A 115,343-nucleotide genomic window follows, 5' to 3' on the forward strand; every position below is an offset into this window, starting at 1 on the left:
CCCGATCCTGGTCGGACAGGAAGATCTTGATCTTGGCAATGTTCTGCTTGGTCTTAGGAATCAAAACCTTGGAGAACAGGTTCACCCGCTGAGAAGTTGTTTTGGTTGCGGCGCTGATTTCCTGGTAACGCAGTTCGCGCACCTGGCTTTCAACGTACAGTTCAACCATCTCTTTCAGCTTTTCAACCAGAAAGTCGACCCAGTGAGGTTTGGTCAGGAAGCTGTATGGCTTCACTTCCACCTCAACACGTTCCAGCAGGGGAACGCTGGTGCCAACAATGTTCTGTTCGGTCAGAACCACGTTGGTCACCTTAACCAGATCATCGATGTTGATATCTTCACAGGCCAGCATAGGCAGCTGTGCGGCGATATCCGCTTCGATACGCTCAATACGGTCGTGCACCTCTTTGAGGGCCTCTTCCGCCTTTTTGCGTTCGGCCATCAGCTGCTGACGCTTCAGTTCCAGCGCAGGCAGGTAACGGTTGAACGTTTTAAGGCTGGCTTTTTCCTTATTGAGCGAGCTCTTGTTCAGAGATATTTTGGTGGCCATGGTTTAGGCCTCCGCAGCAGCTACAGCCTCGGCATTGACCTTGGCCTGAACATTGGCAGGCCAGTACTTCTCAACCAGGCTTTGCTTCATCAGCGTTTCTTCGGGAGTGAAACACTCCGCCAGAGTCTGCCAGCAGGTATCCAGAGCTTCTTCCAGAGGCATTGCTGCGTCGAGAGCCATGAAGCGCTCGCGGAAGAAATCACCGAACTTGATGGTCTTGAGGTCATAGTCGGACAGTTCGAAGGCCATGGCCTGCTTCTGCTTCGCATTCACGGAATCGGAGTAGAAACGGATCATGGTGTTCATGATCTGGGAGTGATCCTCACGGGTCTCCTTACCGATAACCATCTGCTTCAGACGAGACAGAGAACCGAATGGATCCAGTACGCCGTCGTGCAGGTAGAACTGACCTTCAGTGATGTAACCAGTGTTATCTGGTACTGGGTGGGTCACGTCGTTACCTGGCATGGTAGTTACCGCCAGAATGGTTACGGAGCCAGCGCCCTTGTAGTCGGCAGCCTTTTCATAACGCTTGGCCAGCTGGGAGTACAGGTCACCCATGTAACCACGGTTAGCAGGGATCTTGTCCATTGCTACACCGATTTCCTTCATCGCGTCAGCGTAGGAAGTCATGTCGGTCAGCAGTACCAGTACTTTCTTGCCTTCTTCTACTGCAAAGTGTTCAGCAGTGGCAAGAGCCAGATCAGGAATCATCAGACGTTCTACAGTCGGATCAGATGCCTGGTTGGAGTACATGATGGTACGGGAGGATACACCCGCGTTTTCAAACTCAGTTTTGAAGAAGTGGTAATCGTCGAAGATCAGACCCATACCACCGAAAACTACAACGTCAGCTTCGGCTTGGATCGCGATACGAGCCAGGAACTGGTTGTAAGGTTCGCCGGATACGGAAAAGATGGGGATCTTCTGGGATTCAACCAGGGTGTTGAATACGTCGATCATGGGAACGTTAGTACGTACCATGCGGGACGCCAGAACACGCTGGGCTGGGTTTACGGAAGGACCATCGATAACAACCTTGGGCTCCTGATCCAGTGCTGGTCCACCGTCGATGGTTTCACCGGCACCGTTAAAGATACGACCCAGAATGTTAGGGGAGTAGGTAGCCTGCATTGGTTCACCCAGGAAGCAGACTGCAGCTGTGGTAGAAAGTCCCTTGGTGCCGGCAAAAACCTGCAGGGAAACTTCGCTGCCTTTCAGCTTGATGATCTGCGCCATGGAGTATGGCTGGCCATCCTGCTCAATCAGGGCCAGGTCACCATTACGGGCCTGTGACTGAGCGCCATCCAGGTTGGGAACTTCCACCCGGATAATATCACCCACAATACTGAGGATGTTGGTATAGCGTATTAGGCTCTGGGACATATTTGTTTCCTGTCCTGAAAACGGAATCGAGGATAAACAGACGCACCGTGCTCACCGGGCGTATATCCAAAAACACACAGCAGTTTTTTTCGCTCATGGCGGTACGATGGAATAACAGCAATGACACCTGTTGGTGTTGTGCTGGTGCTCCAGTAGACGGCTGTACGCTTGTGGATAAACCCCGATGGGGTTCACCTGTTGATCAGACTCCAGGTCAATCAACATGGAACATCGTTAGTACAGTGCTTTGGCGGCTGTAAATGAATACAGCACGCAATACGGCTGACCCGCAAAGCCAAGTTCTGCGGGTTATGTATGCGATAGAGTAAAGGCATGTCGGTGCGTATTTAGTCGTAGTATGTGATTCCGCCTGGGACATCCACCTTAACAAAGGTTCCTGACTTGCCAGTCAGTATGTCTTCCGCAGAATCCAACGCTCCGATGGCACCAAATTTACCACCTGCCCTGACGAAATGGCATACGGATTCTACCTTAGGACCCATGCTGCCAGCCGCAAACGGAAAAGCCTCAAACTCCTGCGGTGTACACTCTTTTATTTTGCGGGAGTCCGGCTGACCGTAATTCGTTTCTACTGCCGGTACGTCTGTCAATAGGATTAATCCGTCGGCTTCTATGCCTTCAGCGAGGGCTCTGGAGGCGCGGTCTTTGTCGACAACAGCCTCTACACCATGGAGTTTTCCTTCGCTATCTCTACGTACCGGAATGCCACCGCCACCACCACAGATAACAGTTATGTCGCCAGAGGCCACAATATGACGGAGTGATGGCAGTTCGAGAATTTCTTTTGGTTGTGGGGAAGGCACAACCCGGCGAAAGTAATTGCCGTCTTCTTTTAAAACCCAGGATGGGTTGGCATTTTTAATAACCTGGGCTTCTTCATAGGTATATACGGGACCAACGAATTTGTCGGGGGCTTCAAAGGCTGGATCACCTGGGTCAACAATGGTTTGCGTAGATACTGTGCAAACTTTTTTACCGGGCATCTCGTTGCGCAGTTCCTGCTCGAACATAAAGCCAATCATGCCCTGAGTTTGTGCGCCAAGAACATCAAGAGGATAATTATTTACCTCTTCATAGGCTTCGTTCATAAGTGCAAGTAAGCCAACCTGGGGGCCATTGCCGTGGGTGAGAACCACCTGATGATGTTTGGCAACAGCTGCGATAGACCTTGCGGCTGTGCGGATATTTTCTCGCTGGATGTGTGCTTCCAGTGGTTGGCCGCGTTGGAGTATGGCGTTTCCGCCCAAGGCCATTACAACAAGCATGTTCCGATTCCTTCTGAAGCCATTACTCGCTCCATGCTGGGAGCAGAGTATTCTGGCTGAGTACAGTTGGTGAACGATGCAGCTTCCTGCAGCACCCTCATTATTCGTAGAGTCTTTTATTCTGAGCGCTCAACATTGTCATAACCGGTCAACACTTATGTTGACTTTGAACAAGTTTTTGAACTCAAAGACAAAACATTGATGTGTATATAGTCAATAAAGGCGAGGGAGCAAAAAAAAGAAGGAGGCATTCGCCTCCTTCTTTTCGATTTCGGTTTAAACCGAACTATCAGACATTACTGGCCGCCCAGTTCTTAGTCACCGAGGGTGGCAACCATGATGGCCTTGATAGTGTGCATGCGGTTTTCCGCTTCATCGAACACGATGGACATATCGGATTCGAATACGTCTTCGGTTACTTCCAGGCCGTTCATGCCGTACTTCTCAGCAACTTCAGCACCAACAGTGGTGTCTTCGTTGTGGAATGCTGGCAGGCAGTGCATGAACTTAACGTGTGGGTTGCCGGTCTTGCGGATCACGTCCATGTTCACCTGGTAAGGCTTCATCAGAGCAACGCGCTCATCCCAAGCGGAGGCAGGCTCACCCATGGATACCCAAACGTCGGTGTACAGGAAGTCGCAGTCTTTAACGGCTTCGTCAACGTTTTCAGTCAGGGTGATCTTGGCGCCAGTTTCTTCAGCGATCTTCTGGCACTCTTCTACCAGCCATGCTTCAGGCTGGTAAGCCTTAGGAGCGGCGATGCGGAAATCAACACCCATCTTCACCAGGCCAACCATCAGGGAGTTACCCATGTTGTTGCGGCCGTCGCCCAGGTAGCAGAACTTCATTTCGTGCAGCTGCTTGCCACGACCGTGTTCAACCATGGTCAGCATGTCAGCCAGGATCTGGGTTGGGTGCCATTCGTCAGTCAGGCCGTTCCATACTGGTACACCGGAGAACTCAGCCAGTTCTTCAACGTGAACCTGCTTGGAGCCACGGAATTCGATACCGTCGTACATACGACCCAGTACACGAGCAGTGTCTTTTACAGTCTCTTTCTTGCCCATCTGGGAGCCGCCGGAGATGTAAGTTACGTTTGCGCCCTGATCCATAGCGCCAACTTCGAAGGCGCAACGGGTACGGGTGGAAGCTTTTTCAAAAATCAGGGCGATGTTCTTGCCCTTCATGCGCTGCTGTTCGGTGCCAGCGTACTTGGCGCGCTTCAGGTCACGGGACAGGTCCAGCATGTACTGGATTTCCTGGGTGGTGAAGTCCAGCAGACGCAGGAAGCTACGGTTACGCAGATTAAAAGCCATGATAATAATCCTGATTACAAGATGATTAACGTTTGTAAAAACGCGATTTTAAACTTTCCTGCCGAAAAGTCGGCAGGAAGAAAAACAGTCGGCCTGTATGAACTTTATAGTGCATATCCTACAGGCCGGGTCATGCTGTGCGAAGCAGTTATTAAATGCCGTCACGTTCCATTGGGCAGCTCATGCAGCGAGCGCCACCGCGGCCGCGGCCCAGATCTTCACCTGGAATGGTCAGTACTTCGATACCGGCCTTCTGCATGTTTTCAATGGTGTAAACGTTACGCTCGTAAGTCACAACGGTACCAGGCTTAACGGCCAGAACGTTGTTGGCGTCGTTCCACTGCTCACGTTCAGCTTCAAATACGTCACCACCAGTTGGGATCATACGCAGGGAGTCGAGGTCCAGAGCGCGGGCGATGGAGTTGGTGAAGCCGTCTTTAACCTGAGTGAAGACGATGTCTTCGTTGTCGCCAGGAGTCAGTTCCCAGCAGTTGTTACCTTTCATGATGTCTGGGTAGTAGGTGAAGCAGTCAACATCCATGTGAGTGAACACGGTGTCGAGGTGCATGCAGCTACGTGCCTTAGGCAGTTCCAGAGCGATAACCTTGGTAGCCTGACCAGTCTTGAACAGGGAACGAGCCAAGTTTTCAACACCCTGTGCTGTGGTGCGCTCGGACATGCCGATCAGTACAGCGCCTTTACCGATAACCAGTACGTCGCCGCCTTCGATGGTGCCCAGATCGTAGTTCTGGTCGGTGTCGCCGTAGTAAGTGTGGAAGTCTGCACCATTGAACATTGGGTGGAACTTGTAGATGGCACGCATGTGCACAGTTTCACGCTTACGGGCAGGCTTAGCCATTGGGTTTACGGATACGCCGCCGTATACCCAGCAGGACGTGTCGCGGGTGAACAGGTGGTTAGGGATTGGATCCAGGATGAAGTCAGTCTGGTTCATCATGCCCAGAGTCGGGCTGCCACAAGTAGAATCCAGTTCGTTAACAGTCAGGCCGCCGATCAGGTGGGAAGCCAAGTCAACATTGGTCAGGCTTTCGAAGTAGGCGCGAACTTCACGAGCCAGGGTGGCACCGTAACGGTTTTCGTTTACCTGACGATCCAGGACCCATGCTTTTGCTTCTGGGTTGGCCAGAGTTTCAGCCAGAACATCACGCAGCAGGAATACTTCAACGCCCTGGTCACGCAGAACCTGTTGGAATGCATCGTGCTCAGCGCCAGCCTGTTCGATACGCAGAACATCATCAAACAGCAGGTCTTCACAGTTAGTTGGAGTCAGACGGCGCAGGGACAGCTCTGGACGGTGCAGCAGAACTTTTTTCAGTTGACCAACTTCAGAGCCGACGTAAAAACGGGACATTACAGATCTCCTGTTTAGAAAATGAACAGGGTTGTTTGAACGGTTGTTTGTAAACCATGTCGCTCAGATCTCCCTGTCCTGCATGCCACTATTCTAGTAGTGGCTGCCATACCTGACGGTGGGTAACTGATATGACTGTCAGTTCTTGTTCGGCTTTCATTTATGCCGCACTGGCAGTTTCACATTAGCGTTTCTGAACGGCTATAAGCAAACCTGTTTTGTGGTGCATAGATTAGCCATGCCGTTTTTTTTTGGCATTGCGCACAAATACGTAATTCGCTGCGGATTTGGCTAGATCATAGACTACTAAAATTGACGGATTTGTAAAAAATATAAACAAAAGTAGAGGGGTGTTTAAAAATAATGGGCTTACTACGGATGGTGTGTGATTTTGCGAGATTCGTTTGATTTGGGTCATAGCTTTATCTGGCTATTTCCTGTGCGTTTTCTTCCTCCTGTTTTGTGCAAAATTTCATCGCTTCGACTATAACAAGGCTCACTCTGAAACCGGGCAAGCATACGTCTGTCGACGTTTTAATAGTTGGTGGTTATTGGAAGTTTGATCCTCCCGGTTTCCCGGCAATTCAGGGCAGGGTTTCTGTTATGAAGCAGTTCAGCTTTCCTTCGGCCTACACAATACTGGTCGCCATTATCATCTTTGTTGCCATCCTGACCTGGATAGTCCCGGCCGGTCAGTACGACACCCGGCTTGATGAAGCGATTGGTAAAGATGTGCCGATTGCCGGTACTTATCATGAGGTGGATCCAAACCCCCAGGGTTTTGAAGATGTAGTGCTGGCACCTGTCGCAGGCTTTTATAACCCGGATACTTATGAAGCTAACGGTATAGACGTCGCCCTGTTTGTATTATTTATCGGGGGCTTTCTGGCTGTTGTGACTCATACCGGGGCGATTGATGCTGGTATTGCCGCAGCTATGTCAGGGCTGCAGGGGAAAGAGAAATGGATGATTCCCATATTGATGTTTGTGTTCTCTCTTGGTGGGACCATCTACGGGATGGCGGAAGAGACTCTGCCTTTTTACCTTTTATTATTACCGGTGATGATTGCGGCGGGTTATGACGCCCTCACCGCTGTGGCCGTTATTATGATTGGCGCCGGTATAGGCACTCTGGCATCAACCGTTAATCCATTTGCTACTGTTATTGCTTCTGATGCGGCGGGTATTTCATTCACCGAAGGTCTTAACCTGCGACTGGTGATTTACGTGATTGGTTTGCTGGTGTGTATTGTTTATGTGATGCGCTACGCCGAAAGAGTGCGCAAAGATCCTTCCACGTCTCTTGTTGCCAGTATGCAACAGTCCAATAAAGATCACTTTCTCTCTTCCAGTGAAGGAGAGGCTCCTGAATTAAACGGCCAGAGAAAAATTATTCTTCTTCTGTTTCTAGTGGCATTCGGAATCATGATCTGGGGTGTGTCATCCCAGGGCTGGTGGATGGCTCGGATGTCGGCTCTGTTTCTGGTGATGTCCATTATTGTGGGTATTGTTGGGCGACTGAGTGAAAAAGAATTTACTGACACGTTTGTTGCAGGTGCTGCTGATCTTTTGGGGGTTGCACTGGTTATTGGTATTGCCCGTGGCATTGTTATTGTGATGAATGGCGGGATGATTACAGATACAGTTTTGTTCTGGGCAGAACAGGCGGTCAGCGGATTGTCATCCATTGCCTTTATTAATGTGATGTACTGGATTCAGATTGTGTTGTCTTTCTTTGTTCCATCAACTTCAGGGTTGGCGGTACTAACCATGCCGATTATGGCGCCGCTGGCAGACTTCTCGAATGTTGGCCGGGATCTGGTGATTACCGCTTATCAATCAGCCAGTGGTGTGGTGAATCTCATTACGCCTACTTCCGGTGTTGTTATGGGCGGGCTGGCAATTGGTCGGGTGTCTTACAATAAATGGTTTTCTTTTGTCTGGCCGCTGTTGATTATTTTGAGTGTGTTGCTGATGGCTATTCTGAGTATTGGTGCTGTGGCTTAAACATCTGTTCAAATTAATACCCCGAACCTGAGTCGGTTCGGGGTATTATCGTTACTTCTGCTTTGATGCAAGCTCTTGTATAGCTGTTGCTAAAGTCACTGCTTTTTTTGAGTCGTCTTCCCAGAATCCTACAAAGGCACTGATCTTAATCAATCCATTTCTGAGAGTCCTAAGAATCTTGGCTCTCTCAGTATCCTCTTCTGGTAGAGATTCCAGTTCTTTATTCACCTTAACCAGAAGTGCCTCTCGGGCTTCAGCAGATAGACTTTCGGGAAGGGTAACACCGTCCTCTTTCATAGTTCTGGTGCGCTTCTTGATTTCTTCTATAGACTCTTCAGCTTCACTGCGACATTTTACAAGATCAAACTTAAGTGAGTTCAGAGCCGTATGGTGGTATGCAGCCTTGCACGCTTTGACCAGATTAAGAGTTCTTTTGAACTCACTGACCAATAGGTGGATTTTGTCCATCAGAGTTACTTTGTAATGACCAATGGCTTTTGTTACTTCGTCGCGGCTTGGAACAAAGGTCACTCCGTCAGTTGCTGACCAGAGGGCACTCATGTGAGGTGCGTTGTTTGCAGTTACAGATACTTTGTATCCGTTCAGATCAGCAACAAACTCTTCCTGAGCTTTTGGTTGTACGGTTTCTACAGAAGTAGATCTTCCCAGTGCTCTCATTTCGATGCTTTCCATATCGTTCTCCTTATATGTGTGCGATTAACTTTTATTGATTTAAGTATTGGTTTGTTTTCTTTTTCTATGTATGGAACCTTGGTCTTACTTATGAATCCGATGTTTCAGGAAAGTGCATAATGCAAGCAGGGCTTGGAGTCGGCCTATTGGAGAATAAAAATGAAGGAGTAATGGAAAAGGTGAAAAGCGGCTGGACGCTAAGGGAGGGAGGTCGTATCCAGCCGCTTTTCAGGTGAATAACGCAGGTTGTTATACCTTTGTCACTCTTTTTATGCAGCGGTGCAGCGCTGCATACTCTTCGCCAGAGGCGTTGAGACTTTGCTAACCGAAGCTTTCATCTGTTTCTATCCACCTTGTTAGCTTCGGTTGCTAATGTTTTGTTGATTTGAGTTAACTTTTAATGACTCTAAGTATGAGCAAATCTCAGGCATTCGCTATTAGACCAAGGTCGTAGTCTGATGGGCGCCCTGGATAGTGACTTTGGAAGAAAAAATCCCCGCATTGGCGGGGATTTCAGAAGGGTAGGTAATTCGGCTCAGGATAACTTTCGGGCTTTATCGGATATAACTTCCCCGGTTTTGGTATCAACAATCATCAGCCGCTGCTGCTTCAGCTTATCCACGTAAATAATAATGCGAACGTCCCGGCCATCCTGTTGAGCAGTTCTGGTACGGATGATTTTCTGAATACTGTATTTTTCCCGCAGTTGGCTCAACAGTGTTTCCAGAGGAATAGTGGTTCTTTTCTCCGGAACGCTGTAGGGACGATCTTCGAGAACTTTTCCTGATAGAGAGTCAACGGTCATGATCCGGGTGGTTTTGTCTTTCGGGAGAAAGTAGAAAACCTGGTCAACTTCTTTGCCCTGAAAAGTCGATTCAAAAGTATTGATGACCCGCATAGTCGGTTGTTTCTCACGGGCAATACTGATGATTCTTTCGAGCTTGAGTGTGTTGTCGGTGTTGGTTGCTTTGGTCGCGGATTCAGCCAGAGCAACAGGCGACAGGGGCAGAGTAGCGACTGATCCTAAGAGTAAGCCGCTCAGAATAAGGGCGGAGGAAGGCAGGCGTTTCATTAAAGAATCCTCGGCGGACGATTGCTGAAAGTTAGAAGGGGATTCCCGGAAAATCCAGCTGACTTAAGGATTCGACTCTTACCAGTAAAAAGAAAAAGCCGCTGGAAGGCAGCGGCTTTGTGACAAACGATAGAGAGCTTTACAGAACTTCTGCCTGAGAGACTGTAAATGGCTGTGGATTATCTTTTCGCTTCTGATACTCAATCCAGATATAGATTGGCAGACCAGCAATCAGCAGCAGGAAGCCCCAGTAAACCGTTTCCTGCCCGCTGCCGGCAAGAGCCCACAAGGAGTAAAGGAATGCCAGAGATGTGATTACAACATCCTTTGTGCTCAGCATGGGCAGACCATCATTACTCTTTCGACCCAGCATCATCACCAGTTTGGCAACGGTAGACATGGTGTAAGGGAGCAGGGTGGTCATAACAGCCAGGCTGATAATAAAGTTAAATGCACCCACCAGACCTTTGCTGAAGTTTGTTACAACCAGCAGAGTTACCAGCGTTGATGAAATCAGTATCCCGATGACAGGCAATCCTTTCTTGGACAGTTTCCCAAATGCGGCCGGGAACAAGCCGTCCCGGGCCGCGGCCATAGGGATTTGGGCGGTCATCAGAGTCCAGCCATTCAACGCACCCAGGCAGGAGATAACTGCACCAACGCCAACAACCATGGCTCCAATTGGACCAACAAGAATACGGGCGCCATCTGCAAAGGGTGCCGTTGATGCTGCCAGAGAGGCTGGATCAATCATGCCCATTAGGGAAACTGTGGCGATGATATAAAGAATCGCGGAAAACAGTGTGCCCAGAATTGTTGCGCGGGGAATGGTCTTCTCCGGCTCATGAACATCATCGGACGGTACTGTGGCTGATTCCAGCCCAAGGAATGCCCACAAACACAGGGATGCAGCACTGGTCAGGGCCGCAAAATCGCCGGTTCCGCTGGTGTTGAATGATGTGAAGTTATCGGGATTTAACTTAAACAGGCCAAAGAGAGTAACCAGGCCGAGGGGGAGAAGTTTGAGAATGGTGGTGATCAATTGGAAGGTGCCGGCTGATTTAATACCTCGGCAATTGATCCAGGTAACAATCCATACTGTGCTTATGGCAACGCCGGCACCGATAATGGGATTCTCTACCACAACAGGGAAGAATATCCCCAGATAACCCACCATGGCCACAACAATCGCGGCATTACCAGACCAGAGTCCTATCCAGTAACCCCAGGCAATCAGGAATCCACAAAAATCACCAAGACCTGTTCGGCAATAAGTATACGGGCCACCGGTTGAGGGGAGTAACTGACTCAGCCTGGAGAAGACCAAGGCCAGTAATATGGCTCCAGCTCCGGTAAACAGCCAGCCACCAATACTTATGGTGCCATAACTGGCCAGTGTTGCCGGCAGAAGGAAGATGCCTGAGCCGATCATATTTCCGACCACGAGAGCCGAACACATCCAGACACCAAGTTTACCCTTCTTAACTTTTGAAGAGTCCGTTTTTGAAGTGTCCATTGCGTTCCCGAGCGATAAATTTTGCGTCATCTGGAAGGGTATTTTGTAAAAACCGTGTCAATACTATTTATTTGTTGGGGGGGCTCCTATATGGGAAGCGACGAATCCGTATGTGTAAATTACCTATGGCAATGTCTTTAATGTTTGTAAATTTGGCGGGTTTTCGGATGACTTGGTGCTTCGGCGGGCTTATGTACTATTAAAAGCAGAAAACCCGCTGCAAACAGGGTTTCCTGCTTTTATTGTTACTTTTGGTGGCGAAAATTACTGCTGGTAGAGGTTGCGTACTTCCTCGGCAATAATGGATATTCCTTTTCGTACGGTTTCCTGATCACGAGTGTAAGTTACACGTAAGCATTCATTCTTATGGGGCCAGTCTTCCTTCATTCCAGGGAAGAAGTAATGGCCGGAAACCACAAGCACGCCACGCTTTTTCAATCTCTCGTACAGCTCCAGGCTGGTCACCGGCAGATCCTTGAACCACAACCACAGGAACATTGCCCCTTCAGGTTTATGCATAGCCCATGGCAGGCTGCCCAGTTGCTTGTGCAGTTCTTGTTGGGCAAAGGTTAACCGTTCTTTATACCAGGGGCGGATAATGTTCTGGCTGAGGCTGATAATACTGTCATCCCGCACCATATCACTCACCATCAGGCATCCGGCACTGTTGGGAGCAAGGCTGGTGATAGCGCTGATGGCCGATACCGCTGAAATCACTTCTTCACTGGCAATAACGATACCTGTACGCAGAGCCGGAAGCCCCAGCTTGGACAGGCTCAGGCAGAGAATAACGTGTTCATCCCAGTAGGGCGTGGCCTCGGTAAAAATCAGTTCTGGGAACGGCAGGCCGTAGGCACCATCAATGATCAAGGGGATATCGTGGTGTTTTGCCAGGCCATCCAGTGTTTCTATCTCCTGATCGGTGAGAACGTTGCCAGTCGGGTTAGTTGGCCGGGATACACAGAAAGCCGCGGTATCTTCATCAACAGTTATATTGCTGAAGTTAACGTGATACTTAAAGGTATGGGCATCAATCTCTTCAATGTCGGGTTTGCCCGCAACAAACAGGTTTTCTGCAATACCACTGTCGGTATAACCGATATATTCCGGAGCCATAGGCAGCTGGATACGACGATTGCGGCCATTGTTGTCGGCCCCGCCAAACATATTAAACAGCATAAAGAAGGCTGTCTGACTACCATGGGTCAGGCAGATATTGCGTTCCGTTAAGTTCCAACCGAAGCGACGTTTCAACATGGCAGCCAGTTCACGGCAAAAGGCACGATCTCCCGCAGGCGGATCGTATGTGCCGATAAAACGGGTGAATTCAGACTGCGAATCAGTAATGCGCTGGAGCCGCTGGCGGAAGACATCTTCCACTTCAGGGATATGCGCAGGATTCCCCCCGCCCATCATAATCATATGGTCGTTATCTGCCAGGGCGTTACCCAGGTCATCCATTAACGACAGGATTCCTGAATGGCTGGTAAATTTCTCCCCGAACTTGGACAGCTTCATGGTGTTCCCGATTTGCGTTGAGTGCTCACAATGACCTCTTATTTGGAGGCCTTCTATAACCCTATTTTACTGTGTAGAAAGGTTTTTTGGGAATCCGTACGAATTTGGGAAAAAAGTCTATCTTTGGAGCTTTTTGCGGGAGTCATGCATGTCTGTTGTTGGTTGGGTGCTGCTAGTGGTTCTGATCGTGGGAGTAATTCGCCTCCTGCAAAGTAAAAATAGTGGTGCTCCCCATAATCAGTATTTCTCTTCCCTGAATCGTTTGCTGCGTGATGAGGAGCCCGGCTACCCGGTTCTTCTGGTGGATCTGGACAGGGTGGATCACAACATCGCAATGGTAAAAAAACATCTGGGGGATACCTCACTGGTGCGCATTGCCGCGAAATCTTTGCCTAGCCTGAAGCTGATTGAATACTTGATGGGGAAACTTGGCACCCGGCGGATCATGGCGTTTCATAGTCCTTTTGCACTGCAGCTCCTGCGCTATTTTCCCAAGGTCGACATTTTGATTGGCAAACCATTTCCGGTGGCAGTGTTCAAAGACTTTCTTGATCGACTCGAGCCTCAGGAAATAAAAGAGCTCAGGCGGGTTCAATGGTTGGTTGATACCTGCGAACGGCTCTCTGAATATTGTGAGGTAGCCAAGAGCAAAAAACTGACTCTTAATATCAGTATTGAAGTAGATGTGGGACTTCACCGGGGGGGTGTGGGTAACCTGCAGCAGTTTGATGAGATGCTGTTATTGCTTGCCCATAATCGTGATTTCATCAGGCTTTCTGGGTTGATGGGTTATGACGCTCATATTGCCAAGGCTCCGGCCTTTCCCTGCGGAGGAGACAAAGCCCGCAAAAAAGAAAAGGCGAATGTTGCAAAGCGGTTCAAACGTTTTACCAGACATTTGCGTCATAAGTGGCCAAGCCTCTGGCATGAAGGTCTCTGCCTGAATGGGGCAGGAAGTTATACTTACCAGATGAACACTCAGAATGATTGGGGTGGCTATAACGACATTACCATAGGATCAGCCTTTGTGAAGGCGGCTGATTTCGATATCCCTTCCCTTGCCGACCATAAGCCTGCACTTTTTATAGCAACCCGAGTGCTGAAAAAACTGGATGGTTTGACTATTCCTTATCTGGAAGCCCTGAAACCACTGTTTTCGGTCTTTTCCAAACAGGGCAAAACATCTTTCTTTACTTACGGTGGCTGGTGGATGGCTCGAGTGTGTTCACCCAAAGGTCTGAGAATAAACCCAGTATACGGGCGCAGTACCAACCAGGAGCTGCTGACATCTAATACTCCCAATGAGTTGGAAGTGGATGATTATATCTTTCTAAGACCCTCACAGAGCGAGTTTGTGATGCTGCAGTTTGGTGCTCTCAGGGTCTTGCGAAGCGGGGCTGTTACCGGTGAATGGCCGGTGCTGCAGCAGTATCCTGCCAGAGCGCTGGAAGGTGAGGGGCAATAAACGGATTTTTCTGAAAATTCCTCATTCTCCTGACAAGAATCTTTCTGGGAAGCCGATAACTTTCTACCGAAACGGAATTCAAATGCAGGGAGTGCATGGTCATGGAGAGACTGGGGAACACCGCAGGCTTCAATCCCGGATATTATTCGTTTGCTGCAGGTTTCTCCGGGAATATTCTTCCGCTGGAAAGCCTGTCCAACCGGTGGCAGACACGGCGGACTATGGCCAGCTTGGAGCATGGTCTGGTGCACGAACGTTTACGCCTGATGCAAACCGCTGATGAGTGCTCGCTTCGAGAGGCAGAGGTGCGTGCCGATCTGGCTTTAATGGCTGTTGGTCTGCTTCAGTACCACTCGAAGAAAGGGTTTATAAGAACCGGCAGTGTGTTCAACAAGGTTCGGCACTGGCAGATTGAGCAGGCCCAGTCTCTGGTGAATCTATCCACAGATGAACTTTGTCAGGAAGCGCTCTGGCGAGTTGACACCCTGTCCCGGGATTTAGTTGAAGATATTCTGAACCAGACTTTGCGCGGAGTACCCGGTGAACCTGCCATTCTTCCAGTTACGCTGTGCGACTTCTGGAACTCCGGACTTTTCTCCAGCGACCAAATTACTGCAGCCCGTATGTTAGAGTGTCGTTCAAGAACGATTGAGTGGGTGGAAAAGCGTTGTGCCCGTGACCCTCGAGTTATGCTTGCCTATCTCCGTACTCTGGAAACCCGTCTTCGGGACAGGGGTGAAGCTGTTGCTGTACACCAGCTGGTAAGACGAGTGGAAGATGCGATTCCTTTCTGGAAAGAAGGTTACCAGCTTGGCGAAGAGTTCTTCCGCTGTAACAGTGATATTGATGGCGGAATGCGTACTGGCCTGCAGGTGATGATTCAGCACCTCTATGAAGTACAACAAGATCAGGAGTTCCCCTGGCGCGATGTCATTGACGAAAAGGCGCTGGGTATTGTTTGGCAACATGATAGCCAAGGATAACGCTCAAGCTTATTCTTAGATTTCAAATAAATCGTTGAAAGCAGGTTGAAAGTTACAACCTGCTTTCAACGAAGCTGCTCATGCAGTTTGTTGCAGTCTCCAGAGCGCCTTTAATACAGGTTCAGCATTCTTTGGTGTTAATCTATGTTCACTCTTCTCACGCAGCATAGGGGCACTTACAGCAATCAACTGGCTGTTAACAGTGAGACCTTCCAGTACGCTAATGTTCGATGGCCTGATATCCATTTTCATGAAATCCGAATAGTAATTATCTTTACCCCTTAATCTCACCTTTTTGAATCTTTCCCCCAGTTTTCTATGCATCTGCCCAACGGACTCAAAATTTCTAACAATTTCCATGTCAGTGGTTACATTGATATAGCACTGTTTATCATCCGTTATAGCCCCACCAAGTGTATGTATAAGAATGCCAGCCCCCCAGCTATCACTGCCAATGCTGTGTGGTGTTCCTTCAACGACCTCTGGAGCTATATGCTCTGGTGTTCCACATATCTTTGCTTCATTTTGATCAGTAGGGCATACAAATGCAGGATCGCAGAGAACCCACCTGTTGTGAGTATTCAGCAGATAATTACCCATGGAAACATCACGGAAAAGGAATCCAGAATCGTGTACAAAAGCCAAAGCCGAAGTGCATTCTGCTGCGGCCTTCATCTTCTCGATATCAGCCATCCCCCTCTTATGGGCAGCGTCTAAGTCAGTCAAGCAGCATTCCAAAACAAGAAGAGTCCTGTGTGGGTTGCTATGACACCCATACAGATTTACAAAGTTTTGCCCTTTTAGCAGGTCTAAATAAAATATTTCCGGGTTTGTCCATTCAAGGTTGTTGTCCGTTGAGGGAAGAACCTGTTTCATTGCCACTTTGCTTCCTTCACTGTCAAGCGTAAACCTGTACACATCACCAAAAGAGCCTCTGGCTATAGGAGTTATCTTCTCTGTTCTATTGGTTCTTCGTGATTCAGCTTTGACGACTTCTTGCTGATAAGCCTCAACGATTCTGTATATACCACCTTTGGTAGCGACTTTCTCATCAACATTTCTGATTTCCGACAGTCGTACATAAGTCACCAGGCCTTGATATCCGCAATAAAGTCCGCCGGCAACAGAGCAGCCTGTTACTGTTGCCCATGTCTTCCAGTGCTCTGAATCCGCAATGGTCATGACTCCACCTACCAGTGCGGCACCAGTACAGGCGAGTACGCCCCATTTACCAAAGCGATGAAAGGCAAGTGGCGGATCGGGCTGAACAAGGTGCTGCTGCAAAGAATGCTGAGGGTGATGAGTTTCAGTAGCTGCTGTTTGCATGACAAGTTTCCCTGGCTAGAAACCTGCGTACTAAAACAGCTTGCAAGCATTTAATTAATAACAATCCAGTTAGATGAAATAACTTTGGCAAACAGCGGGGCTGGTATAACGATTATTGTGGTGTACTCCTTGTATCTTTGCAGGTCTTGTTGCATTCAGGAGAAATCATTACCCTTTGGTACCCGATGTTTACCCCTTTGTGGTTCTGAGTGACAAATAATAAATATTATGCCGAAGGGGACTGCTCATCTCTGTCTATCCTGCTGCCGGAAGTGGATGAAATTTTTGGGCATTATCGCAAGATCTTCGACCCAAGATCCCAGCAGGGTAGTGAGGCTCATATCAGCCTGTTTTATCCTTTTCTGCCCTTGGAGCAATTAAACCCTCAACGTTTACAGGGGCTGATTGAACTACTGGCAAACTGGCCTTCAATGCAGCTTGAGATTGATGGGCTTTGTGGGTTTCCGGGGGCGCTTTACCTTGGTGTGGAACCTCACAATGAGTTACTTCGCTTATTTCGTGCGATTTGTCAGTTATTTCCAGACCTTCATCATTATCGAAACCCTTGGCAGGGCGATCCTGTCTTTCATGTCACTATTGCCCGTGGTGACAATGTTATGCAGCTTCGGGATATAACCAGTGACCTTGTTCCCCAGTTGGAATCTTTACCTTTGACTCTGAATGTTCGGGAGGTGGCTCTGTGCCTGAAAGAAAATGGTTGCTGGAGAACGGCTGAGCAGTTTCCTCTTCTGCCGGTTGCGGAGATTTAAGAGAACGGGCAATGTTACTGATTCTGAAACAGCTAGCCTTTTGAGCGCCAATTTATGGGAATATGATGGTGACAGACACAATTCTTCAAACTCTGGCAGTTCAGGCTGGGGAAGTCTTTCTCAAATCAGGCCAGAAAGTGATAACTGCAGAGTCCTGCACCGGCGGCGGTATTATGAAAACCCTCACCGATGTTCCGGGCAGCTCCCTATGGTGCGAAGGTGGCTTTATCACCTATACCAACAGAGCCAAGCATCGTTTTCTAGGAGTGCCAAATGCTCTGTTTGAGCAGGCTGGAGCAGTCAGTGAAGAGGTTGTGCTGGCGATGGCCAGTGGGGCATTGAGCCATAGTGACGGAACATTGTCTGTGGCTGTCAGTGGTGTGGCCGGGCCGGATGGTGGCTCTGAAGAAAAGCCTGTAGGCACTGTCTGGATAGCCTGGGGACGAAAGGGTTTAGAGCCGGTTGCAAAGAAATTTCTGTTCTCCGGAGACCGTGAAGCAGTAAGAAACCAGAGCATTGATACTGCGATTAAAGGCCTGATGAAACAGTGTCAGCTCAATAAGTAACCATTCAAATCACTTTCCTTTTCTGGAAATTGGATAAAACTATGCGCTTTTCAAAAGATGTGTTTTAATACTGTTTATGTATACAGTATTTTGTGTTTGTTCATACAGTATTTAAACCGACAACTTCTCAGGTGAGTTTTCAAGTCAGTGACGTTTTCAGAGCGTGGCTGACAAAGATGTTCGATAAGCGGAAAGCAACCGGGATAATTGCGAGTGAGGTGAGAGAATGGATGACAACAAGAAAAAAGCGCTGAGTGCTGCGCTTGGCCAGATCGAGCGCCAGTTTGGTAAAGGCGCTGTTATGCGCATGGGTGACCAAAAGCGGGAAGCGATTCCTGCTATTTCTACCGGTTCCCTGCAGCTGGATATCGCTCTGGGTATTGGCGGATTGCCTAAAGGTCGTGTTGTTGAAATTTACGGACCAGAATCTTCTGGTAAAACAACCATGACCCTCAGTCTTATCGCTGAAGCCCAGAAAACCGGTCACACCTGTGCCTTTGTTGATGCCGAACACGCTCTTGATCCTGATTATGCTGGCAAGCTCGGTGTTGATGTTGATGATCTGTATGTTTCCCAGCCAGATACCGGTGAACAGGCTCTGGAAATCACCGATATGCTGGTGCGTTCTAACGCCGTTGACGTAATTATCGTTGACTCCGTAGCCGCTCTTGTTCCCAAGGCTGAGATTGAAGGCGATATGGGTGATTCCCATGTAGGTCTGCAGGCACGTTTGATGAGTCAGGCTCTGCGTAAACTGACTGGTTCTATCAAGCAGGCCAACTGCCTGGTGATCTTTATCAACCAAATCCGTATGAAGATCGGGGTTATGTTCGGCAACCCTGAAACCACTACCGGTGGTAATGCCCTGAAGTTCTACTCTTCTGTACGTCTGGATATCCGTCGTACCGGTGCAGTGAAGCAGGGTGATGAAGTCATCGGTAACGAAACCCGGGTGAAGGTAGTGAAGAACAAGGTTTCTCCTCCCTTTAAGCAGGCAGAATTTCAGATTCTCTATGGTCAGGGCATTTACCATATGGGTGAAGTCATTGACTTGGGCGTGAAGCTGAAATTGGTTGAAAAGGCTGGTGCCTGGTATTCCTACAAGGGCAGCAAGATTGGTCAGGGTAAGGCAAATGCTGCCCAGTACCTGACGGATAATGCCGCTATCGCTCAGGAAATCGAAGGTGAAATCCGTCGTCAGCTGCTGAACCTTGAGCCTGCTGAAGAGAAAGCCGGCGATAAAGGTAAGAAGAAAGAAGAACTGACTCCAGCCTGATATGTCTGAAGAGCAAATACTGCTGAGGCGCGCAGCCATGGATTTGCTGTCGCGCCGCGAGCACTCTCGTAAGGAACTCTCCGGTAAGCTTCGGGCTCGCGCAGAAAGTACTGAAGATCTTGAGGGGGTGCTGGATCAGCTCGAAGAAAATAATCTGCTCTCTGATGAACGGTTTGTAGAAAGCTATATTCGCTCTCGCATTGGTAAAGGCTATGGTCCTGTTCGCATTCGTCAGGAGTTGCAGCAGAAAGGCGTTGAAAGCGAAGTGATTCATCTGGCTTTGGAAGAGTCAGAGACTGACTGGTATGAGCTGGCTCAGGAGAGTCGCAGACGAAAGTTTGGTGATGGCGCGCCAATCGATAATCGGGATCGTGACAAACAGATGCGTTATTTGCAGTATCGCGGTTTTGATATGGATGCGATTCGCGCAGCTTTCGAAAGCTCTCAGAGTGATTGGTAAAAGCTCACTTTAAAAATTGCTATCTCCCTCCCAAAGCGGAATGTCGTGCCTGACCTTCCGCTTTTTTATGCACTCTTCGTAAGCCACACCTTTGCATTTCTTTTCTTTTTTGGTCAAAGAAGAGTGATAATGTAAAAAGAAAAATAAACAAAAAGGGTAAGCCATGCCTGTAATGTTGGTGATACCTGTCTCCAGGGAGTTGGAAACACGTTGTCAGAAATACCTGTATCGGGTTGAGGAAGAAGCCCGGGCTGACTCCCGCCGCCTGTTGTCGGTTATGACTCTCGCCATTGAAGAATCTCTGAGTATTGTTGTACTGGATATTCTTGAATACGCAGGACTGGGGCGTTCCATTTATACCATTGCCAGTGTTACTGAGAAGGCGGTGTTGAAAATTGCTAATGCCATTCTCAAACGGGTGATTCGACAGATGACACTCGAACATCATTTGCTGGCTGCTGAATATATGAAAGGTTTTATCCGGCTTTTGGACCATCCTCTGGAAGGACGGCAAACCTGTCTGGTTATTCCAATGGAGCACGAGCATGCTGTTGGTATTCTGGAAATGATTGAGCGAACCAAGTTTGATGCGGAGGGGCTGGGTCAGGAAGAGGTTTCTCTCCATCTGGGCAGGCTTTTGGATGCCTGGCTGAATGCTGTTCTGGAGCAGCCCCTGGCGATGCTGAATCTGGACTCCATGGCCAGTCGTATTGCAGAGAAAAGTATTCACACGGCCCGTGCAACGTTACAGAAAGCGTCCTCCGTCGCGTATCGTCATGTCTCGACGGAGCAGAAACAGAAGATTGGCGAGTATCTTGGCAAGTTCTTTGTCAGTGATGACACCCAGATTGAACTGGGTGACCAGAATATATCAATCACTGAAATTGCTGCTCACGCTGTTTGATCTGCTGGTAAATATGGTCGTTGGCCGGAGTGGCGATATTATGTTTTTGGCCCAGATTGATGATCTCGCCATTGAGGTCATCAATTTCGGTGATCCGCTTTTTCTGCAGATCATGCCACATGCTGGAACGGGCTTCCGGATCAATTTTCAGCATGGTGCTGGCGAGTCTTTTAAATAGAAAATCAGGTGCACTCAATAAAACAGGCAGCCAGTTAACGGGAACCTTGCCGATTTTAACTGTAGTGACTCCAGCCGCTTTATAAACTTCCAGACCTTCCCGAATACATTTAGCAAGCTGCAAGCGGTATTTGCGAGTTTCCAATTCCTGTTTCAGAGGTAAATCACTTAACGCATTGATTGGGTTATTAAGATTCAGCAAAAGCTTGCTGTACTGCACAGATGTGAGATCTGTAAACCAGCCAGGTTGAAAGGTCTGTTCAAGAAGGTTTTTGATTGGCGTGAGGGTAGCATGCTCCTCAAGGTAAATGTTCCCTTCCGTGGCTTTGTGAAAGCGTGCGTTTGGTAGCGCAACAACATTATAAGGAACCATTCCCGCCACTATATTTGCCTGAGGTAGTAATGTTCTTAACCGGTTCGCATTGCGTACACCGTTCTGCATACTGATCACAGTCGCATTTGGTTTATAGGTATGAATTTGTTTTGCCGCTTCTTCGGTTTGCCCGCTTTTTACGCAGAGGAAAATGATCTCGCTGTTTTTCAAGATTTCCGGAGAGGTTGAAACCGAAAGTGTTTCCGGTAAGAAATTATGATTGCTGCCTGTGTAATCGCTGACTGTTAGACCGTTTGTTTCGATGTCTTCTTTCAGGCTTGAGCGGCCAATCAGGTTAATGGCAAACTGCTCTGGGTTGGCATAACGCAATAACTCACCAGCCAGATGGCAACCAATACAGCCTGCGCCAAAAACAGTCAGAGTAATCATCACTAAGTCTCAATCTTTATTATCGTTTATCACTGTAGTCTCCAACTGAATGGAGTGAGTGTCGAGAATTAATTGTCTCTGGTAGTCTATGCCGGAATAGACAGGGAAGTTGAATTGGCATGTTCTGCCTGAAAAACCGTATTGCTCTTATCTTGTTATTTGCCTTGATTGCCGGATGTACCCACAAGCCGCCAGTCGTGTACGACCGTAATGCCTCTTCCCCTGAATCTCCTGCCGTTCAATATTCTGAAGATTCTTTTGAAACCGATGAATATTCGGCCCCGGAATCTTTCGATGAGCTGGGGTTTGAAGCCCTGATTCGTATGCTCGCCCAGGAAGCTGAAGTGAACTGGGGGGATAGTAAAAGTGCTGGCCGAACCGAGTATGTAAAATACTCCAATGGTTATCGTACTCGGGTTATGGTGGATTTTGAAAAGGGCAGGGTGCATGTAGAAACACTGGATGAGAGTGATCTACATCATGCCATTGTGATGACTCTGCTAACGCCTGATGATCCTGAGCAGGTTGATCTGTTCAGTGATACAGAAGTGGTTCTAGGTAAGGAACCCATACTTTATGGGCAGGTTCTGGATAACAACGGTCAACCCATTCGCTGGCAATGGCGGGCGAAAAGTTATGCTGACTATTTGATCCAGGATCGTCTGACCCGAAGAAGTACCAGTAAAGGCATGGTGTATGCCGTGGATTTTGACCTGATTAAAAATCATGAATCCAGGCGGCAGTATCAGTACGCCAAAATTGTTCGTGCTCACTCAAAAAAGTATCGGGTTGATGAAAGCCTAATCTATGCGATTATGCGCACGGAAAGCAGTTTCAACCCTTTTGCCGTGAGCTGGGCTAATGCTTATGGATTGATGCAGGTGGTGCCTTCAACCGCCGGGCGCGATGTTTTTCAGAGAATAAAAAAGCGTAGTGGGCAGCCCAGTCGGAAATATCTGTTCCAGCCCTGGAATAATATTGATGCGGGTACGGCTTATCTTCATATTCTTGATACGGCCTATCTGAAAGATATCCGTGATCCGCTATCAAGGCGTTATGCGGTAATTTCCGCCTATAACGGTGGTGCCGGTAATGTTTTGAAAACATTCGACAGAAACCGCAAGAGAGCTATACAGAAGATTAATAATCTTCAGCCATTCCAGGTGTACTGGGCGCTGACCAGGCGTCACCCTCGCCAGGAGTCACGCCGCTACCTTGAGAAAGTGACCAAAGCCGAGAAAGATTTCCATAAGGGAAAAGTTTGAATCTTTAGAATTTGATATGACAGAAAATGCATTCCCCCACAGACGTACCTTTATGGCAAAAGGGGCGAAGGTTAATCGTTGTGAAACCTGCCAGATGCCAGCAGTGGCCTGCATCTGCGATATAACTCCAAAAGTTAATGTCAGTGCCAGCTTCTGGTTGCTGATGCACTACAACGAGCAGTACAAACCCACCAATACCGGACGCTTATTGTTATCCAGCGTCGGTGGCGGGCGAACAATCTGGCAGAGAAAAGAGCCGGATTTCCGGTTGCTGCACTTGCTGGCAAGATCAGATCGTTATCCGATTTTGGTTTATCCACAGTCACTGGCTCCACATAATCCGGTAGCTTCTATTTCAGCGGTAAATGAGCAAAAAAAGAGTGGGCGGGAGCCGGTATTTATCTTGCTGGACTCAACCTGGCAGCAATCAAGAAAGATGTATAACCACAGTTCCTATCTTCATACTTTGCCGGTTCTGGGAATTACTCCTTCTTCTCCATCACGGTATCAGTTGCGACGTGCTCAGAAAGATAATCATCTGTGCACGGCTGAAGTCGGAGCAGAGTGTTTAGCATGGTTGGAAGAAGACAAAGCTGCTGCGCTGGTAAGCGACTACTTCGATGTTTTTAATGAGCGTTATCAGGCAGCACGGGAATCAATCGTTTGTTTAGAGAGCGATGCTCTAGCACGATTGAAAGCTTGTCGGGCACAATACTAAAACAACTCTTCATAATATTTGTATCGATTCTGTTCACCTATAGAGGGCGTTTGTTATGGCAATGCGTGTTGCATTTCTCGGTCTGGGCGTTATGGGGTATCCCATGGCTGGGCACTTGCAGAATGCTGGTTATGAGGTAACTGTTTACAACCGGACTACAGCAAAAGCTCAGGCGTGGGTTGAGCAGTATGGCGGTTCGTATAAAGAAACTCCTGCCGAAGCAGCCAAGGGTGCTGACTTGGTTATGTCCTGTGTAGGAAATGATGATGATCTGCGTCAGGTTTGTCTGGGAGACAATGGTGCGTTTGCAGGTATGGCTGAGGGAACCGTATTTGTTGATCACACGACAGTTTCTGCAGAAGTGTCCCGTGAGCTGCATGCTATAGGTGCAGAGGGTGGCATTGGCTATCTTGATGCACCAATCTCTGGTGGCCAGGCTGGCGCTGAAAATGGTGTTCTGACCATTATGGTTGGCGGGTACCAGGCAGCTTATGATAAGGCTGAACCTGTTATGGATGTTTATGCCAAACAGGTAAAGCTTCTTGGTGAAAGTGGCTCCGGACAGCTGACCAAAATGGTTAATCAAATCTGTATTGCTGGTTTGGTACAAGGGCTCTCTGAGGGTGTTCACTTTGCTAAGCATGCAGGACTGAATGTTGAAGATGTGATCAGTGTTATCTCCAAAGGTGCGGCCCAGTCCTGGCAGATGGAGAACCGTTATAAAACCATGATAGCTGGAGACTATGATCATGGTTTTGCTGTGGACTGGATGCGTAAAGATTTAGGTATCTGCCTTGATGAAGCACGTAAAAATGGCGCAAGCATCCCAGTAACAGCAGTAGTTGACCAGTTTTATGGTGAAATTCAAAAGGCTGGTGGAAAGCGTTGGGATACATCTTCTCTTCTGGCTCGCCTGGAACTGTCTGAAAAAGATTTATAGCCAAACTTCAGCTCTTAAAAAAGGTTCTCACTTACAAGTAAGAACCTTTTCCTGGTTACTTTTTCGTGAAGGCAGCATGCGTAATAAAGTTCGGTCTTTATCGACAATGTGATGCTTAAGTGCGCCCACAATATGCAGAGTAATGGCTATAGGTAATACCACTTTACCCAGTTCATGGATCGACTCTCCTATCTGAGTGAGCATAGGAGACAAAGGGATAACTTCGCCCGGCATCATTGGATCAGGAACTTCAGGAGCCAGTGTTAAGCCAAATAGATGTAAACCGTGTCCACCTGCAATGGCCATAAGAATTCCCGAGAGTGGCATAAGCATGGTGGCTAATAACAAAACCCAATGAACAACCTTTCCGCTAATGTGTTCCAGGGTCGTGTAATGCCCTGCAGGTTCTGGCCAGCCATTAATGTAACGCCAGATAACACGGGGAATAACAAATGCCAGAATGACGATTCCCAATGATATATGGAGGTCGTAGAGATCCTCTCCCATATATAGACCAAGAGCGGTGAGAAGTATCATGAAAATGGCGACAATCCAGTGAAGATGGATGGTTAAGGGGGATAAGTATCGTCTGGTGTCTCTCATTGTGTATCTCGCTATCTGTTGGGTTTTAGTCGCCTCATTTTGTGTATCAATGCAGGCTTATTATTTGGTTACTGTGCATTTTTTGAACTCTTAAAAATGTCAGTGACATTTTTTTCACAATTTCCCCTGTTAGAAGTGTTAGACACTGGTTGTTTATTCTTGTGATGGTGAAAATATGATCTAGCCTCAGATGACTTTCGCTGGAAGTCTGTGGTTAGCGATGAAGTCACTACTCACCTCATGCACATTCTCGTTGTGCGGATTATTTGCGGCGGTTTGTGGTTACGCTGCAGAAAAAACGACACCTGCCGAGAAAACCAATCGCCTTATTGTGAAGTATGCAAGTCCGGTTGATCCTGCTAAAGCTGCGAATGATCCGATGCTCGCACAGGCGGCTGGTGGCCGTATTCTGAGCACTCGAATGTCTGCCAGTGGTGCCAATGTTGTTGATCTTGGTCTTCATAAACATATCGGTGAAATGCAGGCGCTTGCGGACACTGTGTCTAAGCAGCCAGGTGTGCTCTACGCGGAACCAGATTTGATAATGGTTCACCAGTCAACGCCTGATGACACTCGTTATAACGAACAGTGGCATTATTTTGAGCCAGCAGGGGGGATTAACCTTCCTACTGCATGGGATTTGATGGCCAATGCAAATACTGTTGTGGTGGCCGTGATTGATACCGGAGTGCGTCCTCACTCTGATTTGGAGGATAACCTGCTGCCAGGGTATGACTTTGTGTCCGATGTGGACGCAGCACAGGATGGTACCCAGAGAGATAGAAGTGCCAATGATCCGGGAGACTATGCTCCGGTTGGTGCCTGTGGAACAGATTCCCGTGGTCGTCCGGTTCCTTTAAATGAGGAGGTCAGCAGTTGGCATGGAACCCATGTGGCGGGAACCATTGCTGCGGTGAACAACAATAGTCTTGGGGTGTCGGGTATTGGCTTTACCACCAGGATATTGCCGGTGCGGGTGCTTGGCCGATGTGGTGGTTATACCTCAGATATTACTGATGGTATGCGCTGGGCTGCCGGGCTTTCTGTTCCCGGAGTACCTGCCAATAATAATCCTGCCAAGGTTTTAAACCTGAGTCTTGGTGGGCTTGGCAGCTGCTCACGGACCTATCAGGACACTATTAATGAGATTCTCGATGCCGGTTCAACCATTGTTGTGGCGGCAGGTAATGATAACCGCAATGCGAAAAATTTCTCTCCAGCCAGTTGTGACGGGGTGATCACTGTTGCTGCTAATAAGCGTGATGGTGGTCGGGCTTATTATTCAAACTTTGGCCGTGTGGTGGACATTACTGCTCCGGGTGGTGAAACCATGTACGAAGGTGATGGTATTCTCTCGACCATTGATGCCGGTGCCCGTACATCAGAGGGCGATGATTATGGCTGGTATCAGGGAACAAGTATGGCGGCACCTCATGTTGCGGGTGTAGCTGGGCTGTTGTATTCCGCTAACCCTGCACTGAAGCCTGCCGAAGTAAAAAATATTCTGCAGGATACATCTAGAGCTTTCCCTTTAGTTTCCCGTCGACAATGTACTAATGAGCTATGTGGAGCCGGTATCCTTGATGCGACCGCGGCATTGAAAGCTGTTGTCGCTGATACCCCTCCCGTGGATGCGGAAGGAGGCCTGTTGAAAAAAGGGGAGCCGGTCACCGGTTTAGCTATTTCTTCGAATCGGGCGCAGGAAAAACAACTCTTCTATCGGTTTGAGGTTCCACCCGAAGCCAAGGATCTGAGCTTTATCATGAGTGGTGGAACCGGCGATGCTGATCTTTATGTGCGCCGTGGACGCCGGCCAACAATTGAGAAATTTGATTGTGCTCCCTATCAAAGCGGCAACGAAGAAAGCTGCGAGTTCCCAGCACCACAGGCCGGCACCTGGTATGTGATGATTGATGCCTACAAAGGTTTCAGTGGTCTGACTCTTGAAGCGGATTATGATCTCGCTTCAAACAGTATTCCCGAAGAGCAGAAAATGTTTGGCAGCCAGATTCCTGAGGATATTCCGGATAACCGCTCTCGGGGCGTGACGGTGCCTGTCATCAGTTATTATCAGGGTGATGCCGGTACTGTTTCTGTTGATGTTGATATCACTCACCCTTATATCGGTGATCTTCAGCTTGTTCTGATTTTCCCCGATGGTACAAAACAGACTCTGAAGAAACAGGACAGTGAAGAAAATATTGCTGACCTGAAGGAAACCTACGAGGTGGATGCCAGTGGTCATCCGGCTGGTGGTGAATGGAAACTGAAAGTGAGTGACCATAGCCGTAAGGACTCCGGAACCCTGAATGGCTGGAGTATTGGTTTCAGATAATTGATGAAAAAATTGCTGGGTAAAAACCTGTGTTTAGCGACTCTGGCAGCAGTCATGTGCTGCCAGAGCGTTTTTTCGTTTGAAGGAGCAACTGAAAATAGCCGCTATATCGTGGCTTTCTTTCCTCCGCTGATAAAAAGCTGTGAACTGGCTGATATGCTCAAAGTAGTTGATCAGGCTGGTGATAAGTATCGTGTGCTCCGCAGTTTTGGTTCCTGCGGCCTGGTTCTGGAGGGTGATGCAGAATTTGTGGCAAGGCTGGATGATTTACCGGAAATCAATTATGTAGAAGAAGATGGAGTTGCTTACCCGGTTGAAGTTGATGCTGATGAGTTGTAAAAATACCGAAAAGCTTTCCTCCTACAGGTATTTCCTCAACAAAACATTCATATTGCTGAAATATTCACCGTTCAAGCCCTTACAGTCCTGCAGCATAGTTATATAATGCGGCCATTCTGACCCCGTTTCTGGCGCAGTCTGACTTTACTGCAAGGATGGGTGTAAACAAGGCTCCCGAAGAGTTTGATGGTGATATGAAGAGTTCTGAGTTACGTTCCGCTTTTCTGAAGTATTTTGAAGGACAAGGGCACGCTATTGTCGATAGCAGTTCTCTGGTTCCCCACGACGATCCTACCCTACTGTTCACCAATGCGGGTATGAATCAGTTCAAGGATGTTTTTCTTGGCCGCGAAAAGCGTGATTACACCCGAGCGACAACTTCTCAGCGTTGTGTGCGTGCCGGTGGTAAGCACAATGATCTGGAAAACGTTGGTTACACCGCGCGTCACCATACATTCTTTGAAATGCTGGGTAACTTCAGTTTTGGCGATTACTTCAAGCGTGAAGCTATTAATTTTGCCTGGGGTTTTCTGACCGGTACTCTGAATCTGCCTAAAGAAAAACTCTGCGTGACTGTTTATGAGTCTGATGATGAGGCTTATAACATCTGGCTGAACGAAGTGGGCGTACCTGCTGACAGCATTATCCGCATTGGTGATAACAAGGGCGCACCTTACGCGTCCGACAACTTCTGGCAGATGGGTGATACTGGCCCTTGCGGCCCTTGCACAGAAATTTTCTTCGATCACGGTGAACATATCTGGGGCGGTCGCCCTGGTACGCCAGAAGAAGATGGCGACCGCTTTATCGAGATCTGGAATATCGTTTTCATGCAGTACAACCGTCAGGCCGACGGTACCATGGAAAAGCTGCCCAAGCCTTCTGTTGATACCGGTATGGGGCTTGAACGTATCGCTGCAGTTGTTCAGGGCGTTCACAACAATTACGATATCGATCTGTTTCAGCATATTCTTTCTGAAGCGGGCAAATTGTTGGGTGGAGTCGAAAATACCAATAACTCCCTGCGGGTTATTGCCGATCATATTCGTTCCAGTGCCTTCCTGATTGCTGACGGTGTACTGCCTTCCAATGATGGCCGTGGTTATACCCTGCGCCGTATTATTCGCCGTGCCTGCCGCCATGGTCACAAGCTGGGCGCAACGGAAAGCTTCTTCTACAAGCTGGTGCCTGCGCTGGTGGAAGCCATGGGTGATGCCGCCAATGTAATTGCGGTTATGCAGGATCGGCTTATGACCATACTCAAGAAGGAGGAGGAGCAGTTCGCCCGTACTCTGGATAAAGGTATGAAGATTCTGGAAGATGATATTGCCAACCTCAGTGGTAAGGAAATTCCAGGCAAGACTGTATTCACCCTGTACGATACTTACGGTTTCCCTATCGACCTGACCAACGATATTGCCCGTGAGCGTGGTCTGACTATCGATGAAGCAGGCTATGAATCCTGCATGGAAGAGCAGCGCCAGCGTGCTCGAGCCGCCAGCCAGTTTGGCGTGGACTACAACGCTTCTATTCAGGTTGAGGGTGAAACTGAATTCACTGGTTATTTCGGCCACGTTGAAGACAGCGACACGATCAAAGCACTTTTCGTTGATGGTGAAGCTGTTGATGCCATCACTGCCGGAACCAAGGCTGTGGTTGTTCTTAATAAGACACCTTTCTATGCCGAGTCTGGTGGCCAATGTGGTGATACCGGTTCTTTGAATGGTGCTGCCGGTGAGTTCAAGGTTCTGGATACCAAGAAAGACAGTGGTAACCATCTGCATACTGGTGAGCTGGTTTCCGGTTCCCTGAAAGTTGGTGAATCTGTATCTGCCTCTGTTGATTCCGATAAGCGCACTGACACCGCCCGTAACCACTCTGCCACTCACCTGGCTCACGAAGCTTTGCGCCGTGTACTGGGCGATCATGTTCAACAGAAAGGCTCCCTGGTTGATCCGGACAAACTGCGTTTTGACTTCTCCCATGGCGAAGCCATGACTGATGGGCAGATTAAGGCCGTTGAGCAGATTGTTAACCAGCAGGTGCGTGCGAACACAGAGGTAGGCACCAAGGTTACCGATATGGACACTGCAGCTGCTATGGGTGCGACCATGCTGTTCGGTGAAAAGTATGGTGACACTGTACGCGTACTGAGCATGGGTACCGAGAACTTCTCCGTGGAACTGTGTGGCGGTACACACGTAGCCCGCACCGGTGATATTGGCCAGTTCGTTATTGTCAGCGAAGGTGGTATTGCTGCTGGCGTTCGTCGTATTGAGGCTCTGACAGGTCAGGCAGCTCAGAACTGGCTGGTGAAGAATGATGGCAATCTGCAGCAGATTGGCGGGCTGGTTAAAGGCAGTCGCGAGAACGCTGTTGAAAAGGTTAAGGCTTTGGTTGCCCGTAATCGTGATCTGGAAAAAGAAATTCAGCAGCTGAAACAGAAACTGGCCAGCGCTGCTAGTGCAGATATGACTTCCAGTGCTGTTGAAGTGAATGGCGTGAAGCTGCTGGCGACCAAGCTGGAAGGCGTTGAAGCCAAATCTCTTAGGGATCTGGTGGATCAGCTGAAGCAGAAGCTGGGCAGCGGCGTGATCATGCTGGCGGCAGAAACCGATGGCAAGATTGCCCTTGCTGCTGGTGTGACTAAAGACCTCACTGGCAAAGTTAAAGCTGGAGACTTGCTGAAAATGGTGGCGGAACAGGTAGGTGGCCGTGGTGGTGGCCGTCCTGACTTTGCCCAGGGTGGAGGCAGTGATCTCTCTGCTCTGCCAGCAGCTCTGGCATCCGTTGAATCCTGGCTTGGCGATAAGCTCTAAGAAGGATTCCGTGCCCCTGGGTCAGCGGGGTTGACTCAGGGGAGCGTACGGTACTGTCTCTTTCGGTACTGATTTGGTACATTTCGCCCCGTAAATAAATAAAAGCAAGAACACATGGCGCTGATAGTACAGAAGTTTGGTGGAACATCCGTTGGAACTGTAGAGCGTATACAAGCGGTTGCAGAGAAGATTCAGAAGTTTCGTCAAGAAGGTCATGACATTGTCGTTGTCGTATCGGCTATGTCTGGGGAAACCAATAGACTGGTGTCTATGGCCAGTGAAATGCAGGAGCATCCGAAGCCGGAAGAGCTTGATGTGCTGCTGTCCACGGGGGAACAGGTCACAATATCCCTGCTCTCCATGGCCCTGGAAAACCTTAACTGCCCGGCACGGTCTTATACCGGCTGGCAGATTGCTATCAGAACAGACAGTTATCATAACAAAGCCCGCATTCGAGAAATCGACACAGACTCAGTAAGAGCTGATCTCGACGCCGGAAGGGTGGTTGTGGTTGCCGGTTTCCAGGGGATTGATGAATCCGGAAGGATTACCACCCTTGGTCGGGGAGGCTCGGATACAACGGCAGTAGCACTGGCTGCGGCTCTTGAGGCAGAAGAATGCCAGATCTACACCGATGTGGATGGTGTTTATACTACTGACCCTCGTGTTGTTGAAGGTGCACGCCGACTGGATAAAATAACCTTCGAGGAAATGCTGGAAATGGCCAGCCTGGGCTCGAAGGTTTTGCAGATTCGTTCGGTCGAGTTTGCCGGCAAATACAATGTGACCCTGAGGGTGCTCCACAGTTTTCAGGATGGCCCGGGCACACTAATAACACTCGAGGAGCAGAGCGAGATGGAGCAGCCAGTTGTTTCCGGTATTGCATTCAACCGGGATGAAGCAAAACTGACCATCAAGGGAGTGCCGGATATTCCTGGCGTTGCGTCACGTATTCTTGGTCCGGTAGGGCGTGCCAATATTGAAGTGGATATGATTGTGCAGAACGTGTCTGCCGATCAAACCACCGATTTTACTTTTACGGTTCACAGAAACGATTACCAGCGTGCGCTGGAAGTTGTAGCCCAAACCTGTAAAGATCTGGGTGCCCGTGAATATGATGGCGATAACAAGATTGCCAAGGTTTCTATCGTTGGTGTGGGTATGCGATCCCACGCGGGCGTTGCAACACAGATGTTTGAAGCTCTAGCCGCTGAAGGCATCAATATACAGATAATTTCCACTTCCGAGATCAAGGTTTCGGTCGTGATTCAGGAAAAATACCTTGAGCTGGCTGTTCGTGCACTGCACTCTACATTTGAGCTTGATCAAGGTGTTAGTGCAAAGCAGGAGTAAACCCTCCTTTATTAGGTTGGCTTGGTTTGCCTGTTCTCTGGTTCGCATCCATTAGGGTGCAGGCCGGTTATAAGTAGTGGGAAGGCTCCGGAAGTGATTCTAACCTGTTTGTACAGGAGGGCTTACGGATGGTGTCTGTTAACAATGTGCCGTCTGGTTAGTACAGCGTGTTTCTGGTGTGGCTTCGAGTAGCGTTAACACAAACGTGAGCAGAAGTGGCAGTTTCAAGGGAACGGTTTTGGATTTGTGCTGCCAGAACTAAAAGATAATGCAGTAACGGATTGCCAATCTCCAGACCTGTATTATGTTTATGCTTCGTAACAATAAACCGGCAGGCAGTATTCACGGTTTAAACCCTTCCCGGGGGCTTGGATTACTGTCATCGATTACGGTCATTGTTTATGGGTTATAGAACAAGGAGACAGTAATGCTCATTCTGACACGCCGAGTTGGTGAGACCTTGATGGTCGGTGATGATGTCACCGTGACCGTTCTTGGTGTAAAAGGTAACCAGGTTCGTATCGGCGTTAATGCGCCAAAGGAAGTTGCAGTTCATCGGGAAGAAATCTATCAGCGTATCCAGAAGGAGCGTGAAGGAGGTTCCGGTGGCCATTCAGGTTCTGGTCAACAGCACCACCATCAAGAGTGGGAGCCAGAAGCCGAAGAGGAGGGTGGTAATCAGTATTGATACTGAGCCACCTAACTGTTTGTTTTCCCTAATGAATCACTTTTCAAATCACTCTTTCTCGTACTCATGAAAAGCCCTTAAAAAGGGCTTTGCATTCAGCGTTAATCTGTTATTATAGCGGCCGTCTCCGCGGTGAGGTGGCCGAGTGGCTGAAGGCGCTCCCCTGCTAAGGGAGTATACCCTAAACCGGTATCGAGGGTTCGAATCCCTCCCTCACCGCCAGATTGACAATCGATGTCGTTTAATTGTAAATTCCATCGTATTGATTGATCGGCAAATCGCAAATTGTAACGTTGTTGTTTGCTGGAATAGTTTTGCGCGTCCTTAGCTCAGCTGGATAGAGTACCTGGCTACGAACCAGGCGGTCGGAGGTTCGAATCCTCCAGGACGCGCCACTTTTTTGTTAAGAGTTTAAACCCGTCAAGAAAGACGGGTTTTTCATTCCTCAAAGCTTTTATAGGTGTCAGCAATTGACTCTTCAAAGTGTAAAGGTATGATGTTTTTCGTGTGGTGAGGTGGCCGAGTGGCCGAAGGCGCTCCCCTGCTAAGGGAGTATACCCTAAACCGGTATCGAGGGTTCGAATCCCTCCCTCACCGCCATACAATAGAATCCCGTAACAGATATCTGTTACGGGATTTTTGCGTTTTAGATATCTGAAAATATTTATCCGATCTTTTTCACTGCGAGCCAGCGCTTACGAGCTTTGTAATAGCCGGCTGAATCCTGAAAGCCAAGGTTAATGGCAATAGTGTTATCAGCCATACCTGTCGCCTTGTATTTATCTGCAGCTCTTTTTCTAACAGAATCGAGAATATATCTGTAAGACGTATCTTCATCTTTAAGTTTTCGATACAACTTTGATCGGCTCATACAAAACTTCTGAGATACTGCTTCAATGCGGCTGTAATGTACGATATTGCTTTCAATCAGTTTCTGGACTTTATAGCTGGTGCTGCTTTGGCAGTGCGAGAGAAGCTCTGTTGCTTTGTTTTGTAAGATATCTTGTAAGTAGGCATTGGCATTCTGAATAGGCTGGTTGAATACTTCAGCGTTCAATTCAATAAAATTATCGTCTTGTGAAAAAGTAAGATCAGAGCCAAAAATTCTCTGATGCAGGGTTTTATCTATTGGTTGTTGGTGACAAAAGCCAGCGCGAACCACTTTGATTTTTTGCCCACATAAAGATTCTGCCCAGGCAATCAAGGCAGTCATGCTGCGTTCGACAGCGGAAGCGGGGTAACTTCTTTCCTGAAAGCTGAAGTTAAGACGTAATTTTTGTCCCTGCTCTTCAAGGGTCCAACACTCCGATGGGTTTAAAAGTGCTATATGGGCCTGAAATGTTTGAAAAGCTTGACCCAGTGTATCGCATTGGGAAATCCAGTTAGCCAGAATGCCTTTGGCCTGGAGGTTAACTTTCTGACCAATCCTTAACCCCATATCGGCTGCTGCAGGATGTTGTTCTAGTATCTGCCATAGTCGGATAAGTTCCGATTCTGGAAGGCGCATCTCCTCAATCACCAAGTCTGATCGCTGCTGCAGCTGTAGTTTTAAAGAGTGGATATCAGGAAATGTTCTTTTGAATTGAACTTCGGGCAGAATCTTGGCCTCAATCAGCCCATTAGCCAGATCCAGCACAGCTATGGCAGAAACTGTATGGAGGTTATTGGTAATGGGAGAAGATTGATTCATCTAATATCTTTTTTGAAACCAAAGGCCCTGTTTCTGCAACAAGCGGATATACGCCCCAGTAGCGGAGAACTTTAACATTGTCTTCTACATAGGAGTGAACAGACAATGTCAGAAGAGTTTTCCATTAGCAATCTGGAAGAATTGAGAAAAATTATTCCTTCGCCTCCAGCAATATTGCACAAGCGAATACTTTCAGAACTTGATCACTACTGTCTGGAGTTTGTTCAGCAATCAGGTCTGGCAGTATTGAGTTTTGTTGATGACTCGCTGGGGTTTTACTTCCTAAATTGTGATGAATCCTTGAAATCAACAAAGAGCCGGGAGCTGCTCTTCACCTTTCCTCATGGATCCCGTGACATAAAGCCATTGCAGAAGGTTCAGGGAAGCCTTTATTTTCTTGTATCAGGAATTGATCACGGACTGCGAGTTAATGGTGATGTTGTGGTGGATGGTGAAAGTATTGGATTTAAGGTGACTGCTGCTTATTTTCATTGCTCGAGAGCGAAGGTGCGTGCCAATTTCTGGGAGTATGAGAATAGCTCCTTAAAAGTTGAAAAGCCCTGCAGTGGAAAGGTGCTCTCCTATGTCGCTTTGGACTGTATTCAATCATCGCCCTGGCTGTTGTTGCGCACTCAGAACAGAAATGGCGATACAGAGTTATCTCCCCGTGGTGACCCCGCAGGATTTGTGCAGGTTCTGGATGAAAAAACACTGCTTTTACCTGAGCGACCCGGTAATAAAGTTGCAGTCAGTCTCACAAATATTCTTGATAACAAAAACGTTGGGTTAGCTTTTCTGGTGCCGGGGCAGCCGTGGGTTTTGCAGGTGTTTGCTGCTGCACGGCTAACGTTTTCCAGGCAGAAGCTTGTGTTGCTCAGTGTTCATGGAAAGCTGCCGAAGGTGGCCATAGAGTTATCTGTAAAGTACTGGGAAATCAATCACGAAGAAGCTCTACTGGACTCTGGAATATGGGAGCTAGCTAATCACTGTGCGAAAACAGCTTTAACCCCGTTCCCCAAAGTGATTGCTGAACATATGAATGGTTCAGGTGTTGTCGGGAAGCTATCTACACCGATCGTGAATGCAGTGGTGAACAAGGATCTTAAAAACTTGTATTAACTGTTTCGAGAAGGTCTGGCAGCCTGCAAAGCTGCCAGAAATTTTATTTGTTGGGCGGTTGTTTAGGTTGGAATCAACTTGGTTTTTCGTGCAGCAACAGCTCTTGCCAATACAGCCAAAGTTGTACCGTTATGGAGCAGGGCGCTGGATGCCGATGAGAGCGAACGAACCCCTATAAACTCCAGGCGTGCCAGGCATACTGCTGAGAGTGCATCTTGAAATAGATAGTGAAATGCATTTTCCTGTTGCGCCCAGCTGGAGAAAAAGCACACAATGATGCCATTGTCGCTAGAGTGTTAGTTTGGTTTTAATCCGATGCTATCTAAGGTTTCTGCATTATGTTTGCTTTTTATGCTGGTGGTGTCCGGCATATCTGGCAATGGTGCGGTGAATTTTTTGAGCGACAAAAGCTTTCATGGTTCTTTCGGTTTCGATGCGAATGAACATCAGAACTCACATGCGTTCTCCCATGGTCATAGTCATGACGATTTACAAAGTCATGATGCCAGCAGCCATGTTCATGAAAATATTGATCGAACTCTTCAAAAAGAGATATCACTACTTGTAACTACAGGTAGTCAACATGATCTGCTTGCCAGTTCTTCCCCCATAAAGCGAAATTATCCTTTCCTGCGACCTCCGCAATCTTCGTTTGCCTGAATGCTTTGGGTTGTGTTTACGCAACCGTTCTAATTTCAGTTAAACGGAGTCTTTATGTTATCGATAACGTGGGGCAGATTTGCTGCTGCCTCCAATAAACCTATGGGGCTGATACTGTTGTGTCTGGCCGTTTTGCTCGCCTTCAGCCCGGAAAGCTATGCCCATGCGGTTGCTCAGGGGGATAAAGGTTATATTCAGGAGATCACTGGTATTAACCTGATCTCTTTTACTTATCTTGGCGCCAAACATATGGTGACGGGATATGACCATATCCTGTTTCTGTTTGGGGTGATTTTCTTTCTTTACCAGATTCGTCATGTGGCCATTTATGTGAGCCTGTTTGCCATAGGGCACTCCACCACTTTGCTGTTGGGGGTGTTCTTTAATGTGGGCATTAACAGCTACATTATCGACGCCATTATCGGCCTGTCTGTTGTTTATAAAGCACTGGATAATCTGGGTGCTTTTCAGCGGTGGTTTGGCTTTCAGCCCAACACAAAGCTGGCAACGCTAATCTTTGGTTTCTGTCATGGCTTTGGCCTGTCTACCAAGATTATCGAATATGACATTTCTCCTGACGGCCTTTTGCCCAACCTGCTGGCATTTAATGTGGGGGTGGAGATAGGCCAGCTTCTGGCACTTGGTTCAATCTTGATTTTTATGGGCTATTGGCGCCGATCGCCCAGTTTTATGCAGCACGCTTATACGGCCAATGTCGCCATGATGAGTGCCGGATTTATGTTGATTGGCTATCAGTTAACCGGGCTGTTTGTTGCCTGAGACTTTATTGAATAGATAGAGCTAGAAGCTAAAGAACAGAATAAGGATAAAAGTCATGTATAACGCAGAAAAGCCTTCCCAGGCAGATTTACCTTCATCCAAACAGTTATTGGTATCAACCTTTGTTGCCCTGATTGTTGCTGTCGTTATTTTAGTAACAGTCATCCTGCCAGCCGAATACGCTATAGATCCTACTGGGGCAGGGCGTATGCTGGGGCTGACGGAGATGGGAGAAATTAAAGAACAGTTAGCTGCAGAAGCGGCTGCAGATCAGCAGTCGGTTACTCAGGAAGTAAAGGCTGCAGTCGTTGCTCAAGAAGCAAAGAAGATTGCTCAAGAGAGAACTGTTGAAATTGCTCCAGAGCCAGTTGTAGAAGAGCCAACAGTAATTTGGCGTGATGAAGTCACTATTGCCTTAACGCCAGGTCAGGGTGCAGAAGTGAAACTGGTTATGAAGCAAGGTGAAACCGCAGTGTTCTCCTGGGCATCAGAAGGTGGGCCGGTGAATTTTGACACTCATGGTGATGGCAGTGGTCGTTCCATTTCTTATGAAAAAGGGCGAGGAGTGCCTGAAGATGAAGGAGAGCTGGAAGCCGCTTTCACAGGAAATCATGGCTGGTTCTTCCGTAATCGTAATAAGCAGGATGTCACTGTCGTGCTTCGTACAGGCGGGGAATACTCTGAGCTGAAGAGGGTGCTGTGATTTAATCCCTGAATGTTGGGCGCTGCCGATTGGCGTCCAACATTTATTTGCCTGTGTTAGAGGGAAAAATACTCAGTTATTCCTGACAATACATTTGAGACTGCCACTGAAGCGAGTATTAACCCCATAACACGACTGATTATGCTTGCTCCGCTATCACCAATAAGCCTCTGGACTTTACTTGCAGCCAGCATAAGGGCAAGAGTAATGATTAACACTGCCATCATCACAAGTGTTGTTTGAGCCTGTTCCAATAGGCTGTATCGATGATTTTCCGTTAACAGTACTGCGGCAAGCATGGCCCCCGGGCTGGCAATGGAAGGCACAGCCAAAGGGAATATTGCTTTTTCATTCCCGGATGCTGCCATTTTTACTTCTTCTTCGGGTTTGCTTTCCCCAAATATCATTGAAAGAGCAAAAAGGAATAAAACAATTCCACCTGCAATCTGAAAGGCAGAAAGAGGAATATCTATAGCCTTTAAAATCAGCTCACCAGCAATAACGAAAAACAGCAGTGTTATGGTGGAAAAAAAGGCGGCCCTACAGGCAATCTTTCGTTTAACAGATTCATTATAGTGACTGGTCACAGCGATAAAGACTGGAACAGTACCAATTGGATCTATAACCGCAAAAAAGAAAACGAAAGTCGCTATAAGGTCACTCATGCAAACACCTAAGCTCAACAACAACCTGTGCTCCAAGTACTTATGAAGATTGATCTCAATGTGGCGGTATGACACCTGAGCTTTGATCTGATCAATACTTGAGTGTGACGCAAATATGGTTGTGAGATGGCTGTTTTTCAAGGTGAATGCGCTTAACAGCTCTCTCTGTCAGATAGCTCTTTGATATCTGGTTTTGCTTTTTTCAATCAGTTAAAAGATATCCATTGCATTACCAATAGGTTTTTTATTCCGTGAAGGGTAAGATGTATTTGTTGTATGGACACAAGAATAATTCCAAATGCGTATAGCCATTGACGGTAAGAGTGATATCGGGCGTAAGCGCGATGAAAACGAAGATGCCATTTATTTTAGTGGCGACAGTCATGCTCCGTTCTCATTTATTATTGTTGCCGATGGAATGGGCGGTTATCACGGTGGTGCAACTGCGAGCAGGCTGGCGATAGAGAAAATATCCCAACGCCTGCACTTTGTTCAAAACAGAACATTTTCAACCTGTACTCCTCATCAAAAGCCGCTGATTCTCAAATCAGAACTTCTTCAGGCTATTAATGATGCTAACCAGTCAATTCTGGACTGCAAAACAGCGCAGCCTTTGTTTCGTCAGATGGGAACAACGGTTGTTGTTGCCATAGTTTGGGAATCCACATTGATTGTTGGCCATGTTGGTGATTCCCGAGCTTATATGTGGACGATGCAGAACGGGCTTACGCAGTTAACCCGTGATCATTCGGTTGTACAGCAAATGATTGATAACGGCTCTTTAACAGAAGAGAGTGCCAGAACCAGCAAAGTCCGCAATCAGCTAACAAAAGCGGTAGGCGTTCATCATAAAGTTGAACCGGTGATTTCAGAGTTCAATATGCAGGATGACTGTTTATTGCTGCTTTGTTCAGATGGTATGACCGAGTATTTCAGCAACAGTGATATTGAGTTTGTTATGGCGACTCATCGCCCGGCATTGGAATGTTGTTATCGTTTTATTGATGAATCAAATGCTCAAGGCGGGAAAGATAATATTACTGTGGCTATTGCCGAGTATCAGAAGCACGCTGTTTCTACTTATAACACTCAGCCTCAGGAAGATAAGACAGTTCCTTATTCTCTGTAAACCCGGCTATCTCTATTTGTTTGAGCCATAACTAAATAAAACAATACTCCAATAAAAAAAGCCGCTCGTAAAAACAAGCGGCTTTTTCGTTTGTGCTCTAGTGGTTATTCATCAGCGCAATCACCAGATGTCGCGCAATCATTATTGTTATCATCTCCGCCAGCGGTGGCCTCAACAGGCAGCCCCTCGATAGTCGCATTACCATTTTGAACCAGCATGTAATCACCTACAGGTGGTTCACCGGCACTGTTTTCTGCCACACTGAAACTGCTGATCTCAGTGAAGATAGCAGGGTCAACATTACCCAGCTGATTCACCAACTGCTGAGAAGAACTACGGAAGCCTGAAAGGGCGACAGCTTCAGAAACAGACAGCAGACGTTCACCAATAGTGCTTACTTCAGCCTCAGCATCGGTAAACAGAGGTGATACGTACTGATTGGCAACGATATCCACAGTGCCACCAACTTCTGTATCAATCAGGAACTGCAGTTCCTGCGAGCCGACAGTCTGACCTGCAGTCAGGTTGATATTACGTGCCTGAATATGAACGCCATCACCATCAGCTAACAGGTTGCCGGTTGTGCTGGTCAGATCTACCTGGCCACTGCCTCCGGCAGAAACCAGGCCATTGATAACCAGATCGCCATTGGTCACCTCAACAGCAACATCGCCACCACTGATAATGTCATCAACCGTGAGAGTATTGCCTGCAGTGATATCGACGGCACCTCCAGAGTTGGAATCAATCACATCAGTTTTGGCAAAACCGTTGATTCCTCCGGAGGTGTTCAATGTCATCTTGGCAAACTGAGGTACAGCTCCTGTCTCAATAGATTTGTTCAGAGAGTTTTCTGTACGAATCTCATTAGCAGACAGGGAAATGGTTGAGTTGGTGTTCAAAGTGATGGTATCCAGCTCATGGCTCAAACGTTCAAAGCTGGTGAAGTTCTTGCCACCCAGGCTTGAAGTTGTCAGCTGCAGATCCCAGCCAAGCACATTGCCATCAATTGGTGTGCGATTAACCAGCAAATCGCCGGAGCCATTGCCGCCAGTCAGGGTGACCAGAGAGTTAACTTCACCATCAACGTAAACAGTATCGTTACCGTCGCCACCATCAATACTGGTTATACCAGAGAAGTTAACACCACGACTGGCCAGCTTTCCTCCACCCTGCCACTGGATCAGGTCATCTCTGGTGCTGCCAGTAAAGGAGCCGTTACCAGTTTGGTCAGTAGCTTCTTCAATATTGAGGAAGGTCATATTGGCGACCATGACCTCATTATCAGCTTTATCACCCAGTGCCCAGGACTGGCTGTTGCCCAGAACCTGGTCGGCACCATCACCAGCCAGAATCATCCGGATACCGGTAACTTCAATACCGTTGGTAGAGAGTTTTTCAGTATCGGTAACGTTAAAGGTATCGGCTCCTGATGTACCAATAAGCTGGCCTTCACCATTATCTTCAATTTGATTAATGCCATTGAAGTTCATGCCCCCAACTGAGAACGTTTTGTTGCCGGTTAACTGCCAGTCTATTTCGGTGTTAGTACCAGCTTCTGCAATATCGCCTTCCTGAGCAATAATGGTGCTGATGCCACTGAAGCTGATGTCCTTAGCATCAAAGCTATCGGTGCCGGTCAGAGTGAAGGTATCGACTCCGTCGCTGCCTTCAACCGTGCCATCGCCGCCATCCTGAATAGAGTTGATATTGGTAATAGTGATGCCATTGGTCAGAATAGCTTTGGCATCTTTCAACAGCTTCCAGACGGCATTGTCGCTCGAAGCAATATCCTTGCCCTGCGAACCGTTACCATCCAGGTCATCAATACCGGTAAACAGAATGCCATTGGCAATCAGAGAGTTCGGCGACTGGTTAGCGTTGAGATCGAATTCATCATCTCCGGATGTGCCCACTACCTTTCCGCGCTCATTTCCAGTACCCGTATCGGTTACCTGTTCAATGTTGCTGGCAACAATCCCGGCGGCACTCACTTCGTTGGTTTGGCCGGTCAGCATCCAGGTTTCACCAGAACCTTTCAAAGTATCGGCATCGGTATTAGCTGCATTTTCGCCGCCATCCAATGAAGTGACATCATTAAAGGTTATGCCCTGAGCGTTGACACTGTTCGTACCATTGATGGTAAACGTATCATCAGCTTCAGAACCTGCAAGGGCGCCATTGCCGGCAGTGTTGACAGTCCCTACATCAGTAAAGGTCACTGTCTGGCTTGAGCTGTTAGTGGTGGAAGCAGTATTCAAGTTTCCGGTCAGTTGCCAGTTATCCCTGTCGGAATCCACGATATCTGCTTTATTGCTGTGCCCGGTGTAGGCCGTTGCTCCCTGGTATTCAATACCACCCACAGTGAGATTATCGCGAGCCTGAGTGACTGTCTGATTGGTCCCACTGTCGTTCTGGATACCCTTGGTAGTTGCCATGCTGGCAACACTGTTCAGGGAGTACTTGCTGTTGCCTGTGTTGCCGGAACCTTTAGCTTGCCAGAGCTCAGAACCTCCAGTGTTATCTGTGACATGGTCACTATTACCGGTATAAGTAGTAGAACCTGTAAAGACTAAGCTGTCGTCATTGTTGGCAATGGTGATGCTGTTATCCGTCAGTCCAACATCTTGAGAACTGCCGGTGCCGTTTTCCAACGCATTGTCAGTTGTTACCCCGGCAATATTCTTCAGCTCATAATTACCCTTTGCGGCTTTCAGGGTATTAGCAAGGGCATTATCAACCTGAACCTTCCAGGCCGAATCATCGGAGGTGCTGTCAGTTACAGTGTCATCGGCACCGGTGTACTCCTGTGTGCCCTGATAGTTAACACCTGCCAGATTGATACTGTCATCATACAGAGTGACATCCTGTGTGTTGCCAGTATCGTTAGTCACTCCGTTATCCGTCTTCAGGGTTTCGATATTCTGCAGTACATGGTTGCCTTTACGGGCTTCACCGGTTCCCTTGGCTAACCAGTTATCGGCACTGGTTGTCTGGTCATCAACAATATCACCGTCACCGGCCCGGCCGGTGTAATCGGTGCTGCCCTTAAAGAGCATGCCTGCTGCGGTAAGCTGAGAATCTTCGAGTTTAACGTCCAGGCCGGTCTGGCTGGCATTGGTGACTTTGCCCATGGTAGTAATCTGGCTGCTGCCTTTTACTATGAGGCCTTGATCAGCACTGTAGGCTTGCTGGTTGTCCTGAATATCCCAGTCACTGCTGGTTGCTTCAGAAACATTTTTGGCAGTGTTGAGTTGCTTGATACCAGACAAACTTTGGCCAGCTTTGCTGACAGTTTGCTGGCTGTCGATAGACCATTCATCGTTGCCACCAGTGCTGTCATTAAGAGTATCTCCGGCAGAATCACCGGTGTAACTCGTGTTGGTTCCCTGGAAATCAACCCCTGTAACTGTCAGGCTGTCGTCGTCCAGAGTAACTTCCTGGCTGGTGCCTGAGGTGTTAGCGATATCCTTATCTGTCGCAACAGAGTTTATACCGGTGAGGTTGTACCCGGTTTTTCCTGCTCTCTCTTTACCAACGGCATTTGCACCGGTGGCATTCCACGTTGTTGCTTCGGTAGTGTTATCGGTGATGTGGTCACCAGCACCAGCGTAGGAGGTGGAACCCTGATAATCGATTCCGGCAAAGGTCAGGCTGTCATCATCCACTGCGACAGTATCTGATGCAGCGGTTCCGGTTTCGTTGGTAACACCACGAGAGGTCTCTACGCTTTCGATGTTGGTCAGCTGGTGAGTGTCAAAGTGTGTTTCACCATCACCTTTCGCCAACCAGTTACCTGTCCCGGTAGTCTCATCAACAACATGATCGCCATCACCATCCCGACCAATGTAGTCAGTGCTGCCATCGAATGTTATATCGCCAACAACAATCTGGCGGTCTTTTAATGTTGCGGTTTGTCCGCTGGTCGTACCATTTGTGACCGAGCCTGTTGTACCAACCTGAGCGATGTTTTTGAACTGCCTGTTTGCACCCTGTTGCGTTGCAATGCGGCTGCCATCTAATTTCCAACTGCTATTGGTTTCATCAATGACTGTGTCACCACCATTGGCTATCAGATGGCCTGTGTATTCAGTGGCGCCATCAAAAGAAATTCCCATCAGCTCAAGGGCGTTGGTTGCGAGCTTAATAGTCACATCCCGAATAGAGCCAGTATTGTTGGTGAGTGCGCCTGCATTGTTAACCTGGGTAATGCCGGTAAAGGCAATCTTGTTGCTGGTAGCAATGGTATCGCCAGCATTCTTGCTAACAACCCATGCTTCACCTGCTTTGCCATCGACTTCAGCAGTAGTATCAACAGCATCCACTTCTGTAAACGTCAGATTGCCACTGGTGAGTGCATTATCTCCGCTAACTGCCCACGTCTGATTACGCTTGTCAGACACCTTGTCGTCTTTATCTGTGGGCGCAGTTTTGTCGTGACCTTGATAAGCCGTTGCATCGGCAAAGTTAATATCCGCCAGTTGCAGGCTGCTATTGGACTTCAGTTCAACGTCTAGACCATCACCGGTTGCGTTGGAGACTTTACGAACATTCGTGATAACGGTATCAGTATCTGTAAAGGTGAAGGTAATTCCATCACTCTGGGCTTTCTGACTATCTGTTACAGCCCAGTCGCTGTCAGCAGTGCTTCTTCCGGCAGCGTTCGCGGATGTGGAAACACTGTCGATACCGGAGAAGTCAATTCCGGCAGTTCTGGCGCTGTTGGTGCTGGTGATTGCCCAATCCTGTGCAGCAGTACGTTTATCGCTGACATTATCGGAACCGGAACCTGCAAAACTGTTGGCACCATTAAACAGGATACCACCGGCTTTCAGGGCACTGTCGTTACTATCTACACCGATAACAACATCGAGGTCAGCGGCCCGACTTTCGATAGTGTCTACACCGGTGAATTCATCAATATCTGCCAGATTGAATCCAGTGTTATCACTGGCTGTATTCAGGCGATTGTCATCGGTAATAAACCATGATCTGCCTTGATGATCTGTAACACTATCCTTCTCAGTGTCATCACCTTTGTAGCCAGTGGCATCAGCAAATACCATGTTAGCGGTATGCAGGCCGTCTGACTTCAGGTCGACATCTGCAGCACCGTTCGAAGCGTTTGTAATAAGGCCGCTATAGGTGATTTGAGTATCAGCATCTGTAAAGTTGAAAGTAATACCATCACTTTGTGCAGTTTTATCTCCAGTCACAGACCATGCACTGTCTGTCTCTTTACCAGATGCATTGCCAGCCGTTTCAATGCTGTCGATGCCGGTAAAGGTGAGCAGGGTAGGGTCACCAGGCTCGCTGCCACCAGAGTTAGCTCCATTAATAGTAATGATTGACCAGTCAGCACCTCTCTCATCAATAACATTGTCTGTATTGTTGCCGGTGTAGCTGGTGACTGTGCTGAACAATATGCCGCCAGCATTCACTTTGCTGTCTGCCTGAACAGTTACATCCACTTCACCACCAAACACAGAGGAGTGTTCCAGTGAGGTTATTCCACCATTCACGGCATCTACGTTAGTTAACAGGAATCCGTTATCGGCTTCCCGGTCATTTAAACGTTTGAGGCCTGTCAGGTACCAGGTTGTTCCCAGGGAACCGTTGATGGTGTCGGTCTGGGTTATGTCACCGTGATAACCGGTTATACCAGTAAAGAGAATATTGTGAGCCGAGAGTGTTGTACTTGCGCCTCTGTTAATCGTTGCCGTTAATGCAGTACTGGTTTTGTTCGATACTTCACCGTTGGTGAGAACAGACTCGATATTGGTAAATAAACGCTCCTGGCCCTGGGGGAGGGCCTGGGCTGCTGCCTTATCACCTTTGATGCCCCAGTCACGATTGGTCTGATCATCAATCGCATCTTCATATGTGCTGCTGCCAATATAGGCACCGCTTTCAACAAAGGTGATGTCTGCGATTTTCAGGGTGTCTTTCTGGGAGTTATCGCTTTGGGTTTCCTGGCTAAGGACTACTTCCTGTTTTGTAGTTGTCGCATTTGTAGTGCTACCTGTAGTTTCAACGCGGGCAATATTTGTGAAATCCTGATTCAAACCGGTAGCATCACGAGTGGCTTCTGCTGTGTTAGTGACCTCCCAGTTTTTACCCGTTGAATCCTTAACAATATCATTACGGCCAGCAACGCCATCAAATCCAGTGGCGTCCTTGAAGTCGATGCCATTGATCTCAAGGCTGTCATTATCGGCTTTAACAGTTTGCTGACTGCTCAGCTCAGAGCTGATACGGCCTTCCGTTGTCACCAGTGAAACATTGGTAAAGGTAACATTTTGAGCTTTAGCCGAGTTCTGGCCAGTGCTAACCCAGTTATTCGTTCCTGTCTCGGTTACAGCACCATCACTTGTTACAGAGGTAACACCAGAAAGCTGTCTGGTATTTTCCTGGGTAACGGTCTTATCGGCGTCCAGGTTCCAGTTACTGTCGGTACCATCTTGAATAGTGTCAGTGCCTGAACCGGTATAGTCCCCTGCGCCGGCAAAGGTGATGTCGGTGACTTCCAGAGTGCTTGCCGCACTGCCATCATTCAGAGTGCCATTACCCAGAGTAACTTCTTGGCTGCCGGCGTTATTAGTAACATCGCCTTGCGTTTCTACCTTATTAATGCCTGAGAACAGGCGTGTGCCGGAGCGAGCCTGGATAGTGGAGTCGTTAGTATTAACTTCAACCTGCCAGTCTCCGTTAGGACTATCAATCACAGTATCGGAGCCGCCACCAAAGAAGCGGGTAACACCTTCAAAAGCAATTGCCATCAAACTGAGTGTGCTGACGCCAGCATTCTCGGTGGCAGTTACGGTGCGAGCTGAGCCTGTGGAATTTGTGAGTGAACCAGTTGTGTTCACCTTATCCAGGCCGGTAAAGGTGATATGACCATCGGTTGCAGTGGTTGTACCAGTCTGTAATCCAACAGACCAATCACTATCCTGACCATCGTCAACATACTGATTGGCAAGCGCGGGATCGATATCTATATGGGAGATCTTGGAAAAGGTCAGCTGGCTATTGTCAGTTGTGTCACCTGAGCGGGCGACATAGTCACCAATAATGGCCCAGCCCAGGCCGCGTTGATCAGTCAGGGTATCTCTACTGCCGTTAAGATCCACATGGCCCACGTATTTACTGACATCAACAAAGTCAATGCCGGCTGCATTCAATGTGTCATTGGTATCTTTCAGAGTAACGGGGAGATTATCTCCTGATGCATTGGTGACTTCACCCACATTGGTCACCTGTGGATTGGAGCCATTCAAGTTGAAGGTGATGCCATCACTGTTAGCTGATTGGTTCCCTTCAATTGACCAATCACTGTTTGCTTCACGCCCGGCTACATTGGCTGTTGTGGTGACCTGATCAATACCTTCAAATGTCAGTACTTTACTGTCTGCGTCAACGCCTGAGCCTGTCTGTGCTGCTATTGTGACATTCGCTAAATCAGGATCTGAGTCGATGATAGACCAGTCCTGCCCCCGGCCGTCATTGACATTGTCGTTACCAGAACCGATATATTTGTCTGCCCCATCAAACAGTATCCCTCCAGCAGTCAGGTTACCGGTACTGCCAATGGAGACATTCAGGTTGGCATTGACGTTCTCGATGGTGGAGACACCTGAGATTTCGTCAACAAGGTTGAGCTTAAACCCAGTAGAGGCCTGATTACGGTCATCATTCAGAGATTTGGTACCTGTGAGATACCAGTTACGACCGGAGACATTATCGGTCACGATATCTTTGGAGCTGGAACCGGTGTATCTGCGACTGCCGGTAAAGGTAATGTCGGCAATGCCAATGGTATCCACCGTACTGCCCTGGCTGTTCAAGCCCTGATCCAGAGTCACGGTCTGATCAGTATTAATAGCGTTAGTCACGCCACCGGTTGTTTCAACACCGCTGATTCCAGTAAATTGGCGACTGCTGTCTGTCTGTGTAGCCGCTTTGGTGCCGGTCACACTCCAACCACTGTTAGTGGTGTCGATGACGGAATCCGTACCGCTGCCGCTGTAATTCCCTGTACCTGTGATGTTGATGTTCAGCTTTTCCAGAGCAGTTACAAACAGCCCGGCAGCGGTAGAAATAGTTGCTTTTTCACCGGCAGTGCTATGGGACAGATGACTATTGGAAGTCAGCTTATCAATATCTGTCAGGGAGGTTTGCCCATTATTGGCAACGGTCAGGCTGTCAGAGTTTTTACTGAGCGCCCAGGCCCGGGTGTTTTGATCTGTGGTCTGGTCGACAACTGTGTCTGTTCCACCCTGACCTTCAATAGAGCCGATCCCGCCAAAGCTCCAGCTATTACCCTGCACTGCGTTGTTATCACTGAGGGTAAAGGAGTCATTGCCGGAGGTACCTTTCAGGGTGTTGCCGCTGCTGGCGTCTTGAATGGTGCTGTTCAGATTGTCGAACTGAATATTGTTGGCGAACAGCCGTCCTACGGTTGCAGAGAGTGTGTAGGTGTCTGCCAGGCTCGATCCGGTCAGTGTGTTGGCTGCGCCGGTGCCGTCGATGACCTGGGCAATATTGGAGAAGGTAATACTGTGGGATTTGAGCTGGCCGCTGGTGCCGGTCAGTTCATAGGCATCGTCAGCAACGGTACCGGTAATGGTATTGGTGCCATTGCCGGCATTAACCATTTCGATCTGGTTAAACAGAATGCCATTCACCTGAACACTGTTATTGCTGTCAGGACCGTCCTGCAGGGCAAAATCTTCATCCGCATCAGTGCCGAGAATGGTATCCTGCTGATCGCCGCCATCGACCGTCTCAATACCGGCAAAGGTGAATCCGCCCGCGGTGACCTGATGATTGATGTTGCTGCTATCGCCGCTATTGCGGTGGAGGGTGAAGGTGTCTTCGCCATTGGTACCGATAATGGTATCACTGCCACCGGTATTGGTGCCGGCATCAATGCTCTGGTCTTCCAGGCTGGTGAAAGCGATACCGTTGGCGGTAAGACTGTTGGTAGTGCTGTTCAGTTCAAAGGTATCGGCTTTGCTGGAGCCTTGCAGCGAGTCGGCATCACTGACACCGTTCGCATTGACAGCACTGATACCGCTAAAAGTAATGTTGTTGCTTTTTACTTCGCCAGTATTACTGGTTAACACATAGTTTTCTGTATAGATAGTGCCGGTAATGGTGCCGTCACTATCTTTACCTTTAACGGTTTCAATATCGAAAAAAGTATATGCCCCCAGCTTGACCTGATTATTGAATTCTCTCAGTTCAAAGTTGTTGACACTGTCTGTGCCTTCCAGCGTGTCTGTGCCATCACCGGTAATAACGGAAGTGCTGACACTGGAGAACGAAATACCATTACCTGTCAGGCCACTACTATCTACCGCAAAGGTATCAGCAACATTTGAACCTGCCAGAGTGTTATTGCCGCCGCGGCCATCTACATTCTCCACTTCTGCAAAGGTGATCATACGGCTTTCGACTTCGTTAGCGGTGTCCGTTAACTTGAAAGCATCATCTCTTTCACTACCTGAATTAACTCCCCGAACGATATCGGAACCGTCTTTGCCTTCTACACGCTTAATATGGGTGAAATTAAAACTGTCCGCATTTACGCGATAGTCTGTTCCCTCAAGCATAAAGGTATCGTTGTTATTGGTACCCTGTAGAATATCGTCACCACCACCGGTATTTAGGTCGCCATGATCGATGCCGGTGAAAGAAATGCCATTTGCTCCAATCTTGTAGGAGCCGTCGATAAGGAAGAAGGTATCCTGTGCAGTTGACCCTGTAAGTTGGTCTGCACCGTTTCCGGCGTCAACAGTTTTTATGCCGGAAAAGGTAATGCCTCTGCTGAAAACCTGGTTGGCAACGCCTGTAAGCTCAAAATTATCTACGCTCAGAATGCCTCTGTTGCGCCCATAGATAGTATTGGCTTCGTCGGTACTCTGTCCGGCATTTACGGCTTCCAGGTTGGTAAAGAGATAATTGCCTATGCCGACGGAGTTTGCTGCGCTTTGAAGCGTGAAGACCTCGTCGCCTGATGTGCCAATGAGAACATCTGTTTCATTACCGGCATCAATTGTTGTGTCGGTAATGCCATCGAAGACAATGCCATTACCTTCAAGCCTGTTGGCTGTGGTGTGCAGCTGGAAGGTGTCTGCCTGATCGGATCCCGCCAGAGTATTGTCGCCACCACGGCCATCAACGTTATCAATGTTGGAGTAGGTGATGCCCCGATTCTCAAACTGATCAGCCACACCTGTAAGGGCAAAGGTCTCATCTTCGTTTTCATCAACACCGAGTACGGTATTGGTACCACCTGCCGCGTCGATATGGCTGGCGCCTCGAATACTAACGCCATTAACAGAAGCATAGGTTTCGGTATTGTTGCTGATGATCTCGAGCTGGTCATTACTGTCATCAGTGGTAAGAGTGCCATCTGTTCTGGCTGTGACAGTAATGCTGTCTGGAGAACCGGTATTATCCAGGCTGCCAAAGGTAATACCTTCCACACTGCTAATATTGGCAATCTGTCCATTGGCTGTTAGTTGTGAGCCGGCAAGGGTAATAGCACTGGTATCAAACACAAAGGTATCCGTACCACCATTACCCTGCAGATTCAGGGTGGCTGCATTGGTAATGGTGCCGGTGAAACCTGTACCATCAGTATCGCCACGGCCAATGGTGATAGAGGCTGTGCCATTATCGCTACTGGCTTGCCCCTGCAGATCAATATCACCCTGATTATAAAAGTTTCTATTGTTTGCGGTAAAATCACCCCCGTGAGTATCCAGGCTGATTCCGCTTTGAATATGAGCGGAATTGAGCGCCTGCATATCAATATGCAGATCACCCTCGGTGGCCGTTATATCACCGCCAACAGTGATATTGTTTTCGGCTTCCATAGCCAGGCTGGCAATAGAACCACTTTGCAGATCCGCGGTGATGGCATTGTTAACGGAGATATCACCGCTACCGGTGCTGCCAATATTGGCCAGGTCCGCTTTTACCGCCACATTGGTTTTCTGCGCCAGGGCTTCACCAATAACCGCGCTGTGTACCCCGGTGGTGCCATCGTTGGTGATGGCAACATCTTCGGAACGTAAAACCAGCTTGCCATTCTCACCACTGTTGGAACCTGCAGCCTTTATACTTCCTGCATTGTTCGGATCATGGGCAATATGCAGATTGTCTCTGGCAGAAATTTCAATATGACCGCCATTGGAATCGCCACTGCCGGTAGCGCTGGCATTAATGCTGGTGCCTGCGGTTATAGAAACATTGTGAGCGGCGTAGGTATCAGAATCGTCTTTGTTATAAGAGCCGATCAATACGGTGCCGCCACCTTCTTCACCAGTGGCAATAATGGTGGAATCACCTGCAGGAATCAGGGGAGTATTGGTACCGGCTGGCACTTCAGCCGTCGACGTCAGTGAGATGTTATCACCAGTTATTTTCACTGTTCCGCCAGTACCACCGCTGCCGGTAGCAGATACATCTATAGTGCCGGTATTCACGATATCCAGCACATCACCACCGGAGCCACCAAGGGTGACAGTGCCACCGCTTTTATTGATACCTTTGGCTTCTAAAATACCGTGGTTGTTAACGGCCTTGTCGAACAGTCCACTGGCCATTTTGGCCTGTAAGAGGATGTTGCCAGCCTGAACTGTTCCTGTATTGAGAACAGCAGTATCAACACCAAGATTTGTCATGGAATCAGCATTAACAGCGACACCAATATAACCATCTTGGTCAAACGTCAGAACTGTCTGACCGCCTTTTACCAAGGCAACCAAGCCTGCAGAAATCAGAGCTGGATTTGTGGCATCGGGGGTTGTAATCGTTCCACTGTTTTCAACGCGGCCACCCTGCAGCACAACGCCGCTGGCGGCATTGATAGTGCCCCGGTTAATGATTGCTCCTGACTCAGCGCCTTCTATAAAAGTCAGAGCGTTACTTGTCATGTAATCATTTTTATCAATAGAGAGCGTTGAAGCAGTGAGGCTGTTGACGTTTACAGTGGCATTTTCTGAAAACAGAATCCCTCGAGGATTGACCAGCAGTACATGGCCGTTGGCATCTATATTGCCAAAGATTTCACTGGGGTTATTATCCAAAATATCGTTAAGGATTAAATGCGAAGAACTGTGCTGTACAAATTCAACACTCTCACCGTTCGCAATGTTAAAAGAGTCCCATTGTAGATAGGCTTTTGGCGTATTGGTTTGGATAATTGTTAACTTGTCTGGAACCGTTGTATTGATACCTGAGATGCCCTCAGAGGTGCCTATGTTAAAGCCCTCTGGTAACGCCTGTGCTTTCTGGCTGCCTGCCATGGTCATGAAAACCAGAACGGGAGCAAGTGCCATGCGGTGTTTAGTCACCGCCTGAGCCAGAGGAGTTAACCTGTTACTGCGAAGGTTTACGTTACTATCTGGCTGTGTGTTGAATGTGTTCATAGTGCTATCCGTGCAAAATTGGTTTGTTATTCGTTAGCTCAACAAAATCGATTCAAAAGACTCAGTCCAGACGCAGGGTCAGGTCCACATAGGTCTGCCAGCTCTTGGCTTCATTCCCCACAATTCCACTTCCGGATTTATGAGATACCGGTTTGGCAATGCTGATGGTGGAAGAGATCTGATCCTGCCAGTTCAGGCGCATCAGGAAACCCAGACCGGCCAGATGTGCCCAGGGATCTGCAACTTTCAGGTCGCCCTGATTCTGTCGGTAGCTGTTTTCGTTGCCGTAAGCACCATCCATGAATACGGCATATTGCAGAACATCACTCACTCGTTGCCCTTGGTAGAGGTCAAAATCAAGAGCCTGAGGAACATCGAAGTACCACTCAGCGCCAAGATAGGCACCGGTGTCTGCAGAGAAATCATTAACTGTGAAGGCGCGTACGCTGTTGGCACCACCTAGCGACATCTGCTCGAAGGAAGGCAGGCCAGTGTCGCCATAGCGAAGTTTGGATTTCAGAATCAGGCGGGATTCACTGTCGGTAAACGGCAGAGGTACAAAGAACAGGGAATTGGTGTCCAGTGCCAGCTTGTAGTAATCGTCGCCCCTGTCTTTAGGGGTGTCGTTACGGAACTTGCCATACTGCATGGCCAGCCGCCCCATATTCAGGGTGCGGATGCTGGTGCCGAGCATATCTCCTTCAACAATAAATTCTGCTGAACGAGTGTGATCACCTTCGCTAATCAAATTGTTGATTTTGGCCTTACGCTTAACTTTCTTTTCAGCCAGTTTTAAGCCAACAGCAAGATTTTCAGCTCTGGAGCGGCGAATCTTGTGCATTAAGGTTGCGGAGTAAGTTGTGTTAGCGCCTTCAATGCCGAGGATATTGATACTTTCATCTTCTTTAGAAGTAATCTTGAAATCATTATCTTCAAAGAAAAGCTCCAGGCGAGTATCCGGGCCGCCAATAGGGAAGCTGTAACCTAGCTGGTACAGGTGAGTGTTTTCCGGGTCAAAAGACTTAAGTGCGCCAATGGTGAGCTGGTCACCGATACCGGTTGGGTTCAACCAGTTGCCCTGGGCAAATAAGCGATATTCACCGGTGTATTCTGGGCCGTGGTTGTCACCGCGTATGGAAAGGTTCCAGGATTTTTCATCACGAACCTGCAGGTTCAGGTTGGACTCACCGAGTTTGTCGCCCTTTTCAAAGAAGCCAAAAACATTCAGGCCGGGCAGGTCGTTTAGCAGGTAAATGCTCTCTTCAACTTTTGCGTTATCAACCAGCTGGCCAATCTGGTTCTGGAACGGCTGTTGAAGGTTTTCATCTTTGTATTTCTTGTTACCATCAACTGTGACCTTGCCCAGAGTACCGGCAATAATATCCAGCTCAACAATGCCATTCTTTACTTCCTGGGGAGGAATGTAGGCACGGGCCAGTAACAGGCCGCGGGTTCTATAAAACTGGGTAATCTGCTGTACGATCTCTTCAATATCACCGTAGGTCATACCCCGAACAGCATTCTGTTTCTTCACAATGGAGACAAGTTCTGCCAGATCATTGAGGTTTAACTTGGCTGTACTTTTCTGAGTCGCTTTTTCTTGAAGAAATGCGCCGATTTCTTCCAGTTCCAGCTGGGTAAACCCGCTGCCAAGCTTTTCAGACTCACGCATGTATTTCTGGCGTAGACCTTCAACCAGTTCTTCAATAGCTTCTTTGGTTACTCCTGCTTCAGGGTATTCAGGAAGGCTTCGGAAGGTAAAACTGTTGATTTCAATGTGTGGGTCTTCACCGGAAAGATCCTCTTCCAGGCGCAGACCTTTACCTGCTTCTTCCTCTATGTCTTTTTTTCTTTGCTGGAATTCTTTCTCAATATCCGGCTGTTGAAGATCAGGAACATAATCCTCTATCGCATTTGCAGACCCTGAAAGTGCAGCGCTCAGAAAAACAGCTGCCGCTAAAGGCTTGGCAGAGAAAAGCGCAGTTGGGTGATTCGGTACTCTATGCACAGTTGTAAATCCTTCTACTTGTACTTGTTTTTAATTGGTTATGTATTTATTGGATATTTCTTACCAGTCGGAAGCCGGTAACATCATCAGGCTGGCCGCTGTGTGAAGACTTTGTGGTAATCAGGCAACGCTTCAGCGGATCTTTTCTGCTTCCGCCAGCTGCAATTAGAGCGTTGCCGTCGAATGTCCACTCCTGAACATTACCCACGGTATTGACCAGCCCGTTATCATTAGGTTTGCCAGATGATGCATTAACCAGTTCGGTACCTTTCTGCAGACCACCAAACTTCAAATAACAATTGCGGTCAGGATCACTGCCATTACGCGCCGGAGACGCCAGTGCCAGCCATTCGTTATAGGATGGCAATCGATATGCATAACCGGTCTGGCTGCTTAACCATGTGCTGTAAGCCTTGGCTTGCTCAATGCTGATATTGCTTGCGGGAAGGGAATCAGAGCCAGGTAAAGTTGAGCACTGCTTGGTTGCTTCGCAATAACTGTTAAATTCGGCAACGGTGATTTCATAGCGAGTCACTGCCAGTTTCTTTTGACCAGCTTTGGCGACAACCAGTGTTGGGCTGACATTGCCATCAAGGAGTTTGTCTTCACAGAAGTAACGTCGACCCTTGCTGCCTGAGCCGGGGCGGAGGTGGGAGCAGAAGTCGATGGCAATATTGTCTATAGCCTGAGCGCCTGGGAACAGTTGCAGAGCACCTTTCTGCAGGCGGGAGGCGGTATGTGGGCTACGACGGGCAATCTGTTGAATACAGCTTGCCACAGATGATATGGCTGTTTTTTCTAGTTTCGCGTGTTCTGACGAGCTAAGGGTTTTTAGATCGCTCAAACTGTCAGACAAGGTTTGAATATTCAGGTTGGCGCTGCAGTAAAGAGCTTCCGCGACTTTACCTTCAGCCGCTGTAATAGCCTGCTCGCGTTTTTGCCGGGCAACTCGTTCTTTGCGAAGTTTTTCCTGTCGTGCCAACTCCAGCTTTTGCTGGCGCTGAGCTTCAGCCAATCGTTTGGCTTCTGCTTCAGCAGCAAGTCTTTGTTGTTCCTGCTTTTGACGCAACTCTTCCTGGGCGCTGGCAAGAAGAGATTCTGCCTGGGAGATCTGATCAGAGTTTTGTTGCCAGTAACTGGCATTATCCAATAGCTCCCGGGCTTTACTCAGTTCTCCCGCCAGACGCTGTTCTGATGACGCTTCCAGGTAGAGTGACATAGCTTTTTGTTTGGCCTGGATAATACTGTCACTGTCGTCAGGTGTTAGTGCCTGATAATCGCTGATAGCTTGCTCCAGTGCAGTATCCCACTGGTCATCGAGAGGTTTGGCCAGAGTGTCCTGCAAAGTCTGAAGGGCTGCCTTTTGTTTCAGCTCATGTTCTACGTTTGCGCGAATATCGGTTTGCAGTTCCTCTTCCAGTTCTACCCGGAGTTTGGCTTCGTCAACCTGATTATCCTGCAGAAAGAACAGGGATGAGGCTGTAGTTGCAACAAGAACTGCAGCAGCGGCATAAAGAGGGATTCGTGACTTACCGAAAAAGGCGTCTTCAAGCTCTTTAACCGTTTGGGTGCGGTCTTTACTCTTAAAGGCGAGCGCTTTTTCCAAGGCGCGCCATTGGCGGCTGGAAAGTTGCTTGATGCGTTTGGGCTTAAGTTTTTGTTCGGCGGCTTTGTCTGCTGGTGTTTTGTTAAAGGGGTGAGCGCCAGCAAACAACTCGTAAGCTACACAGGCCAGAGCGTAAACATCGTCACTGGTTGACGGCTCTTCACCCTTCAGCATTTCATAGCTGGCGTATGCCGGGGTTAATGCACTGAGACTGCCAGCATCAAAAACAGTTTTGTCTCCGTCGGCTTGCAGGCCTGCTCCAGAAGACGACACGGCTCTGGCAATACCAAAGTCGAATACCTTGGCGTGACCATTGCTCAGAATAAAGATATTGCCGGGTTTAAAGTCAGAATGGATGATGCGTTTTGAGTGGGCGTATGCGAGAGCTTCTGATATATCTCTGAATACCTGACAGGCTTTGTCGAACTCCATACCAACACCGGGCGATTTTCGGATCAGCTCGTCAAGAGCAGAACCTTCCATAAACTCCATGGTCATGAAAACCGTTTCACCGTCACGGTCAAAGTCGTAAACCGTTACGATGTTGGGGTGTGCCAGGTTTTGGGATTTCCTTGATTCGCGCTGAAGGGAAACAAATGCATCCGGGTGTTGTTTGAAATCTTCATTCAACAGCTTGATAGCAACGTAAGGATCACGATCTTTTGCTTCAACTTTGCGAAGGTCTACTGCTTTATAAACAGCCCCCATGCCTCCAGCCCCGAGTATGGCCTTCAGCTCAAAGCGATTATTAATTAACCGTTTTAATTGATTTCCACGGGAGTGTGATGTTGCTTGTTGTTTTGGAGGGTTGGGCTTTGTTTGATTGTCATTGGCTGAGCTGCCGGTTGCGGGTGCAAAAACTGTTCTTTCGGCATCCGGTGATGTATGAGCCGACATGTCAGCAATAACTGTTTTATCTTCTGGTGCATCATTGGTATCAGTGTTAGATACCAATCGTGTCTTGTCATTCTCGCTGGTACTCATTCCGTGTACTTCGCTTGATAACTGTAAAATGAATTAGGGTATTGAAACTGCGCTCGAGAATGATTGTTTTTGTTGTTCGAAGACGCATCTGTGTTATTAGTGTCTGCGATTGTAATTGCGGTTTTATGAATGGACAAGAAATATGATGTTGTTCACGTTTTTATTTTCCCGGCAATTAGGGGCGGTGAATTGAAAAACCATGTCTAGCCAAGCGGTCGTTGCATAGGATAGTATCCACAGAGCTGCCAGAAGTTGTGACTTTTTTGTAGTATGTCGCATGGTAAGTGGTAATAAGGATTTTGCTGCAAGTCAGCCTTACAACATGAAGAGCCGGGGATGGCAGAAGAACTTATTCTTGAAGTGATTGACGGGCCTGTTGAAACAAATATGGTCGGTCATAAGAAAGTTTTTGCAAAATCAGGGGGCAGCATAGGTCGTGCTGATTCCAATAGCTGGGTTTTGCCTGATATGGAGAGGATTGTCTCCTCTGTTCATGCTGATATTGTGTTTTCTGGTGACTCTTATTTTCTTTTCGATAAGAGTACTAATGGAACTTTTGTTAATGGCAGTGATGATCCATTAGGTTCTGGTAACAAAGCTCAGTTAAACGACGGTGACATAATAAGTGTCGGCCACTATCAGATCAAATCAACATTAAAGATTTTTGATAATCAACTTCCTGATGGTCTGGGAAGTGTTGATTTTCTAGATTCCTCTGATAAGACAACAATCGGCTCCCTGGCTATGCAGCCTGAGCCGGAAAAGCCAGATGCCGGAGCGCAGTTTGATGACTGGCTGGAGCCCGGCAAAGAACAGTCGGCATCTCAGGATATATGGGGGGCAATTGATTCTGCTCCGAAACCAGTAGTAGACCCTCTGGCTTCACCCTCCAGCTTTGATAGTCTGGGTGGTGGGCAGGATATTCTTGATCCGTTGGCTGCGCTTTCAGGTTCTACATCTGACCCTCAAACCCCTCAGGCTGATCCCTGGGGAGGTAATCAAAGTGCTGCTGATGACTGGTGGGCAAGTGATAATGATCACGCGCCAGCAGAGCAGCAATCCATGGTGGTTCCTCAGGCACAGCCTGTGCAGCAGTCTTTTCAATCTCCTACGCCTGCACCGCAACCGGTAGTTAGTCCTCAGCCTGTTATTCAACAGCCTGCTCCGGCGCAACCTGTTGCTGCTCAGCCAGAAGCGGCGCGCTCTCTTGATAGTATGTCTTTGGATGAGTTGCTTGCGCCAGGGGCTGAAGTTCAGCATGTTCAGCAGCCTATCACTCCACCGCCTGAAGTTGTACCAGCTCCTCAGGCTCCGCAGCCTGGTGTCGCTCCACCGCCCCAACCACAACCTGTCGCTGCTCAGCAGCCCATACCTCAGCCTGTTGTTGCACCTGTGCAGGCTCAGCAGGGTGCAGTTACTGGTAATTCATCATTAGCCCGAGAGCTGGGAGTGGAGAATGTTGATGCTGCCAGTTTGCAAAACCTTGAATCAGAAGCGGGTGCTTTTATTCGTGAAACATCAACCCGGCTAATTGATTTATTGCGTGCCCGCAGCAATATCAAGAATGAACTCAGGGTTGAGCGCACCATGATTCAAAGTCAGGATAATAATCCTTTGAAGTTTTCTGCATCGGCTCATGATGCTTTGGGGATGATGTTTGGCGGAAACAGTAATGCGTTTCTTTCACCTTCAGAAGCTGTGCGAGATAGTTTCGATAATATTTCAGATCACCAGGTTGCAGTTTTGGCGGCCATGCGTTCGGCATTTGAATTTATGTTGTCGCAATTTGCACCAGAGAATCTGGAAGCACGTTTTCATCGTAACCAGAACAAAGGTTTTATGAGTAACAAGAAAGCCAAAAACTGGGAGTCTTATCAGGATTGGCTTAATGAACTCCGTAAGGATCCTGAGAAAACCTATAACCAGATGTTTGGTGAGGTTTTTGCTGAAGCTTATGAAAAAAAGATTGCTGAGCTTAATGCTGTAAGAAATATTCAATAGTTTCTTAAAGTCGCGAGCTAGAGCTGTTTGTTGGCGTAAACAGTCTGTCATGATGTTCCATTATTTTGGTTTTTCATGGTCGGTTTTGAATATATTAATGCTGGGTCAGGGAGATTTTCAGCTGTGAACAATAAAGTGTTTCGTTATGTTTTCAGTCTTTTTCTTGTGGTGTTTATTACCGGCTGCAGTACGGGTCGGGAAGTATTAAATTTCGATACTTTGGCAGAGTTGCAAATTAATGCGACAGGTGACGTTAATTTGGATGATGATGGCAGGCCATCACCGTTAGTTATTCGAGTTTTTAAATTGGCAGATGCCCGCCAGTTTGAACGGGAAGATTTTCTGGCTCTTTATGAGCAGGCAGAAGATCGTCTGGGGCGTGATTTGTTAGGCACTGTTAAATTGAAAGAAATTGCTCCCGGTGAAAATCGTCTGGAAGAAATTGAATTAACACCTGAAGTTCGTTATCTCGGTGTTATGGCGGAATATTCCCGTTATGGCGATACCAAAACCATGCTGGTTCTGCCAGTTCGCGCCCATTACAGCAATGATTTCTCTGTGGTTGCCGATGAGCGTGGTCTTGCCCAGGGCGCAGATTGATTTCCAATTTTATTTATCTGTTCAGGGTGAACGGCGTGAGAGGAATGTGCCCCCACCGCTCACGATAAATCAGGGGCTTTTCTACGGTAGATAGTGGATGTCGAACAAGAGCAAGGTTATCTGGTCGGAGGGGATGTTTCTCCGGCCTCAGCATTTCCAGCAGCAGGAACGCTATCTTGAACAGTTTATTGAGGGGCGGGCAGGTGCCTGTTTTGCCTATGGCTGGGGATTAAAAAAGCTTCGTTTAGATCTGGAACTTTTGCGTCTGGGAAAAATCTCCGTCATTGAAGCGGAAGGTGTTTTTCCTGATGGGACTCCATTCTCTATTCCAGACAACGAAGAGCCACCTGCAATTATTGATATTGCAGCCAATACCCGTGATGAAATTGTTTATCTTTGTCTGCCTCTGCGTCGCCCTGGTGTGCGTGAAAGCATCCGGCAAGGGGAAGAGCTCACCCAGGCACGATTTGTCAGTGTCAGCGGTGATGTACGTAACAGTGCTTCAGAAAACAGTGAGATGGTTTCCATTGAAACCGGAGCCATGGCTCTCACTCTGAAGCCGGCTTCTGAAGATCGCAATGGTTATGCCTGTCTTGGAGTTACCCGGGTTCAGGAACGGCTGCCGGATAAACCAGCCAAGCTGGATAACAATTACATCCCTCCTTTACTGGATTGCCAGCTGTCATCGGTGACCAGTGGTTATCTGGAAGAGCTCGCCGGATTGCTGCGCCAGCGGGGGAATGCTCTGGGTCACAGACTGTGTGACAGTGGCCGGGCAGGATCAGCAGAAATTGCCGACTACCTGCTGCTACAGGTGATTAACCGCAATGAACCCTTGATTGCAGAGATGCGCCGTCAGAAGCAACTGCATCCCGCTGAACTTTATAAATCATTGATTCAGCTGGCGGGTGAACTGGCAACCTTCACCCGTAAAGAAAAACGGGCCGAAGAGTTTCCTGCATTTAGTCAGGACGACCTGGGCCATGTCTTCGCTTCTTTGTTTGCCAGTCTCCGTCAGTCCCTGAGTATGGTGCTTGAACAAACTGCCATTGCCATGGAACTGACCCAGCGCAAGTTTGGTATTTATGTGTCGCCTATTACCGATCGTTCTCTGGTTGCTGGCGGAACCTTTGTACTGGCGGTGAAAGCCGATATTCCCGGTGATGCTCTGCGCAGTAATTTCCCCTCTCAAGCCAAAGTTGCTCCGGTTGAGGTGATTCGGGAACTGATCAGCGCTTCCATGCCCGGCATTATGTTGCGTCCTCTCCCCGTTGCACCGCGGCAGATTCCCTATCACGCCGGGTTCGCCTATTTCGAGCTGGAACGTACCGGCAAAGCCTGGGAGTCGATGAAAAACTCTGGTGGTTTTGCTGTACATCTGGGGGCTGAGTTTCCGGGGTTGAATATGGAGTTGTGGGCCATTCGTAACTGAGCCCTGAAGGAAGGAATCTATGAACGACAGAACAGTAATTATTCCAACTCCAGGTAGTCATCAGCCAGCACCTGCTGCAGCTCCGGAGATGCAGCCTGCGGCGGCTCCTCAAGCTCAGGTTATGGAATATCGGGTACACAATGCCCTTAACCCGGTTGTTAATGCAGCGTCCACATTGCTGGCACTGATTATCAAGCTACGTACCACTACAGAATACAATCAGGCTCCCCAGCTTCATCAGCTGATGACCCGGGAAATTCAGAAGTTTGATCAGACTCTGACTGTGCAGGGTGTTCGCCCGGAACAGACAGCTGCAGCCCGCTACCTGATGTGCACTGTATTGGATGAAACAGTGATGAACACTCCCTGGGGCGCTCGTTCTGGCTGGAGCCAGCGTTCATTGCTCAGTACCTTTCACCGTGAAACATTTGGTGGTGAAAAGTGTTTCGCTATTCTGCAGCGGCTTCAGGAAACTGCCAGCCTCAATCTGGATATTCTCGAGTTGTTCTATATCTGCCTGAGTCTTGGTTTTGAAGGGAAGTTCAAACTGGCAGCTAACGGCCACGCCCAGTTGGAAACTGTACGGGACAATCTCTACAGAACTATTCAGTCCCATCGTGATTACACCGATAACGAACTTTCCCCTCACTGGCAGGGCTCAGGGCGTAAAGGCAAAGGGCTGATGCAGTTTGTTCCGCTCTGGGTTTATGGCGCTGTGACTCTGGCTGTTCTGGTAGCAGCGTATGCCGGATTTTCTGTCTGGTTGTTTCAGGGTAATGAACCGGTGATTGACGCGATGCAGCAACTGATCGCCAGCAAAGATGTGCAAGGGTAATGACAGCTTTTTCATGGAGTGAAGTATGAAACGGGTAATGACGTTTCTGGGTAACCCCTGGGTAATTGGAATTATAGGTTTGCTGGCCCTGAGCATTGTGGTCTGGTTTGGTGCCGAATATGTACGCTTTGGGGCTGACGGTACAACCCTGAGCTATGCCACTCGCGGTATTATTATTCTGGTGATGACCTTTACTTGGGTTATCTGGCGGTTGGTAGTGATGCTGCGGGAACGCAGCCAGAATAATGAATTACTGGAAGGTATTCAGTCTGCCAGTACTGAAACTGCAGACCCTGAAGATGATCGCACTCAGGAAGAGATGAATGCTCTTTCAGATCGTTTTCGTGAAGCGATGACGGTTCTGAAAAAGTCGCGTTTTAATGTTTCCGGTCGCAATAAATCGCTCTATCAACTGCCTTGGTATGTGATTATTGGCCCGCCAGGCTCTGGGAAAACTACGGCACTGGTGAATTCCGGTCTGGACTTTCCTCTGGCCAGCAGCCATGGCAAAGCTGCTCTTGGCGGAATTGGCGGAACCCGCCACTGTGACTGGTGGTTCACCAATGAAGCCGTGCTGATTGATACCTCCGGCCGTTATACCACCCAGGACAGTCATCGGGTTGTTGATAATGCCGCCTGGACAGGTTTTCTTGATCTTCTGAAAAAATACCGCCGCCGTCGCCCAATAAATGGTGCGATGGTCGCCATTAGCCTGCAGGATTTGATGCTGCAGACGGAAGAGCAAAGGCATCAGCACGCCAAAGTCATTCGAGCCCGACTTGATGAGCTGCGTGAAAGACTGGGTATTGAATTCCCGGTTTATCTGATGTTCACCAAAACCGATTTGATAGCCGGTTTCAGTGAATTCTTTGCCAGCCTTTCTCAAGCCGAGCGCGAGCAGGTATGGGGGATGACTTTTGAACTCCCCGTCAATGCGATGGACAAAGAAGGGCGTGGGCGTGTTGATGTCAGCCGCTTTGATGATGAATACAAGTCACTGATTGAGCGCTTGAATAATCGCGTACTGCGATTGGTTCACCAGGAACGTGATGTTGAGCGTCGCTCTCTGTTGCAGGGTTTTCCATCTCGTATGAGTAGTCTGCAGGATATTGTTTCTGATTTCTTGAAACAGGCTTTCAGTGATAACCAGTATCATGCCAGTCCATTGTTGCGCGGCGTGTATCTGACCAGTGGTACCCAGGAAGGTACGCCGATTGACCGAATGATGGCATCGGTGTCTGCCAGCTTTGGTTTGCCAAGGGAGCTTGGCAAGCAACAGATGAACAGTGGCAAGAGTTTCTTTATCAGCCGCCTTCTGAAAGATGTGATTTTCCCGGAATCTGAACTGGTGGGCGTTAACCGCCGCTTTGAATCCACTATTCTCTGGGCTCGCCGTGCCACGCTTGCCAGCCTGTTTCTGGTGACTGCCGGAACGCTGACTGTGTGGGGTGCCAGTGTCGGTAAAAACAAGCAGTTGATTGGTGAGGTGAACGACAACCTTAACCGCTTTAAAGAAGACTCAACCTATCTCAGTGGCAAAAGCTCTCCGGAAGATGCGCTGCCAGCTTTGAATTCTTTGAAAGCGGCCAGTACTGTTTATGATCTGGAAGAACACCCCTGGCTAACATCTCTTGGCCTCTACGACAGCGCTGTTGATAAGTCAGCAAATACTTTGTACGACGACAAGCTTGTTTCAGTCTTCCTGCCAACACTCCAGCGCACTGTTGAAGAGCAATTGCGTTTTGGTGGTGGCAGTGATGGCAAAGTGATTGAGCTGCTTCGTGTTTATCTGATGATTGTGAACCCTGAACGTCGGGATGCTTCGACTATCAAACAGTGGGCCAAACTCCACTGGCAGGAAGAGCTGACTGGTCAGGCGTCTAAACAGGAGCAGTTGAATAATCATCTGGAACGTTTGTTAGCGCTTGAATTTGGTGAGCAGGTTGCCGATGAGCGCCTGATAGCCCGCGCCCGTCAGCAGATTCGCAGTATTCCAGTACCGTTGCGCCTGTATGGTCAGTTAAAGAACGACCCAGAGTTACGTGGCGATGTTGATACTTATGGTGTGATTGGTGGTGATACTGAAAAGGTGTTTGGTATCAGTTCTGATAATGCCACGTTTGTCACTCCGGCATTGTTTACCCGTACCGCTTATGAGCAGGCTGATTACAGTGCCAATTCCCCATTGCTGACTGATCTTGAGAAGGATCGCTGGTTGTACGGACAAACAGAAGGTGAAGATTTTAGTGAAGCTGATCGGCAGAAGATTGCTGACCAGATTCGTAAAATTTACCTGACAGAATACGGGCAATACTGGAAAGGGTTTATTGATCGCTTCCATATCAAACCTTTCAAGAGCCTGACCGATGCAACCGCCAGCCTGAAAGTAATGGCCGACCCTGTGTATTCACCACTGCAGGGTGTATTGGAAGCGATAGCTGAGAATACAGAACTCACCCCAGAACTGGCTGTTCCAGAAGCTGGCAATGCCATTCCTGGAGCCGAAGCTGCAGGAAAACTTCTCGCTAAAACCCGCAAACCTACCATTGTGGATCTGGAGTTTCAGGATATTCAGGGCCTGCTGAAAACCCGCAATGTTCAGTCTCCGCAGCTGCAGGATACTTTGGCTGTTGTGCGTGAACTGCATGATTTCCTTGGGGAAGTGGCTCATGCCCCTGATCCCGGCGAACAGGCTTTCAAGGTTGCCAGAGCCAGATTCCAGGGGGGCGGTAATGATGTGATCAAACGTGTGCGCATCAAGGCAGCTCAGTCCCCAGAACCAGTGAAAACCTGGCTGAATGAAATGGCCGATTACAGCTGGAGCCTGCTGCTGAGTGAAACACGTCGCTATGTGAATAACAGCTGGAATGAACAGGTGTATTCGGTTTACAAGCGCAGCCTGTCTGGTCGTTATCCCCTGTCAGATAATGCTGACAGTGAAGCGCCTCTGCAGGACTTCAACCGTTTCTTCCAGCCTGGTGGTGTAGAAGCTCAGTTCTTTGCTGATTACCTGAAACCTTTCGTTAGTACCCGTACCTGGCGCACTAAAAAGCTGGATGGGCGTGGGTTGGCAGTTTCCGGAAGCAGTTTGAAACAGCTCAAGCGCGCAACTCAGATTCGTCAGTCATTCTTTAAAGGTGGCAGTGATCTGCAGGTTGGTTTCCAGTTGCAGCCGTCGAAACTGGATTCTGATATCCGCCTGTTCTCACTGGAACTTGGCGACCAGCGTTTGAACTATTCCCATGGCCCCAAAGTGATGAAGAAATTTAACTGGGATTCTTCAGATAATTCACGGGCTCGTATTGTTTTCGAAGATTTGAATGAAACAGTCAACCGTAAACAGTTTGAAGGGGACTGGGCATGGTTCCGTTTGCTGGATGCTTCCAAGCTGAATGCCACTAGTGACCCTCGTGAGTATCAGGTCACTTTCAACGAAAGGGGCAGGGAAGCACGATTCCGGTTGATAGCTAACAGCAGTGTGAACCCATTCAAGCAGTCTTTGATAAGACAGTACAAGCTGTCATCAAAGTTGTAGGAGGCAATAAATGATTGTCTCTCAACCCGCACCTGTTGCAACAGCTGCCAAAAGAACCAGTGGCTTTTACGGAAAACTGCCAGCCCATGGTGACTTTATTGATCGTGGTCTGCCGGTGTCGTTCATCAACAGCTGGGACCAATGGTTGCAGCAATCGGTTTCGGCCAGCCGGGAGCAGTGCGGCGAAGCCTGGCTCAATATGTATCTGACCAGCCCAATCTGGCGTTTTGTTTTGACAGAAGGGGTGATCGATAGCAAAGCCTGGGCTGGCATTCTGGTTCCCAGTGTTGATCGGGTCGGGCGATATTTTCCGGTGACCATCGCTATTCCATTAGCTGGTGGCGAACAGCCAGCCAGCTTTCTGGCAGACAATGATGATTTGTTTGCTCACTGGGAACAGGTTGCTCTGCAGGCCTTGCAGGAAAGCCTGACTGCAGATGATGTGGCTGAGCGTATCGGCAAAGCCAGTGAGGCCATTCAGCCGGTTGTTCGAGCTGGTTTTACCCGCAACTCACTGATTCACGGTGTTGCCCAGCCAGCAGATCAGGGTAATGCCTGGGCTCGAATGGTAGATGCAGGGTTCAGCCTGCAGAGTGAGAGTTTCAGCCTTTGGAGTTGTGCCGGGTCGGCGAGTATGCCGCCAATGCTGCTGTTTAAAAAAGGTTTGCCTGAGCCCCGCAGCTTTGCCGCGATGCTTAACGGCCAGTGGCAGGCCAATGAGTGGGACAGCCCACTCTGAATATTGATGCCAACAGATAACGAATAAGAAACAAAAAAGAACAAGGGACTGACGTCGATATGCCATCACCACAAGTTATAGATGTCGAAAAAATACTGGAGCCTATCTCCGACGATACGCCCCAGGGTAGCGATATTCGGGAAGATCGTTCGCCGACATCGGACTACTACACCATTAAAGATGCCCGTAATACCGCCCGGGCAACAGAGCGCACCGGCTTGTTTGATGCGGATATCCGTGCCGAAGCACTGGCCCAATGGAAGCCGGTACTGGAGAAAGGCGAACAGATTCTAGGTAACACCAGCAAAGATCTGGAAATCGCAGGCTGGATGATAGAAGCCGCGGTCCGCCTGCATGGATTTGCAGGACTCCGCGATGGCCTGTCAGTTCTGCGTGGGCTGGTGGACAACTTTTGGGACGGACTGTACCCCGAACCTGACGAGGATGGTCTGGAAACCAAAGTGGCTCCTATCACTGGCCTGAATGGTGATGGCGCAGAAGGAACCTTGCTGGCACCGATTCGTAACTGCCCGATTACCGCAGAGGGTAACAAGGGCGAGTTTAGCTTCTTTGAATATCAGCAGGTGTATGACGCCAGCAAGATTCCTGAGGAAGAGAAGCGTGCCGAACGCTATGAGACGCTGGGTAACTCTCTGGATGATGTGCAACAGACCATTTCCACTACCGGTGACCAGTTTTATCTCGACCTGATTGAAGACCTGGAAACCTGTAACAGTGAATACAAAGCACTCAATGATGCTTTGTATGAGCACTGTTCTCACGACGCACCACCAAGCAGCCAGATCACGGCGCTACTGGATGAAGTGCTGCGCTCAGTACGCTTCCTGTGTCAGGACATTATTGAACGTGCTGAAGCCCAGAATGCTCCGGAAGAAGTTGCAGAACAGGAGTTCGAAGGAAATACGGAAGAAGCAGGGTTTGGTGGTGAACAAACAGTTACCAGAGCGGTGATTCAGGGCGGGGCAGGGATGATGGCCGGACCGATTGTTGATAGAGAGCAGGCGCTTAAACAGCTGGAAGAGGTCAGTAAATACTTCCGTACCTATGAGCCACATACTCCGATTGCAGACGGCATTGATCGTTTGGTGCGCTGGGGACGTATGACCGTCGCAGAACTGATGATGGAGCTGATGCCGGAAGAAACAGCGCGGGGCATTTTCAGCCAGCTGACCGGTGTAGCTATGGATGGCAGTTCTACAGCGCAGTATGTTCCGCCGCCCACACCTGTTGCCGCAGCAGCTCCTGCAAGTGCTGTGCAGGAAGAAAGTGAAGAGCCCGCAGCCGATGATGGCTGGGGACAACCATCCGAGCCAGCCACCGAAGATGTGGGCTGGTAAGACAAGAAGAAGTGAAGAGTTCGAGTAATAACAAACCTCAGTTTCGAGACTGAAGACAAACGACAGGGAGACGACAATGTCCGACAGCATTCACGACAAACTCAAGCGGGTGCGTAAGCCCCGCGTTCACATTACTTATGATGTGGAAACCAATGGCGCAGAAGTTGTTAAAGAGCTGCCATTTGTTGCCGGTGTGATGGGTGATTATTCCGGTGATAACACTAAAGCCAAAAAGTCTGTGAAAGAACGTAAGTTCGTTCAGATTGACCGGGACAACTTCAACCAGGTGATGGGCAAGATTAATCCCAAACTGGAAATGAAAGTTGAGAACACCCTGGCTGATGACGACAGCGAAATGTCTGTTGAGCTGGACTTCAACAACATGGATGACTTTGAGCCAGAGAGCATTGTTGATCAGGTTAAGCCTCTGAAAGAGCTGCTGGCTGCCCGTAACAAGCTGCGCGACCTGTTGAGTAAGGCTGACCGTTCTGAAGAGCTGGAAGAAGTTCTGGAATCCATTCTGAAAAACACCGACCAGATTGCCAAGGTTTCTGAAGACCTGGGTATCAAGACCGACGAAGGAGAAGACGCCTGATGAGTACTGAAACAGATACTGCGTTAGAAGAAGGCGTTGTTACATCGGAAGTGTCTACCAGCCTGCTGGATCAGGCTATTGGTGCAACCAAGCAGACTGAGCCAGATGAGGCTAAAGACCTGCTGGAGAACCTGACCAAGCAGGCTATGCAGGGCACGGTTTCCTGGGATCGCAACCTGACCAAGACCATTAACTCTGCGGTTGATGCGATTGATCGTGCGATTTCCAAGCAGCTGGCTGCGATCATGCATGCGGATAAGTTCCAGAAGCTGGAAGGTTCTTGGCGTGGTCTGAACCATATGGTGATGAACAGCGAAACCAGCACTAACCTGAAAATCCGTATGCTGAATATCAGCAAGCGTGAACTGTTCAAGGATCTGGATAAGGCGGTTGAATTTGACCAGAGCCAGATCTTCAAGAAGGTTTACGAGGAAGAGTTCGGTATTGCTGGTGGTGAACCCTATGCCTGCATGATTGGTGACTATGAGTTCTCCAACCATCCGGAAGATATTGATCTGCTGAGCATGATGTCTAACGTATCTGCCGCTGGTTTCTGCCCATTTGTGGCTGCGGCTGGCCCAGAGATGTTTGGCTTTGACGATTTTACCGAGCTGTCCAAGCCTCGTGACCTGGCCAAGATCTTTGAGTCTCAGGAATACATCAAATGGCGTAGCTTCCGCGACAGTGAAGATGCCCGTTTTGTAAACCTGGTTATGCCAAAGGCACTGTCCCGTCTGCCTTATGGTGCAGCTTCCAAGCCGGTTGAAGCCTTCAACTACGAAGAGTTCCCTCTGGATGAAAGCGGCATGGCGCTGGACGTTGCCCACGACAAGTACTCCTGGATGAATGCTGCTTATGTTATGGGTACAACCCTGACCAAGTCTTTCGCAGAAACAGGCTGGTGTACGGCCATTCGTGGTGCTGAAGGTGGCGGTAAAGTGGAAGGTCTGCCAAGCCATATCTTCAAGAGTGACGATGGCGACACTGACCAGAAGTGCCCAACCGAAATCGGTATTACCGACCGTCGTGAAGCAGAACTCAGCGGCCAGGGCTTCCTGCCACTGTGTCACTACAAGAATACTGATTACTCCGTCTTCTTCGGCGCGCAGACTGCCCAAAAGCCCAAGGTTTACGACAACCCTGATGCAACTGCGAACGCATCTATCTCTGCCCGTATGCCTTACATCATGGCCACGGCCCGTATCGCTCATTACCTCAAGGTTATGGCGCGGGACAAGATTGGTTCCTTTATGGAAGCCAAGGATGCTGAGATCTGGCTGAACAAGTGGATTGCCCAGTACACCAACGGTAACCCCGATGCATCTGCAGAGATGAAGGCCCGCTATCCGCTGGCTGCTGCTCGTGTAGAAGTGAAGGAAAACCCTGGTGCGCCAGGTTCCTACAGTGCCGTTGCTTACCTGCGCCCTTGGCTACAGATGGAAGAACTGACTACCTCCCTGCGGATGGTAGCCAATATTCCTTCTCCAAGCTGATGGTTTAGCAATTTGGCTTTCTGTTGTCTGTGTGAGCTGTTCACACAGGCAACAGAAGTATTTACTCACTTTATAGTTTTCAGCGTAAGGACACGGTTGTGCAGGATGATCTGATTTTGGGGCAGGAAGACAGCATGCGGGTTGATGTTGTTTTTAAAGCTGCTGCACCTGTTGATCAGGCTACTGCCTTACGTCAATTCCTTTATGAACCAGACGATGGTCGTGCACTGGCTCTCTGGTTTCAGCGTATAAGTCGGGGAGCTGTTGCTCACGACTCTATTTCAGATCTTAAAAATCACCTCAATGCTGAGATTGCTGCTATTGATCAGCAGATTAATGAGCAGGTAAACGAAATCCTTCATCATTCGAAATTTCAGCAGCTGGAAAGCAGCTGGCGCGGATTGTGGGGGCTGGTTGATCTGGCAGGCCACTTCAGTATGACGCAAGTACGTATGCTGGATATCAGCTGGCGTGAAGTGACTAAAGATATCGAGCGCTCTCCTGATGCTATGCAGAGCCGACTGTTTCGACTGATCTACAGCGAAGAGTTTGATATGGCGGGTGGCCAGCCCTATGGCGTGTTATTGGGGGATTATCAGGTTTCCCATAAACCTTACAGTGGCCATCCGTACGATGACGTTTATACCCTGCAAGGGCTTTCCCAGATCGCTGCCGCTTCTTTTGCTCCTTTTATCTGCAGTGCGGCTCCCCAGCTATTTGGTTTGGATGATTTTGAAAGTCTGGGGCATCCTCTTGATTACGACCAACTGTTTCAGCAGAAAGAATATCTGCGCTGGCGTTCTTTAAGAGAGAGTGATGACAGTCGTTTTCTGGCGATCACTTTACCCGGTTTTTTAATTCGCAAACCTTACCCGGAAAAATCTCAGGCTGGGCTGAATTTTATAGAAGACACCAGTAGCCCTGATGGTTCTGACTATTTATGGGGCAATGCCTGCTATGCCTTTGGTAGTGTTTTGATTCGTGAATTTGGTGAAGCTGGATGGTTTGCTCATATCCGCGGAGTGCCCAGAGATTATTATGGTGGTGGCTTGGTAACATCATGGCTGCCGCAGGATTACCCAACTGATAGTATGGATGTAGCAAACAAAATTCTTACACCGGTGCTGATGACAGACAGCGTAGAAAGGGAGTTGTCAGATCAAGGTCTGATGAGCCTTTGTCACTGTCACGATACTCCATTTGCTGCTTTTCATAGCTGCCCATCACTTCATAAAGCGAAAAAATTTAAAGATAAATCTGCCACCGCCAATGCTCGGATCAGTGCCATGTTGCAACAGGTGCTCTCAGCCTCCCGTTTTGCCCATTACATCAAAGTAATGATTCGGGACAAGGTAGGGCAATTTATCACCGCCAAAGACTGCGAACGTTTTCTGCAGGAGTGGCTGAATCAATATGTGTCCGGGCGAGATGACCTGAAATGGGAAATGCTGGCCCGTTATCCGTTACGGGGCGCAAGAGTAGATGTGCGGGAACAGCCCGGTTCAGCCGGTGCTTATTTCAGCACTATTTATTTGAGACCGCATTACAGCGCCGACCATCTGGTGTCGGAGTTGAGATTAACCACTGAGCTGGCAGGGATGAAGTAGCCCGCCATTTCAGATACAACAAGGAGTTAGTTATGAGTGCGCGTAGATTGCCAAACGGTTCAATTGAATACAATGGCGATATTTGGAAAGCTATCACAAGTGAGCGCCAGGGAATGCCTGTATACGCGAGGAATGCAGAGTATGCTGACTTCAAGCGTTTAGAGAAGCAATCAAAGAGTGACTACAACAGCCTGTATTTTCAGACACAGATAAATAGTCTGCATAATCGCCATGGGTGGGTCAGAAGCCAAGTAAGCAAATTTAAAGTGCAAGAACACTCTCTTGAACTAGAGGGTGGCTCTATAGCATACCACATTGATAATGGGCGAACTTTTATTACAGATATAAAAATTGATACAAGGCACCGTTTCAAGGGTAAAAGGTTGGCTGCTGGATTATACGATGTACAAGATCGAAATGGTGAGTGGTCAGTTGACCCTAAGAGAAAAAAAACAGCATCTTGTGATCATGTTGCTATCAACGGTTATTGTGATGATATAAACCATGCTGCAGCTATGATGCCCGCGTTTATTGAAAGAGGACATAAGCCAGAAACAACTCTCAGTTCCCTAAAATCCTCTGGTTATAATTTGTTTTACAATCCTAGTCATGATCATCTTGCCTCAGATATGAGGCAAGTTGCGGACTCAGTTGGTAAAGGAACTCAGGCAGCTGAAAAACTGAGTGCTTTCATGGTTCAGCAGGCTGACAAAGGGAAAGAGCTGAAGTGGACTGTCCACGAGAAAGGTCATGCACTGTTTAAGCGTGCTTTAAAGAATGTCACAGATGGACAACTAACCGCTGATATGAAGTCAAAGTTTGCGAAGCAGAGTGTCTTTTATGCCAATCCAACAATGAACTTGAGCGTTGTAGATAAATACCGTAAAAAATCTGGTATGCAGCTCGGACCCAACCCCCCACTTATAAATAATCTTAGCCTTGAGCAGACATGGCTTACTGGCAATTTTGCAAGCGAAACACATGTCTCCCTACGGCAGCTTAGAGAGCAGGGCGAAAATGGCAATCGAGGGGTTACTATGGGGCATATTGGGAATAATGTTATAAGCCGTATTGGTATGACTCTTCTTAGCTCTTATGCAATTCCAGAAGCGGTAACTGCTGGGACTGTTGGCTGGGGAGCGACTTGGTTGGGCATAGCTGCTTCAAACTCAAGTCGAGGAAATCAGAAGGTTCTAGAGGGTGCTGCAGATGTTTTAAATGATGTTATGTCGCGCCTAAAGAAAGCCAGCTAATTGATTGAGGTATACAGTTGCCATTATTTCACAGTATTGATAACCCTAAAATGCCGAACCTATCGAAAGGTTTGGCACGGGAGATCACTCTTTCAGGTACAAAGTTATGCTTCACGCTTCCTCGGTATTCGGCGTTATGGGGAGAACAGTCGGAATTTAAGGCTGAATACAACCTATATGATAAGAGCGAGTATATAAATAGGAAGGAAAGAACGGGTGAACTTCCATATATAAGTTGCTTTGATACAGCTTGGTCAGTTGGTGGTTTTCCTGTGTTGCAAAAGGAAGTGGGCAGAATTCATTTCTCGATTAATGTCGTAGAGTACCAGCCCGAAACAAGTGCCATGAATTTTCTGGAATTAGGTAGTCTAGTCGTTGAGAGTCAAGAGCGCACAGCGGGTAAAACATCAGGTTATTCACTTGGTCCAATCGAGACTTTCATTGACTGGAAAGAAATAACCATAAAGGGAAATCGGTGGGGGAATTTCGTTCAGAAGAAGCTTGATTGTGACTTTGGGCATAAAAGTTATACGGTGGTCTGGTTTACACCTGTATCTTCAAACCATGTCCTTTTTGTCTACTTTCCTTGTAGTGAAAATGTTCCAAAAGCCAATTTGTATCCCTTCTATAACGATTTTATTGTAAATGTGATGAATGGCTTTGAAGTAAAGCATTCAGAAGATGGGTTACAAGCGATGCAAAGTGCAGAGAGTCATTGGCCTGAACAAAAGCTTGACCAGAGACCTCCAGTTGTTTGGAGGCCTGATTATGAGTTTAACGAAGAGTAGTTTGGACTGCTTCTTCAGAGTCTACTGTTTGATATCGCCCAAACGTTATGTACAACAAAAACGAAAAAAAACTAATGGCTCCAGTGCTGGACCGTTTGCTCCAGCACGAAAGCAATGTAAGAGCCAATCATCTTCAATTACGGCAACTGCGGGAAAGCGTGCGCCGGGATCTTGAACACCTGATGAACACACGCTTTCGTTGTGTGTCTCCTGCGGATGAGTTTCAGGAAGTTAAGAAAGGATTGCCAAATTACGGTTTACCGGATCTTTCTACGATTAATCTGAACTCTTCAGAAGCTCTGAATCAGTTTTGTCGCCAGGTTGAAGAAACGATTCGCCATTATGAGCCCCGTATTAAATCTGTACGGGTGGAGAGTAAGCAGGGTGTTGATCCGGAAGATCCAACCATCCGTTTTCGGATGGAAGCTGTTTTGCACGCCAATCCTGCGCAGGAGCTTTTGATTTTTGATTCGGCTCTGGACCCGGTAACCCAGTCGGTTGATGTTCTGGAAATGCGGTAACGCTGCCAGCGTAGCCCTTATACGTAACAGGGAATAATAACAATGAGTGAAAAGCTGCTACCGCTGTACGAAAAGGAACTGGCATTTATTCAGCAGTCTGCTGGTGAGTTTGCCCGCCGTCATCCTTCCGTGGCCAGCTCACTGCAACTGGATGCGGATACCGTGGGCGACCCTCTGGTGTCTCAACTGCTGTCCGGTTTTGCTTACCTGAATGCTCGTATTCAGCAGAAGCTGGATGATGAGTTTCCGGAAATGACGGAAGCAATGCTGGAAACTTTATATCCGCATTACCTTCGTCCAATTCCTTCCATGACCGTGGTGCAGTTTGAACCGGAAGAGCTGCTTGATGCACCTGCAACCGTACCTGCCGGAACAATGCTTGATACTGAACAAGTGTCTGGTGCCGGGTGTCGTTTTACTACCCGCTATGATGCAACCGTTCCCGCCATATCTGTCAATAATGCCAGCCTGATGCCTCGTCCGTTTGTTGCGCCTGCTTCCAACAAAATCACTGATGCCAATGCCGTTCTTAAACTGGAGTTTGGCACGCTGGCAGAAGAGGCAGCTATTGGCGATGTAGTAAGTGAAACAACGCGCTTTTTCCTGCGTGGTCAGCCACAGCATGTTTACCCGCTTTATGATTTGCTGCTGACAAAAGCTGTGAAGCTTGTTGTTGCCCGAGGTGAAGATGATCCACACCCTCAGTTCCTGGATATTGATGCTATTCGAGCGGTTGGTTTTGAAGAAGATGAGGGCATTATTCCCTACCCCGATAATGCATTTTTGGGGTACCGCTTACTGACGGAGTATTTTGTTTTTCCAGAAAAGTTTTTGTTTATTGATATTGATGGCTTAAACAAACCGCTGGCTGGCAATGAATCCCAGGGTTTTCATCTCTATATCTATCTTGAGGAAGGTAGTGAGGAATTAGAGCACCAGTTGTCTGCCAAAATGTTTGCCCTTGGCTGTGCCCCTGCCGTAAACCTTTTCCCGCAGCGAGCGGAACCGGTAACCCTTGATCATACCCGTTATGAGTATCCGGTTATTGGTGATATACGCCGCCGTGATGAACTGGAAGTCTGGTCTGTTGAAAAAGTCACTTGTAGCGACAGTTCAGGAAAGATTCGGGAGTTCACACCTTTCTACAGTTATCAGCATCACCAGGCTGAAGCCGGTCAAACAGCCTTCTGGATGACTCGTCGTCGTGAAACAGTGGAAGGTGAGCACTTTAACGAGCAGGCCAGTGAAGTGGATATTCGGCTGGTGGATCTGGAATTTAATCCTTATCTCAGTGGCAACAGTGTTCTGCATCTTGATACCCAGTGCACGAACAGGAACTATCCTAAAAAGTTGCCAACGGGGGGCGGTCAGCCTCGGTTCGGAATAGTGGATGGCGATGCTCCTACAGAACGAATTAGTTGTGTGGTTCCACCAACCGCTGTGGTACGTGCTCCTTTGAAAGATGGCGCTTACTGGCGTTTGATCTCACATTTGAATCTGAACTTCCTGTCTTTAAGTCGTGGCACGGATTCCTGTGAAGCCTTTAAAGAGATTATGCGACTTTATAATTTCAAGGATTCAGCAAGTACACGAAACTTGATTGAATCTTTGAGGGATATGGATACCCGAACCATTACCGCACCAATACCCATTGATAATACGGTGGTGCTTTGTCGGGGAACGGAGGTTGAACTGGAGCTGGACTCCATGATGCTGACCGGAACCAGCCCCTTGTTGTTCAGTTCTGTCATTGAACGCTTTTTAGGGGTGTACTGTAGCATTAACTCGTTTGTGCGGCTGATTGTGCGGTTGAGTGGCAAAGACGGTGAGTTTAAACGCTGGCCGCCACGTGCCGGTGAAAAGGCTTTGTTGTGAGTGCGCTTTACAGGATCATGTTATGAAACAGGCAAAGCCTCTCAACAGTAAGAATTCAGTAGTTAACAAACTGCGCACCAAACCGCAGAAGTTTGATTTTTTTCAGGCTGTGCGCCTGCTTGAGGCAGTCAGTCAGACAGAGAGAGCCAAGGAAGAAAAGTTTGCCGATCAGCCTGTTGCTGAATTGGCACCACCTCACAGAGAGCTGGTGAGGTTTGTTGCCTCTCAGAGTTTGTCGTTTTCAGCTTCCGATATTTCCCGGTTAAAAATTCAGGAGCAGGAAGAGGTCGTTGATCCCGACAGTCGCCACCAATGGCTGATGGAAGTGACCTTTATGGGGCTGACCGGCAGTCAGGGTGTTCTTCCCCAGCCTATGACTGAGACTGTGCTGAAAGAGTTGAAGGCTAAAAATCGAGGACTAAGAGATTTTCTCGATATCTTTCATCACCGAACCCTCTCCCTGTTTTATCGTGCCTGGCAGAAGTACCAATTACCGGTTCATTTTGAGCGCCAGAAGCGTCTTGAGGCAGATGCCCTTGAGCCCAGCACAGATAATGATATTTACAGCCTGGCGATGAAATCTCTGGTTGGCCTTGGTACCAACCATGTACAGAATCGCATGAAACTGCCTGATGATGTGGCCGCAGGATTAGGCGGCTTGCTGGGGCGTAATGTTCGCTCTGCCAGTGCCTTGAAAAGTGCCATTCTGCATCATTTTGGCCTGAAGGCTGATATAGAGCAGTTTATTGGTGAGTGGTACCAGATACCTGAGGATCTGCGCACGCAGCTTCCCGGAGATGTGAATCGCAATCGGGGTGTCAATAATATCCTGGGGCAGAATGCAGTACTGGGTGATGAAAGCTGGCAGATTCAAAGCCGGTTTCGTGTTGTATTAGAGCCGATGAGTTATAAGCTCTATATGACATTTTTGCCTGGTACCCGCCGGCTTGAAGCTATCCGCTCTCTTGTTCGCCTGGTGGCTGGTACGGAGCTGGATTTTGAAATCCATGTCAGAGTTAAAGAGCGAGAGTTACCACCACTGCAACTTGACCAAAGGCCGGATTATTATCCTATGCTGGGTTTTAATAGTCGGCTTGAAAATGATGGAAACGAGGAACGATTGATTACTGTTTCTGTGCCCGGCTAAGGAAAGACTCTATGGGATACAGGGATTGTTATGATAAAAGCAGTGTTGATTGCCTCGGCCCTATATTTAGTGGCTGGTTTCAGTTATGGGGCCAGCAAGATCAATAAAGAACTGGCACAATGTCAGAAGTGGAAAGATAAGATTGAAGAGTACACCGAGCTGAGAAAGCGAGGTGGTAAAGCCAAAGAGATGGATAAGTGGTATAGAGCCAGGGAAGATCTTCAGGAAAAGTTTTCTGATAATGACTGTAAGCGCTGGCGACGCAAACTTAAGTAAATGCATACTTGATCTGGCAGCTGTTTTTCAAAAACAATTGTCAGATCAAGTACTCTTCTCGGATATCAGGCGGGAATTGCAGCATTAATTTGCACAGTGTCATGTTGAAGAACTCTGTGGACTACCTGGTCTCTGATCGCTAACGCAAAAACATCAATCTGGTTTCTATTAACAATGGCCAGTACTGCTCCGGTGCAGTATTTCATCAAAAGTTCATCTGGAATAGCTCCCTGGCTGTTCCAGCGATAAATACGAGTGCCGCCACGTTTTGTGAAGTAGTCGGTTGGGTCTGCCAGTTTTTTACTCGCCCGAGATGCGTGAACAGCGTGAATGTAATTTAAAGGGCCGCGGTACAAATGAAACTCGCAGCCACCAAAGCCATCAGAATAAATAAAACTGGGAGCACCAATACTGCCGCAGCAGGCAAAGTTGTCATCGTATTCAATTTTAATGGCGTTTGCAGTTGTATCATTGGATTTAGCACCAGTCATCGTGATGATGTTGTCTCCAATAACGGCTTTAGCCATACGGAAATTATCATATACACCATACGCGGCAGGTTTTTTCGGAACCGACTCACACATGGTGCTCGACATCTGGTTATTAAAGAAGGCAACCTTACCTCCACCTTCGAGAATGCCTCGTACGGTTTCTACGTTTATAGACATGTCGGCTGCTCCCAGCGATTAATCGGCGTGTTATTAGTGTTGTCAGGAAATTGTAATAATTATTATGTTTTCCATTTAAGCTAATAATAAATTTCTTCTCAGAAGTTACAACCATTTGTAGTGTGTGGTTAATATTTGAAAAATTGGAATTGTCACATATATACCCCTACAAGCGTCTTCTGCCTGCTGGTATGCTTGAGCGCAACAAAGAAGTGAAAAACCTGCGAGAAGCAGAAAAGAATAAAACAGGGAAGAGAGAAATATGATCAACCTGAATCTAAAAGCTCTAGTCGACAAAATGTCGCCCACATTGCGGGATGCGCTTGAAGGAGCTGCAGGGCTTTGTCTGGCTCATAATCAATACAATGTTGAACTTGAGCACTGGTTTTTAAAACTCCTCGACCGCAGTGATACCGATTTCTACAGCTTGCTTGAACTCCACGAAATCAATCCTTCAACTCTGGCTAAACAATTAGCTGAATCAATTGCCAAATTTAAAAGTGGCAGCAGTCGCCCTGCGGCTCTGTCTCCATCCATTGTTGAAGCTTCAAAGAATGCGTGGATGATTGCCTCTGTTGATTGTGGCCACAATCAAATCACATCAGGACATTTGCTGGCTGCGATTCTTTTGGATGACCAGCTTCGTCGCCAATTGTTAGAAGGCTGTTCTGCATTAAGGGAGTTAGCTCCTGAGTCTGTTCGAGAAACAGCACGTGCTCGTGTAGGAACAACCGCTGAGTCTGCAGCAACTACTTCGGTTGCTGAATCTGGAGAGTCTCAGCCGGCGGCAAAAGCTACCAAGACCCCTTCTCTTGATAAATATACTGTAAACCTCACAGAGCGTGCCGCTAACGGTGAAATTGATCCGGTACTTGGCCGTGATGAAGAGATTCGCCAGTGTATTGATATTCTGCTGCGTCGCCGCCAGAACAACCCAATTCTTACTGGTGAGGCTGGTGTTGGTAAAACGGCTGTTGTTGAAGGCTTTGCTTTGCGTATTGCCAGTGACGATGTGCCAGACCCGCTGAAAGGTGTTGTTGTTCGAACCCTGGATCTTGGTTTGCTGCAGGCTGGCGCAAGTGTTAAGGGTGAATTTGAAAACCGCCTTAAGTCGGTGATTGAAGAAGTGAAGGCATCCCCAACGCCAATCATTATGTTTATTGATGAAGCCCACACCATGATTGGTGCTGGGGGTAAGGAAGGGCAGGGGGATGCGGCGAACCTGCTCAAACCAGCTCTGGCCCGTGGGGAAATGCGCACCATTGCAGCAACAACCTGGGCAGAATATAAAAAATACTTTGAACGCGATCCCGCACTGACCCGTCGCTTTCAGGTAGTGAAAGTGGAAGAGCCTGATGAAGAGAAAGCCATCAATATGATGCGCGGTATTTCTGCATCACTTCAGTCTCACCATAAGGTTCGTATTCTTGATGAAGCCATCGAAGCTTCTGTAAAGCTATCCCACCGCTATATTCCTGGTCGTCAGTTGCCGGATAAATCTGTCAGCCTGCTGGATACGGCCTGTGCTCGCGTAGCTCTGAGTCTTTCTTCCACCCCAGGTGCAATTGAAGATACTCAGCGTCGCATTCAAACTGCTGAAACTACGCTGGCAATGCTAGAGCGTGAACATGCTGCCGATGAAGGCCATGGTGAACGACTGATAACTCTTAATGAAGAAAAGGCAGAAGCCGAGCAATTACTGGAATCTTTGCAATCCCAGTGGCAAAGAGAGCAGGAGCTGATTGGCCAGATTCGAGATATTCGCGAAAAAATTGATGCCAGTTTCCTTCAGGATGCTGCGTCTGAAGAATCGGCTGAAAGTGAAGAAGGCGCTGCTGATGGCCAGTCTGAGTTGCCATTTAAAGATCAGCTGCCAGAACTTCGTGAGCAGCTGCAGTCATTAACCAGTGAACTGCAGGATATTCAGGGTGAGCAGCCATTGATGCAGGCCTGTGTTGATCAACAGGCTGTTGCGGAAGTTGTCGCTAACTGGACAGGTATTCCCGTTGGCAAAATGGTCAGCGATGAAATTAATGCCATCCGTGAGCTGGCAGACCGCATGAAGCGTCGGGTTATTGGTCAGGACCATGCCTTGGAAGCTGTTGCTCAGGCTGTTCAAACCTCACGTGCCGGCCTGACGGACCCTCGCAAACCTGTTGGTGTGTTCCTGTTTGTGGGAACCAGTGGTGTTGGTAAAACAGAAACAGCATTGACACTTGCAGATGAGCTGTATGGTGGTGAGCAGAATCTGACCGTTATTAATATGTCTGAGTTTAAGGAAGAGCATAAGGTTTCCATGCTGCTCGGTTCTCCTCCCGGATATGTGGGCTATGGCGAAGGTGGTGTTCTGACTGAGGCTGCCCGCCGTAAGCCACACTCCATTATTCTTCTTGATGAAATGGAGAAGGCTCACCCCGGGGTACAGGATATTTTCTACAGCTTGTTCGATAAGGGCACCATAAAAGATGGTGAAGGTCGAGATATCGATTTTAAGAATTGCGTGATCATCATGACCTCAAATGCTGGGGAAGATGCCATTCGTGCAATTATGAGTCAGGTGGAAGAAAAGCCTGAACCTGAAGTATTGCTGGATAATATCCGCCCGCAGCTGTTGAAGCACTTTAAGCCAGCATTCCTCGGCCGTACCAATCTTATTTCTTATTATCCGCTGGATGATGAGAACCTGATGAAGATCTGTGCGATTAATATGCGACGGATAGAGAAGCGGGTGAAGGAGCATTACGGTGCCAGCTTCTCTTATGATGACGATGTACTGCTTCATATTGTGGCTCGCTGCCAGGAGTCCGATACCGGAGCGCGTAACATCGAGAATATTCTGACCCGCTCACTGCTGCCAGAACTGGCAGGGGCTTGCCTGGCCCGTATGGCGGAAGATCAACCGGTTAATAAGGTACATATTGAAGCTTCTGAAGATGGAGCTTTTGAGTACCAGCTGGATTAACGGTCTGAGGCTGACTGGATGAGTCAATCAATAATTGGTCAGCAGGGTCGGCAATGTAAGTACTGCAAGCAGCCGCTTGCAGTACACATTCCGGCAACACGGGACTTCTGTGGTGATATCGCCTGTAGAGCTTCCAGCCAGAAAGATCTGATTGCTGTTCAGGATAAGAAGCGCGAAGAAGATGAAGCGGCTTGTCGTGCCGAAGTCCGCAAGCTTGTTCTTGAGCAGGCGTCCAAGGGTGGGTTTGACCCTGATGAGCTGGCTGTTTCGCAGCTACCTTTCAATCCTTATGATGTTGTGCCTGTTAGCGATGAGGCAAAACAGGCATTAACTGATCATCTGCAGAATATTCTGGACACTCTGGAAGACTACAAAACTGAAGATGTGTATCGGGAACCTTTGATTGCTCCAGTTGTTCCTCACCTTGGGGACCAACTCGTAACGGGGTGCGCAACATGTCGTGGTTACTGCTGTCTACAGGGGCGAGAGCATCATGCCTTTCTCCAGCGCGTTACTCTTAAAAGGGCGCTGGAAGAGCAAAAGGTTTCGAAAGAACAGCTGTTGAGTATGTACCTTGAACAGATTCCGGAACAATCTGTCGAGAAAGGGTGCCTCTATCAGGCTGATGATGGCTGCCAGCTGGCGCCGCCGTTACGCTCTGATATCTGTCAGGATTTTTATTGTGAAGATATGATCGATATGATGAATCGCCATTCGCGCTCACGGCCTGAAAGGCATTTGATTATTGCGACAGATAAAAACCAAGTGAAAAACGTAAGCCTTATATCTGGCAATAAGTCAAACATAATTGATATCGATGATGATCTATCGTTCTAGGCTTTTCAAAAAGCGTTAAGCCCTCAATGGAGGGCTAGTGCTGGCATACGATATTTGCCATCTTCTCTCTGCTCAGGGTAAACGCCTTTTTCTATAACAAACGACCTCGGGTCTGCGCCTTCAATGGGGTGACCAGTCCAATAGACTGCATTGGTATCTTTGCTATAGCGTTCATCTTCTTTAAATAAGGAAAAGCTAACGGGGTCTGCACCGGGAATTTCTATATTTCCATAATAAATACGACCTTTTGACTCTAGATACCAGGCATCAGGTTTCTTGCTCACTGTTTTGTAGTCCTCAATAGAAGATGCTTGTAAGTGGCCTTGTACGTGGTGATAAATTTTATTTTTGTAGATGAAGTAGGCTTCTGTGATCCACTTTAGTTTTTTTCGTTTGATGAAAGTAATTCTATTCTCAGAGAGCTTTACTTCCTGAAAGCTATAGCCCCCGTATCTTGAAACATCAGAAACAGTAAACCACATGGGATTTAACCCCTCTATGAGGGTACCGCCAATATAGACATGTTTATCATCTATCCAATAGTGGTCATCAATTTTTTTTGCAGTTTCTGGGTTACCAAATGGCAGTGGGGAGCCTTGGTAGTAAACTTTGTTACGATCTTTTTGGTTCCAGGAGTTTATTGTTTCAAATGTTTCTGCGTTTGCCTCAGGAATTATTCCATCTTCATTAAATACATGTTGGCTGTCTTTGAAAAATCCATTATCGAGCATCACAAAACCTTCACTTTGAGCTTCAGGGACCAATTTGCCTCGTCGATAGATTTTTCCCTCAATGGATAGATAGGAAGCTTCCCATTGTGAGTCTAAAAACTGGAATGTACTGCTGGTGTTAGCAATAACTTCGTCGTAATAGAAAAAGAAGCTCTCATCTTTGCCATAACCTCCGCCAATGGCCTCAAATGATGAAGGAGTAGCGCGGGCTAGAATTTTGCCCCCAAAGAAAACAGAGCCTTTATCTACTGCAAAAATGCTTTCCGAGTTTTGAACAGACTTTGCTTCAAAAGTAAGTGCGTCAGCATCGCTAATTATCTCACCATTGTAGTAGGCATGGTTTTGATCTTTAGCGTAATAGCGAGATAGTACTTGGAAAGACTTAATGTCTGCAGAAGGTAATTTCTGTTTTCCTAGCTCAAAGAAATTACCTCCACTGACAAAATAAACTGAGGTGTCATCAAAGTAGTATTGCTTGCTGATTTCTTTGTTGAAAGCCGTCACACCATTCGTAGAGGGTGAATTCGCAAGTGTGAACAGTATCATTCCCGTTAAAACTGGTAATGACAGGATAACTAAAGCAATGAGTAACCACTTCATATGTTTTTTTTCTAAGCATTTTTGAGGGACAATGTTGTCATCGTAACGCTCTTAATTTGATGACAACACAGCGCAGCTACTATGAGTAATTATGTGGTTTGGGTGATAAAGTCCACAGCCTTTTGCACAAGACCACGGATATGGTTTGACATGGATTGCAGAACATAACGAATAATCTGCAGTGTCAGGCTTACACCTTCCTTAATCACAATGCCCAGTGATTTGGCCATTTTCACTATCAGTCTGACCACCCAGTTAGATACGGTTTCAGCAGCTTTTAATCCACGGTGCAAAATATACGCTAACTGATCCAGCAGGGTTGTTGCTGTGCCAAAAACAGTCTGAATGGTTATGCCAACGGCTTTCAACACTTTGCGAATCACATAACCAATTGCCCAGCTGAACAAGCGGATAGAGTTTGCAGTCAGGCTGACAAAGCTATCGGAAGATAACCATTTTTCTATGGCGGAGTCTTCCATTTTTTCCCGGTAAAGTGACTCGAGAGTTCCCCAGTCTTTGGTGCCAATAGTGTTAATGTATTGCACCATTTTGTGGTACTCGGGGCTTATATAATGTCCTGGACTGGGGAGCGTGTAGGAGTCGTCTTCCTGAAGATGGATGAAAGGCCAGATAGGCACCATCGGAACCGGGTCAGTCTTGTGGTACGCACGGTAAATGCCCCCACTCGAAGGGTTATTTTCAAAGTGGTTAACGTAAGGGAACATGCCCACACGAGGACATCCAAATGTATATAGATTTACCTGTGCGCCACGATTGGTTTGCATAGCCCATTCTGCTGCCAGAGTAGCCAACGCTCCACCAAGACTATGACCGATACAATGCACTGTGCTGATAGGTGTACGCTGCTGGGCGAAAAAGTGCTCCAGCTGCGGTTGGATCGTTTTAAAGGTTTTATTGAAACCCAAATGTACAGTGTGGCCGCTGTTGGAACGTGAAAAGCCTGCGTTCAAATCCGTCAGAACATCATAGCCTGAGGCTGTACCTCGAAGAATAATAAAGGCATCTCGCGCATAAGAGCCTTTACCCTGCGAAACAATACCAAAGCCGGATGTTTTATTGATGATTAAACCACCGGATTTACCCTGGAGTTTGCTCTCTATTCCCAGGTCAAAATATTGTTTGTTTCGATCAAGGGCGAGTTCCAGATCCATGTTGGTAGAAGGATCTAAATTGTCGCTCTTAACCAGATAAACATCCGATGCCATCTGGCTGGCAGCACGTGCAGGCAGGGTGGACATAACGAGTTCCTTTTCAATTATTCCATGTACATCGTGTTTTTATGAGAGTGGCGCCAAATTCTTTAAGTTCTTCCTGATCGTTAAGTTCGCAACTTAAAACGCCAGGGGCACCACCAAATTCGTTGTTTTCTTCTTCTGAGCGTTTAATGGCATAAAACACTCTGTGTTTTTCTCCATTAACCTCAACCTGCAAAAGTGTTTTGGCGACAAATTCCAATGGCAGTACGCTCCGGGTGACGGAGCGCATATAAACAGCGGGAAGCTCGAAAGCACCATTCTGGTCAGTTGTTGCTGAATCCTGTTTGTCGCCAACATTATCCCATTCAACCTTTCGGGTGATTTGGGCATTTTTTACAGGGGCACCATCTTGAGTAAGAGTGACTTTTAATTCAGAGGCAACGCAGGCTTTTCCTGCATCCAAAATCGACATAGCTACTCCTGATGGTGAAAGCATGAATAATGAAACAAAACAAAACAGCCGGAAAAAACGATAGCCTTGCATAACTAACCTATAAGCACAGTTGGTGCGCCAGCAACCACTTTGCCACCATGGGCTGTACTGTCGCCCAGTCGTGCTGCAGGCTTGCCGCAGATCATCACCGTGCCACTGCCTGAAGCAATGCTATCTGGAGGGCCAACACAAACGCAGGTGCTGCCCACTGTTGCTGAAGGAAGGTTGCAGATAAGCACAGTTGGACCGCCGGGTACTACAACTGGGCCGCCAACATGGGGAACCGGACCGGGGTTTGTCGCAGGGCATACATGCATATCAGTGATGCGTGATGCTGGCATTCCCATAACTTCTCTCCCTGAAATATTTAATCTTTGTTATCAGGCTGTCGCCGGACTTGGTTCTGCTGTATCAAGTGCTGCCAGAACGTCCTCGTGAATCATGCCTTTGCCACCACAGGCTAAATCCAGCCCCTGGCTGAGAAAACGCTGGTAACGCTCGTTAATCTCTTCTTCAGACTCAGCAACAGCCGCCAGGCCAATTGCCCCAGAAACCGCGTGAGCATAAAGGTAGGGTGGAGCCGGCATAGGTGGAGCGTCTTCATCGGCAATGCTTCCAATACTCCAGAACGCTGCCGTTGCCGCCCAGCTGTCAGGTGTTTTGTGTTTTCCCAAAGCTGCCAGCTTTTCAGCCTGCTTGCGTAATTCTTCTGTTGGGTTGCGTACCCAGCTTTCGGTGACTTTCAGTGTTTGCAGACGTAGTTGTTCCGTGTCTGGAGTATGGGTAGAACGGGTAGCCAGACATGCCCACCAAATGCCTTCACGCTTTGGCAGGGCGTGGGCAAGAAACCGTACACATTCAAGAAATTGGTTTTGTTCAATGAGCACGCGGATAAAATCTTCCGGTGTCATTTCCGGGGCCAGTAAAGATTCCAGCTCTTCATCCAGCTCATAACGGCTGGTTACTTGGGAAGCCCTGTTGGCATTGAGTTTTACAAGATTGCTCATAATCAGGCCTGCTTACTATTTGAGCTCAAGGCTGTTTATTCTCAGCGCAAGTCTGCTTAGTTAATTTTCACCAGTGCGCCTTTGACATTGGTCATGGCTCCACCTTTCACATCCATAGTCAGGCCAGCTTCAACCTTGGTGGACATGGATGACTTCGATTTAATATCCGTTGCTTTAACGGAAATACCGCTGGGGGTCATCTTGATAACCGAGCTGCCGACTTTCAGGGTGATACTGGTTTTTGATTCGATGGTTATGGCGCCCTGAACCGTTGTTGTCTGGGTTCCTTTGGAAACCTTTTTGGTTTCATTACCTTTAGAAACGGTAATGTCCCGGTTATTGGTGACGGTGATGGTTTGGTCGTTTTCTACGGTTTCGGTGTTGTCGTTGTGAACCAGAACGTTCCAGTCTTTGCCCGCTTCAAAATAGATTTCTTCTGAGCCTTTCTTGTCATCCAGGCGCATTTCGTTGAACTTACTGCCTTCCCACTGGCTCTTCCAGCCGCTTTGGGTTTTGGAATACCCGGGGCCTTTATTGTCACTGTTGTAGAGCGCGCCAGTGACCACTGGGCGATCTGGATCACCATTGAAGTATTCAACAACCACTTCCTGATCCACACGGGGAACAAAGTTCGCTCCCCAGTCTGCACCGGCATAAGATTGAACAACACGAATCCAGCAGCTGTCCTGCTTACTTTTCCAGGGGAACTGCACTTTTACCTGGGTGTGGGCATCTACCGAGCCTTGCTCACCAGCGGCCTGTACATCAATTACTTTGGCTGTGTGTGGTGTATGAATCAGGCGGCGGTATTCATCGGGTGAGGGTGGAGCAAAAATATCAGACGGCTGACAGGTAAAGTGGTTGATATAAAACGTATCCTGATCATTACTGTCCTGTACGTAATGAGATATCTGTGAAACCAGGTATTTGCCTTTTTCACTGGGAATGGTGTGGTCGAGGTCAAACTGTCCGCCAGCATAGAGTTCACAACATGAACTGCGGCCATTGGCCGTATCAAAAGCCCCTTCGTGGCTGAGCATCATATTGCGGGCTTTCTGTTTGGTATTCTTCTCTGTCAGCTTGGTGTGGTTATCTGTCTTTTTTTCAAAGTGAAAGCGGCCATAGTATTCCCGCAGAGGCTTTTCACCGGTTAACGCTTTTGTAGTGGTGGATTCTTTGATCTCTTTTTTCATCCACTCGGATGCGGAAAATGGCTGGTAATCGCGATATTCCACTTTGGCTGTGTGATAGCTGTAATTTCTCTGCCAGTGGCTGACACTGTTCTCCAGAGGGTTGCTGCCGGAGCCAATATAAGGGACTGGTTTTTGCAGTGCAGCTTGATAAGCGCTGGGCTTATCAGCAATACAGAATTTGTGAGAACCTTTGGTATGTTCGAAATGAAAACACACACCTTCTTCAGCTAACAGACGACAAATAAAGTTGAAATCACTTTCTTCAAACTGGGTGCAGTAACGGCGTTTGAAATAGCTGCCCGCGAGGTTCTTGCTGAATGATACTGAGCTGTAGTCGCCCAATACTTCCTGAATAATTTGTGAAAAATCTTTATTTTCAAAAATACGGTTTTGTCCGCCCAGTGTGGTAAACCAAAGGGCGGGGACAATGCTTGCCTGATACAGGCGCTTCTCACCATCCTGGGTATCCATGGCGACAAAGCGATTGATATGACCATGAATATAACGGGGATTATCCGGAGAGTTGTGAATAGCCAGGGTAGCTGGCTTGCCCAGAATTTTTTCTGGCTGAATGTTGTCGTCTTCTGAAAGCAGGCTGAGGTGAAATGAAAAAAGCTGAGAAATGGCTTCTTCACCTTCAAGCTCACGAACAACGAACGCGTCTTTACCAAGAGGAGTTTCAATGGTGACGAGACGTTTGTCTTGAGTCAGAGATGACATGTGGCAGAACTTCCGTGTGTAAGCATTGGAAACAAAAGCACGCAGAACCGACCCAAAGCCTGTACTGCGTGTCTGTCTTTGAACCTGAAATCGCAGGTTCGTTCAGTATGTGGGGAGGCTCTGGAAGAACCTCCGCAATACTGGTCAGCAGGTTGCGACTTATAAAGGCTCTGCAGTAGTGAGGTCGTAACCAACCTTGGCGTTCTGCTTGTTCTTGTGAGTTTTGTCTGCGTGGCTCAGGTCGCCAATGATCTTGGCAAAGCTCAGAGAGATAGTCTCAGTTGGTGCACCACCGGCAGAGGCGCCAACGCTGTAAGAAGATACAATGCAGTCTTCCAGAGTGTACTGAGCATACTTCTGTACAGACTTGGCACCAGTCTGAACGATATCGATCAGAACAGTTACACCTTCAGAACCAGTTACGGATTCTTTGAACAGGCCACCGGAAGCAGCGTCCATAGCCTTGGTCACAGACACTTCACTCAGTGAAGGACGGCTGGCTTCACGGTTAGACATTGCACCAGCTTCCATAGTGATGCTACGACCAACACCAAAGGAGAAGGAATCAACTTCAATCCAGCCTTCGTAGCCTTTAGCGGTTACGTTGCCTTCAGGTTTTTTACTGTTGAAATTCATGTAAACAGCCATGAGTGAAGTCCTCTTTCGTATTTATTGGATGGCTTGGGAGTATTCAACATGTGAACATTTGTTAAGTGTTCACAGTTGACTTGGAGGAAATATAAACAGAGCTTTGAAGGAATGAGAAGAGTGGATTCAGGATTTAAAACCCACTCTGACACTATTTTTTTTCTACATGTTTTTTTTTAAAAATTATTATGGAAGCTTCTTTAAAAGAAGCTCTCTAGCGTGCGGGTTTCTTATATGAGTTTGATTTTTGATTTGCTTCGACTCTGACACGACTTTATGAAGACTATTTTAGGTGCAGTCTTCAACAACTTTCTTCTTTCGAGGTCGTCCACGCTTTAATGGTCTGACTCGGTGATTAGCAATTTCTTCAATCTTGTCTTTAAAAGTATCACCACCAAGTATCTGCCCCATGTTGACTGTTTCGGCAATGAAATCAATCAACCTGCGGTCAAACCTGTAACGGAAGGATTCGCTGTAGGCATCACATCGTTCATTACGATTTTTTCCAAGGGCTTTAAATAGTTTATGATCCTGAATCAGCCAGTCTGTTTTTTCACCACAGTGATGGTGATAACTGGACCATGGATAATCTTCCAGGTTTTCCACCAAACCCAAATGAAGTGGCCGGAGTTCTACATAGCGGTAACAGGTGAGCAGGTAGTTTTCAGAATCAATCAGGCTGGATTTATAGCGTCCTTCCCATAAGGTACCTGAGCGTTTATAACGGTGGTTCACATACTGAACATAGCGTCTGCCTAGGGACTGCATCATTGATGAGATGCCCTTATCAATGCGAGGGGTTGCAATGATCTGGATAGAGTTTGGCAGCAAGATATAAGCGTGAATTTCTACCTGATACTGGTCTGATGCCGCCCGTAAGCTGTTGAGATAGAACTCGTAGTCTTCAGCATCAAAAAAACAGGGCAGACGATTATGCCCTGTCTGAACGATATGTTGGGGAATACCAACGATATTAATTCGTGACAACCGACCCATGACTTCCCACAAATCCTTTTGGTTAGTCTTTTTGAATTATTCATATTATGGGAGGTAATCATACGTAATTGCCGCAGGGGAAGGCAATTGCAAGCCTGACAAAAAAGCCCGAAATGAGAACTCCGGGCTTTTTTGTCAGGGCTGGTTTTTACAGAAGACCAGCTTCTTCCGCTTCAGCTTTCCACTTAGGCAGAATGTTCTTCTTGAACTCTGCCTTTTCGCTGTTCAGCTTGTCCATATCCAGACCGATAAAGGCCTGGGCTTTGGCTTTGCTGGACAGATCAGGCATAACAACTGGATCAGTAATGCCGTGCTTGGCCAGAACCCGAGACAGTTCTACACGTGCTTCACCGGCTTTCTCAAGAGCGCTACCCAGAAGACGCAGAACTTCTTCAGGTGCGTGGAAGGAAGCACCGTGGGAAGCGATGGAGTAATCCCAGCGCCATTGAGCGTGACGAATCAGAGTCAGAGCGTTTTGCATCTCTTCTTCTTTCGCACCAGCATCCCATGCTGCTTTGGCTTCGATGTGAGCACGAACAATGGCGTCTTCAGCTTTGATCTTGATCTCTTCAACCTGCTCCTGACGGGCGTAGGTTACGTCCAGCAAGTACTGCTCATCCTGGGAGTGGCAAGACTTACAGGTCGCCTGCATGTCGCGAAGTGGGCTAACTACACGGTGATCGGTAAAGGTAATACCTTTGTCGCTGCGCTTAGGCATATGGCAGTCGGCGCAGGCAACATTGTTACGACCATGAACGCCTTTCTGCCAGATCTCCCAGCCAGGGTGCTGGGCCTTCAACATTGGCGCCTTGGAGAGTTTATGAGTCCAGTCTTTGAAGTTGAGTTCATCGTAGTACTTCTCAATGTTCTCGCCTTCAACCCCTTTGGCCCAAGGGAAGACAACTTCTTTGTTTTTGCCTGAGAAATAGTATTCCGCGTGGCACTGGGCGCAAACTGCGGACTTCTTGTCCTGAGTAGACATCTTCGCCATATCTTTACCCATGGTTTTCAGGGCATCTTCCATAAATGGACGACCAGGCTTGAGAGGCATGTCTTCTTTTGTGGTGTCGTGACAGTCGATACAACCGATTGGGTTAGCAATCTCCGGCCCTTTAGTGATCCACTTGCCAGTGAAGAACTCTTCGCGGGTCTGTTCGTTCAGCAGACGGGTGACATCTGTACTCTTACAGGTCCAGCAGGCGTTTGGCATTGGGCCATCAGTTGGTTCTTTAGGCGCACCAGTACGCAGAGTGTTATGCATGTCGGTGATGGCATACATGTGTCCACGTGGAGCGTTGTAGTCTTTGGAGAATCCGTAGCCTGCCCAGAGCACAACCAGGCGAGGATCTTTCTCAAGCATATCTTCCATCTTGTTACCAAGATGTTTGCTCTTGAAGTCCATCTCTTTAGTGCTTTCCCAGGATGAGTGCTGGCGGGGGAAACCTTCTTTGTAGGAGGCGTTTTTCGCATCACCAAGTTCACCCGCGCTGGCCATACCACTAGCCAGTATTCCGGTGGTAAAGAGCGCAGCAAGCACTCCTGTGGCTAATGTCCGTATTCCAGGCATATTATTTCTCCCGATGTGAGATGTCTGTAGTGTTTAATGTCACGGCTGTGCTTCTTGAAAGAGCAGCGTTAGTCGAAAGAGCTGTGGCAGAAAGCCCCTTGCCGACTGGCTTGTTTTTCGTGCGTTTACGGCGTGAGAGTAAGGGCAGAATCAACAGATTTGCCCAACCGCCAATCACCATCAGCAAGGCTCCAATCCACAGCAGGCTGATAAAGGGGATGATCTTTAGTCGTACCGCCCAGGAACCATCGTCAAATGGTTCTCCTAAGGCGATATAAATGTCCCGATTCCACCCTGGCTGGTTGCCAACCTCGGTCATCACCTGGCCAAAGTACGGGTAGAGACGCTTTTCCGGTCTGATCTCTGTGATTGCACGACTGCTATCAGAAACATCAAAGAAACCAAGGTCAGAAAGGTAATTGGGGCCAATCACCGGTGTTGTGCCAGTAAAGCGGAACTCAAGGTCGCCCAGTTGCGCGCTCTGATAAGGCGCCATGCGCAGATCCATGGACTCAAGCCCAAGGTCAGACAAGGTTGAACCTGTGATTGCGACAGCCAGACCGATATGGGCCAGAGTGGCCGGGCGAAAACCAAAGCTGGTCAGCTTTCTGATTTCATTCAGCGTCACCAGACTCGCAATAGAGAGGGACGAAATGGATAGAAGGCTTGCTTCTCCCAGTACTCCAAAGCTTGCAATGCAACCCAACGCCAAGGAAAGAATCAGCAAGGCTGTAATAGCTTTTAGGTTCAGGGTTTTGTCGCACAGTACCAACAGCAAAGCGGCTGCCAGTGTCATGGGAATAAAGAACGTATTGAAGTAGGCAGCACCAACCGAAATTCTTCCCAGGTTCAATACATCCAGAACAATGGGGTAAAGAGTTCCGAGAAGGACGGTGGCACAGGCCATAACGAAAAAAATAATGCTGGCAATCAGTCCAATATCAGTACGACTGAATATCTTCTGACTGGCTTTTTCTACAGGTGGGCGCAGCACCTGTATCAGGAACCCGGCACCCGTACTCAGCAGGGTAAAGGCAAGAATGGTTGTTCCAAGGGCAGGGCTGCGGGTAAAGGAATGGACAGACGCCATAACACCCGAGCGAACAATAAACATTCCTACCAGCATTAAACCAAGGGACGAGATAGCCAGAGTTGTTATTGCATGTCCTGCTCTGATACCTCTGCGACTCAATAGATTGGCATGAAGCAGTGCCGTCAGAGTCAGCCATGGCATCAGGGAACCATTTTCTGTTGGGTCCCAGAACCACCAGCCGCCCCAGCCAAGTTCCATGTAGGCCCACCAGCAGCCAAGAGCTATTCCCAGAGTTAACCAGCCCCAGGTGCTCATTGTCATTTGATGAACAGCGTGCAGCCATTTATCAACAGGCTGGCGTAGCCATAAACCGGCCATGATCTGAGAACAGATGGTAATGATGCCACCGTAACCGATGTACAGGATGGGAGGGTGCAATGCCAGCCCAATATCCTGCAGCATTGGGTTCAGGCCGTTGCCGTCAGTAGGGATAGAACCTTCAATGCCAATAAAAGGCGAAGACAGCCACAGCAGGCAATGAAAGCCAAGGCTGATGGTCGCCATAAAAGACAGAGATAAACGGCTTGTATCGTGATTCTGGTTGCTTCGTAAAAAGAACAGCATCCAGCCAGCGACAATGGTCGTCCATAACAGGAGAGAGCCTTCATGGCCGCCCCATGTGCCTGTAACCCGATAAAGCATGGGTACGCGCACACTGGTATGGCCAACAACATACTCAAGGGAGAAATCCAGAGTTGCCATGGCTTGAATCAGAAGGGCAAGTGCACAGGCCAGTGAGAGAAAGTGCGTAATGGCCAAGGTGCTGCGCCAGCGACTGATTTGCAGCCGGGTGCGATGCTTTTCAGCTATGGGCAGTAAGGCTAAGAGCAGGGCAGCAGTTGCTGCCAACCCTAAGAGCCATAAGCCTGCATGTGCAATCATATCCAGTTACCGGTTCAGGGGTTAACTGGAGGGATGGACTTGGACATCAGCTTCGCATTCGACAACTTGTGGGCAATACCCTGATGACAATCAATACAGGTCAGGTTTTCAGTTGCCATGCGCTTGTGATTGTTGCTTGCCCATGTGTACTGAAGATCAACGTTTTCTTCCAGATTTACGTGGCAGCTGCGGCAGTTGGCAGAATCATTGGCGCGCATTTCAGACCACACCTTTGCGGCCATAGCCGGACGGTGGGCATCATACTTTTCTGGAGTGTCGATTATTCCGGTCAGGTGTCCATAAATTTCACGAGAGGCTTCAATCTTTCTGATGATTTTTCCGACGAAGTCGTGGGGGATATGACAGTCGGCACACTCGGCCTTAATACCAGAGCTATTCTGAAAATGAATGGTCTGCTTGTACTCTGCGTAGGCATTGTCGTTTATTTCATGACAGCTGATGCAGAATTCAGTCGTGCTGGTTGCAGACATCATGGTTGATGTGCCGCCCCACAGTATCAGGGCGCCAACAGCTCCCACGGCTAATAGACCTCCGGCTGAATACCGGGCAGAAGGTTTTGAGAAAAAGTCACGCAGTTTCTTAATAAGGCTCATGGCATTCCCCGGAAGCTGTCTGGCGTCCTGTTGGCAAATCGGTGTTGGTTTTTTGATTTCTAACTACAATTGTCCGTTGATTGTGCAAACAGTTTCTTGATGATTATCAAAACTTCGTAAAGATTGGCGGGGGAAAATACATAGGAAAGCTGTAGTAATTCGTATCTCTATTTACTGGAAACGTCTGTGTCTCTTCATCTTGTTCTTTATGCGTCCCACGACGGGCAAACTGCACGCATTGCCAAAGTTATTTCCGAAGATATGGAATTAGCCGGTTTGAATGTGCAACTGGAAAATCTGGATACTCTCTCTTCAGAACTTTCCCTGTCAGAGTTTGACTCGGTTTTGATTGGGGCTCCGATTCGCTACGGATACCATTTGCCGGTTGCCCGAACGTTTATCGATACCCATCAGGATATGTTGAAGAGCATGAAAGGTGGTTTTTTCAGCGTGAACCTGACGGCCAGAAAACCGGAAAAACAGGATCCCCTGACTAATCGTTATATGCAGAAGTTCTTGAAAAAAAGCCCTTGGCAGCCCGAGTATCTCGGCGTTCTGGCAGGCTCCCTTCTCTACAGCCGTTATGGCTGGCTTGACCGGGTTATGATTCAGCTGATTATGAAGATAACCGGCGGAAACACCGATGCTTCAAAAGATATCGAGTACACATCCTGGGCAAGAGTAAAAACATTTGCCCAGGGGTATGTCGATTACCTCAACAGCAACAGTCTCAACAGTGGCAACTAATTTCGCTTTTTGGATTTCCTGTCATGGGTGTGTACCGACTGGTGGTGAACATCGTCACGCTCCACATCCATATATAAAGACGCCAGAAGAGTACAGCCATAGATTACTGGCATAACAATGGTCAGGGTCAGTATGATGTGATCAGCGGTTAACGGATCCATGGTGACACCTTTATTTTGTTGACTGTTTTTTTACTATATAAACAGAAATGAGATCTGTCAGGGAAGGGGTGTTTAAAAATGAGGTTTTTATCTCTGTTGGTCATACCGTTTCTGGTTGCTTCCGGAACAGTTTTCGGAGAGGTGCCAACTGATCCGGAACAAACTCTAATGCAGGGTAGCCTTTACCTAGGCAAAACAACTCCGGGCAACAAGGTGTTCTATAAAGAGCAACTTGTTATGCAGACAGCTGAAGGTGACTTTGTAATTGGCTTTGGTCGTGATGCAGAGCTGGAGCAGAGTTATGTTGTGGAAACCCCCAGTGGTAAACGAACAACTTATGTTTTGCAGCTAACCCCAAGGGATTACAAAATTCAGCGTATAGAAGGTGTTGCTGGCAAATATGTGACCCCACCAGAAAGCAGACTGCTTCGTATAAAAAACGACAACAGGCAGATAGGTGAAGCCCGATCAAGACGAACACCCAGAGATGATTTTCTTGATGGTTTTCTACAACCAGTCGATGGGCCGATTACCGGTGTTTATGGTAGTCAGCGTTATTTTAATGGTAAGCCACGTCGCCCGCACTATGGGCTGGATTATGCTGCCCCGGTAGGAACACCCGTACTTTCACCGGCAGCGGGAACGGTTGTTCTTGCTCACCCGGATATGTATTTTTCTGGCGGAACGTTGATTGTTGATCATGGTATGGGTGTTACCAGCAGTTTTCTGCATTTAAGTAAACTGTTGGTGAAGCAGGGTGATATTGTCCGGCAAGGGCAGCCTGTGGCTGAAGTTGGCGCGACAGGACGGGTGACAGGGGCACATCTGGACTGGCGAATTAACTGGGGTTCTGTGCGCTTGGACCCAGAGCTGGTTATGCAGGACTACCCTGTTGGTTCAGAACCTGAATCCGAATAAGTGTTATTCCCGTAAAGAGTTATTCATGCGGTACCTTCTTAAGTAGTTGTAAGGAACAAGTTTATGGCCGGTGTAACAACAATGGTGACTTCTGAGCAGGCTTTGGTCGGTGCGGCTGAGCCTATGGGGGTTACGGAACCTCATGTGGTTTTTAATCGTTCCCTGTTGCCGCCCTGGCCTGAGAATATGCAGGAGATTGTTGTTGGAATGGGGTGTTTCTGGGGTGCTGAACGACTGTTCTGGCAACAGGAAGGCATTCATTTGACGATGGTTGGCTACGCTGGCGGTTTTACCAAAAACCCAACCTATTCACAGGTGTGTACTGGAGAAACTGGTCACAGTGAAGTGGTCAGGATCGTTTTTGATCCTGCGATTATTTCACTGGAAAAGCTGCTTGCCCTGTTCTGGGAACAGCACAACCCAACAGAAGGTATGCGGCAGGGAAATGATATTGGCACCCAATATCGTTCCGCGATTTATACAACCACGGCTGAACAATTGAGCGTGGTAAAAGATACTCTGGAAGTTTTTCAGCGGGAGCTTTCAGAAAAAGGCCTGGGTGCGATCACCACAGAAATTGCGCCCCTGGATACCTTTTATTATGCGGAAACTTATCATCAGCAATATCTGGCCAGAAACCCTGATGGCTACTGTGGTTTGAAGGGAACAGGTGTTGTCTGCCCCCTGCCGTAAGGTGAGAAATATTTCTTTTAATAGGGTTTAAAGTTTCTCAGAGAGTCTACTGCCTGAGTGAGCGGAACGTCAGGATATTTTTCTTTCAACCGCTCGGTCACGGTTTGCAAAGCCTGTACCGAGGCATGTAGCTTCTCCTTATGACTCCGCACATCGCTCTGTAGCTGGCGATGTTGGCGGGACTCTTCGTCCAGACCCTCAGCCTTTTCCATATAGGCCGCATGAAGGGCATCCCGCAGGTCTTCGTGAGCCTGAAGAACATCTTCCGTGGCTTCCATCAGGTCCTGTATATGAGCTGTTTCCGTGCGAGCTTCAGACAGTTGCAGTTCCAGTTCAGCAATAGCCGTTTCCGATATGGTATGACTGATTTGCTGATTAACTAAGGCTGTTTCCAGAGTCATGGTTTTCTGGAACATCTGGCGAGTCAGGTCATCCTGCATTTTTATAATGATGTCTGATAATGCGGCTATTTTCTCCAGCTGGGCCGCCTCTTCCCTGGTATGTTCAAGTTCTCTTGTGCTTGTTTCCAACGCTCGGGACTGTTGCAGAATCTGATGCTTTTGACCGATAAGTTCCTGGCGTTGAAGATCGTTCTTCTCTCGCCACTCCGAGTTGATCTCCCGCAAATTCCCTATTTCCAGCTCAAGGCGTTTGATTTTAACGGCAAGCAGTTTGGTTTCCTGCAGATGGGAGAGGTTGGTCTGGGTGCCAGCGGACTTTGTCAGGGGCGATGCTGTCTGGGTTTCCCGATCGGAAACTGAGGTTTGTGTGTTCCATTCCGGTGTGTCTGTGCCAAAGTCAGACGTTTTTACCTGTGTCGAAGATGCGGATATTTCAGAAAGGCTGATAGAGCGTTCACTGATTTTTTTATCCGACAGGGCATTTATGATCTTGTTACAGATATAGATGATCTTGGATTTAATGGAGCTCCATAGGCCCTTTCTTTCCACTGGCTGTGGTACAGGTTGAGAGGCTGTACGCCAGTTTGCACCTGATGAGCCTGATGACTTTCGCGTCTCCATCCCTCTCTTCCTTTTTCGTTTCCCTGTTAGAAGAGTAGGCGGTTCGGGGTGGTGATGCAGATGGGGGACAAGCCCCCATCATTATTAAGATGTCTTTTTGCCTTTTATCAGCTCTCTGGCGGGAAAGCGGCCGGGATGAAGTTCAGCAACAAGATTCATGGATACTGGGGAAGCTTCACCGGTAATCTGGCAGGCCAGAATCTCTCCTGACAGTGGGCAGGTGACTAGCCCCCGGGAACCGTGTCCGGCATTAATATAAAGACCTTCCAGCCAGGGCATAGGCTGGTCGATGAGGGTTTTGGCATTTTTCTTAAGAGCGGCAAACCGCTGTTTGAACTCTGGCTCGTCCATAATCGGGCCCACAACCGGCAGATAGTCTGGCGTGGTGCAGCGAAATCCCGTGCGACCTTCCAGTTCGTCCGGATTCAGCTGGTCAAACGCAAGTGCTTCAGCGACCGAAGGAGCAAAGCTTTTGATGGTATCGAGATTGGCTTGATGATCGGCGCTCCGGCAGTTCTCATCTTTATCGTGAAAGTGGAATGTCGCTCCCAGCGTGTGTTTGCCATGGGTTGCTGGAGCAATATAACCTTCTTCGCACAGCACAGTTTTCAGTTCCTGGCTGGCCTGAGTGGCGGGAACTACCGTTATCTGACCGCGAATACTTTTCAGTGGCAGATGGGAAGTTTGAGCAAGTTCACTGGACTGATGGCCGCAGGCGATGATGGCTACCGGGCTGTTAAGTTTCTCGCCGTTCTCTAAAACAAGGTTCCAGCTATTGTTGATACGCTCCAGAGTTTTTACTGAACTCTCTCCCTGAAAGGTGATATTGCTGTGATCCAGCAATGTTTTTACCACCTCTGGTGGGCTAACCCAGCCACCATCCTCAAACCATAAGCCATTTTTCGGAATGTCAGTTCCAGCAATGTGGGAGAGTTCTTCAGCTGTTTTACTTACAAGAATGCTGTCGAAACGGCTGCAGTCAACTAATTGCTGCTGACGGGTTTCTTCCTTCTCTGAATCTGGTAACTGCACAATGCCAACAGGGTGATAAAGATCATCAGCGAGTTGGGTGAAAGTATTAATACTGTGGCGGTACCCTTGCAAAACCAGCTGCGTTAGCGGGGTATCATGGGCGGATAAACGGGTATACAGCATTCCCTGAGGGTTGCCGGAAGCGCCACCGGCTGGAGAGGTTTTTTTGTCCAATACTGTGACTTTCCAGCCCCTGTCAGCCAAAGCTCTTGCGGTGGATGCACCAGCAAGGCCTGCACCTACCACAACGGCCTGCTTTTGATTGTGTGATGCAGCTACAGGTTTTAACCAGGGTTTGCTTTCCTTCTTTCTGGTGGAAGGAACTGTTCCGCGAATCATTTCCCGCTTTTTGCCAAAACCAAGCACTCTGGTCATGGTTATACCTGCGTCAGCAATACCGTGGCGTACCATTCGGGCAACGGTAAATGTGGAGTAGGTGGCATCAGCGGCAGATTTGTCCACCATGTTTTGAAACAGCTCTGACTGCCACATATCCGGATTTTTCGATGGGGCAAAGCCATCCAGAAACCAGGCGTTTACCTGACCTTCAATATTTGGCAGTGCCTTATGGACATCCGCAACAATTAAAGTCAGATGAATACGATTATTTTGGAAATTACGACGGTGAAAGCCGGGAATATTTCCGGGGTATTGTTGCGACAGTTGTTCCGCTGATTCGCGCAGCTCTGGCCACAGTGCCAAAGCTTTGGTCAGGTCGTCTCGGCTGAGTGGAAACTTTTCCACAGACACAAAATGCAGACGGGCGGTTGCCGGCGCATGTTCCAAAAAACACTGCCAAGTGCACAGAAAGTTTAAACCTGTACCAAAGCCGGTTTCGGCAATAGTAAATACATCATGCTCCGGCAGGTCGGAAAAACGCTGTGACAAATCATTCTGTTCAATAAACACGTAACGGCTTTCTTCCAGACCGGATACGCTGGTGAAGTACACATCATTGAACTGACTTGAAATCGGCTGTCCGTTTTCATCCCATGAAAGGGTGGCATTTTTAATTGGCGTGCTGGTGGTCATCAGGCGGCTTTTAATTCGGTCAAAATACTCTGGGCACAGGTCTGGCGTTTGATTGTATCAAAGAGTGTTGCCGCTTCCTGATGTCCTTTGGTCATCATACGCAACCATTGCTTAATGCGGTCTGCCAGATAACGCTGTGGGTTCACTATGCCATAAAGATGCACATCATCATCGGCAATAGCGAGAGTCTGCTCAGCAAAGCTTTTCAGTATGGCTAAGGTATTCGTCCAGTTATCAATAGCGCTGTGATCTTCGCTCTTTTGCGAGGCCTTGATCTCACATCCCAACAGTGGGCGACTGACTGCACCGCGGCCGATCATTACATCTTCACAGTCGCTGATGGTGCGACATTTGTGGTAATCATCAACGGTCCAGATTTCACCGTTGGCCGTGAGGGGAATGGACAGCTGTTCCCGGATTTCTGCCAGTTTTTCCCAGTGAGCTGGTGGGCGATAACCTTCTTTGCGGGTACGGGCATGAATGGTTAAACCATTCGCACCAGCTGCCTCAATTCCGCAGGCAATATCCATAGCCTGTTCTGAGCTGTCGTAACCCAGACGCATTTTGGCTGTGACCGGAACCTCTGCAGGAACCTGTCTGCGAACCGCTTCAACCAATCGGAAAATTGTCTCTGGTTCTTTTAACAGCGCTGCCCCGCCTTTGTGGCGATTTACGGTTTTTGCCGGGCAGCCAAAATTCAGATCGATCCCCCGTGCTCCAAGCTGAACTGCCTTGCAGGCGTTTTCAGCCATCAGGGTAATATGGTTGCCCAGAAGCTGTGTATGAACAGGAGTGCCCCCCAGTGTCTGGCTGCCGTGACGCAGCTCCGGGCACAAACGATAGAACACACTGGCGGGATAAACAGTATCGGTAATACGGATAAATTCCGTTACACACAAGTCATAGCCGCCGGTGCCGGTGATCAACTGGCGGGTCAGGTAGTCGGCAACGCCTTCCATTGGGGCAAGGGTGATTTTCACAGAATAAGAGGCAGTCAGATTAAACAGCCAGCAATCCTATGACGAGTACAAGAAAATACCAACAAAAAAGTGAAAGGGGGGGAGTTGCTTACAGCAACTCCCCCCCTTTCACTTTTTTGATATGAAGTTTAAAGATTATCGCCAGCTTTCGGGCATGTTCTGCCGGTTTCTTTCCGTTAGAAGTAGAAAACGTGGGTGAACTTCACACGTATATTCATCTCCTTTCAAAGCTTTGGCCTCGTTCCAGAAAGCTTTGGTGAATGTGTCAACAAGTTTAGGATTCGATTGAGCCAGTTCCTCAAGGGTTTGGTTGATAAGGTCAACACCGTGGGTGTTATAGAGCGTTGCCGCAGCATCCGTTAGTTCGTCTACAGTCAGCAAGCCCAGCTCCCAGCTTGTATAAATATCTGTGATGATTTTTCTGCAGTCCTCGTTAGCAAAAAGCTCGTTTGGGGTCGTGATTTTGTCAGGTACAAGATCGTCCAGCATGTCTTCATTGGCATCATGCTCGGCTATAAAGTAGTTGTGAACGTCTGCAAGGTAGTTAACAGCTCGATTTAACAACGAGCGGCCAACGTCTATGAATTCTTGACCAGATAGCAGTGGAATTTCACGGGTGAGATCGGCGGTGTCGTGCCTGTCAGTTTTGGATAGCTCTCTGTTGCACCCAAAAAAGTATTGTCCCAAATTCATAATTTGCATGTGAATCCCCTCACTGAATTTCTGTTGTTTTAAAGTATGAGAGGGGCTTAGGAGATGAGCCATCAGACTTATGTCGGTATTGGAGAGGGGTAAAGTGCTTTTGTCAGCAATTAGTCGAACAAAGTTTGGACTTTTCCTTGCTTGGTTGTTGCTAGGGCTATTCGTTAGCTCGGTTCTGGCTGCGGAGCGTCCACTGGTGATTGGTAATGGTGCAGAACCTCAGTCTCTGGATCCTCACCATACCGAATCAGCTGTTGATTTCCGCATACAAAGGGATTTGTTTGAAGGTCTTGTCGTTCACGATGATCTGGGTGGCATTATCCCCGGGCAGGCAGAATCTTGGTCGATATCAAACGATGGCCAAACCTATACCTTCAAAATCAGAGAAAACGCCCGTTGGTCAAACGGTGATTCTGTAACAGCTCAGGATTTTGAATACAGCTGGCTGCGACTGATTTCTCCGGCTACCGGTTCTCCCTATGCCTGGTATCTGGATGCGGCGATGGTTGTGAATGCTACTGAGATTATTCGTGGAGAAAAGCCGCCTGAGACATTAGGTGTAAAGGCTATTGATAAACGAACCTTGCAGGTCAATTTAACCAGTCCTCTGCCTTATTTCATAAAAATGCTGACCATGATGAACATGGCCCCCGTTCATAAGAAAACAGTTGAACGATGGGGTAAGGATTGGACTCTTCCCGAGCATCTGGTTGGAAATGGGGCCTATGTTCTGAAACAGTGGGTTGTGAACGATAAAGTAGAGATTATTAGAAATCTACAGTATTGGAATGATGTTAATACACGAATTAATAATGTGGTATTTCTCCCTGTAACCGGTATTGGAGAGCTGAATCGTTATAAAACCGGTGAGATTCATCTAACCCAGGGCGTACCTGTTGAATATGTTGCCCAACTCAAAAAGGACAGACCAAAGGAGTTAATGAGTACGCCTTTTATTGGCACAGTGTTTATTTCTTTAAATACCGAAAACCCAGTGGTTAAGAGTGAGCGTGTTCGCCGAGCATTGTCCTATTCAATTAATAGGGAAGTGCTTGCCGATAAAGTTATTGCCCAGGGAAATCTTCCGGCCTATACACTTACGCCTCCTGTTGTTCAGGGTTTTCAGCTGCCAGACATACCCTATCAAATGCTTTCTATGGCAGAACGTATAAAACAGAGTAAAAAGCTGCTCAGAAAGGCTGGTTATAGTGAATCCCATCCTCTGCGTATTGAGCTTGTTTACCGAGCAAGGGAGAGCACTAGAAAGGCGGTCGTTGCTATTGGTCAAATGTGGAAGCAGATTGGCGTGCAAGTACAAATGACCAGTGTGGAAGCCGGTGATTATCATGCTCGCAGAACCTCTGGGGATTTTCAGGCGCTGGTGAGTGTCTGGCTGGCGGATTACAACGAAGCGAGCACCATGCTGAATATTATGGCGTCGGGTCATAGCAGTAATCACAGCCGTTATGTTTCAGAAGCGTTTGATCGGCTGATACAACGAAGCCGGCTTGAGCAAGACGAAGGAGCACGCAACCAGTTGTACGGTATAGCCGAGCAACAGCTGGTGGAGGATATGCCTATTATCCCTTTATTCCACAGTACCCGGGTTTTCCTTGTGCATCCTGAACTAGGCGGCTATCCCCTGAATAATCCCAAAAGTACAGGCTACTCAAGAAACTTTTACTGGAAGTCTGGCTCCTCTATTGGTCAATAACGAATACCACGAATAAGCAGATAGCTGCGGTCTATTTGCAATCCAAAGCGGTTCTGAAACCGGCCATGAAGATCTATAAAGTCTTTATACATTTCGGTTTGCTTACTGGATGCAAGGTTTTCATAGATGACTTTCAATGGTCCAAACGAAGTGGCAAATCTTTCCCAGAGTTGCTCAGCGGAGGGGACATAAAGGGTTGTTGTTCTGTATTGCGAGTGAATATCAAAGTTGCTTCCCAGTAGTTCGTTTATTCGATGAATGTGTCCCCACTCCAAAGGTGACGGCTGGGTAAGAGGGGCTTCCCGGTATTTGCTGATCAGGGCAAAAAACTGGCCAATATATTCATCTGGATTCGCATCCCAGGTTGTTAATACAAGACGCCCGCCGGGTTTGCATACACGACTGAGCTCGTTTGCACCCTGTTCCGGGTTACCTATGAACATAACGCCAAATGTAGAGATGACTGCGTCAAAGCTGGCATCGTCAAAAGGGAGGGACTCTGCGTCAGCATGTTGGTAGTCAATTTGAGGTGTAATGTCTTTAGAGAGTTCGCGGGCGGAACTTAATAATGTGTCGGCTATATCCACAGCTGTAACATCTGCACCTAAAAGAGCTGCGTTGCGGGCAGACCACCCTGTTCCTGTTGCCACATCAAGAATCTTCTCGCCACTTTCGGGGGTTAGCACCTGGGCGGCATGTGCCAGAGCATCCGCTATGGCAAAACTGATGAGGTTATAGTTGCTCCCTCCCTGATTCCAAACCTGTGCACTGACTTCGTTGTGTGGCTCGGTCATATTGAATGCTTCTCAGGACAGAAAGCCACCCAGTGTAGAATAATGCTTATACGGCGATTGTCTTTTGTATGCGGAAAGTAAGAAATGGGCGAAAATAATGCACAAGATCAGTGGTTTGTACGGTTGGGATTGCGTGATATAGCTATTTGGGTACAATAGCCCCCGGACTTATAACCCATAATTCCAATACAGCTGTCGACCAAGGAATAATCATCCGGGTCAGATAGGCAGATAAAACCATAACAGGGTGTGCCATGTCCCAAGCAGAACTCATAAATGAAGGCCTGTCGCTGATGATGTTCGGCATGGGCTTCGTATTTATCTTTCTGACCGTCCTGGTCTTTGCCACCAGTCTGATGTCAAAAGTTGTGTTGGCCATTGCTCCTGAGGAAGCTGCACCAGCTCCTCGTAAAGCTGCAGCACCTAGTGCTAGTGCCACAGATCCTGCCGCAGATCCGGTTCTGCTCGCAGTGATCAGCGAAGCTATCAGCCAGCATCGCGCACGCCGCCAATAACTGCCAGTTTCTGTATTTCTATCTGGGGGAAATAAAAGAATGACCGTTAATAAAGCGCCGCTGGGCATTACCGATGTCGTGTTGCGCGACGCACACCAGTCGCTGTTTGCTACCCGCCTGCGTCTGGACGATATGCTTCCTATCGCTGAGAAGCTTGATGAAGTTGGCTACTGGTCCCTTGAAAGCTGGGGCGGTGCTACATTCGACAGCTGCATTCGATTCCTGGGAGAAGACCCATGGGAGCGTTTGCGTGAGCTGAAAAAAGCCATGCCAAAAACCAAACAGCAGATGCTGTTGCGTGGTCAGAACCTGCTGGGCTATCGTCATTACGCAGACGATGTCGTAGATAAATTTGTTGAGCGCGCTGTTGCTAACGGTATGGATGTGTTCCGGGTATTCGATGCCATGAATGATCCACGTAACCTGCAGCAGGCTATGAAGGCTGTGAAGAAACAGGGCGCTCACGCTCAGGGCACGATCTCCTTTACTACCAGCCCTGTGCACAGTATGGATAACTGGGTTGAGCTGGCTAAGCAGGTTGAAGACCTGGAAGCTGACTCCCTGTGTATCAAGGATATGGCTGGTATCCTGACCCCTTATCAGGCTTACGAACTGGTTTCCCGCCTGAAGTCAGAAACCAACCTGGAAGTTCAACTGCACTGTCACGCCACTGCAGGCCTGTCTTCCATGACTCTGCTGAAGGCTATCGAAGCCGGTGTTGACCGTGTTGATACCGCAATCTCTTCCATGTCCATGACTTACGGACATTCACCCACCGAATCCATCGTTGCTGCTCTACAGGGCACCGAGCGTGATACCGGTCTGGATATCAACAAAATCGAAGAGATCGCTGCTTACTTCCGTGAAGTGCGGAAGAAGTACGCCAAGTTTGAAGGTGCACTGCGTGGTGTGGATTCCCGTATTCTGGTGGCACAGGTGCCTGGCGGCATGCTCACCAATATGGAAAACCAGCTGAAAGAGCAGGGCGCTGGCGATAAGTTTGACGAAGTACTGCAGGAAATTCCTCGGGTTCGTGAAGACCTGGGCTTTATTCCTCTGGTAACTCCAACCTCTCAGATTGTTGGTACTCAGTCTGTTCTGAACGTACTGACTGGTGAGCGTTACAAGACTATCTCCAAAGAGACTCAGGGCATCCTGAAGGGTGAGTACGGTGCAGCACCTTCTGCTATGAACGCAGAACTGCAGGCCCGTGTTCTTGATGGTGCAGAGCCTGTGACCTGCCGTCCGGCTGACCTGATTGAGCCAGAAATGGACAAGCTGGAAGCAGAAGTGAAAGCCGAAGCTCAGAGCAAAGGTATCACTCTGGCTGACAGCGCCATTGATGATGTACTGACTGTCGCTCTGTTCCCGCAGATTGGTTACAAGTTCCTGGAAAACCGTGGTAACCCGGATGCCTTTGAGCCGGTACCAACCGGTCAGGAAATGGTTGCTAAAGACAGCGGTAAGCCTGAGGTTTACACCGTTAACGTGAACGGCGCTGAGTATGTGGTTGAAGTGGCCGATGGCGGTGATGTGTCCGGCATTAAGGCTGTTTCTGCCGCACCAGCTGCTGCCGGCGCTGCGCCTGCTGCGGTTCCAGTAGGTGGTGGCGAGCCTTTGCCTGCACCACTGGCCGGTAATATCTGGAAGGTGAATGTGCAGCCTGGCCAGCAGATTCAGGCTGGTGATGTTGTCGTGATCCTCGAAGCCATGAAGATGGAAACAGAAGTTCGTGCTTCCAAAGCGGGTACCGTTGGCAGCGTAGCTGTCAAAGAAGGCGACACCGTTGTTGTTGGCGATGAGCTGCTGACCATCGCATAAGGAGGCTGTTATGGATAAGGTAATAGCCCTCTGGGAAGGGTCAGGCCTGTACAATCTGGATGTCAATTCGGCGATTATGATCGCTATTGGTTTCCTGCTGTTGTATCTGGCAATTCGTAAGAACTTTGAACCACTGCTGCTGGTGCCGATTGGTTTTGGTGGCATTCTGGCCAACATTCCTGCTGCAGGTCTGGCCTATAGTGCCGTTGAGCAGCTGGCCCATGTAGGTACGGCTGCCCAGCTGGATCAGCTAGGCGCGGTGTTGGGTGCACAGTTTGAGAACTATAAGCAGATTCTTGATGTGTACTACAGTGCCCCGGCTGCAGTGCAGACAGCCGCTGAGCAGTTAGCTGCTGATCTGAGCTACAACAATGGCATGCTGTATAACTTCTACTCTGTGGCTATTGGTAGCACCGTTGCACCGCTGCTGATCTTTATGGGTGTAGGAGCCATGACTGACTTCGGTCCCCTGCTGGCTAATCCCCGGACTCTGTTCCTGGGTGCTGCTGCGCAGTTTGGTATCTTCGCTACCGTGCTGGGAGCTGTAGGTATGACCTCTCTGGGTATCATGGATTTCTCTGTCGCTCAGGCTGCTGCTATCGGGATTATCGGTGGTGCAGATGGCCCGACTGCGATCTACGTATCCAGCGTACTGGCACCTGAACTGCTGGGTGCGATTGCAGTATCGGCCTACTCTTACATGGCTTTGGTTCCAATGATTCAGCCGCCCATTATGAAGGCGCTGACCACTGAGAAAGAGCGTGCCATTGAGATGGTTCAGCTGCGTCATGTGTCCAAGCTGGAAAAGATTAGCTTCCCGCTGGTGTTGCTGGTACTGGTAGCGTTGTTACTGCCGGATGCTGCACCACTGCTGGGTATGTTCTGCTTCGGTAACCTGATGCGTGAATGTGGCGTTGTTGATCGCTTGTCTGATACTGCTCAGAACGCTTTGATCAACATCGTGACCATCTTCCTTGGCCTCTCTGTTGGTTCTAAGCTGGTGGCGGACAAGTTCCTGAATCCAGAAACTCTGGGCATTTTGTCTCTGGGTATTGTGGCTTTCGGTATCGGTACCGCTGCAGGTGTGTTGATGGCCAAGCTGATGAACGTATTCAGTAAGCAGAAGATTAATCCGCTGATTGGTTCTGCCGGTGTATCTGCCGTACCTATGGCAGCGCGGGTATCTAACAAGGTAGGCCTTGAGTCGAACCCTCACAACTTCTTGCTGATGCATGCTATGGGGCCAAACGTAGCCGGTGTTATCGGTTCTGCGGTTGCCGCTGGTGTGATGATTAAATACGTGTCTGTGTTGTAATCTTTGCCGCTGAAATGAAAAGGCCCAGCTTGGTTTCAAGCTGGGCCTTTTTATATCTGGCTGATAACTGTCTGGGTTACCAGGAATGAACGGACTGTATTGCAGTCGCTCATTAAGCCTTAATCAGAAGATGAATCTGCAGGCTCAGTGGTGGTGTTCTCAATCTTTTCCAGGGTGAACTGTCTGCGCTTTTTGTAGGTGACCTTAGGCGCGGAGCTGGAATTTCTACGCTCTGTCGGCATGCTCAGCACAGGCGCTTCATTATTCACGCTCTGGTTTATTCTGAAGTTCTGTTGTGACTCGTGTCTTTCTTCCCGCTGTGCACGTGCGGCATTAAACTGTGGAGGCAGTTCTCTGCTCTGCTGTGGCTGTTCGTCACGGCTTTTGCGGGCGCTGTTAATTGGCTGACCAAACTGATTGCGGCGTTCAGGTTTTTTCTGTTTGGTCTCTGTCTCTTCCTGCATGTTTAATCGCATGCGGTAGGGGTGTCCATAACCACGCTTTCGGCGCTGCTTGTTATCTGTTGGCTCGGGGGGTTTCAAACCAGTGAATTCCTCATAAACGGTCGAGTAGAGGTACTTGCTCATTTCGTCCTCCGGAGGATGACGTCCTGTAACTTTTGAAGTGTTTATGGCGCCGAATACTAGACAATGCTTTGCAGAGCAAACATAGGTAACACTACCTAAAGCTCAGAAGGCGAAGGGCGGTCGAAATTCCCACATTGACATATCTATCTGCTCCCACGCAGCGAATGCGTAATTATTGGTCAAATGCCGCCTTCCACCATTTTTTTTATCTATTAATGCTCATGAGTAAATAGCCCTTTACTTGCTATATTTACCGGCAAATTGAAAGGTTGTTATGGACAGTTTCAGAGAGTAGCATGGCCGCCTTTTTGTAGTATTGCGCGCATCAGTCATGGGGATTTTTCTTTATGGCACGGGGTTGCGCTTTCTGAATGCATGTTTCTGGAGTTGTCATGCTGGGCCGTATTCATTCCACTGATTCTTTTGGCACTGTTGATGGGCCGGGTATTCGCTTTGTTGTATTTATGCAGGGTTGCGTTATGCGCTGCCGCTACTGTCATAATCGTGATACCTGGAGCCTGAAAGAAGGTGAAATGGTGACAGTGGATGATCTCATGCAGAAGATTATCTCGGTTAAGCATTTTCTCACTGGTGGGGTAACGGTGTCCGGTGGGCAGCCGACTTTGCAGCCTGAGTTTGTTACTGAGCTATTTCGCGCATGCCGAAAAGAAGGCATTCACACTTGCCTGGATACCAATGGCTATGTGAAAGGTATCAGTCCGGCTATGGCAGATTTGATTGATGCTACAGATCTGGTGCTTCTGGATATCAAGCACATGGATAACGATCTGCATCAAAAACTCACCTGGACCAAGAATGATCGCGTTCTGCATTTTGCCAAGTATCTTCAGGAAGTGAACAAGGCAACCTGGGTTCGCTATGTTGTGGTTGAAGGTTATACCACGAAAGAAGAGTACGCTGTTCAGCTGGCTGATTTTGTAAAGCCTATGAAGAATGTAGAGAAGGTTGAACTCCTGCCTTATCACTCACTGGGCAAGCACAAGTGGGATATGTTGAAAGATGAGTATGAACTGGATGAGGTAAAGCCGCCTTCGGAAGAATTGATGCAAAGGTTGCAGCGCATTTTCCTTGAGCGAGGTGTTAACGCCATTTATTGATGAAGAATAGAGCCCTGCTCTGAATTGTCAGTGTACCTGGCAACGCTGTTACGGAAGAGTTAACGAGGATGTAATACAGTGCAAAAACGTTAACTAAATAAGGAGGTTTTCCTATGCGAACAGAAGGTATTCAGTATTCAGTCGAAGGTTTTAAAAGTGTTCTAACAGCGATTAAAGAAGAACTTTATGCCCTTGGCCGTACTTTCAAGGTTGTTAATGCTTTTCCTTTGGTTCTAGGGGTTACTGCACTTTATGGTACTGGAAGTAAAGAGCACAGAGCCGTTCTCAAATTCATCAATGAATATGATGTAAAAGATGTTTATAAAACCTGGCCTCATTTAAAGCCAAGACCAATTATCAATCTTTAAGATAATTACCCACAAAAAAGGCTGCAACAAAAGTTGCAGCCTTTTTTGTGGAAGTCGGTTAACCGTTAAAAATACGGTTTTCCTGTTCCTGCACACGAATAAAGGTTGTGCGCTTGGTCAGCTCTTTCAATTGTGCTGCACCAACATAAGTGCAGGTAGAGCGAACGCCGCCCAGGATATCCTGAACAGTATTTACAACGGGGCCACGGTAAGGAACCTTAACCGTTTTCCCTTCAGATGCACGATATTCGGCAACGCCGCCGGAGTGTTTGTCCATAGCGGTGGAAGAGCTCATGCCGTAAAACTGTTTGAAGGTTTTACCATCTTCTTCAACAATTTCACCGCCGGACTCATCGTGACCCGCCAGCATGCCGCCGAGCATCATAAAGTCTGCGCCGCCACCAAAACCTTTGGAGACGTCTCCAGCGCAGGTGCAGCCACCATCACCGATGATCTGACCGCTCAGGCCGTGAGCCGCATCGGCACATTCAATAATGGCAGACAGCTGTGGATAGCCAACACCGGTCTTAACACGGGTGGTGCACACGGAACCTGGACCAATGCCAACTTTAACAACGTCAGCACCGCCGAGAAGCAGTTCTTCAACCATTTCACCGGTCACAACGTTGCCGGCAATAATAACTTTGTCTGGGAATGCCTGGCGGACTTTGGTGACGAAGCTGACAAAATGTTCGGAATAACCGTTAGCCACATCAATGCAAATAAAGTAGAGCTTGGGATGACGCTCAAGCAGGCTGGTCAGTTTTACAAAGTCTTTGTCAGAGGTACCTGAGCTGACCATGATACGGTTGTAGATATCTTCATCTGCGTCTTTCAGGAAGGAATCCCATTCCTGTTCAGTGTAATGCTTATGAAGAGCTGTAAGCATGCCATGTTCAGCAAGAGCCTTAGCTATTTCAAAAGTACCAACAGTATCCATGTTGGCTGCAATAACGGGCACACCGGTCCATTCACGACCAGAGTGCATAAAACGGAAAGTGCGTTGTAACGCTACTTGAGAACGGCTGCGCAGGGTGGAGCGCTTGGGGCGGAACAGAACGTCTTTGAAACCGAGTTTAATATCACTTTCTATGCGCATAACGATGCTTAAGCCTGTTTGGCCCTGAAAAAAAGATATAAAGAAAGTGTACAAGCAGTTGAGAAAACAACCAGCGGGGTGAGTGCGGGTATTGGCCGCTTATACCGATTAAGTATCCAGCAATTTCATTGAGCTGTAAATATGTGCTCGGGACATTGTTTGATTTGGTAAAAACGAGCCTGTGTTTGTACAGAATTCGAGCGTTATATAAAAAACGCCCCAACCAGTTAAAGAAAGGGCGTTTTAGTTTTTGGTTGAACTGGCTGTACAGGCTCAGTTAACCAGGGAGTGAATCTTGGTTTTGATCAGGTCGATAGCAATCTGATTTTTGCCACCACGTGGGATAATCAAATCAGCATGCTGACGAGCCGGTTCAATAAACTGCAGGAACATAGGTCGAACAGTTTCCATGTACTGGTTGATGACTGACTCCATATCTCTACCGCGAGTGATAATGTCACGCTGCAGACGGCGAGTCAGGCAGATATCCAGCGGTGTGTCCATGTAAAAGCGCAGGTCAAACATCTCTCGGATAGCCGGGTTTACAAACAGCAGAATACCTTCAAAGATAATGACCTTGGATGGCTCTATACGACGGCTTTCGCGAGTGCGGTTATGTTCGGCGTAGTCATAAATAGGTACTTCAATAGCCTGACCGTCTTTCAGCATTTCCAGATGCTTGAGCAGCAGATCATGGTCCATGGACTCCGGGTGGTCGTAGTTAGTTTTGACCCGTTCACTCATGGAAAGATGTGTCTGGTCTTTATAGTAAGAGTCTTCAGAAATGACGCACAAATGCTCTCGGGGAAACTCTTTTACCAGAGTCTCTGCCAGCAGGCTTTTTCCTGAAGCGGACGCTCCTGCAATTCCGACCAGAATGGTTTTCTGAGACATAAGGATCATCTGTCCTGAATTTATTTAAATTAGGAGGAGTATAGTTATTGACCGCTTCGAAGTGGATAGGGCTTTATACATAATCAGTTGAACTTATAAAGAATTGTTGATCGCTTTCGCCCGTTGAGTAGACGAAGTCAGGCCTCTGGGGTATAAAACGGCTTTTTCTGCGGTATGCATAATGAGCAGCCTGACAAACCCTTCCCGACTGTTGCTGCGTAACAGTGATGAGCTAGTAGTAAATCGCCTGCTCTTGGCGATGCCCCCTTCTGACAGTGTGATTTCTGAACTTGGTAATGATTTGTCAGGTACAGAGATCAGTGTATTTACCACTGTTTCAGAAGTTGAGCAGATTGCCAGCCGAAGTCTTCCTGCTGATCGTGTTGCTTATAGTCATGACTTATCCAATCTTAATGGTGCTTATGGTGCCATTGTTCTCTATCTGCAAAAAAGCCGTCCATTGGTAGAGGCGATGCTCACCCAGTTGTGCTCCAGATTGTCTGAAGACGGCACACTATGGCTGGTAGGTGAGAATGGCACGGGGATTAAATCCTGGAAGAAGAAACTGGCCAAGTGGGGTGAGGTTGACTCTGTAGCAAGCGGTTGTCATTCCGGGATGTTAAGTCTTCAGTCAGATGATTCTTTCAGGGAGTCAGCCCCGGAGTTGAAAGAATCACACTTCTCTGTTGAGGTTGCTGGTACAGCTATTGATGTGGCAACGCTGCCAGGCGTGTTCAGTCATGGTCGTTTAGATGTTGGAACCAGGTTGCTACTGGAAACTTTGTCAAAAGAAAATGTGCGCGGGCAATTACTGGATTTTGGTTGTGGCGCTGGTGTGATTGGCAGCTGGTTTGCGGCAAGGCATAAGCGCTGTCGCCCCACCTTATTGGATACTGATGCTATGGCATTGGAATCTGCCCGCAGAACACTGGCAGCTAATCAACTGGAAGGCAAGGTTTTAGCCAGTCATGGCCTGGATAATCTGAAAGGTAAGTATGACTGGATTATTTCCAACCCTCCTTTCCATGAAGGGGTAAAAACCCGCTACGATGTGACTGAACAGTTTCTTCAGGATTGTCGCAATCATCTCGGTAAGGGTGGCCAACTGCGTATAGTGGCTAACAGTTTTCTGAAGTACCGCCCACTAATAGAAGAAACTTTTGGGCATTGTGAAGAGTTGGCCAGAGGAAATGGTTTTACGATTTACGGAGCAACTGTAGCCAAGGAGTTCCAGTCGGCAGAAATCTGACCTTTTAGCCCTTCTTAATTTAATTTTATCTGCAAAAGCGCCAGTGTTTAATTTGTAAAAACTGGCGCTTTTTCATTTGTGGATTCTCTGTTTTCTCTTTCTGTTACGGCTTCTGTCGCATTTCCTCCTGTAATTTGCCTGCACTGTTATGGCTATCTATGGTGATGGTATTTCGGGCTGCCCGGGCCTGTTGCTGATTTGAGCTAATGGAAGTGGGGCGGTTGTTTCGGAGTTATCAGGGAGAGGTATCCGATGAGCTGGCTAGGAGAAGTACTGGGGGATCGTTTTCCTAATGCGAAGAACGCACTGGGAACACTGGAAGCAAAGCTGCTTCACAATAACTTTGTTGGCAAGATTAAATTCTTCTGGCGTGGCCTGAAGGTTTCCGTGGTAAATGCTTTTAAAACCTTTAAGCAAAATGCTGAGGATACCCCAGTGCACTTTGTGCGGCTGGACAAGCGGGTTATCCAGGTTCAGCAAAAAATCATGGAAGGTAAAGAACTTACAGCAGACGAACTTGATTTAATTGCCTCCCATGGTGATGCCAGCAAAAAGGCAGAGTACTTTGCTAACATTCTGGCGTTTGTGAATAATCCGAAAAACGCTGAGGCTCTCAAGAGCGCTCAGGAGAAAGCTCAGGCACGAGCCGATAGAGAAGAATCGGGTCGTACTACAACTCGAGAAGAACTAGAGAATCAGGCGCGGGCAGAAAACCTGGAAGTCTTCAAACGAGATGACGCATTTGCCGTTGATGATGGCCATAAGAACTGGCGTAAGGACTGGGAGAGCCGCTTAATCCTGTTTGGTAGTGACAGAACTGGTGTGAAAGGAACAGTGCACCACTTCAAAGAGGCCTTGGAGTTGTTCTCGAAACAAGGAAAAGATATTGAAACGCCAGATATGCGTGATGCAGCGATGGCGCGTGCATTACAAAATACTTTAGGTGAGCTGGAAGAATATCAGCAGTCATTGAACAGGGAGCTTGAGGCCCGTTACAAGATGGCTCAAGAAGGGGTTCCTATAGATCCTCAACGGCTAAAGACTTTGAAGCGTTATGCGGCTAACGATGCAATCAAATACGCTCAAGACTGTCTTGCCGATAAGAGAGTAAGAGGGCAACTCATGCTTGTTTATAAGCGGCACTTTGGTGGTGTATCCAGTATTCGTCCAGTATTGCCAAGAGAAAGCAACTCTTCTGAAGAGTTTAAAGCAAGAATTGCACAGCTTGAGGCAATGTTGAATACACCGAAATCTCAGCAGAATCCACCTTCTGATCTTTGATGGTTAGAGCAAAGGTTTTAACGGCGACTATTAAGTCGCCGTTTTATTTTCAGGTTTGCTTTAAAGCATCAAGAAACTTTCGGGATTCATTAATTGAACGCTGCATATCACTGATCAGGCGATCAATATCCGATTTAATATTATTAAATTCCCCTTTAAGCGCTGAAATCGCCCGTGCATTCAGGTTATGTTTCAGATAAAGCACCTGATCCTGAAAGGCATTTAATACAGGTTGCATACGGGCTTCGGATTTCTCAAGGCTTGCCACCATTCGTTCGTATTGGCGACGGGTGTCTTTAAGCTTGCGGGCGCTGGCCTGTTTTAGTGAAGAACTGGTGTAAAGATCCAGTTCATCTTCCCATTCATCAAACAGGGCTTCGGAAACATCTTTTACGGCAGAAATACGACCACGAACGTTTTCTGCTGCAGATAGACTGTCTTCATATTCTCCATTGAGCCTGTCATAAAGGTCTTCCAGATCACCGCCGTCAAAATTCACAACTGTACGAAACTGATCGAGAGCTGATTTAAACTGCTCTTGTGCTTCTTCCTGAGCACTTTGGGTTTCTTCAATGCGGTCAATCATAATGTCCCGTTTATGGACACCCACTTTTTCCATTGCACTGTAATAGGCACTTTGGCACCCAGTTAACAGAAGGATTGCGGATACCGTCAGGATGCTTCGTACATGTTGTGAAATGTTCATGGCTTAGTTCTCGTCTTTTTCTTTTATTGCCTTAATCAGCTCCTGGTTACGCTTATCCGCTAAATGGGAGTTCACAACAAACAACGCATGAACAATACCGGGAACCCAGAAAAACAGAGTTAGAACGATATTGAGAATGCCCTGAACCGGCTTTCCACACAGGAAAACCGCCAAAGGTGGCAGAATGATTGCTAACAGATAACGCATAGTTTCACCTCAGAAGGGTAATATCCTTATTGTGGTGCGAATATTACACGCAGATGGGCGTTGTAGCGACATCTGCAGGTCAGGCGAATATGTGCGATGTTGTTCTGCTCTGTTAATTCTGCGAACGTCATGATACAAACCATATGGTCAAAAAATAAACGTTGCTAACAAAATGTGTGCGTAACAAAAGTGTCATGCAGCGTAAATAGCATATCTCATGTCATTTTCTGGCATGGCTAAAAACAACGGTTACAAGACCGGGGGAAGAATGAAAATAGCAAAGACCATTGCGACAGCAGCCGTATGTTCAGGGCTTGCTCTTAGTGTATCCGCACAGGCAGAAGAGCTGCGATTGCTGACCTGGGGCGGATATGCACCTCAGCCTGTTATTGACCTTTTCGAAAAAGAGACCGGTATCGACGTTAAGGTTACGCTGTCTAATAACGAAGATATGATTTCTAAACTGCGTGCTACCCGTGGTGCCGGTTTCGATCTGGCTCAGCCCAGTCAGGACCGTGTGGCCAGTGCCCAGCAGGAATTCCGTATCTATAAGCCTATGGACATAAGTAAGCTGGATAAGTCCCTTTATATCCAGTCCATGCTGAAATCCACGCAGGACAGCACCACTGTTAATGGTAAAGCTTATGGTGTTCCTCACGTTTGGGGTACCAGTGGCCTGATCGCCAACACTGCATCTGGCAAGAACCAGTACAGCTTTGCTGACCTGTGTTCCGAAGATTACAAGGGCAAGGTTTCTTACCGTCTGAAGCGTCCTACACTGATCGCTTTTGCCTTTGATATGGGTGAAGACCCCTTCGCCGCTTATGACGATCCGGTTAAGTATGAAAAGATTCTGTCTAAGGTTGAAGACCGTCTGGTGTCCTGTAAGGACAATGTGAAAGCTTACTGGAGCGGCGGTGATGCACTGATCAACCTACTGCGCAGTGGCGAAGTCACTCTGGCTATGGGCTGGGATGCTGGCGGTTGGAAGCTGAACAAAGAGAACAAAGATATCAACTATGTGGCACCTAAGAGTGGTGCCTTGGGCTGGATCGACACCTTTGTTCTGCCAGCCAAAGGCAAGAACGACGAAGCGGCTTACAAGTGGATTAACTTTGTAAACCGTCCTGAAATCGCTGCTTTGATCACTTCTTCCGCGGGTCAGTTTACTGCCTCTGCCGGTGCTGCTGCTTTTGTTGAAGAAGGTTTGAGCAACAGCTACAAGGCCAGTTTTGATCAGGCTGCCCTCGATAACATCAAGTGGTATCCACCTGTTCCTGCAGGTCTGGAAACTATCGAAGGCAAAGTTCTCGATCGTATTAAAGCTGCCCAGTAAGCCCCTCCCTGGCTGTCAGGCAGCTGTTTCTGTTTTTATAACAGCAACAGTTGCTTGCAGTCCCTGAGTTTTCATGTAGGAAGTATTCATGACCAGCGAGATCGATCTCAGTTGTCGTAATATAAATAAAACATTTGATGATTTCCTGGCTGTTCAGGATGTCAGTTTCGAGATTCCCCGCGGTTCATTTTTCTCAATTCTTGGCCCATCTGGTTGTGGCAAAACTACACTGTTGCGTATGTTGGCTGGATTCCTTGAGCCCAGCTCCGGTGATATTGAAATTAAAGGGCGCTCTATGTTGGGGATTCCCCCCAATAAGCGCCCGGTGAATATGGTTTTCCAGCACCTTGCCCTGTTCCCTATGATGACAGTGGCAGAAAACATCGCTTATGGTTTGCGCCGTCGCAAAGAAAAGCCTGCAGATATTAAACGTAAAGTTGCTGATGCTCTGGAGCGGGTAGGGTTGCCTGATGTGGGTGGTCGAGCTATCAGTCAGCTTTCCGGTGGTCAAAAACAACG

General features: G+C 48.1%; 91 protein-coding genes, 3 tRNA genes and 1 pseudogene (2 of these 95 cut by a window edge). 55 read left to right on the top strand and 40 right to left on the bottom strand.

The window, feature by feature from the left end:
• The 5 genes from ACY2RR_RS18245 to arcA form a co-directional block, all read right to left on the bottom strand.
• On the bottom strand, nucleotides 1-550 hold the 5' portion of the coding sequence (locus tag ACY2RR_RS18245; protein ID WP_490109611.1) for a V-type ATP synthase subunit D. It extends 101 nt beyond the left edge of the window; only the first 550 of its 651 coding nucleotides appear in the window; the start codon lies at nucleotides 548-550; its stop codon lies off the left edge, out of view.
• Nucleotides 551-553: 3 nt separating this feature from the next.
• The gene (locus tag ACY2RR_RS18250; protein ID WP_490109612.1) at nucleotides 554-1,936 is read right to left on the bottom strand and encodes a V-type ATP synthase subunit B; all 1,383 of its coding nucleotides are present in this window, start codon (nucleotides 1,934-1,936) and stop codon (nucleotides 554-556) included.
• Between the two features lie 347 nt (nucleotides 1,937-2,283).
• Nucleotides 2,284-3,222, bottom strand: a complete 939-nt coding sequence (gene arcC / locus ACY2RR_RS18255) for a carbamate kinase (protein WP_490109613.1) — start codon at nucleotides 3,220-3,222, stop codon at nucleotides 2,284-2,286.
• A 314-nt stretch (nucleotides 3,223-3,536) separates the two neighbouring features.
• Nucleotides 3,537-4,538, bottom strand: coding sequence for an ornithine carbamoyltransferase (gene argF / locus ACY2RR_RS18260; RefSeq protein ID WP_490109614.1), 1,002 nt, complete (start codon nucleotides 4,536-4,538; stop codon nucleotides 3,537-3,539).
• A gap of 151 nt (nucleotides 4,539-4,689) precedes the next feature.
• Nucleotides 4,690-5,910, bottom strand: coding sequence for an arginine deiminase (arcA, locus tag ACY2RR_RS18265; protein WP_490109615.1), 1,221 nt, complete (start codon nucleotides 5,908-5,910; stop codon nucleotides 4,690-4,692).
• Nucleotides 5,911-6,513: 603 nt separating this feature from the next.
• Between arcA and ACY2RR_RS18270 the strand changes: the two genes are divergently transcribed.
• Nucleotides 6,514-7,917 carry a YfcC family protein gene (locus ACY2RR_RS18270; RefSeq protein ID WP_490109616.1) on the top strand — a complete coding sequence of 468 codons (1,404 nt, stop codon included), beginning with the start codon at nucleotides 6,514-6,516 and terminating at the stop codon, nucleotides 7,915-7,917.
• Between the two features lie 51 nt (nucleotides 7,918-7,968).
• Here ACY2RR_RS18270 and ACY2RR_RS18275 read toward each other — a convergent pair whose 3' ends face one another.
• The 4 genes from ACY2RR_RS18275 to ACY2RR_RS18290 all read right to left on the bottom strand — a co-directional run bounded on the left by ACY2RR_RS18275 (nucleotide 7,969) and on the right by ACY2RR_RS18290 (nucleotide 12,716).
• Nucleotides 7,969-8,610: a hypothetical protein gene (locus tag ACY2RR_RS18275; RefSeq protein WP_490109617.1), complete on the bottom strand. Its 642-nt coding sequence runs from the start codon at nucleotides 8,608-8,610 to the stop codon at nucleotides 7,969-7,971.
• A gap of 535 nt (nucleotides 8,611-9,145) precedes the next feature.
• Nucleotides 9,146-9,682, bottom strand: coding sequence for a hypothetical protein (locus ACY2RR_RS18280; protein WP_490109618.1), 537 nt, complete (start codon nucleotides 9,680-9,682; stop codon nucleotides 9,146-9,148).
• A 139-nt stretch (nucleotides 9,683-9,821) separates the two neighbouring features.
• Nucleotides 9,822-11,198: an amino acid permease gene (locus ACY2RR_RS18285; protein WP_490109619.1), complete on the bottom strand. Its 1,377-nt coding sequence runs from the start codon at nucleotides 11,196-11,198 to the stop codon at nucleotides 9,822-9,824.
• A gap of 264 nt (nucleotides 11,199-11,462) precedes the next feature.
• Complete coding sequence (locus ACY2RR_RS18290; protein WP_490109620.1) at nucleotides 11,463-12,716, bottom strand: valine--pyruvate transaminase; 1,254 nt, start codon at nucleotides 12,714-12,716, stop codon at nucleotides 11,463-11,465.
• Between the two features lie 148 nt (nucleotides 12,717-12,864).
• Between ACY2RR_RS18290 and ACY2RR_RS18295 the strand changes: the two genes are divergently transcribed.
• The gene (locus tag ACY2RR_RS18295; RefSeq protein WP_490109621.1) at nucleotides 12,865-14,181 is read left to right on the top strand and encodes an alanine racemase; all 1,317 of its coding nucleotides are present in this window, start codon (nucleotides 12,865-12,867) and stop codon (nucleotides 14,179-14,181) included.
• A 101-nt stretch (nucleotides 14,182-14,282) separates the two neighbouring features.
• Nucleotides 14,283-15,164, top strand: coding sequence for a hypothetical protein (locus ACY2RR_RS18300; protein WP_490109622.1), 882 nt, complete (start codon nucleotides 14,283-14,285; stop codon nucleotides 15,162-15,164).
• A gap of 78 nt (nucleotides 15,165-15,242) precedes the next feature.
• On the opposite strand, the gene ACY2RR_RS18305 is transcribed toward ACY2RR_RS18300, so the two are convergent.
• Entirely contained in the window at nucleotides 15,243-16,346 is a 1,104-nt protein-coding gene (locus ACY2RR_RS18305; protein WP_490109623.1) for a protein kinase family protein, read from the bottom strand.
• A 353-nt stretch (nucleotides 16,347-16,699) separates the two neighbouring features.
• Between ACY2RR_RS18305 and ACY2RR_RS18310 the strand changes: the two genes are divergently transcribed.
• From ACY2RR_RS18310 to ACY2RR_RS18330, 5 genes are all read left to right on the top strand, one after another.
• Nucleotides 16,700-17,260, top strand: a complete 561-nt coding sequence (locus ACY2RR_RS18310; protein ID WP_490109624.1) for a 2'-5' RNA ligase family protein — start codon at nucleotides 16,700-16,702, stop codon at nucleotides 17,258-17,260.
• Between the two features lie 62 nt (nucleotides 17,261-17,322).
• Nucleotides 17,323-17,826 carry a CinA family protein gene (locus tag ACY2RR_RS18315; protein WP_490109625.1) on the top strand — a complete coding sequence of 168 codons (504 nt, stop codon included), beginning with the start codon at nucleotides 17,323-17,325 and terminating at the stop codon, nucleotides 17,824-17,826.
• A 226-nt stretch (nucleotides 17,827-18,052) separates the two neighbouring features.
• Entirely contained in the window at nucleotides 18,053-19,102 is a 1,050-nt protein-coding gene (recA, locus tag ACY2RR_RS18320) for a recombinase RecA (protein ID WP_490109626.1), read from the top strand.
• Between the two features lie 37 nt (nucleotides 19,103-19,139).
• Nucleotides 19,140-19,562: a recombination regulator RecX gene (gene recX / locus ACY2RR_RS18325; protein WP_490109627.1), complete on the top strand. Its 423-nt coding sequence runs from the start codon at nucleotides 19,140-19,142 to the stop codon at nucleotides 19,560-19,562.
• A gap of 163 nt (nucleotides 19,563-19,725) precedes the next feature.
• Nucleotides 19,726-20,466: a hypothetical protein gene (locus ACY2RR_RS18330; protein WP_490109628.1), complete on the top strand. Its 741-nt coding sequence runs from the start codon at nucleotides 19,726-19,728 to the stop codon at nucleotides 20,464-20,466.
• On the opposite strand, the gene ACY2RR_RS18335 is transcribed toward ACY2RR_RS18330, so the two are convergent.
• A complete protein-coding gene (locus ACY2RR_RS18335; protein ID WP_490109629.1) occupies nucleotides 20,438-21,406 on the bottom strand; it encodes a 2-dehydropantoate 2-reductase in 969 nt (322 codons plus the stop codon). The two genes, ACY2RR_RS18330 and ACY2RR_RS18335, sit on opposite strands and share 29 nt — an antisense overlap.
• A 119-nt stretch (nucleotides 21,407-21,525) precedes the next feature.
• Between ACY2RR_RS18335 and mltC the strand changes: the two genes are divergently transcribed.
• The 3 genes from mltC (at nucleotide 21,526) to ACY2RR_RS18350 (ending at nucleotide 24,329) form a co-directional block, all read left to right on the top strand.
• A complete protein-coding gene (gene mltC, locus ACY2RR_RS18340) occupies nucleotides 21,526-22,671 on the top strand; it encodes a membrane-bound lytic murein transglycosylase MltC (RefSeq protein ID WP_490109630.1) in 1,146 nt (381 codons plus the stop codon).
• Nucleotides 22,672-22,687: 16 nt separating this feature from the next.
• Nucleotides 22,688-23,389: a tRNA-uridine aminocarboxypropyltransferase gene (locus tag ACY2RR_RS18345; protein WP_490109631.1), complete on the top strand. Its 702-nt coding sequence runs from the start codon at nucleotides 22,688-22,690 to the stop codon at nucleotides 23,387-23,389.
• Nucleotides 23,390-23,450: 61 nt separating this feature from the next.
• The gene (locus ACY2RR_RS18350; protein ID WP_490109748.1) at nucleotides 23,451-24,329 is read left to right on the top strand and encodes an NAD(P)-dependent oxidoreductase; all 879 of its coding nucleotides are present in this window, start codon (nucleotides 23,451-23,453) and stop codon (nucleotides 24,327-24,329) included.
• 27 nt (nucleotides 24,330-24,356) lie between these two features.
• On the opposite strand, the gene ACY2RR_RS18355 is transcribed toward ACY2RR_RS18350, so the two are convergent.
• Nucleotides 24,357-24,932 (bottom strand): cytochrome b, encoded by a 576-nt coding sequence (locus ACY2RR_RS18355; protein ID WP_490109632.1) that lies wholly within the window; start codon nucleotides 24,930-24,932, stop codon nucleotides 24,357-24,359.
• A gap of 220 nt (nucleotides 24,933-25,152) precedes the next feature.
• Here ACY2RR_RS18355 and ACY2RR_RS18360 point away from each other — a divergent pair, with 220 nt between their 5' ends.
• The 8 genes and pseudogenes from ACY2RR_RS18360 (at nucleotide 25,153) to ACY2RR_RS18395 (ending at nucleotide 33,066) form a co-directional block, all read left to right on the top strand.
• Entirely contained in the window at nucleotides 25,153-27,267 is a 2,115-nt protein-coding gene (locus tag ACY2RR_RS18360) for a S8 family serine peptidase (RefSeq protein WP_490109633.1), read from the top strand.
• A gap of 3 nt (nucleotides 27,268-27,270) precedes the next feature.
• Entirely contained in the window at nucleotides 27,271-27,606 is a 336-nt protein-coding gene (locus tag ACY2RR_RS18365) for a hypothetical protein (RefSeq protein ID WP_490109634.1), read from the top strand.
• 194 nt (nucleotides 27,607-27,800) lie between these two features.
• Complete coding sequence (gene alaS, locus ACY2RR_RS18370) at nucleotides 27,801-30,425, top strand: alanine--tRNA ligase (RefSeq protein ID WP_490109749.1); 2,625 nt, start codon at nucleotides 27,801-27,803, stop codon at nucleotides 30,423-30,425.
• A gap of 114 nt (nucleotides 30,426-30,539) precedes the next feature.
• Complete coding sequence (locus ACY2RR_RS18375) at nucleotides 30,540-31,778, top strand: aspartate kinase (RefSeq protein ID WP_490109635.1); 1,239 nt, start codon at nucleotides 30,540-30,542, stop codon at nucleotides 31,776-31,778.
• A gap of 427 nt (nucleotides 31,779-32,205) precedes the next feature.
• Nucleotides 32,206-32,394: pseudogene (gene csrA, locus ACY2RR_RS18380) on the top strand (carbon storage regulator CsrA); the annotation flags it as partial.
• A 203-nt stretch (nucleotides 32,395-32,597) separates the two neighbouring features.
• A tRNA-Ser gene (locus ACY2RR_RS18385) sits at nucleotides 32,598-32,688 on the top strand.
• Nucleotides 32,689-32,784: 96 nt separating this feature from the next.
• Nucleotides 32,785-32,861: transfer RNA gene (locus tag ACY2RR_RS18390), tRNA-Arg, on the top strand.
• Between the two features lie 114 nt (nucleotides 32,862-32,975).
• A tRNA-Ser gene (locus tag ACY2RR_RS18395) sits at nucleotides 32,976-33,066 on the top strand.
• Between the two features lie 64 nt (nucleotides 33,067-33,130).
• Here ACY2RR_RS18395 and ACY2RR_RS18400 read toward each other — a convergent pair.
• Complete coding sequence (locus ACY2RR_RS18400; RefSeq protein WP_490109636.1) at nucleotides 33,131-34,156, bottom strand: AraC family transcriptional regulator ligand-binding domain-containing protein; 1,026 nt, start codon at nucleotides 34,154-34,156, stop codon at nucleotides 33,131-33,133.
• A 105-nt stretch (nucleotides 34,157-34,261) separates the two neighbouring features.
• Here ACY2RR_RS18400 and ACY2RR_RS18405 point away from each other — a divergent pair, with 105 nt between their 5' ends.
• The 4 genes from ACY2RR_RS18405 to ACY2RR_RS18420 all read left to right on the top strand — a co-directional run bounded on the left by ACY2RR_RS18405 (nucleotide 34,262) and on the right by ACY2RR_RS18420 (nucleotide 37,418).
• The gene (locus tag ACY2RR_RS18405) at nucleotides 34,262-35,275 is read left to right on the top strand and encodes a hypothetical protein (RefSeq protein ID WP_490109637.1); all 1,014 of its coding nucleotides are present in this window, start codon (nucleotides 34,262-34,264) and stop codon (nucleotides 35,273-35,275) included.
• A 315-nt stretch (nucleotides 35,276-35,590) separates the two neighbouring features.
• Nucleotides 35,591-35,935 carry a hypothetical protein gene (locus ACY2RR_RS18410; protein ID WP_490109638.1) on the top strand — a complete coding sequence of 115 codons (345 nt, stop codon included), beginning with the start codon at nucleotides 35,591-35,593 and terminating at the stop codon, nucleotides 35,933-35,935.
• 54 nt (nucleotides 35,936-35,989) lie between these two features.
• Nucleotides 35,990-36,715, top strand: coding sequence for a HupE/UreJ family protein (locus ACY2RR_RS18415; RefSeq protein WP_490109639.1), 726 nt, complete (start codon nucleotides 35,990-35,992; stop codon nucleotides 36,713-36,715).
• Nucleotides 36,716-36,770: 55 nt separating this feature from the next.
• Entirely contained in the window at nucleotides 36,771-37,418 is a 648-nt protein-coding gene (locus tag ACY2RR_RS18420) for a hypothetical protein (protein WP_490109640.1), read from the top strand.
• A 56-nt stretch (nucleotides 37,419-37,474) separates the two neighbouring features.
• On the opposite strand, the gene ACY2RR_RS18425 is transcribed toward ACY2RR_RS18420, so the two are convergent.
• Nucleotides 37,475-38,083 (bottom strand): MarC family protein, encoded by a 609-nt coding sequence (locus ACY2RR_RS18425; RefSeq protein WP_490109641.1) that lies wholly within the window; start codon nucleotides 38,081-38,083, stop codon nucleotides 37,475-37,477.
• Between the two features lie 298 nt (nucleotides 38,084-38,381).
• Between ACY2RR_RS18425 and ACY2RR_RS18430 the strand changes: the two genes are divergently transcribed.
• Nucleotides 38,382-39,212 (top strand): Stp1/IreP family PP2C-type Ser/Thr phosphatase, encoded by an 831-nt coding sequence (locus ACY2RR_RS18430; RefSeq protein ID WP_490109642.1) that lies wholly within the window; start codon nucleotides 38,382-38,384, stop codon nucleotides 39,210-39,212.
• Nucleotides 39,213-39,316: 104 nt separating this feature from the next.
• Here ACY2RR_RS18430 and ACY2RR_RS18435 read toward each other — a convergent pair whose 3' ends face one another.
• From ACY2RR_RS18435 to ACY2RR_RS18445, 3 genes are all read right to left on the bottom strand, one after another.
• Complete coding sequence (locus ACY2RR_RS18435; protein ID WP_490109643.1) at nucleotides 39,317-51,652, bottom strand: filamentous hemagglutinin N-terminal domain-containing protein; 12,336 nt, start codon at nucleotides 51,650-51,652, stop codon at nucleotides 39,317-39,319.
• 61 nt (nucleotides 51,653-51,713) lie between these two features.
• The gene (locus ACY2RR_RS18440; RefSeq protein ID WP_490109644.1) at nucleotides 51,714-53,660 is read right to left on the bottom strand and encodes a ShlB/FhaC/HecB family hemolysin secretion/activation protein; all 1,947 of its coding nucleotides are present in this window, start codon (nucleotides 53,658-53,660) and stop codon (nucleotides 51,714-51,716) included.
• A 46-nt stretch (nucleotides 53,661-53,706) separates the two neighbouring features.
• Entirely contained in the window at nucleotides 53,707-56,250 is a 2,544-nt protein-coding gene (locus ACY2RR_RS18445; RefSeq protein ID WP_490109645.1) for a bifunctional serine/threonine-protein kinase/formylglycine-generating enzyme family protein, read from the bottom strand.
• A gap of 336 nt (nucleotides 56,251-56,586) precedes the next feature.
• Here ACY2RR_RS18445 and tagH point away from each other — a divergent pair, with 336 nt between their 5' ends.
• From tagH to ACY2RR_RS18525, 16 genes are all read left to right on the top strand, one after another.
• Entirely contained in the window at nucleotides 56,587-58,251 is a 1,665-nt protein-coding gene (tagH, locus tag ACY2RR_RS18450) for a type VI secretion system-associated FHA domain protein TagH (RefSeq protein WP_490109646.1), read from the top strand.
• A 123-nt stretch (nucleotides 58,252-58,374) separates the two neighbouring features.
• A complete protein-coding gene (gene tssJ, locus ACY2RR_RS18455; protein ID WP_490109647.1) occupies nucleotides 58,375-58,851 on the top strand; it encodes a type VI secretion system lipoprotein TssJ in 477 nt (158 codons plus the stop codon).
• 97 nt (nucleotides 58,852-58,948) lie between these two features.
• Entirely contained in the window at nucleotides 58,949-60,283 is a 1,335-nt protein-coding gene (tssK, locus tag ACY2RR_RS18460) for a type VI secretion system baseplate subunit TssK (RefSeq protein WP_490109648.1), read from the top strand.
• 19 nt (nucleotides 60,284-60,302) lie between these two features.
• The gene (icmH, locus tag ACY2RR_RS18465) at nucleotides 60,303-61,118 is read left to right on the top strand and encodes a type IVB secretion system protein IcmH/DotU (RefSeq protein ID WP_490109649.1); all 816 of its coding nucleotides are present in this window, start codon (nucleotides 60,303-60,305) and stop codon (nucleotides 61,116-61,118) included.
• Between the two features lie 25 nt (nucleotides 61,119-61,143).
• Nucleotides 61,144-64,653, top strand: coding sequence for a type VI secretion system membrane subunit TssM (gene tssM / locus ACY2RR_RS18470; protein WP_490109650.1), 3,510 nt, complete (start codon nucleotides 61,144-61,146; stop codon nucleotides 64,651-64,653).
• 10 nt (nucleotides 64,654-64,663) lie between these two features.
• Entirely contained in the window at nucleotides 64,664-65,392 is a 729-nt protein-coding gene (gene tagF / locus ACY2RR_RS18475) for a type VI secretion system-associated protein TagF (RefSeq protein ID WP_490109651.1), read from the top strand.
• 59 nt (nucleotides 65,393-65,451) lie between these two features.
• Nucleotides 65,452-66,750: a type VI secretion system protein TssA gene (gene tssA / locus ACY2RR_RS18480; RefSeq protein ID WP_490109652.1), complete on the top strand. Its 1,299-nt coding sequence runs from the start codon at nucleotides 65,452-65,454 to the stop codon at nucleotides 66,748-66,750.
• 76 nt (nucleotides 66,751-66,826) lie between these two features.
• Nucleotides 66,827-67,345 (top strand): type VI secretion system contractile sheath small subunit, encoded by a 519-nt coding sequence (gene tssB, locus ACY2RR_RS18485; protein ID WP_490109653.1) that lies wholly within the window; start codon nucleotides 66,827-66,829, stop codon nucleotides 67,343-67,345.
• Nucleotides 67,345-68,838, top strand: coding sequence for a type VI secretion system contractile sheath large subunit (tssC, locus tag ACY2RR_RS18490; protein ID WP_490109654.1), 1,494 nt, complete (start codon nucleotides 67,345-67,347; stop codon nucleotides 68,836-68,838). Before tssB ends, tssC (ACY2RR_RS18490) begins: the two co-directional genes overlap by 1 nt.
• A gap of 98 nt (nucleotides 68,839-68,936) precedes the next feature.
• Nucleotides 68,937-70,445, top strand: a complete 1,509-nt coding sequence (tssC, locus tag ACY2RR_RS18495) for a type VI secretion system contractile sheath large subunit (RefSeq protein ID WP_490109655.1) — start codon at nucleotides 68,937-68,939, stop codon at nucleotides 70,443-70,445.
• Between the two features lie 32 nt (nucleotides 70,446-70,477).
• Complete coding sequence (locus tag ACY2RR_RS18500; protein WP_490109656.1) at nucleotides 70,478-71,698, top strand: hypothetical protein; 1,221 nt, start codon at nucleotides 70,478-70,480, stop codon at nucleotides 71,696-71,698.
• Between the two features lie 17 nt (nucleotides 71,699-71,715).
• Nucleotides 71,716-72,486 carry a hypothetical protein gene (locus tag ACY2RR_RS18505; protein WP_490109657.1) on the top strand — a complete coding sequence of 257 codons (771 nt, stop codon included), beginning with the start codon at nucleotides 71,716-71,718 and terminating at the stop codon, nucleotides 72,484-72,486.
• A 74-nt stretch (nucleotides 72,487-72,560) separates the two neighbouring features.
• Nucleotides 72,561-73,007: a type VI secretion system baseplate subunit TssE gene (gene tssE, locus ACY2RR_RS18510; RefSeq protein ID WP_490109658.1), complete on the top strand. Its 447-nt coding sequence runs from the start codon at nucleotides 72,561-72,563 to the stop codon at nucleotides 73,005-73,007.
• A 42-nt stretch (nucleotides 73,008-73,049) separates the two neighbouring features.
• Nucleotides 73,050-74,882: a type VI secretion system baseplate subunit TssF gene (tssF, locus tag ACY2RR_RS18515; RefSeq protein ID WP_490109659.1), complete on the top strand. Its 1,833-nt coding sequence runs from the start codon at nucleotides 73,050-73,052 to the stop codon at nucleotides 74,880-74,882.
• A gap of 22 nt (nucleotides 74,883-74,904) precedes the next feature.
• Nucleotides 74,905-76,029: a type VI secretion system baseplate subunit TssG gene (gene tssG, locus ACY2RR_RS18520; protein ID WP_490109660.1), complete on the top strand. Its 1,125-nt coding sequence runs from the start codon at nucleotides 74,905-74,907 to the stop codon at nucleotides 76,027-76,029.
• 30 nt (nucleotides 76,030-76,059) lie between these two features.
• Nucleotides 76,060-76,305 carry a hypothetical protein gene (locus ACY2RR_RS18525; RefSeq protein WP_490109661.1) on the top strand — a complete coding sequence of 82 codons (246 nt, stop codon included), beginning with the start codon at nucleotides 76,060-76,062 and terminating at the stop codon, nucleotides 76,303-76,305.
• A 65-nt stretch (nucleotides 76,306-76,370) separates the two neighbouring features.
• Here ACY2RR_RS18525 and ACY2RR_RS18530 read toward each other — a convergent pair whose 3' ends face one another.
• The gene (locus ACY2RR_RS18530; protein WP_490109662.1) at nucleotides 76,371-76,973 is read right to left on the bottom strand and encodes a hypothetical protein; all 603 of its coding nucleotides are present in this window, start codon (nucleotides 76,971-76,973) and stop codon (nucleotides 76,371-76,373) included.
• A gap of 262 nt (nucleotides 76,974-77,235) precedes the next feature.
• On the opposite strand from ACY2RR_RS18530, the gene tssH reads away from it, so the two are divergent.
• On the top strand, nucleotides 77,236-79,935 hold the full coding sequence (tssH, locus tag ACY2RR_RS18535) for a type VI secretion system ATPase TssH (protein ID WP_490109663.1): 2,700 nt from the start codon (nucleotides 77,236-77,238) through the stop codon (nucleotides 79,933-79,935).
• A gap of 18 nt (nucleotides 79,936-79,953) precedes the next feature.
• Nucleotides 79,954-80,772 (top strand): hypothetical protein, encoded by an 819-nt coding sequence (locus tag ACY2RR_RS18540; RefSeq protein ID WP_490109664.1) that lies wholly within the window; start codon nucleotides 79,954-79,956, stop codon nucleotides 80,770-80,772.
• 23 nt (nucleotides 80,773-80,795) lie between these two features.
• Here the strand turns inward: ACY2RR_RS18540 and ACY2RR_RS18545 are convergent, their stop codons facing one another.
• From ACY2RR_RS18545 to ACY2RR_RS18595, 11 genes are all read right to left on the bottom strand, one after another.
• Entirely contained in the window at nucleotides 80,796-82,103 is a 1,308-nt protein-coding gene (locus ACY2RR_RS18545) for a DKNYY domain-containing protein (RefSeq protein ID WP_490109665.1), read from the bottom strand.
• A gap of 89 nt (nucleotides 82,104-82,192) precedes the next feature.
• Nucleotides 82,193-83,362: a lipase family protein gene (locus ACY2RR_RS18550; RefSeq protein ID WP_490109666.1), complete on the bottom strand. Its 1,170-nt coding sequence runs from the start codon at nucleotides 83,360-83,362 to the stop codon at nucleotides 82,193-82,195.
• 13 nt (nucleotides 83,363-83,375) lie between these two features.
• Entirely contained in the window at nucleotides 83,376-83,792 is a 417-nt protein-coding gene (locus ACY2RR_RS18555; RefSeq protein ID WP_490109667.1) for a DUF6795 domain-containing protein, read from the bottom strand.
• Between the two features lie 74 nt (nucleotides 83,793-83,866).
• Nucleotides 83,867-84,160, bottom strand: coding sequence for a PAAR domain-containing protein (locus tag ACY2RR_RS18560; protein ID WP_490109668.1), 294 nt, complete (start codon nucleotides 84,158-84,160; stop codon nucleotides 83,867-83,869).
• Between the two features lie 33 nt (nucleotides 84,161-84,193).
• Nucleotides 84,194-84,820 carry a DUF6931 family protein gene (locus ACY2RR_RS18565; protein ID WP_490109669.1) on the bottom strand — a complete coding sequence of 209 codons (627 nt, stop codon included), beginning with the start codon at nucleotides 84,818-84,820 and terminating at the stop codon, nucleotides 84,194-84,196.
• Between the two features lie 56 nt (nucleotides 84,821-84,876).
• The gene (locus ACY2RR_RS18570; RefSeq protein ID WP_490109670.1) at nucleotides 84,877-86,733 is read right to left on the bottom strand and encodes a type VI secretion system Vgr family protein; all 1,857 of its coding nucleotides are present in this window, start codon (nucleotides 86,731-86,733) and stop codon (nucleotides 84,877-84,879) included.
• 159 nt (nucleotides 86,734-86,892) lie between these two features.
• Nucleotides 86,893-87,381 carry an Hcp family type VI secretion system effector gene (locus tag ACY2RR_RS18575; RefSeq protein ID WP_490109671.1) on the bottom strand — a complete coding sequence of 163 codons (489 nt, stop codon included), beginning with the start codon at nucleotides 87,379-87,381 and terminating at the stop codon, nucleotides 86,893-86,895.
• A gap of 288 nt (nucleotides 87,382-87,669) precedes the next feature.
• Complete coding sequence (locus tag ACY2RR_RS18580) at nucleotides 87,670-88,377, bottom strand: transposase (RefSeq protein ID WP_490109672.1); 708 nt, start codon at nucleotides 88,375-88,377, stop codon at nucleotides 87,670-87,672.
• A gap of 148 nt (nucleotides 88,378-88,525) precedes the next feature.
• A complete protein-coding gene (gene nrfA / locus ACY2RR_RS18585) occupies nucleotides 88,526-89,944 on the bottom strand; it encodes an ammonia-forming cytochrome c nitrite reductase (protein ID WP_490109673.1) in 1,419 nt (472 codons plus the stop codon).
• Between the two features lies 1 nt (nucleotide 89,945).
• A complete protein-coding gene (locus tag ACY2RR_RS18590; protein ID WP_490109674.1) occupies nucleotides 89,946-91,919 on the bottom strand; it encodes a heme lyase CcmF/NrfE family subunit in 1,974 nt (657 codons plus the stop codon).
• 14 nt (nucleotides 91,920-91,933) lie between these two features.
• Nucleotides 91,934-92,533 carry a NapC/NirT family cytochrome c gene (locus ACY2RR_RS18595; RefSeq protein WP_490109675.1) on the bottom strand — a complete coding sequence of 200 codons (600 nt, stop codon included), beginning with the start codon at nucleotides 92,531-92,533 and terminating at the stop codon, nucleotides 91,934-91,936.
• A gap of 186 nt (nucleotides 92,534-92,719) precedes the next feature.
• Here ACY2RR_RS18595 and hemG point away from each other — a divergent pair, with 186 nt between their 5' ends.
• Nucleotides 92,720-93,280 (top strand): menaquinone-dependent protoporphyrinogen IX dehydrogenase, encoded by a 561-nt coding sequence (hemG, locus tag ACY2RR_RS18600; RefSeq protein WP_490109676.1) that lies wholly within the window; start codon nucleotides 92,720-92,722, stop codon nucleotides 93,278-93,280.
• On the opposite strand, the gene ACY2RR_RS18605 is transcribed toward hemG, so the two are convergent.
• A complete protein-coding gene (locus ACY2RR_RS18605) occupies nucleotides 93,277-93,441 on the bottom strand; it encodes a hypothetical protein (protein WP_490109677.1) in 165 nt (54 codons plus the stop codon). The genes hemG and ACY2RR_RS18605 overlap by 4 nt on opposite strands.
• A gap of 78 nt (nucleotides 93,442-93,519) precedes the next feature.
• Here ACY2RR_RS18605 and ACY2RR_RS18610 point away from each other — a divergent pair, with 78 nt between their 5' ends.
• Complete coding sequence (locus tag ACY2RR_RS18610) at nucleotides 93,520-94,359, top strand: M23 family metallopeptidase (protein ID WP_490109678.1); 840 nt, start codon at nucleotides 93,520-93,522, stop codon at nucleotides 94,357-94,359.
• A 63-nt stretch (nucleotides 94,360-94,422) separates the two neighbouring features.
• Nucleotides 94,423-95,052 carry a peptide-methionine (S)-S-oxide reductase MsrA gene (gene msrA / locus ACY2RR_RS18615; protein WP_490109679.1) on the top strand — a complete coding sequence of 210 codons (630 nt, stop codon included), beginning with the start codon at nucleotides 94,423-94,425 and terminating at the stop codon, nucleotides 95,050-95,052.
• A gap of 17 nt (nucleotides 95,053-95,069) precedes the next feature.
• Here msrA and ACY2RR_RS18620 read toward each other — a convergent pair whose 3' ends face one another.
• From ACY2RR_RS18620 to ACY2RR_RS18635, 4 genes are all read right to left on the bottom strand, one after another.
• Entirely contained in the window at nucleotides 95,070-96,074 is a 1,005-nt protein-coding gene (locus ACY2RR_RS18620; RefSeq protein WP_490109680.1) for a hypothetical protein, read from the bottom strand.
• Between the two features lie 84 nt (nucleotides 96,075-96,158).
• The gene (gene mnmC, locus ACY2RR_RS18625; protein WP_490109681.1) at nucleotides 96,159-98,138 is read right to left on the bottom strand and encodes a bifunctional tRNA (5-methylaminomethyl-2-thiouridine)(34)-methyltransferase MnmC2/FAD-dependent 5-carboxymethylaminomethyl-2-thiouridine(34) oxidoreductase MnmC1; all 1,980 of its coding nucleotides are present in this window, start codon (nucleotides 98,136-98,138) and stop codon (nucleotides 96,159-96,161) included.
• Nucleotides 98,138-99,118, bottom strand: a complete 981-nt coding sequence (locus ACY2RR_RS18630; protein ID WP_490109682.1) for a tRNA-dihydrouridine synthase — start codon at nucleotides 99,116-99,118, stop codon at nucleotides 98,138-98,140. The genes mnmC and ACY2RR_RS18630 overlap by 1 nt, the downstream gene beginning before the upstream one ends.
• A gap of 135 nt (nucleotides 99,119-99,253) precedes the next feature.
• Entirely contained in the window at nucleotides 99,254-99,820 is a 567-nt protein-coding gene (locus ACY2RR_RS18635) for a hypothetical protein (RefSeq protein WP_490109683.1), read from the bottom strand.
• Between the two features lie 100 nt (nucleotides 99,821-99,920).
• On the opposite strand from ACY2RR_RS18635, the gene ACY2RR_RS18640 reads away from it, so the two are divergent.
• The gene (locus tag ACY2RR_RS18640) at nucleotides 99,921-101,534 is read left to right on the top strand and encodes a peptide ABC transporter substrate-binding protein (RefSeq protein WP_490109684.1); all 1,614 of its coding nucleotides are present in this window, start codon (nucleotides 99,921-99,923) and stop codon (nucleotides 101,532-101,534) included.
• Here the strand turns inward: ACY2RR_RS18640 and ACY2RR_RS18645 are convergent.
• Nucleotides 101,528-102,328: a class I SAM-dependent methyltransferase gene (locus ACY2RR_RS18645; protein ID WP_490109685.1), complete on the bottom strand. Its 801-nt coding sequence runs from the start codon at nucleotides 102,326-102,328 to the stop codon at nucleotides 101,528-101,530. The genes ACY2RR_RS18640 and ACY2RR_RS18645 overlap by 7 nt on opposite strands.
• Before the next feature lie 254 nt (nucleotides 102,329-102,582).
• Here ACY2RR_RS18645 and ACY2RR_RS18650 point away from each other — a divergent pair, with 254 nt between their 5' ends.
• The 3 genes from ACY2RR_RS18650 to ACY2RR_RS18660 are packed head-to-tail and all read left to right on the top strand — an operon-like array spanning nucleotide 102,583 to nucleotide 105,979.
• Nucleotides 102,583-102,843, top strand: coding sequence for an OadG family protein (locus ACY2RR_RS18650; RefSeq protein ID WP_490109686.1), 261 nt, complete (start codon nucleotides 102,583-102,585; stop codon nucleotides 102,841-102,843).
• A gap of 39 nt (nucleotides 102,844-102,882) precedes the next feature.
• A complete protein-coding gene (gene oadA / locus ACY2RR_RS18655) occupies nucleotides 102,883-104,664 on the top strand; it encodes a sodium-extruding oxaloacetate decarboxylase subunit alpha (RefSeq protein ID WP_490109687.1) in 1,782 nt (593 codons plus the stop codon).
• Between the two features lie 10 nt (nucleotides 104,665-104,674).
• Complete coding sequence (locus ACY2RR_RS18660; protein ID WP_490109688.1) at nucleotides 104,675-105,979, top strand: sodium ion-translocating decarboxylase subunit beta; 1,305 nt, start codon at nucleotides 104,675-104,677, stop codon at nucleotides 105,977-105,979.
• A gap of 119 nt (nucleotides 105,980-106,098) precedes the next feature.
• Here the strand turns inward: ACY2RR_RS18660 and ACY2RR_RS18665 are convergent, their stop codons facing one another.
• Nucleotides 106,099-106,566 (bottom strand): hypothetical protein, encoded by a 468-nt coding sequence (locus ACY2RR_RS18665; protein WP_490109689.1) that lies wholly within the window; start codon nucleotides 106,564-106,566, stop codon nucleotides 106,099-106,101.
• A 392-nt stretch (nucleotides 106,567-106,958) separates the two neighbouring features.
• Between ACY2RR_RS18665 and pflA the strand changes: the two genes are divergently transcribed.
• Together pflA and ACY2RR_RS18675 are read left to right on the top strand one after the other, a co-directional pair.
• Nucleotides 106,959-107,684 carry a pyruvate formate-lyase-activating protein gene (gene pflA, locus ACY2RR_RS18670; protein ID WP_490109690.1) on the top strand — a complete coding sequence of 242 codons (726 nt, stop codon included), beginning with the start codon at nucleotides 106,959-106,961 and terminating at the stop codon, nucleotides 107,682-107,684.
• 113 nt (nucleotides 107,685-107,797) lie between these two features.
• Nucleotides 107,798-108,052, top strand: coding sequence for a hypothetical protein (locus ACY2RR_RS18675; RefSeq protein ID WP_490109691.1), 255 nt, complete (start codon nucleotides 107,798-107,800; stop codon nucleotides 108,050-108,052).
• A 58-nt stretch (nucleotides 108,053-108,110) separates the two neighbouring features.
• Here ACY2RR_RS18675 and ACY2RR_RS18680 read toward each other — a convergent pair whose 3' ends face one another.
• On the bottom strand, nucleotides 108,111-109,151 hold the full coding sequence (locus tag ACY2RR_RS18680; RefSeq protein ID WP_490109692.1) for a GMP reductase: 1,041 nt from the start codon (nucleotides 109,149-109,151) through the stop codon (nucleotides 108,111-108,113).
• 273 nt (nucleotides 109,152-109,424) lie between these two features.
• Nucleotides 109,425-110,045, bottom strand: coding sequence for a uridine kinase (udk, locus tag ACY2RR_RS18685; RefSeq protein ID WP_490109693.1), 621 nt, complete (start codon nucleotides 110,043-110,045; stop codon nucleotides 109,425-109,427).
• A 181-nt stretch (nucleotides 110,046-110,226) separates the two neighbouring features.
• Between udk and ACY2RR_RS18690 the strand changes: the two genes are divergently transcribed.
• Nucleotides 110,227-111,294, top strand: a complete 1,068-nt coding sequence (locus tag ACY2RR_RS18690) for a methyltransferase (RefSeq protein WP_490109694.1) — start codon at nucleotides 110,227-110,229, stop codon at nucleotides 111,292-111,294.
• Nucleotides 111,295-111,546: 252 nt separating this feature from the next.
• Complete coding sequence (locus tag ACY2RR_RS18695) at nucleotides 111,547-112,575, top strand: hypothetical protein (RefSeq protein WP_490109695.1); 1,029 nt, start codon at nucleotides 111,547-111,549, stop codon at nucleotides 112,573-112,575.
• 49 nt (nucleotides 112,576-112,624) lie between these two features.
• On the opposite strand, the gene ACY2RR_RS18700 is transcribed toward ACY2RR_RS18695, so the two are convergent.
• Nucleotides 112,625-113,281 (bottom strand): DUF2959 domain-containing protein, encoded by a 657-nt coding sequence (locus ACY2RR_RS18700; RefSeq protein ID WP_490109696.1) that lies wholly within the window; start codon nucleotides 113,279-113,281, stop codon nucleotides 112,625-112,627.
• A gap of 3 nt (nucleotides 113,282-113,284) precedes the next feature.
• Entirely contained in the window at nucleotides 113,285-113,488 is a 204-nt protein-coding gene (locus ACY2RR_RS18705; protein ID WP_490109697.1) for a YqaE/Pmp3 family membrane protein, read from the bottom strand.
• 268 nt (nucleotides 113,489-113,756) lie between these two features.
• On the opposite strand from ACY2RR_RS18705, the gene ACY2RR_RS18710 reads away from it, so the two are divergent.
• Nucleotides 113,757-114,824: an extracellular solute-binding protein gene (locus ACY2RR_RS18710; RefSeq protein ID WP_490109698.1), complete on the top strand. Its 1,068-nt coding sequence runs from the start codon at nucleotides 113,757-113,759 to the stop codon at nucleotides 114,822-114,824.
• An 88-nt stretch (nucleotides 114,825-114,912) separates the two neighbouring features.
• On the top strand, nucleotides 114,913-115,343 hold the 5' end (the start) of the coding sequence (locus tag ACY2RR_RS18715) for an ABC transporter ATP-binding protein (protein ID WP_490109699.1). The gene runs 682 nt beyond the window's last position; only the first 431 of its 1,113 coding nucleotides appear in the window; its start codon is at nucleotides 114,913-114,915; its stop codon lies off the right edge, out of view.

This window comes from Parendozoicomonas sp. 2304DJ65-17 (genome assembly GCF_058148445.1).

What these genes read in the sequence shown, in the direction of transcription:
- ACY2RR_RS18665 (WP_490109689.1), bottom strand. Translation starts at nt 106,566, where the DNA reads ATGAGCAAGTACCTCTACTCGACCGTTTATGAGGAATTCACTGGTTTG.
- ACY2RR_RS18570 (WP_490109670.1), bottom strand. Translation starts at nt 86,733, where the DNA reads ATGTCATCTCTGACTCAAGACAAACGTCTCGTCACCATTGAAACTCCT.
- ACY2RR_RS18360 (WP_490109633.1), top strand. Translation starts at nt 25,153, where the DNA reads ATGAAGTCACTACTCACCTCATGCACATTCTCGTTGTGCGGATTATTT.
- ACY2RR_RS18410 (WP_490109638.1), top strand. Translation starts at nt 35,591, where the DNA reads ATGCTATCTAAGGTTTCTGCATTATGTTTGCTTTTTATGCTGGTGGTG.
- ACY2RR_RS18305 (WP_490109623.1), bottom strand. Translation starts at nt 16,346, where the DNA reads ATGACCATTGCGGATTCAGAGCACTGGAAGACATGGGCAACAGTAACA.
- tssH (WP_490109663.1), top strand. Translation starts at nt 77,236, where the DNA reads ATGATCAACCTGAATCTAAAAGCTCTAGTCGACAAAATGTCGCCCACA.
- mnmC (WP_490109681.1), bottom strand. Translation starts at nt 98,138, where the DNA reads ATGACCACCAGCACGCCAATTAAAAATGCCACCCTTTCATGGGATGAA.
- pflA (WP_490109690.1), top strand. Translation starts at nt 106,959, where the DNA reads ATGCTGGGCCGTATTCATTCCACTGATTCTTTTGGCACTGTTGATGGG.
- tssK (WP_490109648.1), top strand. Translation starts at nt 58,949, where the DNA reads ATGTCGAACAAGAGCAAGGTTATCTGGTCGGAGGGGATGTTTCTCCGG.
- tagF (WP_490109651.1), top strand. Translation starts at nt 64,664, where the DNA reads ATGATTGTCTCTCAACCCGCACCTGTTGCAACAGCTGCCAAAAGAACC.
- ACY2RR_RS18605 (WP_490109677.1), bottom strand. Translation starts at nt 93,441, where the DNA reads ATGGATCCGTTAACCGCTGATCACATCATACTGACCCTGACCATTGTT.
- ACY2RR_RS18545 (WP_490109665.1), bottom strand. Translation starts at nt 82,103, where the DNA reads ATGAAGTGGTTACTCATTGCTTTAGTTATCCTGTCATTACCAGTTTTA.
- ACY2RR_RS18445 (WP_490109645.1), bottom strand. Translation starts at nt 56,250, where the DNA reads ATGAGTACCAGCGAGAATGACAAGACACGATTGGTATCTAACACTGAT.
- arcC (WP_490109613.1), bottom strand. Translation starts at nt 3,222, where the DNA reads ATGCTTGTTGTAATGGCCTTGGGCGGAAACGCCATACTCCAACGCGGC.
- ACY2RR_RS18280 (WP_490109618.1), bottom strand. Translation starts at nt 9,682, where the DNA reads ATGAAACGCCTGCCTTCCTCCGCCCTTATTCTGAGCGGCTTACTCTTA.
- mltC (WP_490109630.1), top strand. Translation starts at nt 21,526, where the DNA reads ATGTTCTGCCTGAAAAACCGTATTGCTCTTATCTTGTTATTTGCCTTG.
- ACY2RR_RS18595 (WP_490109675.1), bottom strand. Translation starts at nt 92,533, where the DNA reads ATGAGCCTTATTAAGAAACTGCGTGACTTTTTCTCAAAACCTTCTGCC.
- ACY2RR_RS18425 (WP_490109641.1), bottom strand. Translation starts at nt 38,083, where the DNA reads ATGAGTGACCTTATAGCGACTTTCGTTTTCTTTTTTGCGGTTATAGAT.
- ACY2RR_RS18650 (WP_490109686.1), top strand. Translation starts at nt 102,583, where the DNA reads ATGTCCCAAGCAGAACTCATAAATGAAGGCCTGTCGCTGATGATGTTC.
- ACY2RR_RS18270 (WP_490109616.1), top strand. Translation starts at nt 6,514, where the DNA reads ATGAAGCAGTTCAGCTTTCCTTCGGCCTACACAATACTGGTCGCCATT.
- icmH (WP_490109649.1), top strand. Translation starts at nt 60,303, where the DNA reads ATGAACGACAGAACAGTAATTATTCCAACTCCAGGTAGTCATCAGCCA.
- ACY2RR_RS18415 (WP_490109639.1), top strand. Translation starts at nt 35,990, where the DNA reads ATGTTATCGATAACGTGGGGCAGATTTGCTGCTGCCTCCAATAAACCT.
- ACY2RR_RS18365 (WP_490109634.1), top strand. Translation starts at nt 27,271, where the DNA reads ATGAAAAAATTGCTGGGTAAAAACCTGTGTTTAGCGACTCTGGCAGCA.
- tssM (WP_490109650.1), top strand. Translation starts at nt 61,144, where the DNA reads ATGAAACGGGTAATGACGTTTCTGGGTAACCCCTGGGTAATTGGAATT.
- tssF (WP_490109659.1), top strand. Translation starts at nt 73,050, where the DNA reads ATGAGTGAAAAGCTGCTACCGCTGTACGAAAAGGAACTGGCATTTATT.
- arcA (WP_490109615.1), bottom strand. Translation starts at nt 5,910, where the DNA reads ATGTCCCGTTTTTACGTCGGCTCTGAAGTTGGTCAACTGAAAAAAGTT.
- udk (WP_490109693.1), bottom strand. Translation starts at nt 110,045, where the DNA reads ATGTCTCAGAAAACCATTCTGGTCGGAATTGCAGGAGCGTCCGCTTCA.
- ACY2RR_RS18405 (WP_490109637.1), top strand. Translation starts at nt 34,262, where the DNA reads ATGTCAGAAGAGTTTTCCATTAGCAATCTGGAAGAATTGAGAAAAATT.
- alaS (WP_490109749.1), top strand. Translation starts at nt 27,801, where the DNA reads ATGAAGAGTTCTGAGTTACGTTCCGCTTTTCTGAAGTATTTTGAAGGA.
- ACY2RR_RS18430 (WP_490109642.1), top strand. Translation starts at nt 38,382, where the DNA reads ATGCGTATAGCCATTGACGGTAAGAGTGATATCGGGCGTAAGCGCGAT.
- ACY2RR_RS18285 (WP_490109619.1), bottom strand. Translation starts at nt 11,198, where the DNA reads ATGGACACTTCAAAAACGGACTCTTCAAAAGTTAAGAAGGGTAAACTT.
- ACY2RR_RS18620 (WP_490109680.1), bottom strand. Translation starts at nt 96,074, where the DNA reads ATGGAGACGCGAAAGTCATCAGGCTCATCAGGTGCAAACTGGCGTACA.
- ACY2RR_RS18540 (WP_490109664.1), top strand. Translation starts at nt 79,954, where the DNA reads ATGAGTCAATCAATAATTGGTCAGCAGGGTCGGCAATGTAAGTACTGC.
- ACY2RR_RS18660 (WP_490109688.1), top strand. Translation starts at nt 104,675, where the DNA reads ATGGATAAGGTAATAGCCCTCTGGGAAGGGTCAGGCCTGTACAATCTG.
- ACY2RR_RS18335 (WP_490109629.1), bottom strand. Translation starts at nt 21,406, where the DNA reads ATGATTACTCTGACTGTTTTTGGCGCAGGCTGTATTGGTTGCCATCTG.
- ACY2RR_RS18315 (WP_490109625.1), top strand. Translation starts at nt 17,323, where the DNA reads ATGATGGTGACAGACACAATTCTTCAAACTCTGGCAGTTCAGGCTGGG.
- ACY2RR_RS18555 (WP_490109667.1), bottom strand. Translation starts at nt 83,792, where the DNA reads ATGTCGATTTTGGATGCAGGAAAAGCCTGCGTTGCCTCTGAATTAAAA.
- tssG (WP_490109660.1), top strand. Translation starts at nt 74,905, where the DNA reads ATGAAACAGGCAAAGCCTCTCAACAGTAAGAATTCAGTAGTTAACAAA.
- ACY2RR_RS18500 (WP_490109656.1), top strand. Translation starts at nt 70,478, where the DNA reads ATGAGTGCGCGTAGATTGCCAAACGGTTCAATTGAATACAATGGCGAT.
- tssC (WP_490109654.1), top strand. Translation starts at nt 67,345, where the DNA reads ATGAGTACTGAAACAGATACTGCGTTAGAAGAAGGCGTTGTTACATCG.
- ACY2RR_RS18435 (WP_490109643.1), bottom strand. Translation starts at nt 51,652, where the DNA reads ATGAACACATTCAACACACAGCCAGATAGTAACGTAAACCTTCGCAGT.
- recX (WP_490109627.1), top strand. Translation starts at nt 19,140, where the DNA reads ATGGATTTGCTGTCGCGCCGCGAGCACTCTCGTAAGGAACTCTCCGGT.
- ACY2RR_RS18350 (WP_490109748.1), top strand. Translation starts at nt 23,451, where the DNA reads ATGCGTGTTGCATTTCTCGGTCTGGGCGTTATGGGGTATCCCATGGCT.
- ACY2RR_RS18525 (WP_490109661.1), top strand. Translation starts at nt 76,060, where the DNA reads ATGATAAAAGCAGTGTTGATTGCCTCGGCCCTATATTTAGTGGCTGGT.
- ACY2RR_RS18375 (WP_490109635.1), top strand. Translation starts at nt 30,540, where the DNA reads ATGGCGCTGATAGTACAGAAGTTTGGTGGAACATCCGTTGGAACTGTA.
- tssB (WP_490109653.1), top strand. Translation starts at nt 66,827, where the DNA reads ATGTCCGACAGCATTCACGACAAACTCAAGCGGGTGCGTAAGCCCCGC.
- argF (WP_490109614.1), bottom strand. Translation starts at nt 4,538, where the DNA reads ATGGCTTTTAATCTGCGTAACCGTAGCTTCCTGCGTCTGCTGGACTTC.
- ACY2RR_RS18690 (WP_490109694.1), top strand. Translation starts at nt 110,227, where the DNA reads ATGAGCAGCCTGACAAACCCTTCCCGACTGTTGCTGCGTAACAGTGAT.
- ACY2RR_RS18695 (WP_490109695.1), top strand. Translation starts at nt 111,547, where the DNA reads ATGAGCTGGCTAGGAGAAGTACTGGGGGATCGTTTTCCTAATGCGAAG.
- ACY2RR_RS18675 (WP_490109691.1), top strand. Translation starts at nt 107,798, where the DNA reads ATGCGAACAGAAGGTATTCAGTATTCAGTCGAAGGTTTTAAAAGTGTT.
- ACY2RR_RS18420 (WP_490109640.1), top strand. Translation starts at nt 36,771, where the DNA reads ATGTATAACGCAGAAAAGCCTTCCCAGGCAGATTTACCTTCATCCAAA.
- ACY2RR_RS18565 (WP_490109669.1), bottom strand. Translation starts at nt 84,820, where the DNA reads ATGAGCAATCTTGTAAAACTCAATGCCAACAGGGCTTCCCAAGTAACC.
- ACY2RR_RS18710 (WP_490109698.1), top strand. Translation starts at nt 113,757, where the DNA reads ATGAAAATAGCAAAGACCATTGCGACAGCAGCCGTATGTTCAGGGCTT.
- ACY2RR_RS18355 (WP_490109632.1), bottom strand. Translation starts at nt 24,932, where the DNA reads ATGAGAGACACCAGACGATACTTATCCCCCTTAACCATCCATCTTCAC.
- tagH (WP_490109646.1), top strand. Translation starts at nt 56,587, where the DNA reads ATGGCAGAAGAACTTATTCTTGAAGTGATTGACGGGCCTGTTGAAACA.
- ACY2RR_RS18400 (WP_490109636.1), bottom strand. Translation starts at nt 34,156, where the DNA reads ATGAATCAATCTTCTCCCATTACCAATAACCTCCATACAGTTTCTGCC.
- ACY2RR_RS18590 (WP_490109674.1), bottom strand. Translation starts at nt 91,919, where the DNA reads ATGATTGCACATGCAGGCTTATGGCTCTTAGGGTTGGCAGCAACTGCT.
- ACY2RR_RS18680 (WP_490109692.1), bottom strand. Translation starts at nt 109,151, where the DNA reads ATGCGCATAGAAAGTGATATTAAACTCGGTTTCAAAGACGTTCTGTTC.
- ACY2RR_RS18250 (WP_490109612.1), bottom strand. Translation starts at nt 1,936, where the DNA reads ATGTCCCAGAGCCTAATACGCTATACCAACATCCTCAGTATTGTGGGT.
- ACY2RR_RS18610 (WP_490109678.1), top strand. Translation starts at nt 93,520, where the DNA reads ATGAGGTTTTTATCTCTGTTGGTCATACCGTTTCTGGTTGCTTCCGGA.
- ACY2RR_RS18530 (WP_490109662.1), bottom strand. Translation starts at nt 76,973, where the DNA reads ATGTCTATAAACGTAGAAACCGTACGAGGCATTCTCGAAGGTGGAGGT.
- ACY2RR_RS18275 (WP_490109617.1), bottom strand. Translation starts at nt 8,610, where the DNA reads ATGGAAAGCATCGAAATGAGAGCACTGGGAAGATCTACTTCTGTAGAA.
- tssA (WP_490109652.1), top strand. Translation starts at nt 65,452, where the DNA reads ATGCCATCACCACAAGTTATAGATGTCGAAAAAATACTGGAGCCTATC.
- ACY2RR_RS18295 (WP_490109621.1), top strand. Translation starts at nt 12,865, where the DNA reads ATGTCTGTTGTTGGTTGGGTGCTGCTAGTGGTTCTGATCGTGGGAGTA.
- ACY2RR_RS18705 (WP_490109697.1), bottom strand. Translation starts at nt 113,488, where the DNA reads ATGCGTTATCTGTTAGCAATCATTCTGCCACCTTTGGCGGTTTTCCTG.
- ACY2RR_RS18300 (WP_490109622.1), top strand. Translation starts at nt 14,283, where the DNA reads ATGGAGAGACTGGGGAACACCGCAGGCTTCAATCCCGGATATTATTCG.
- ACY2RR_RS18290 (WP_490109620.1), bottom strand. Translation starts at nt 12,716, where the DNA reads ATGAAGCTGTCCAAGTTCGGGGAGAAATTTACCAGCCATTCAGGAATC.
- ACY2RR_RS18560 (WP_490109668.1), bottom strand. Translation starts at nt 84,160, where the DNA reads ATGGGAATGCCAGCATCACGCATCACTGATATGCATGTATGCCCTGCG.
- ACY2RR_RS18580 (WP_490109672.1), bottom strand. Translation starts at nt 88,377, where the DNA reads ATGGGTCGGTTGTCACGAATTAATATCGTTGGTATTCCCCAACATATC.
- ACY2RR_RS18575 (WP_490109671.1), bottom strand. Translation starts at nt 87,381, where the DNA reads ATGGCTGTTTACATGAATTTCAACAGTAAAAAACCTGAAGGCAACGTA.
- oadA (WP_490109687.1), top strand. Translation starts at nt 102,883, where the DNA reads ATGACCGTTAATAAAGCGCCGCTGGGCATTACCGATGTCGTGTTGCGC.
- ACY2RR_RS18345 (WP_490109631.1), top strand. Translation starts at nt 22,688, where the DNA reads ATGACAGAAAATGCATTCCCCCACAGACGTACCTTTATGGCAAAAGGG.
- tssE (WP_490109658.1), top strand. Translation starts at nt 72,561, where the DNA reads ATGGCTCCAGTGCTGGACCGTTTGCTCCAGCACGAAAGCAATGTAAGA.
- ACY2RR_RS18700 (WP_490109696.1), bottom strand. Translation starts at nt 113,281, where the DNA reads ATGAACATTTCACAACATGTACGAAGCATCCTGACGGTATCCGCAATC.
- nrfA (WP_490109673.1), bottom strand. Translation starts at nt 89,944, where the DNA reads ATGCCTGGAATACGGACATTAGCCACAGGAGTGCTTGCTGCGCTCTTT.
- ACY2RR_RS18645 (WP_490109685.1), bottom strand. Translation starts at nt 102,328, where the DNA reads ATGACCGAGCCACACAACGAAGTCAGTGCACAGGTTTGGAATCAGGGA.
- ACY2RR_RS18330 (WP_490109628.1), top strand. Translation starts at nt 19,726, where the DNA reads ATGCCTGTAATGTTGGTGATACCTGTCTCCAGGGAGTTGGAAACACGT.
- msrA (WP_490109679.1), top strand. Translation starts at nt 94,423, where the DNA reads ATGGCCGGTGTAACAACAATGGTGACTTCTGAGCAGGCTTTGGTCGGT.
- ACY2RR_RS18550 (WP_490109666.1), bottom strand. Translation starts at nt 83,362, where the DNA reads ATGTCCACCCTGCCTGCACGTGCTGCCAGCCAGATGGCATCGGATGTT.
- recA (WP_490109626.1), top strand. Translation starts at nt 18,053, where the DNA reads ATGGATGACAACAAGAAAAAAGCGCTGAGTGCTGCGCTTGGCCAGATC.
- ACY2RR_RS18635 (WP_490109683.1), bottom strand. Translation starts at nt 99,820, where the DNA reads ATGCAAATTATGAATTTGGGACAATACTTTTTTGGGTGCAACAGAGAG.